This window comes from Stenotrophomonas indicatrix (genome assembly GCF_002750975.1).
In the GTDB taxonomy this organism is placed as follows: domain Bacteria; phylum Pseudomonadota; class Gammaproteobacteria; order Xanthomonadales; family Xanthomonadaceae; genus Stenotrophomonas; species Stenotrophomonas indicatrix.
In genome coordinates this window covers 3,978,835-4,092,603 of sequence record NZ_PEJS01000001.1, presented here as the reverse complement: position 1 = coordinate 4,092,603, position 113,769 = coordinate 3,978,835, and the positions used below count along the sequence as shown (strand labels likewise).

At 67.8% G+C, this 113,769-nt stretch carries 106 protein-coding genes; 70 read left to right on the top strand and 36 right to left on the bottom strand.

All coding sequences use genetic code 11. The features are described from left to right. The first annotated feature begins 93 nt into the window (after positions 1-93). On the top strand, positions 94-861 hold the full coding sequence (gene xth / locus CR918_RS18905; RefSeq protein ID WP_099785898.1) for an exodeoxyribonuclease III: 768 nt from the start codon (positions 94-96) through the stop codon (positions 859-861). Positions 862-940: 79 nt separating this feature from the next. Here xth and CR918_RS18900 read toward each other — a convergent pair whose 3' ends face one another. Next, on the bottom strand, positions 941-1,192 hold the full coding sequence (locus tag CR918_RS18900) for a GlsB/YeaQ/YmgE family stress response membrane protein (protein WP_025878785.1): 252 nt from the start codon (positions 1,190-1,192) through the stop codon (positions 941-943). 84 nt (positions 1,193-1,276) lie between these two features. Between CR918_RS18900 and CR918_RS18895 the strand changes: the two genes are divergently transcribed. The 9 genes from CR918_RS18895 to CR918_RS18855 all read left to right on the top strand — a co-directional run bounded on the left by CR918_RS18895 (position 1,277) and on the right by CR918_RS18855 (position 9,540). After that, a complete protein-coding gene (locus tag CR918_RS18895) occupies positions 1,277-1,876 on the top strand; it encodes a 4'-phosphopantetheinyl transferase family protein (protein ID WP_099785896.1) in 600 nt (199 codons plus the stop codon). Between the two features lie 39 nt (positions 1,877-1,915). After that, entirely contained in the window at positions 1,916-2,554 is a 639-nt protein-coding gene (rsmG, locus tag CR918_RS18890; protein WP_099844174.1) for a 16S rRNA (guanine(527)-N(7))-methyltransferase RsmG, read from the top strand. 112 nt (positions 2,555-2,666) lie between these two features. Next, the gene (locus CR918_RS18885; protein ID WP_025878788.1) at positions 2,667-3,464 is read left to right on the top strand and encodes a ParA family protein; all 798 of its coding nucleotides are present in this window, start codon (positions 2,667-2,669) and stop codon (positions 3,462-3,464) included. Next, positions 3,464-4,387, top strand: a complete 924-nt coding sequence (locus CR918_RS18880; protein ID WP_025878789.1) for a ParB/RepB/Spo0J family partition protein — start codon at positions 3,464-3,466, stop codon at positions 4,385-4,387. Before CR918_RS18885 ends, CR918_RS18880 begins: the two co-directional genes overlap by 1 nt. 142 nt (positions 4,388-4,529) lie before the next feature. Then, on the top strand, positions 4,530-5,255 hold the full coding sequence (locus CR918_RS18875) for a suppressor of fused domain protein (protein WP_032976777.1): 726 nt from the start codon (positions 4,530-4,532) through the stop codon (positions 5,253-5,255). 64 nt (positions 5,256-5,319) lie between these two features. Continuing rightward, positions 5,320-6,285, top strand: a complete 966-nt coding sequence (locus CR918_RS18870) for an NAD-dependent epimerase/dehydratase family protein (RefSeq protein WP_099844173.1) — start codon at positions 5,320-5,322, stop codon at positions 6,283-6,285. A gap of 90 nt (positions 6,286-6,375) precedes the next feature. After that, positions 6,376-7,098, top strand: a complete 723-nt coding sequence (locus CR918_RS18865; protein ID WP_099844172.1) for a glycosyltransferase family 2 protein — start codon at positions 6,376-6,378, stop codon at positions 7,096-7,098. Continuing rightward, the gene (locus CR918_RS18860) at positions 7,098-7,445 is read left to right on the top strand and encodes a lipid-A-disaccharide synthase N-terminal domain-containing protein (RefSeq protein WP_005414908.1); all 348 of its coding nucleotides are present in this window, start codon (positions 7,098-7,100) and stop codon (positions 7,443-7,445) included. The genes CR918_RS18865 and CR918_RS18860 overlap by 1 nt, the downstream gene beginning before the upstream one ends. 322 nt (positions 7,446-7,767) lie before the next feature. Next, positions 7,768-9,540 carry a DUF885 domain-containing protein gene (locus CR918_RS18855; protein WP_099844171.1) on the top strand — a complete coding sequence of 591 codons (1,773 nt, stop codon included), beginning with the start codon at positions 7,768-7,770 and terminating at the stop codon, positions 9,538-9,540. A 122-nt stretch (positions 9,541-9,662) separates the two neighbouring features. Here CR918_RS18855 and CR918_RS18850 read toward each other — a convergent pair whose 3' ends face one another. The 5 genes from CR918_RS18850 to CR918_RS18830 all read right to left on the bottom strand — a co-directional run bounded on the left by CR918_RS18850 (position 9,663) and on the right by CR918_RS18830 (position 16,292). Next, positions 9,663-12,872 (bottom strand): efflux RND transporter permease subunit, encoded by a 3,210-nt coding sequence (locus tag CR918_RS18850; protein WP_099844169.1) that lies wholly within the window; start codon positions 12,870-12,872, stop codon positions 9,663-9,665. Between the two features lie 9 nt (positions 12,873-12,881). Next, the gene (locus tag CR918_RS18845) at positions 12,882-14,081 is read right to left on the bottom strand and encodes an efflux RND transporter periplasmic adaptor subunit (protein ID WP_099844167.1); all 1,200 of its coding nucleotides are present in this window, start codon (positions 14,079-14,081) and stop codon (positions 12,882-12,884) included. Further along, a complete protein-coding gene (locus tag CR918_RS18840) occupies positions 14,078-15,331 on the bottom strand; it encodes a TolC family protein (protein ID WP_059065635.1) in 1,254 nt (417 codons plus the stop codon). The genes CR918_RS18845 and CR918_RS18840 overlap by 4 nt, the downstream gene beginning before the upstream one ends. Positions 15,332-15,387: 56 nt before the next feature. Then, positions 15,388-15,732, bottom strand: a complete 345-nt coding sequence (locus CR918_RS18835; RefSeq protein WP_032976781.1) for a hypothetical protein — start codon at positions 15,730-15,732, stop codon at positions 15,388-15,390. 161 nt (positions 15,733-15,893) lie between these two features. Further along, positions 15,894-16,292: a RidA family protein gene (locus CR918_RS18830; protein WP_099844165.1), complete on the bottom strand. Its 399-nt coding sequence runs from the start codon at positions 16,290-16,292 to the stop codon at positions 15,894-15,896. A gap of 110 nt (positions 16,293-16,402) precedes the next feature. Here CR918_RS18830 and CR918_RS18825 point away from each other — a divergent pair, with 110 nt between their 5' ends. Beyond that, on the top strand, positions 16,403-17,296 hold the full coding sequence (locus CR918_RS18825) for a LysR family transcriptional regulator (RefSeq protein ID WP_080149557.1): 894 nt from the start codon (positions 16,403-16,405) through the stop codon (positions 17,294-17,296). On the opposite strand, the gene CR918_RS18820 is transcribed toward CR918_RS18825, so the two are convergent. Then, on the bottom strand, positions 17,265-18,497 hold the full coding sequence (locus CR918_RS18820; protein ID WP_099844163.1) for a nucleotide disphospho-sugar-binding domain-containing protein: 1,233 nt from the start codon (positions 18,495-18,497) through the stop codon (positions 17,265-17,267). The two genes, CR918_RS18825 and CR918_RS18820, sit on opposite strands and share 32 nt — an antisense overlap. 203 nt (positions 18,498-18,700) lie before the next feature. On the opposite strand from CR918_RS18820, the gene CR918_RS18815 reads away from it, so the two are divergent. From CR918_RS18815 to CR918_RS18785, 7 genes are all read left to right on the top strand, one after another. Then, positions 18,701-19,210 (top strand): DNA polymerase III subunit epsilon, encoded by a 510-nt coding sequence (locus CR918_RS18815; RefSeq protein ID WP_099844161.1) that lies wholly within the window; start codon positions 18,701-18,703, stop codon positions 19,208-19,210. A 240-nt stretch (positions 19,211-19,450) separates the two neighbouring features. Continuing rightward, positions 19,451-19,687, top strand: coding sequence for a 50S ribosomal protein L28 (gene rpmB, locus CR918_RS18810; RefSeq protein WP_005411638.1), 237 nt, complete (start codon positions 19,451-19,453; stop codon positions 19,685-19,687). 10 nt (positions 19,688-19,697) lie between these two features. Continuing rightward, positions 19,698-19,865, top strand: coding sequence for a 50S ribosomal protein L33 (gene rpmG / locus CR918_RS18805; protein WP_170272460.1), 168 nt, complete (start codon positions 19,698-19,700; stop codon positions 19,863-19,865). Positions 19,866-20,072: 207 nt separating this feature from the next. Beyond that, positions 20,073-21,491, top strand: a complete 1,419-nt coding sequence (gene cls, locus CR918_RS18800) for a cardiolipin synthase (protein ID WP_032976786.1) — start codon at positions 20,073-20,075, stop codon at positions 21,489-21,491. A 24-nt stretch (positions 21,492-21,515) separates the two neighbouring features. After that, positions 21,516-22,937, top strand: a complete 1,422-nt coding sequence (locus CR918_RS18795; protein ID WP_099844160.1) for an FAD/NAD(P)-binding protein — start codon at positions 21,516-21,518, stop codon at positions 22,935-22,937. A gap of 9 nt (positions 22,938-22,946) precedes the next feature. Beyond that, positions 22,947-25,139, top strand: coding sequence for a DNA helicase II (uvrD, locus tag CR918_RS18790; RefSeq protein ID WP_032976788.1), 2,193 nt, complete (start codon positions 22,947-22,949; stop codon positions 25,137-25,139). A 97-nt stretch (positions 25,140-25,236) separates the two neighbouring features. Beyond that, on the top strand, positions 25,237-25,563 hold the full coding sequence (locus CR918_RS18785) for a low molecular weight protein tyrosine phosphatase family protein (protein WP_099844158.1): 327 nt from the start codon (positions 25,237-25,239) through the stop codon (positions 25,561-25,563). A gap of 12 nt (positions 25,564-25,575) precedes the next feature. On the opposite strand, the gene CR918_RS18780 is transcribed toward CR918_RS18785, so the two are convergent. Further along, positions 25,576-26,202 carry a hypothetical protein gene (locus CR918_RS18780; protein WP_099844156.1) on the bottom strand — a complete coding sequence of 209 codons (627 nt, stop codon included), beginning with the start codon at positions 26,200-26,202 and terminating at the stop codon, positions 25,576-25,578. 141 nt (positions 26,203-26,343) lie between these two features. Between CR918_RS18780 and CR918_RS18775 the strand changes: the two genes are divergently transcribed. Continuing rightward, positions 26,344-26,898 (top strand): hypothetical protein, encoded by a 555-nt coding sequence (locus CR918_RS18775; RefSeq protein ID WP_099844155.1) that lies wholly within the window; start codon positions 26,344-26,346, stop codon positions 26,896-26,898. 89 nt (positions 26,899-26,987) lie between these two features. On the opposite strand, the gene CR918_RS21200 is transcribed toward CR918_RS18775, so the two are convergent. Further along, entirely contained in the window at positions 26,988-27,146 is a 159-nt protein-coding gene (locus CR918_RS21200) for a hypothetical protein (RefSeq protein WP_165780913.1), read from the bottom strand. 78 nt (positions 27,147-27,224) lie between these two features. Then, positions 27,225-28,817, bottom strand: coding sequence for an RNA repair transcriptional activator RtcR (gene rtcR / locus CR918_RS18770; protein WP_025878051.1), 1,593 nt, complete (start codon positions 28,815-28,817; stop codon positions 27,225-27,227). A gap of 187 nt (positions 28,818-29,004) precedes the next feature. Here rtcR and CR918_RS18765 point away from each other — a divergent pair, with 187 nt between their 5' ends. The 4 genes from CR918_RS18765 to CR918_RS18750 all read left to right on the top strand — a co-directional run bounded on the left by CR918_RS18765 (position 29,005) and on the right by CR918_RS18750 (position 34,044). After that, on the top strand, positions 29,005-30,552 hold the full coding sequence (locus tag CR918_RS18765; protein WP_099844153.1) for a VWA domain-containing protein: 1,548 nt from the start codon (positions 29,005-29,007) through the stop codon (positions 30,550-30,552). A gap of 528 nt (positions 30,553-31,080) precedes the next feature. Further along, on the top strand, positions 31,081-32,307 hold the full coding sequence (locus tag CR918_RS18760) for an RtcB family protein (protein ID WP_025878047.1): 1,227 nt from the start codon (positions 31,081-31,083) through the stop codon (positions 32,305-32,307). Positions 32,308-32,388: 81 nt separating this feature from the next. Continuing rightward, positions 32,389-33,405 carry an RNA 3'-terminal phosphate cyclase gene (gene rtcA / locus CR918_RS18755; protein WP_099844152.1) on the top strand — a complete coding sequence of 339 codons (1,017 nt, stop codon included), beginning with the start codon at positions 32,389-32,391 and terminating at the stop codon, positions 33,403-33,405. Between the two features lie 192 nt (positions 33,406-33,597). Further along, positions 33,598-34,044 (top strand): universal stress protein, encoded by a 447-nt coding sequence (locus CR918_RS18750; RefSeq protein ID WP_099844151.1) that lies wholly within the window; start codon positions 33,598-33,600, stop codon positions 34,042-34,044. Positions 34,045-34,550: 506 nt separating this feature from the next. Here CR918_RS18750 and CR918_RS18740 read toward each other — a convergent pair. After that, positions 34,551-34,835, bottom strand: a complete 285-nt coding sequence (locus tag CR918_RS18740) for a DUF2782 domain-containing protein (RefSeq protein WP_025878043.1) — start codon at positions 34,833-34,835, stop codon at positions 34,551-34,553. A 97-nt stretch (positions 34,836-34,932) separates the two neighbouring features. Here CR918_RS18740 and polA point away from each other — a divergent pair, with 97 nt between their 5' ends. After that, on the top strand, positions 34,933-37,707 hold the full coding sequence (gene polA / locus CR918_RS18735) for a DNA polymerase I (RefSeq protein ID WP_049466689.1): 2,775 nt from the start codon (positions 34,933-34,935) through the stop codon (positions 37,705-37,707). Between the two features lie 315 nt (positions 37,708-38,022). Next, positions 38,023-38,505, top strand: a complete 483-nt coding sequence (locus CR918_RS18730; RefSeq protein ID WP_025878041.1) for a DUF421 domain-containing protein — start codon at positions 38,023-38,025, stop codon at positions 38,503-38,505. A 96-nt stretch (positions 38,506-38,601) separates the two neighbouring features. On the opposite strand, the gene hemF is transcribed toward CR918_RS18730, so the two are convergent. Genes hemF through CR918_RS18700 form a run of 6 tightly spaced genes read right to left on the bottom strand, consistent with a single transcriptional unit; the run spans position 38,602 to position 45,345 of the window. Continuing rightward, positions 38,602-39,498, bottom strand: a complete 897-nt coding sequence (hemF, locus tag CR918_RS18725) for an oxygen-dependent coproporphyrinogen oxidase (RefSeq protein WP_059065612.1) — start codon at positions 39,496-39,498, stop codon at positions 38,602-38,604. A 10-nt stretch (positions 39,499-39,508) separates the two neighbouring features. Beyond that, positions 39,509-40,690, bottom strand: coding sequence for a hypothetical protein (locus tag CR918_RS18720; protein ID WP_099844147.1), 1,182 nt, complete (start codon positions 40,688-40,690; stop codon positions 39,509-39,511). 41 nt (positions 40,691-40,731) lie between these two features. Beyond that, on the bottom strand, positions 40,732-41,925 hold the full coding sequence (locus CR918_RS18715) for a hypothetical protein (protein WP_099844145.1): 1,194 nt from the start codon (positions 41,923-41,925) through the stop codon (positions 40,732-40,734). A 37-nt stretch (positions 41,926-41,962) separates the two neighbouring features. Further along, positions 41,963-42,526, bottom strand: a complete 564-nt coding sequence (locus CR918_RS18710; RefSeq protein ID WP_033832530.1) for a hypothetical protein — start codon at positions 42,524-42,526, stop codon at positions 41,963-41,965. Positions 42,527-42,556: 30 nt separating this feature from the next. Further along, positions 42,557-42,976 carry an NUDIX hydrolase gene (locus CR918_RS18705; RefSeq protein WP_059065604.1) on the bottom strand — a complete coding sequence of 140 codons (420 nt, stop codon included), beginning with the start codon at positions 42,974-42,976 and terminating at the stop codon, positions 42,557-42,559. Next, positions 42,973-45,345, bottom strand: a complete 2,373-nt coding sequence (locus CR918_RS18700; RefSeq protein ID WP_025878031.1) for a S9 family peptidase — start codon at positions 45,343-45,345, stop codon at positions 42,973-42,975. The genes CR918_RS18705 and CR918_RS18700 overlap by 4 nt, the downstream gene beginning before the upstream one ends. Positions 45,346-45,511: 166 nt before the next feature. Between CR918_RS18700 and CR918_RS18695 the strand changes: the two genes are divergently transcribed. The 26 genes from CR918_RS18695 (at position 45,512) to CR918_RS18570 (ending at position 70,205) form a co-directional block, all read left to right on the top strand. Further along, positions 45,512-45,841 carry a hypothetical protein gene (locus CR918_RS18695; protein ID WP_099844143.1) on the top strand — a complete coding sequence of 110 codons (330 nt, stop codon included), beginning with the start codon at positions 45,512-45,514 and terminating at the stop codon, positions 45,839-45,841. Between the two features lie 37 nt (positions 45,842-45,878). Continuing rightward, positions 45,879-46,523, top strand: a complete 645-nt coding sequence (locus CR918_RS18690) for an RNA polymerase sigma factor (RefSeq protein ID WP_099844141.1) — start codon at positions 45,879-45,881, stop codon at positions 46,521-46,523. Then, complete coding sequence (locus CR918_RS18685) at positions 46,520-46,735, top strand: hypothetical protein (protein WP_099844139.1); 216 nt, start codon at positions 46,520-46,522, stop codon at positions 46,733-46,735. Before CR918_RS18690 ends, CR918_RS18685 begins: the two co-directional genes overlap by 4 nt. Positions 46,736-46,915: 180 nt before the next feature. Further along, a complete protein-coding gene (locus tag CR918_RS18680; protein ID WP_099844137.1) occupies positions 46,916-48,313 on the top strand; it encodes a cytochrome ubiquinol oxidase subunit I in 1,398 nt (465 codons plus the stop codon). A gap of 1 nt (position 48,314) precedes the next feature. Beyond that, positions 48,315-49,328, top strand: coding sequence for a cytochrome d ubiquinol oxidase subunit II (cydB, locus tag CR918_RS18675; RefSeq protein WP_099844135.1), 1,014 nt, complete (start codon positions 48,315-48,317; stop codon positions 49,326-49,328). A 229-nt stretch (positions 49,329-49,557) separates the two neighbouring features. Continuing rightward, the gene (locus CR918_RS18670; RefSeq protein ID WP_025878021.1) at positions 49,558-50,304 is read left to right on the top strand and encodes a beta-ketoacyl synthase chain length factor; all 747 of its coding nucleotides are present in this window, start codon (positions 49,558-49,560) and stop codon (positions 50,302-50,304) included. Continuing rightward, positions 50,297-51,094, top strand: a complete 798-nt coding sequence (locus tag CR918_RS18665; RefSeq protein WP_099844133.1) for a lysophospholipid acyltransferase family protein — start codon at positions 50,297-50,299, stop codon at positions 51,092-51,094. Before CR918_RS18670 ends, CR918_RS18665 begins: the two co-directional genes overlap by 8 nt. Further along, a complete protein-coding gene (locus CR918_RS18660) occupies positions 51,081-51,338 on the top strand; it encodes a phosphopantetheine-binding protein (protein ID WP_005411610.1) in 258 nt (85 codons plus the stop codon). Before CR918_RS18665 ends, CR918_RS18660 begins: the two co-directional genes overlap by 14 nt. Positions 51,339-51,354: 16 nt before the next feature. Continuing rightward, entirely contained in the window at positions 51,355-51,612 is a 258-nt protein-coding gene (locus tag CR918_RS18655) for an acyl carrier protein (RefSeq protein WP_025878014.1), read from the top strand. A 22-nt stretch (positions 51,613-51,634) separates the two neighbouring features. Continuing rightward, entirely contained in the window at positions 51,635-52,186 is a 552-nt protein-coding gene (locus CR918_RS18650) for a COG4648 family protein (RefSeq protein WP_099844437.1), read from the top strand. Then, positions 52,179-53,867, top strand: coding sequence for an ApeI family dehydratase (locus tag CR918_RS18645; protein WP_099844131.1), 1,689 nt, complete (start codon positions 52,179-52,181; stop codon positions 53,865-53,867). The genes CR918_RS18650 and CR918_RS18645 overlap by 8 nt, the downstream gene beginning before the upstream one ends. Further along, entirely contained in the window at positions 53,857-54,627 is a 771-nt protein-coding gene (locus tag CR918_RS18640) for a glycosyltransferase family 2 protein (RefSeq protein ID WP_099844129.1), read from the top strand. The genes CR918_RS18645 and CR918_RS18640 overlap by 11 nt, the downstream gene beginning before the upstream one ends. A gap of 1 nt (position 54,628) precedes the next feature. Further along, on the top strand, positions 54,629-55,570 hold the full coding sequence (locus CR918_RS18635) for a lysophospholipid acyltransferase family protein (protein WP_025878007.1): 942 nt from the start codon (positions 54,629-54,631) through the stop codon (positions 55,568-55,570). Further along, positions 55,560-57,110: an HAL/PAL/TAL family ammonia-lyase gene (locus CR918_RS18630; RefSeq protein WP_099844127.1), complete on the top strand. Its 1,551-nt coding sequence runs from the start codon at positions 55,560-55,562 to the stop codon at positions 57,108-57,110. Before CR918_RS18635 ends, CR918_RS18630 begins: the two co-directional genes overlap by 11 nt. Further along, positions 57,097-57,528, top strand: a complete 432-nt coding sequence (locus CR918_RS18625) for an acyl-CoA thioesterase (RefSeq protein WP_025878003.1) — start codon at positions 57,097-57,099, stop codon at positions 57,526-57,528. Before CR918_RS18630 ends, CR918_RS18625 begins: the two co-directional genes overlap by 14 nt. Further along, positions 57,525-58,154, top strand: a complete 630-nt coding sequence (locus CR918_RS18620; RefSeq protein ID WP_099844125.1) for an outer membrane lipoprotein carrier protein LolA — start codon at positions 57,525-57,527, stop codon at positions 58,152-58,154. The genes CR918_RS18625 and CR918_RS18620 overlap by 4 nt, the downstream gene beginning before the upstream one ends. Next, positions 58,147-60,492, top strand: a complete 2,346-nt coding sequence (locus tag CR918_RS18615; RefSeq protein WP_099844123.1) for an MMPL family transporter — start codon at positions 58,147-58,149, stop codon at positions 60,490-60,492. The genes CR918_RS18620 and CR918_RS18615 overlap by 8 nt, the downstream gene beginning before the upstream one ends. 62 nt (positions 60,493-60,554) lie before the next feature. After that, positions 60,555-61,829: an NAD(P)/FAD-dependent oxidoreductase gene (locus tag CR918_RS18610; protein WP_032976809.1), complete on the top strand. Its 1,275-nt coding sequence runs from the start codon at positions 60,555-60,557 to the stop codon at positions 61,827-61,829. Further along, entirely contained in the window at positions 61,817-62,371 is a 555-nt protein-coding gene (locus CR918_RS18605; RefSeq protein WP_033832520.1) for a DUF3261 domain-containing protein, read from the top strand. The genes CR918_RS18610 and CR918_RS18605 overlap by 13 nt, the downstream gene beginning before the upstream one ends. Continuing rightward, complete coding sequence (locus CR918_RS18600; protein WP_099844121.1) at positions 62,368-63,555, top strand: beta-ketoacyl-[acyl-carrier-protein] synthase family protein; 1,188 nt, start codon at positions 62,368-62,370, stop codon at positions 63,553-63,555. The genes CR918_RS18605 and CR918_RS18600 overlap by 4 nt, the downstream gene beginning before the upstream one ends. Next, positions 63,552-64,010 (top strand): hotdog family protein, encoded by a 459-nt coding sequence (locus tag CR918_RS18595; RefSeq protein WP_025877993.1) that lies wholly within the window; start codon positions 63,552-63,554, stop codon positions 64,008-64,010. Before CR918_RS18600 ends, CR918_RS18595 begins: the two co-directional genes overlap by 4 nt. Further along, positions 64,007-64,738: a 3-ketoacyl-ACP reductase FabG2 gene (locus CR918_RS18590; protein WP_025877991.1), complete on the top strand. Its 732-nt coding sequence runs from the start codon at positions 64,007-64,009 to the stop codon at positions 64,736-64,738. Before CR918_RS18595 ends, CR918_RS18590 begins: the two co-directional genes overlap by 4 nt. Beyond that, positions 64,738-65,976 (top strand): beta-ketoacyl-ACP synthase, encoded by a 1,239-nt coding sequence (locus CR918_RS18585; protein ID WP_025877989.1) that lies wholly within the window; start codon positions 64,738-64,740, stop codon positions 65,974-65,976. The genes CR918_RS18590 and CR918_RS18585 overlap by 1 nt, the downstream gene beginning before the upstream one ends. A 37-nt stretch (positions 65,977-66,013) precedes the next feature. Continuing rightward, entirely contained in the window at positions 66,014-66,454 is a 441-nt protein-coding gene (locus CR918_RS18580; protein WP_025877987.1) for a hypothetical protein, read from the top strand. A 159-nt stretch (positions 66,455-66,613) separates the two neighbouring features. Beyond that, positions 66,614-66,874 carry a YcgL domain-containing protein gene (locus CR918_RS18575; RefSeq protein WP_025877986.1) on the top strand — a complete coding sequence of 87 codons (261 nt, stop codon included), beginning with the start codon at positions 66,614-66,616 and terminating at the stop codon, positions 66,872-66,874. After that, positions 66,867-70,205, top strand: a complete 3,339-nt coding sequence (locus CR918_RS18570) for an ankyrin repeat domain-containing protein (RefSeq protein WP_099844119.1) — start codon at positions 66,867-66,869, stop codon at positions 70,203-70,205. The genes CR918_RS18575 and CR918_RS18570 overlap by 8 nt, the downstream gene beginning before the upstream one ends. 311 nt (positions 70,206-70,516) lie before the next feature. Here CR918_RS18570 and CR918_RS18565 read toward each other — a convergent pair whose 3' ends face one another. Then, positions 70,517-72,295 carry a monovalent cation:proton antiporter-2 (CPA2) family protein gene (locus tag CR918_RS18565; RefSeq protein WP_080149582.1) on the bottom strand — a complete coding sequence of 593 codons (1,779 nt, stop codon included), beginning with the start codon at positions 72,293-72,295 and terminating at the stop codon, positions 70,517-70,519. Positions 72,296-72,639: 344 nt separating this feature from the next. Here CR918_RS18565 and mgtE point away from each other — a divergent pair, with 344 nt between their 5' ends. Next, on the top strand, positions 72,640-74,010 hold the full coding sequence (mgtE, locus tag CR918_RS18555) for a magnesium transporter (protein WP_025877611.1): 1,371 nt from the start codon (positions 72,640-72,642) through the stop codon (positions 74,008-74,010). Positions 74,011-74,146: 136 nt separating this feature from the next. Next, positions 74,147-76,873: a bifunctional acetate--CoA ligase family protein/GNAT family N-acetyltransferase gene (locus tag CR918_RS18550; RefSeq protein WP_099844117.1), complete on the top strand. Its 2,727-nt coding sequence runs from the start codon at positions 74,147-74,149 to the stop codon at positions 76,871-76,873. A gap of 42 nt (positions 76,874-76,915) precedes the next feature. Here the strand turns inward: CR918_RS18550 and CR918_RS18545 are convergent, their stop codons facing one another. Next, positions 76,916-77,296 carry a YbjQ family protein gene (locus CR918_RS18545; RefSeq protein ID WP_032976817.1) on the bottom strand — a complete coding sequence of 127 codons (381 nt, stop codon included), beginning with the start codon at positions 77,294-77,296 and terminating at the stop codon, positions 76,916-76,918. 45 nt (positions 77,297-77,341) lie between these two features. Between CR918_RS18545 and CR918_RS18540 the strand changes: the two genes are divergently transcribed. Beyond that, positions 77,342-78,043, top strand: coding sequence for an alpha/beta fold hydrolase (locus tag CR918_RS18540; RefSeq protein WP_099844115.1), 702 nt, complete (start codon positions 77,342-77,344; stop codon positions 78,041-78,043). A gap of 73 nt (positions 78,044-78,116) precedes the next feature. Here the strand turns inward: CR918_RS18540 and dkgB are convergent, their stop codons facing one another. Next, the gene (gene dkgB, locus CR918_RS18535; RefSeq protein WP_033832513.1) at positions 78,117-78,926 is read right to left on the bottom strand and encodes a 2,5-didehydrogluconate reductase DkgB; all 810 of its coding nucleotides are present in this window, start codon (positions 78,924-78,926) and stop codon (positions 78,117-78,119) included. An 85-nt stretch (positions 78,927-79,011) separates the two neighbouring features. Continuing rightward, a complete protein-coding gene (locus CR918_RS18530) occupies positions 79,012-80,226 on the bottom strand; it encodes an MFS transporter (protein WP_059065570.1) in 1,215 nt (404 codons plus the stop codon). A 105-nt stretch (positions 80,227-80,331) separates the two neighbouring features. Here CR918_RS18530 and CR918_RS18525 point away from each other — a divergent pair, with 105 nt between their 5' ends. Continuing rightward, positions 80,332-81,234, top strand: coding sequence for a LysR family transcriptional regulator (locus CR918_RS18525; RefSeq protein ID WP_099785830.1), 903 nt, complete (start codon positions 80,332-80,334; stop codon positions 81,232-81,234). Between the two features lie 102 nt (positions 81,235-81,336). Here CR918_RS18525 and CR918_RS18520 read toward each other — a convergent pair whose 3' ends face one another. After that, a complete protein-coding gene (locus tag CR918_RS18520; RefSeq protein WP_099844113.1) occupies positions 81,337-83,457 on the bottom strand; it encodes a methyl-accepting chemotaxis protein in 2,121 nt (706 codons plus the stop codon). 183 nt (positions 83,458-83,640) lie between these two features. Between CR918_RS18520 and CR918_RS18515 the strand changes: the two genes are divergently transcribed. Both CR918_RS18515 and CR918_RS18510 read left to right on the top strand, forming a co-directional pair. Beyond that, positions 83,641-84,096 (top strand): Rrf2 family transcriptional regulator, encoded by a 456-nt coding sequence (locus CR918_RS18515; RefSeq protein WP_099844111.1) that lies wholly within the window; start codon positions 83,641-83,643, stop codon positions 84,094-84,096. Continuing rightward, positions 84,086-84,991, top strand: coding sequence for an NAD(P)/FAD-dependent oxidoreductase (locus CR918_RS18510; RefSeq protein WP_099844109.1), 906 nt, complete (start codon positions 84,086-84,088; stop codon positions 84,989-84,991). The genes CR918_RS18515 and CR918_RS18510 overlap by 11 nt, the downstream gene beginning before the upstream one ends. A 66-nt stretch (positions 84,992-85,057) precedes the next feature. Here the strand turns inward: CR918_RS18510 and CR918_RS18505 are convergent, their stop codons facing one another. Further along, entirely contained in the window at positions 85,058-86,014 is a 957-nt protein-coding gene (locus CR918_RS18505; protein WP_032976826.1) for an aldo/keto reductase, read from the bottom strand. Positions 86,015-86,183: 169 nt separating this feature from the next. On the opposite strand from CR918_RS18505, the gene CR918_RS18500 reads away from it, so the two are divergent. Together CR918_RS18500 and CR918_RS18495 are read left to right on the top strand one after the other, a co-directional pair. Then, positions 86,184-87,041: a class I SAM-dependent methyltransferase gene (locus CR918_RS18500; protein ID WP_088101858.1), complete on the top strand. Its 858-nt coding sequence runs from the start codon at positions 86,184-86,186 to the stop codon at positions 87,039-87,041. Positions 87,042-87,121: 80 nt separating this feature from the next. Further along, positions 87,122-87,661, top strand: a complete 540-nt coding sequence (locus CR918_RS18495; RefSeq protein ID WP_025877589.1) for a pseudouridine synthase — start codon at positions 87,122-87,124, stop codon at positions 87,659-87,661. Between the two features lie 90 nt (positions 87,662-87,751). On the opposite strand, the gene CR918_RS18490 is transcribed toward CR918_RS18495, so the two are convergent. Together CR918_RS18490 and hrpB are read right to left on the bottom strand one after the other, a co-directional pair. Beyond that, positions 87,752-88,141 (bottom strand): hypothetical protein, encoded by a 390-nt coding sequence (locus CR918_RS18490; protein ID WP_025877588.1) that lies wholly within the window; start codon positions 88,139-88,141, stop codon positions 87,752-87,754. A gap of 128 nt (positions 88,142-88,269) precedes the next feature. Continuing rightward, positions 88,270-90,777, bottom strand: a complete 2,508-nt coding sequence (gene hrpB / locus CR918_RS18485; RefSeq protein ID WP_099844434.1) for an ATP-dependent helicase HrpB — start codon at positions 90,775-90,777, stop codon at positions 88,270-88,272. A gap of 68 nt (positions 90,778-90,845) precedes the next feature. On the opposite strand from hrpB, the gene CR918_RS18480 reads away from it, so the two are divergent. Beyond that, on the top strand, positions 90,846-91,643 hold the full coding sequence (locus CR918_RS18480; protein ID WP_099844107.1) for a TatD family hydrolase: 798 nt from the start codon (positions 90,846-90,848) through the stop codon (positions 91,641-91,643). Between the two features lie 78 nt (positions 91,644-91,721). Here the strand turns inward: CR918_RS18480 and CR918_RS18475 are convergent, their stop codons facing one another. From CR918_RS18475 to CR918_RS18460, 4 genes are all read right to left on the bottom strand, one after another. Continuing rightward, a complete protein-coding gene (locus CR918_RS18475; protein WP_415847021.1) occupies positions 91,722-92,639 on the bottom strand; it encodes an NAD-dependent epimerase/dehydratase family protein in 918 nt (305 codons plus the stop codon). A 10-nt stretch (positions 92,640-92,649) separates the two neighbouring features. Beyond that, positions 92,650-93,588 (bottom strand): 2-dehydropantoate 2-reductase, encoded by a 939-nt coding sequence (panE, locus tag CR918_RS18470; protein ID WP_032976831.1) that lies wholly within the window; start codon positions 93,586-93,588, stop codon positions 92,650-92,652. 673 nt (positions 93,589-94,261) lie between these two features. Then, positions 94,262-95,062: an ABC transporter permease gene (locus tag CR918_RS18465; RefSeq protein ID WP_025877578.1), complete on the bottom strand. Its 801-nt coding sequence runs from the start codon at positions 95,060-95,062 to the stop codon at positions 94,262-94,264. Beyond that, positions 95,059-96,027, bottom strand: coding sequence for an ABC transporter ATP-binding protein (locus CR918_RS18460; RefSeq protein ID WP_051501690.1), 969 nt, complete (start codon positions 96,025-96,027; stop codon positions 95,059-95,061). Before CR918_RS18460 ends, CR918_RS18465 begins: the two co-directional genes overlap by 4 nt. Before the next feature lie 84 nt (positions 96,028-96,111). On the opposite strand from CR918_RS18460, the gene CR918_RS18455 reads away from it, so the two are divergent. Further along, on the top strand, positions 96,112-96,861 hold the full coding sequence (locus CR918_RS18455; RefSeq protein WP_099844103.1) for a ferredoxin--NADP reductase: 750 nt from the start codon (positions 96,112-96,114) through the stop codon (positions 96,859-96,861). Positions 96,862-96,926: 65 nt separating this feature from the next. Here the strand turns inward: CR918_RS18455 and CR918_RS18450 are convergent, their stop codons facing one another. From CR918_RS18450 to CR918_RS18440, 3 genes are all read right to left on the bottom strand, one after another. Further along, complete coding sequence (locus tag CR918_RS18450; protein ID WP_032976834.1) at positions 96,927-98,099, bottom strand: lytic polysaccharide monooxygenase; 1,173 nt, start codon at positions 98,097-98,099, stop codon at positions 96,927-96,929. Positions 98,100-98,314: 215 nt separating this feature from the next. Beyond that, positions 98,315-99,484: a lytic polysaccharide monooxygenase gene (locus tag CR918_RS18445; protein WP_025877568.1), complete on the bottom strand. Its 1,170-nt coding sequence runs from the start codon at positions 99,482-99,484 to the stop codon at positions 98,315-98,317. A 236-nt stretch (positions 99,485-99,720) separates the two neighbouring features. Further along, positions 99,721-100,206, bottom strand: a complete 486-nt coding sequence (locus CR918_RS18440) for a DUF1203 domain-containing protein (RefSeq protein ID WP_032952023.1) — start codon at positions 100,204-100,206, stop codon at positions 99,721-99,723. Positions 100,207-100,477: 271 nt separating this feature from the next. Here CR918_RS18440 and CR918_RS18430 point away from each other — a divergent pair, with 271 nt between their 5' ends. Genes CR918_RS18430 through CR918_RS18420 form a run of 3 tightly spaced genes read left to right on the top strand, consistent with a single transcriptional unit; the run spans position 100,478 to position 103,928 of the window. Further along, positions 100,478-102,004, top strand: coding sequence for an alpha/beta hydrolase (locus CR918_RS18430; RefSeq protein WP_099844101.1), 1,527 nt, complete (start codon positions 100,478-100,480; stop codon positions 102,002-102,004). Beyond that, positions 102,001-102,747: an ABC transporter ATP-binding protein gene (locus tag CR918_RS18425; protein ID WP_025877565.1), complete on the top strand. Its 747-nt coding sequence runs from the start codon at positions 102,001-102,003 to the stop codon at positions 102,745-102,747. The genes CR918_RS18430 and CR918_RS18425 overlap by 4 nt, the downstream gene beginning before the upstream one ends. Next, on the top strand, positions 102,744-103,928 hold the full coding sequence (locus CR918_RS18420) for an ABC transporter permease (protein ID WP_059065550.1): 1,185 nt from the start codon (positions 102,744-102,746) through the stop codon (positions 103,926-103,928). The genes CR918_RS18425 and CR918_RS18420 overlap by 4 nt, the downstream gene beginning before the upstream one ends. 72 nt (positions 103,929-104,000) lie before the next feature. On the opposite strand, the gene CR918_RS18415 is transcribed toward CR918_RS18420, so the two are convergent. After that, complete coding sequence (locus CR918_RS18415) at positions 104,001-104,804, bottom strand: AraC family transcriptional regulator (protein WP_099844099.1); 804 nt, start codon at positions 104,802-104,804, stop codon at positions 104,001-104,003. Between the two features lie 75 nt (positions 104,805-104,879). Here CR918_RS18415 and CR918_RS18410 point away from each other — a divergent pair, with 75 nt between their 5' ends. Then, a complete protein-coding gene (locus tag CR918_RS18410; RefSeq protein WP_099844097.1) occupies positions 104,880-105,134 on the top strand; it encodes a hypothetical protein in 255 nt (84 codons plus the stop codon). 74 nt (positions 105,135-105,208) lie between these two features. Here CR918_RS18410 and CR918_RS18405 read toward each other — a convergent pair whose 3' ends face one another. Further along, positions 105,209-106,216, bottom strand: coding sequence for an energy transducer TonB (locus CR918_RS18405; RefSeq protein WP_025877557.1), 1,008 nt, complete (start codon positions 106,214-106,216; stop codon positions 105,209-105,211). A gap of 201 nt (positions 106,217-106,417) precedes the next feature. Beyond that, entirely contained in the window at positions 106,418-107,044 is a 627-nt protein-coding gene (locus tag CR918_RS18400; RefSeq protein WP_099844095.1) for a TIGR00645 family protein, read from the bottom strand. Between the two features lie 113 nt (positions 107,045-107,157). Between CR918_RS18400 and CR918_RS18395 the strand changes: the two genes are divergently transcribed. The 4 genes from CR918_RS18395 to CR918_RS18380 all read left to right on the top strand — a co-directional run bounded on the left by CR918_RS18395 (position 107,158) and on the right by CR918_RS18380 (position 112,700). After that, on the top strand, positions 107,158-107,847 hold the full coding sequence (locus CR918_RS18395; protein WP_099844093.1) for a glutathione binding-like protein: 690 nt from the start codon (positions 107,158-107,160) through the stop codon (positions 107,845-107,847). 213 nt (positions 107,848-108,060) lie between these two features. Beyond that, positions 108,061-110,286: a S9 family peptidase gene (locus CR918_RS18390; RefSeq protein ID WP_099844091.1), complete on the top strand. Its 2,226-nt coding sequence runs from the start codon at positions 108,061-108,063 to the stop codon at positions 110,284-110,286. A gap of 25 nt (positions 110,287-110,311) precedes the next feature. Next, positions 110,312-110,827 (top strand): cytochrome c oxidase assembly factor Coa1 family protein, encoded by a 516-nt coding sequence (locus CR918_RS18385; protein ID WP_080149602.1) that lies wholly within the window; start codon positions 110,312-110,314, stop codon positions 110,825-110,827. Positions 110,828-110,903: 76 nt separating this feature from the next. Next, positions 110,904-112,700, top strand: coding sequence for a DUF885 domain-containing protein (locus tag CR918_RS18380; protein WP_049467778.1), 1,797 nt, complete (start codon positions 110,904-110,906; stop codon positions 112,698-112,700). 76 nt (positions 112,701-112,776) lie between these two features. Here CR918_RS18380 and CR918_RS18375 read toward each other — a convergent pair whose 3' ends face one another. Next, positions 112,777-113,235, bottom strand: a complete 459-nt coding sequence (locus tag CR918_RS18375) for a hypothetical protein (protein WP_025877548.1) — start codon at positions 113,233-113,235, stop codon at positions 112,777-112,779. A gap of 182 nt (positions 113,236-113,417) precedes the next feature. On the opposite strand from CR918_RS18375, the gene CR918_RS18370 reads away from it, so the two are divergent. Further along, on the top strand, positions 113,418-113,666 hold the full coding sequence (locus CR918_RS18370; protein ID WP_032952021.1) for a hypothetical protein: 249 nt from the start codon (positions 113,418-113,420) through the stop codon (positions 113,664-113,666). The last annotated feature ends 103 nt before the right edge of the window (positions 113,667-113,769 follow it).

Genomic DNA, 113,769 nt, shown 5'->3' with positions numbered 1-113,769 from the left:
CGACCAAGGTCGGCCTCTACGAAGGCAACAGCGGGAAGCAAAGCGCCGACCAAGGTCGGCCTCTACCAAAGCCCACCCGGGTAGAATGCCCGCATGAAGATCGCCTCGTGGAACGTCAATTCGCTCAATGTCCGCCTGCCGCACCTGGAGCAGTGGCTCAAGGACTTCGGCCCGGACATCGTCGGCATCCAGGAAACCAAGCTGGAGGACCACAAGTTCCCCGACTCGGCGCTGGTCGCCGCCGGTTACCGCAGCGTGTTCGCCGGGCAGAAGACCTACAACGGCGTGGCGCTGGTGTCGCGCGAGCCGGCGCAGGACGTGCAGATCGGCATTCCCGGCTTCGAGGACGAGCAGAAGCGGGTCATCGCCGGCACCTTCGGCGACCTGCGGGTGATCAACCTGTACGTGGTCAACGGCCAGGACGTGGGCACCGACAAGTACGAGTACAAGCTGCGCTGGCTGGAGGCGGTGCACGCGTGGATCGCCGAAGAACTGCAGCGGCATCCGAAGCTGATCGTGATGGGCGACTTCAACATCGCCCCCGATGCGCGCGACGTGCATGACCCGGAGGTGTGGAACGACAACCACATCCTGACCTCCACTGCCGAGCGCGGCGCACTGAACAAGCTGCTGCAGCTGGGCCTGCACGATGGCTTCCGCCTGCACAACGATGAGGCCGGCACCTTCAGCTGGTGGGACTACCGCGCAGCGGGTTTCCGCCGCGACCTCGGCCTGCGCATCGACCTCACCCTGGTTTCCGATGCGCTGAAGGGCAGTGCGGTAGCCTCGGGCATCGACCGCGAGCCGCGCACCTGGGAACGCCCCAGCGATCATGCACCGGCGTGGGTGGAATTGGGTTGAAGCGGTAGCGCCGGGCCATGTCCGGCGAGCGCAGCGGCGGCAGGGAGACGCCGGGCATGGCCCGGCGCTACCTGTCAGTTCACCGTATGCTCTTGCGGGTGAACAGGTTGACGATGGCCAGAAGAATCACCGCGCCGATCAGCGAGAATAGGAACGTGCGCAGGGTGATCGCTTCATTGATGCCGCCGCCGAACAGCCAGCCGGAAATCAGTGCGCCGACGATGCCCACCACGATGTTGAGGATGATGCCCTGCTGGCCATCGCGCTTCATGATGATGCTTGCCAGCCAGCCGACGATGCCGCCGACGATCAGCCAGATGATGATGCCCATGATCGACTCTCCGGTGGATAACCGCGTCCAGTTGACGCGCAATGCCGTGAACCCGCTGTGCAATCCTGTGACGGGCGCGTGCGGATGAGCCTGCCAGCCACCCTTGAGGGCCCCTGGCGGTTTGGTCCGGTTACCGTCTGGCGCTGCCCGCATGTCCCTGGCCAGCGCGGTGAGCCGCAGGCCCGGCAGGTGCTGGCACAGGCCCTGGGCGGCGAGCCGGATGCGCTGCCGCTGGTGCGCGACGACAAGGGCCGGCCGGAACTGAGCGGCGCGCTCGCCCACTACGGCACCGGCTGGAGCCACAGCGGCGAGGTGCTGCTGGTAGCGCTGGGCGAGGGCGTGCGGCTGGGCGTGGACCTGGAACTGCTGCGGCCGCGCCCGCGCATGCTGGAAATCATCCAGCGCTTCTTCCATCCCGACGAAGTGGCCTGGCTGCAGGGCCTGGACGAGGCCGACCGCGAACACTGGTTCTTCCGCGTCTGGTGTGCCAAGGAAGCGATGCTGAAGGCGCACGGGCAGGGCATTTCCTTCGGCCTGCACCGCCTGCAGCTGGCCCCGGCCAACGATGGCGCCCTGCACCTGCGCTGGTGCGACCCGGAGCTGGGCGAGGCCGCGCGCTGGCACCTGCACGAATGGCAGGCCAGCGGACAATTCCGCGCCGCATTGGCCTGGTATCCGCAGTGAATCGGCGAATCAACGGCGAAAACCGGCGATAATGCCGGCATGAGCGAACACGATCTTCCCGCCGGCGTAGCGAACACGCTGCAGCAGGGCCTGGCCAGCATGGGCCTGGCCGCCGAGCTGGCCCCGCCGCTGCTGCGCTACCTGGCGCTGCTGCACCGCTGGAACGGCACCTACAACCTCACCGCCATCCGCGATCCGCAGGAAATGGTCACCCGCCATCTGCTCGATTCACTGGCGATGCAGCCGTTCGTGGCCGATGGCAGCCTGGCCGACCTCGGTACCGGCCCCGGGTTGCCGGGCATCCCGCTGGCGATCGCCTGCCCGGGCCTGCAGGTCACCCTGGTGGAAAGCAACGGCAAGAAGGCCCGCTTCATGCGCGAGGCCGTGCGCCAGCTGGGCCTGGGCAATGCCCGCGTGGCCGAATCGCGCGCCGAAGCGCTGGCCGAGCCGGGCAGCTACGACCAGCTGACCGCGCGCGCGATGGACACCCTGGCCGGCATCGTCCGCGTCGGTGGCCACCTGCTGCGCCCCGGTGGCGTGTTGCTGGCCATGAAAGGCGTCTACCCGCATGACGAGATCGCAGCGCTGCCGGCCGGTTGGCAGGTGCGCGAGGTGGTCCCGCTGAGCGTGCCCGGCCTGGCCGGTGAACGCCATCTGGTCGCCGTCACAGGTCCCTGAACCACGCCGCCCGCCCCTTGTGGAACAAGCGGTTGGCGATCCACGATTTCCGCACGGGCCCGGTTGTACGCATAATGACCGGTCCCAGCACACGTCGACGAGGCACACCCGCATGGCCCGCATCATCGCCATCGCCAACCAGAAGGGTGGCGTCGGCAAGACCACGACCGCCGTCAACCTGGCCGCTTCCCTGGCCAACGCACCCAAGCGCGTGCTGTTGGTCGACCTGGATTCCCAGGGCAACGCGACCATGGGCAGTGGCGTGGACAAGCGCGAGCTGGTCTCCTCCACCTACGACCTGCTGCTGGGCGAGTCCAGCGCCGCCGACGTGCGCGTGCAGACCGCCGAAGGCTACGACCTGCTGCCGGGCAACATCGACCTGACCGCGGCCGAGATCCAGCTGATGGCGCAGAGCGAGCGCGAGCAGCGCCTGAAGCGCGCGCTGGCACCGATCCGCGATGAGTACGACTACATCCTGATCGACTGCCCGCCGGCGCTCTCGCTGCTGACCCTCAACGCACTGGCCGCCGCCGATTCGGTGATCGTGCCGATGCAGTGCGAGTACTACGCACTGGAAGGCCTGAGCGCGCTGGTGGAAACCATCGAAGCGCTGCGTGCCAACCTCAACCCGGCGCTGGAGATCGAAGGCGTGCTGCGCACCATGTTCGACGTGCGCAACAACCTGGCCAATGCCGTGTCGGCCGAGCTCACCGAGCACTTCGGCGACCGGGTGTTCCGCACCATCGTGCCGCGCAACGTGCGCCTGGCCGAGGCGCCCAGCCATGGCCAGAGCATCGTCGGCTACGATCGTGCTTCGCGCGGCGGCGTGGCCTACCTCGGCCTGGCCGGCGAGATCATCCGTCGCAACAACGAACGCAACAAGGCCACCAAGGCCGTGGAGACCGTCTGATGACCAGCAGCAAGCCTGCAGCCAAGAAGCGAGGCCTCGGCCGCGGCCTGGACGCACTGCTCGGTCCGAAGGGCGCGGTCAGCCAGGTGCAGGCCAGTACGGCGGTGATCGAGCCGCTGCCCGGTGAAGTGCTGCGCAAGCTGCCGGTAGGCCAGCTGCAGCCGGGCAAGTACCAGCCGCGTCGCGAGATGGACCAGGGCAAGCTGTCCGAACTAGCCGACTCGATCAAGTCGCAGGGCGTGATCCAGCCGATCCTGGTGCGCCAGCTGCCGGCAGGCAACTTCGAGATCGTCGCCGGTGAACGTCGCTGGCGCGCCTCGCAGCTGGCCGGCCTGGACGAAGTGCCGGTGGTGGTGCGCGAGCTGGAAGACCGCACCGTCATCGCGATGGCGCTGATCGAGAACATCCAGCGCGAAGACCTCAACCCGCTGGAAGAAGCCGAAGCGCTGCAGCGCCTCATCAGCGAATTCACCCTGACCCATGCCGAGGCCGCCGAGGCCGTCGGTCGCTCGCGCGCGGCGGTGTCCAACCTGCTGCGCCTGCTGGAGCTGCCGATCGCCATCCGCCTGCTGCTGGAAACGCGCCGGCTGGAGATGGGGCACGCCCGCGCGCTGCTGACGCTGGCCCCGGAACTGGCCAGCAAGCTGGCCCAGGAAGCGGCCGATGAAGGCTGGTCGGTGCGCGAGGTCGAGCGCCGTGCGCAGGCGTTTGCCGCCGGCAAGGTGCCGAGCAACCGTCCGCAGCCGGTGGCCAAGGTGCAGCAGGCCGATATCGCCTCGCTGGAAACCGAGCTGTCCGAAGTGCTGGGGACTTCCGTTGCGATCAACCATGGCCGCGGCGGCAAGGGCAAGCTGATCATCCATTACGCCAACCTGGACACGCTCGATGGCGTGCTGGAGCGGCTGCGCACGCGCCAGGGCTGACCCCGGCGCATCTTCATGGGCGCACGGCCCGTTCCTGCCGTGTGCCGTCGATTGCAGGGAACGCACCGCCGCGCGTGCCGGAGGCCGCGTCGTCCACCGCAGGTGGGCCGCTCCGCCCCGTGGCTCATCCAGGGAGCAGGACATGACCATTGAAGTAGACGACGTCAGCCCGGGCGGCAGCCCGATCCTCGTGCACAGCCGCGAGAAGGACTTCACCCCGGCCCAGGGGGAGTCGCACATCGAGGAGATCAGCGCGCACATCGAGCGCCATCTGGGCCCGATCTCCGGCGTCTTCCATGAAATCATCTCCGATATCGTGCACATCGACGTGCATGTGGTGCCCGCCACCGACGAGTGCCCGTACCTGCGGCTGGTGACCTCGGGCATGAGCGACCTGCCGATGGCCGTGCCCGACGAGGTGGACGCCCCCCGGCACATGGAACTGATGGTGACCCTGCCGGCGGATTGGCCGATCACCCAGGATGCCTTCGAGGATGAGCGCAACTATTGGCCGGTGCGCCTGCTGAAGACCCTGGCGCGGCTGCCGCACGAGTACGACACCTGGCTGGGCTTCGGCCACACCATTCCCAACGGCCATCCGTCCGAGCCCTATGCACCGGGCGTGGGGTTCGATGGGGCCATCGTGCTGCCGCCGGTCACGACCCCGGACGACTTCGGCACGCTGGCGCTGGAAGACGGCACCACCATCGAGTTCATGGCGATCGTGCCGCTGTACCCGGAAGAGATGGACCTGAAGCTGAAAAAGGACTCGGAAACCCTGCTGGATCGCTTCGATGCGAAGAACATCCAGGATGTCATCCAGCCGGGGCGCACCAATGTGGCCAAGAAGCGTTTCGGCCTGTTCTAGGCCCTGCGCGTACCATCAGACGCCATCACTATTGAATTGACCGTTGAATTCCAGGCTCACCGCAATGACCATCCTGCTCACCGGCGCAGCCGGCTTCATCGGTGCCTACACCGCCCGTGCCCTGCTTGATGCGGGCCAGTCGGTGGTCGGCCTGGACAACTTCAACGATTACTACGACCCACAGATCAAGCGCGACCGCGTGGCCGCGCTGTGCCCGACGCTGGATCTGCGCACGCTGGACCTGACCGACCGCGACGGCCTGGCCGCGCTGTTCGAGGAAGTACAGCCGACCGCGGTGATCCACCTGGCTGCGCAGGCCGGCGTGCGCTATTCGCTGGAAAACCCGCACGCCTACGTCGACAGCAACCTGGTCGGCTTCGTCAACATGCTCGAGCTGTCCCGCCACCGGGGCGTGCAGCATCTGGTGTATGCGTCCAGCAGTTCGGTGTACGGCGATTCGGCCACGCCGCCGTTTTCCGAAGACCAGCGCGTGGACCAGCCGCGCTCGCTGTACGCCGCCACCAAGGCCGCCAATGAACTGATGGCCTATACCTACGCACAGCTGTATGGCCTGCGTGCCACCGGCCTGCGCTTCTTCACCGTGTATGGCCCGTGGGGCCGGCCGGACATGGCGCCGCTGCTGTTCTCGCGCGCGGTGCTGGCCGGTCGTTCGATCGATGTGTTCAACGAAGGCCGCATGCAGCGCGATTTCACACATGTCTCCGACATCGTGGCCGGTATTCTCGGCGCCCTCGCGCATCCGGCTGATGGTCCAGTGCCGCACCGGGTGTTCAACCTCGGCAACCACACGCCGGTCGAGCTGGAGCGCTTCATCGGCGTGATCGAGCAGGCCGCCGGTCGCCCCGCGCAGAAGGTCTACAAGCCGATGCAGCCGGGTGACATGGTGCGCACGATGGCCGATACCCGGCGCGCACATGACGCATTTGGCTACGAACCGGTCATGCCGATCGAACAGGGCCTGCCGCCGGTGGTGCAGTGGTGCCGCGAGTATTTTGCTGATCGCGCCTGAAAACCGATCCTCACGCCGCCGGATTCATCTTCGGATAACCTCGGCTTCGGAAAATGCGCGGTCTTTGTCCCTCCTTGGCCGAGTCCCCCCATGAGCCAACCCGAGCTGTCCGTCGTTGTCCCCGTATTCAACGAGCGCGACAACGTCGCGCCCCTGGTGGCCGAAATCACCGCTGCACTGCGCGGACGGCTGCCGTTCGAGATCGTCTACATCGACGATCATTCGCGCGATGACACCCTGGCCGTGCTGCAGGGCATGAAGGCCACCACGCCGGAGCTGCGCGTGCTGCACCACGTCTCGCAGAGCGGGCAGAGCACCGCGGTACGTACCGGCGTCAAGCACGCGCGTGCGCCGTGGATCGCCACCCTCGACGGTGATGGCCAGAACGATCCGGCCGACATCCCCAGGCTGCTGGACGCCCGTGAAGCGGCCGACGCCCAGGTGAAGCTGTTCGCCGGCTGGCGCGTCAACCGCCAGGACAGCGGCAGCAAGCGCTGGGCCAGCAAGTGGGCCAATGCCATCCGCGCGCGCATGCTGCGCGATGACACCCCCGATACCGGCTGCGGCATCAAGCTGTTCGAGCGCAACGCCTTCCTCGATCTGCCGTACTTCGACCACATGCATCGCTACCTGCCGGCGCTGATGCAGCGTGCCGGCTGGAAGACCACCAGCGTGCCGGTCAACCATCGCCACCGTACGGCCGGCGTGTCCAAGTACAACAACCTAGGCCGCGCGCTGGTCGGCATCCGCGACCTGCGCGGCGTGGCCTGGCTGATCACCCGCAGCAAGCGCACCGCGGTGGAGGAGCGTTGATGGATCTGGAGCTTCACTGGCTGGACCAGCCGCTGACCTGGTTGTACTGGACCGGCCTGCATGTGACCGGCTGGAAGCTGATCGGCTACACCGGCGCGTTGATGTTCGGTGGCCGCTGGCTGGTCCAGTTCATCGCCTCCAAGCGCGCCGGCAAGCCGGTGATCCCGCGCCTGTTCTGGTACATGAGCGTGGTCGGCAGCCTGATGACGCTGAGCTACTTCCTGTTCTCGGCCAAGCAGGACTCGGTGGGCGTGCTGCAGAACCTGTTCCCGGCGTTCACCGCGTTGTACAGCCTGCAGCTGGACATCAAGCATCGCGGCTGGAAGCGGGACAAGGCCAGTCACTGACGCCCGGTAGATGCCGACCTTGGTCGGCGCTGGTTTTCTCCGGGTGCCGACCAAGGTTGGCAGCTACCAGAGCGGCCACGCAGGCACCGCTGTGGTAGCGCCGGGCCATGCCCGGCGGCTGTGGGATGGCGGCCAACATCGGCCGCGCTTCGCGCTCGCGGGGCATGGCCCCGCGCTACCACGCGCCTTCGGCGCTGGGTCTCCCCGCCTGCCAACCAAGGTTGGCAGCTACCAGGGCTAGGCCCAGGCAGGACCTTCGTCCCATGCCATGCGCGGTGCGGGGTGCCATGATCGGGGTCTGCCTTCCCGGGAACCTGTGCTTGTGAAAACCCGTCTTGCCGTAGCCCTGCTGATTGCCCTGTCTGCCCCTGCCGTGGCGTTGGCCGCGCCGCCCACCGCCGTCGCGCCGGCCAGCGTGGCTACCGAGTCGCCCGCCGATGCCGCCTTCCGCGCGCTGTACGAGAAGGAATGGAAGTGGCGCCAGCAAGGCGGCGGCGAGGCCAGCGAGGACGAAGACGCGCCGGCCAATGCCACCCGCATGCCCGACGTCGGCCCGGCCGCGCAGCAGGCACGCCTGGAGGTATGGGACCAGACCCTGGCCGCGCTGAAGAAGATCGACCCGAAGACCCTTTCGCCCGACAACCAGGTCAACTACGCGATCTACCGCGACCAGGTGTTCAACCTGGCCGAAGAAGTGCGCCTGCGCGGCTACGAGATGCCGTTCAACGCCGATTCCTCGTTCTGGTCCAACCTGTCCTTCATGGCCCGGCGCGAAATGAAGACCGTGCAGGACTACCAGAACTACATCGCGCGCCTGAATGATGTGCCGCGCTACTTCGACCAGCAGACCGGGAACATGCGTGCCGGCCTGAAGCGCGGCTTCAGCGTGCCGCGTGCGGTGCTCGATGGCCGCGAGGTGTCCATCGCCACCGTCGCCGAACTGAAGGACCCGACCGAATCGCCGTTGTACGCGCCGTTCAAGAAGCTGCCCAACACCGTCCCGGTTGCCGAGCAGGCCCAGCTGCAGGCACAGGCCCGCGCGGCGATCAGCGGCAAGGTGGTGCCGGCGTTCCAGCAACTGCGCACCTTCTTCGTCAACGAATACGTGCCACAGGCACGTACCACCCTGGCCGCCGAAGCGATGCCTGACGGCAAGGCGTACTACAAGCAGCAGATCCACGAATACACCACGCTGGACCTGTCGCCGGACGAGATCCACCGCATCGGCCTGGATGAAGTGGCACGCATCCAGAAGGAAATGAATGACATCATCAAGCAGGTGAAGTTCAAGGGCAGCTTTGCCGAGTTCCTGACCTTCCTGCGTACCGACCCGCAGTTCTATGCCAAGACGCCGGAAGAACTGCTGTCGCGCGCCGCATGGATCTCCAAGCGCGCCGATGGCCAGCTCGGCAAGTACATGACATTGCCGCGCGCGCGCTTCACCATCGTGCCGGTGCCGCCGGACATCGCGCCGTTCTGGACCGCCGGCCGTGGTGGCATGGGCACCTACTGGCTCAACACCTACAACCTGCCGTCGCGCCCGCTGTACAACCTGCCAGCGTTGACCCTGCACGAATCCGACCCGGGCCATGCACTGCAGGGTGCCATCGCTGCCGAGCAGAAGAACCTGCCGGAGTTCCGCCGCAATGCCTACATCTCCGCCTATGGCGAAGGTTGGGCGCTGTACTGCGAGAAGCTGGGCGTGGAAATGGGCATCTACGAAACCCCGTACGAGGATTTCGGTCGCCTGACCTACGAGATGTGGCGCGCCACGCGCCTGGTGATCGACACTGGCGTGCACAGCAAGGGCTGGAGCCGCGAGCAGGCGCTGGCCTACCTGCGTGACCACACGGCGCTGAGTGAGCACGAAGTGACCACCGAAGTGGATCGCTACATTTCCTGGCCGGGGCAGGCGTTGAGCTACAAGCTCGGCGAGATCGCCATCGTGCGCCTGCGTGCGCAGGCCGAGAAGGAGCTGGGCGACAAGTTCGACGTCAAGGGCTTCCACGACACGCTGCTGAAGCAGGGTTCGGTGCCGTTGCCGGTGCTGGAGCAGCAGATCCAGGCGTACATTGCCGAGCGCAAGAAGGCCTGATCGCCGCGCCGCCGGGCATGGCCCGGCGCTACCGGAACGTGCGGTGGTAGCGCCGGGCCATGCCCGGCGAGCGCGAAGCGCGGTAGACGGGGTCGGATCACAGGATCCGACCCCGTGATCTTTCAGCCCGCCGTCCGCACCTTCGCCACGCGCGCGGCGAAGGTCGGCAGCACCAGCAGGGTCAGCACCGTGGCGGTGATCAAGCCACCGATCACCACCGTCGCCAGCGGCTTCTGCACTTCCGCACCGGAACCACTGGCGATCGCCATCGGAATGAAGCCGACGATGGCCACCAGTGCGGTGGTCAGCACCGCGCGGATACGGCTGGATGCACCGTTGATCGCGGCCATCATCGGCACGTCACCTGCGTCCAGACGCTCGCGGATCGCCTGCATCAGCACCAGGCCGTTGAGCGTGGCCACGCCGGACACGGCGATGAAGCCCACCGCGGCCGACACCGAGAACGGCATGCCGCGCAGCAGCAGGGCGAGGATGCCGCCGACCAGCGCCAGAGGTACGCAGCTGAACACCAGCACCGCTTCCTTGCCGCTGCGCAGGGCCATGAACAGCAGGCTGCCGATCAGCAGGAATACCACTGGCACCACCGTGGCCAAGCGCTTTTCCGCGCGCTGCAGGTTCTCGAACTGGCCACCCCAGGTCAGGTACGCACCGGGCGGCAGTGCCACGTCGGCCACGGCGGCCTGTGCTTGGCCAACGAATCCACCGAGGTCGCGGCCGCGCACATTGGCCTGCACCACCACCCGGCGGCTGCCGTTGTTGCGGCTGATCTGGTTCGGCCCTTCGCTGACGCTGATGCGTGCCACCGAGGACAGCGGAATCACCACGCCGGCCGGCGTGGCGATCGGCAGCGAGGCCAGCTGATCCGGGTCGTTGCGTGCGCTGTCATCCAGACGCACCACCACATCGAAGCGACGGTCGCCCTCGAAGATCTTGCCGGCTGCCGTGCCGCCGATGCCGGTGGACAGCGCATCGCTGACGTCGGCGGCGGTCAGCCCGTACTGCGCTGCCGCTACATGGTCGATCTTGACGTTGAGCGTGGGCAGGCCGGAAATCTGCTCCACCCGCACATCGGCCGCGCCCTCCACCGCGCGCAGCTTCATCGCCACCTGGTCGGCCACCTTCTGCAGCTGGCTGAAGTCATCGCCGAAGATCATCACTGCCAGGTCGGTGCGTACGCCGGAAATCAGCTCGTTGAAGCGCAGCTCGATCGGCTGGCTGAACTCGAAGCTGTTGCCCAGCTGCTGGCCGGCCAGTTCTTCGAAGCGGGCCACCAGCGCCTCCTTGCCCAGCTTCGGATCGGGCCAGTCCGCACGTGGCTTGAGCACGATCACGCTGTCGGAGATGTTGGTCGGCATCGGGTCGATTGCCGCTTCGGCGGTGCCGGTACGCGAGAACACCGTTTCCACTTCCGGTTGCTGGGCGATGGCCTTCTCCAGTGCCAGCTGCATCGCCAGCGACTGCTCCAGCGAAGTAGACGGGACGCGCAGTGCCTGCATCGCCACGTTGCCTTCATCCAGGGTAGGCATGAACTCGCGGCCGAGCAGGCCGAACGAACCAATGCCCACCAGCAGCATCAACGCTGCACCGGCGATCACTGCGCGCGGCCGCGCGACGGCTTGGCGGATGATCGGCTCGATGCGTCCACGCAGCACGCGGATCAGCTTCGTTTCGTGCTGGCCATCATCACTGTGTGCCTCGCCTTCCTTCGGCTTCGGCTCGCGCACCATCAGCGCGGCCATCGCCGGCACGAAGGTGAAGGAGAAGATGAAGGCACCCACCAGGGCCAGCATGAACGTGGCGGCCATCGGGTGGAACGTCTTGCCCTCCACCCCTTCCAGGGTGAGGATCGGTGCGAACACCAGCAGGATGATCAGCTGGCCGAACGCTGCCGGGCGCGCCATCTTTCGCGCCGAATCGGCGGCTACGCGCAGGCGTTCCATCGCGGTCAACGCGCGGCCCAGTTCGGCACGACGCTGGCCCAGCATCAGCAGCGTCGACTCGATCACGATCACCGCGCCGTCCACCAGGATGCCGAAGTCCAGCGCACCCAGGCTCATCAGGTTGCCACTGATGCCGAAGCGGTTCATGCCGATCACCGCGAACAGGAACGACAGCGGGATCACCAGTGCGGTGATCGTCGCCGCGCGCAGGTTGCCGAGCAGCAGGAACAGCACCACCACCACCAGCAGCGCGCCCTCGGTGAGGTTCCTGGCCACGGTCTTGATGGTGGAATTGACCAGCACGCTGCGGTCCAGCACCGGCGCGGCCACGATGTCCGCCGGCAGCGAGGCATTCACCTGCTGCAGCCGTGTGGCGGCCGCCTGGGCCACGGTGCGGCTGTTGCCGCCGGCGATCATCAGCGCGGTACCGAGCACGGCTTCATGGCCGTTGCGGCTGGCCGCACCCAGGCGCGGTGCGCGGCTGAGGCCGACATCGGCCACATCGGCCACCCGCACCACCACGCCGTTGCGGGTGGCTACCGGCGCCTGTGCCAGATCGTCGGTGGTCAGTGCCAGACCGTCGGCACGCACCACCAGGCCTTCGCCGGCGCGCTGCACGAAGCCGGCACCGGCCTGTACGTTGGAGCGCTGCAGGGCCGTCACCAGATCAGCCAGGCCCAGGCCATGCGCGGCCAACCGCGCGCTGTCCGGATGCACGCCGTATTCCTTCACGTAGCCACCGACGGTGTCCACGCCCGCCAGCCCGGGGCTGGAGCGCATCTGCGGCGCGATGATCCAGTCTTGCACGGTGCGCAGGTAGGTGGCACGTTCTTCCGGCGTGCGCAGCAGGTTGCCTTCCGGCGTGCGGTAGACCTCGCCGGCCTGCCAGCCGGCTTCACCGGGCTTGGCCAGCTTCGCAGGGTCGAACGCGGTGAAGTCCACCGTCCACATCAACACCTCGCCGAGGCCGGTGGTGACCGGCGACAGCATCGGCGAGGCACCCTCGGGCAGCGCTTCGGCGGCCTCGCGCATGTGTTCGGCCACCTGCTGGCGGGCGAAGTAGATATCGGTGGCATCGGTGAAGATCGCGGTGACCTGCGAGAAGCCATTGCGCGACAGCGAACGGGTGGTGGTCAGGCCGGGGATGCCGGCCAGCGCGGTTTCCAGCGGATAGGTCACCTGTCGCTCGATCTGCTCGGGCGTCAGTGCCGGTGCCACCGTGTTGATCTGCACCTGGCGGTTGGTGATGTCCGGTACCGCATCGATCGGCAGCTTGCCGAGCTGGAACAGGCCCACGGCGGCAACGAGTGCAGCCAGGGCCACGACCAGCCAGCGGTGGCGTACCGCGGTTTCAATGATGAGCTTGAACATGGAAGGTCCTCAGTGCCCGTGCTCGGCTTCGCCCTTGGCCAGTTCGGCCTTGAGCAGGAACGCGTTGGCGCCGACGATGCGTTCGTCGCCGTTCAAGCCGCCGAGAATCTCGATGCGGTCACCGGCACGTCGGCCGGCCAGTACCGGCTGCACCTTGAAGCCGCCCTGGACGGCGACGAATACCGCGCTGCTGCCGCCGACGTTCTGTACCGCATCAGCCGGCACGCTCAACGCGCCGTCCTTGCCGTCGGTGACCACCACCGCCGACACCGGCGAACCGGCCGGTGGCAATGCGGCATCCACCGGCATGGCACGGATCACCGCCACGCCACCCTGCTGGCGCACATCGGCGGCCGAACCGGTGACGGTGGCACTGAAGCTGCCGCCCGGCACGGTCACTTCCAGCGTCATGCCCGGCGTGACCTGCGCGGCCAGCGCCGGTGGCGCGGTGAACACCAGCTCGTTCATCGACGGATCGGCGACGTCGGCCACTGGGCTGCCGGCCGCCACCACGCCGCCGGGCGTGACCTGCACGTTGCCGACGATGCCGGCCACCGGGCTGGTGATGCGCACGCGGCCGCTGCTGTCGGGCGAACCGGTGGCGGCGGCCTGTGCCTGCGCGGCAGCGGCCTGCGCCTGCGCCGCCAGCGAGCGCGCGCGTGAGGTTTCCAGTTCCTGGCGAGCGACCACGCCCTGTTCGACCAGCGCCTTGTCGCGGCCGTGGGCCAAGCGCGCCGCCTCGGCCTCCGCGGCGGCGGCAACCGCATTGGCGCGGAACACCGCCGCCTCGCCACTGACCACGATCGCCAGCGCCTGGTTCTGCTTCACTGCCGTGCCCGGTGCGACCAGCACGCGCTCCACGCGACCGGTCACGGTGGAAGCGACCGAGGCACGTGCACCGATCGACGGTTCCACCCTGCCGGACAGCCGCGTCGAACCACCGCCGCCGCGGCCGACGGCCACCACGTCGATGCCGGATGCCTTGATCTGCTCTGGCGTCAGCTGCACCACGCCTTCATCGGCATCTGCCGCGTTGCCGGTTTCGGCCTTGGCATCGGTGCTGTCGGCGGCGTGGCCATGGCCATCGTCGGCCGTTGCCTTGCCGGCGGGCTCCGAGACTGCCGGGGCCTGTGTGTTACCAGAACAACCGGCCAGCAATGCAGTCAGCAACAAGCCGCCAACCAGCGGGAAAGAACGGAACAGGTTCATCGGGCCTCCACAAAGGGTGCGCGCCCTTCGAGGCGGGCGAGATCGATTTCCGCGCCGACGCGCGACAGGCGCGCGTCCACGGCGGTGCCGCGGGCGGCGATGAGGGCACTGCGGGTGCTGCGCAGTTCCAGCTGCGAGATGCGCCCGGCGTCGAAGCCGATGCGCGCCAGCCGATAGGCTTCCTCGGCGGCGACCACACTTTCGTCGGCGGCGCGGGTGCGGCTGCCGGCGGCCTTCAGGCCCGCCACCGCCGACAAGCGTTCGGCTTCGCTGTCGCGCCGCTGCTGGTCCAAGCGCGCTTCGGCCGCGCGCTGTTCGGCACTGGCGGCGCGGATGCCACCACGATTGCGGTCGAACAACGGGATCGAGAGACTGACGCCGAGCGTGTAGGCCTGTTCGCGGTCCTCGCGGAAACGCGTCTGCGCGGCGGTAACGCTGAGGTCGGGCAGGGCGCGCTTGCGCTCGACGTCGACCAGACGACCGGCCGCATCAACTTCGGCTTCGGCCACACGCACGGCCAGAGCCACATCGGTGGCGCCACGCGGTGCTGGCGGTGCGCGATCGAGCAGACTGTTGTCGATGGTCTGCACCGGTGCATCCAGCAGGGCCGCACCGGCCAGGCGGGCCAGCGCGGCGTCGCGGAAGGCCTGCGCCTCATCCAGCGCGGCGCTGGCATTGGCCACTTCACTCTGTGCCTGCACGGCACGCAACTGCGGCTCGCGGCCATGCTTGACCATGGCGGTGACCGCCGCCGCATCGTCGCGGGTGAGGCTCAGCGCTTCTTCGGCCAGCGTGTAGCGACGCAGGGCGCTTTCCGCCTGTGCGTAGATCGCCGCCAACTGGCTGGCGACATCGCTGCGGCTCTGCGAACCCCGCAGGGCAGCGGCCTGTGCCTCGGCGCGGGCGGCGCGGACGCGCGCGCCGCGCTGGCCCCAGACCTCCAGAGGCTGGGACAGGGTAAGCACGGTGTCGGCCCGGCCCATGCCGCCGTAGGAGCCTGTGCCCCAAGCGTTTTCGGCGGACCAGGAAAGGGATGGATTGGGCAGCGCCCGGGCCTGGTCGGCGCGGGCGTCGGCCGCCTCGGCCAATGCCGCGCCGACGCGGGCGCCGGGCAGCTGGTCCAGGCGTTCAAGCAGGGTGTCGTACGAAGGTGCGGCTTGTGCGGCGACCTGTGCGGCGGGGATCAGGCCCAGCAGCACGGCGACGACCAGCCCGGCCGCGCGCGGCGACCGACGTGTCAGGATCGACATAGGGGGATTCCGGTTGTGAGTGAAACGGGAGCCCGCGATTGCGGGACGCGCTCAACTCACGCCCGGGGAGGACGTGCCAGTTCGTCCTGGGCGACCGCATAGGTCGCCGCATCGCCTGCATTCGTCCAGCGCGCCGGTTGCGGCGTGCCAAAGGCGGCGAAGGTGCTCGCCGGCAGGCTCAGGTTGGAGTGGTGGCAGTGGTTGTGGCTGCAGGCAGCGGCGTGCTTGCCGTCGTTGTCAGTGTCACCGTCGGCATCTTCGGCACCGGCTTCCACATGCACCACGGTGCTGTCGTGCGGTTCCACCGCACACGCCAGCACATCAGCCACCGGCACGACCACGAATGCCGCCATCAGCAGCATCAGCAGGGTCGAACGAAGGTGGCGGGCGATCCGGCGCATGGAGGGGAGGCTAGCAAGCGGTTTTCGGTGGATACAATATCAATGGCCACCTCGGGAATTTGTCGGCGTGTTCCGTTCAGGCGAGTGTCCGGGGTGCCGGCCGCTGGCCGGCAATCCCATGAACCCTGCTGGCGCAATGCGCTGCCGGCCAGCGGCCGGCACTACCGGTCTGCGGGCAGCTTGGCGATCACCTTGATTTCGAACTGGAACCCATACAGCCAGGTCACGCCGATGCCGGTCAGGGTCGGGTGCGGCGCTTGGCCCCAGTACTCGGGCACGATCGCCCAGGCCTTTTCGAAGTTCGTTTCCGGATCGACCAGGAACACGGTCACGTCGATCGCGTCATCGAACGTGCAGCCGGCCGCGGCCAGCACCGCGTTGAGATTGTCGAAAGCGCGGCGTACCTGCGCCTCGAAGTCCGGTTCGGGCGAGCCATCCTCGCGGCTGCCGACCTGGCCGGAAACGAACAGGAGGCCATTGGATCGGATCGCCGGCGAATAGCGGTTGCGCTCGTACAGCGCCTGCCGGCCGGCGGGAAAGACAACATCACGGTGGGACATGGGACGGATTCCAGACGGGAGCGGACCATCCTCCCCGCTGTCGCTGTCTGGATAAACCGTGATGATCGGTATAGATTGATTGCATATTCCAAACAATCACAGCCGCGGCCATGGACCGTTTCGAAGCGATGCGCGCGTTCGCCCGGGTGGTGGAGACCGGCAGCTTCACCCGCGCCGCGCACACCCTGCAGCTCAGCCGCACCACGGTCACCCAGCTGGTGCAGCAGCTGGAAGCGCATCTGCGGTTGCGGCTGCTCAACCGCACCACGCGCCGGGTCAGCGTCACTGCCGATGGCGCGGCGTATTACCCGCGCATCGTTCGCCTGTTGGCCGAGCTGGAAGAGGTTGAAGGGGGGCTGGGCGAGGCCGCCGCACAACCGCGCGGGCGCCTGCGCGTCGACGTGCCGGGGCCGTATGCGCGCCTGCGGCTGGTGCCGGCATTGCCGGATTTCCAGGCGCGCTATCCGGAGATCCAGCTGGACATCGGCGTCAGCGACCGCGAGGTCGATGTCATCGCCGACAACGTCGATTGCGTGATCCGTGGTGGCGCGCCTGCCGATCCCGCGCTGGTGGCACGACCGCTGGCGCGCCTGCCGATCGGCTTCCATGCCAGCCCGGGCTATGTGCAGCGGTTCGGTGTGCCGGAACACCCGCGCGCGCTGGAAGGGCCGGACCACCACACGGTCGGTTTTCTCAGCCCACGCAGTGGCCGCGCCCGCGTGTTCACCGCGCAGCGTGGCGCCGAGCGCGTCGAGGTGCAGGGGCGCTATTCAATCGGCTTCGACGATGGCAACGCCTATCTGGCCGCTGGCCTGGCCGGCCTCGGCGTGGTCGCGCTGCCCAGCTACATGGCCGAACCACATGTGGCGCGCGGCGAGCTGCTGCCCGTGCTGCACGATTGGCAGCTGCCGCCGATGCCGATGCACGTGATGTTCCCGCCGAACCGGCACATGAGCCAGCGGCTGCGGGTGTTCATTGATTGGGTGGTGGAGACGTTGGGCTGAGCCAGCGCTCGAGTGCGGCCACGCCGCATGCCACTCCATCCTCGTTCGCCATTGCAGCGCCCAGCGCGGCCGCCCGTGCGCGTGTATCCGCATGCTCGGCGAACGCCAGTGCATCGGCCAACACCTTCGGCTGCAACCGCTTGGGTGACAGTGGCGCCGGTGCCACGCCCAGGTGCTGCAGTCGATCGGCCCAGAAGAACTGGTCGGCGGCGAACGGCATCACCATCGACGGTATGCCGGCGCGGCATGCCGAATGCGTGGTGCCGCTGCCGCCGTGGTGGATCGCCAGTGCGCAGCGCGGCAACAACGCTTCATGCGGGGTCGGGCCGATCACCCGTACCGAGTCGGGCAGCGTCATGTCGGGCACGCCGACCCAACCGGAAAACAGCAGCACGCGGCGTGGCGCCAGCGCCGACAACAGCGCCGGCAGCACACGTTCGCGCTCGAAGCCGGTCATGCTGCCGAAGCCCAGATAGACCGGCGGCGGTCCTGCATCGAGGAAAGCCTGCAGTTCGCACGACGGTTGCCACGGCGCAGCAGGGGCCGACCATTGGCCGCACACGAGGTGGTCGGCCGGCCAGTCCGAAGGCGGTGGCAGCAGCTGTGGCGAGATGCCATACAGCATCGGCAGGCCAGCCCAGAGGGAACGTCGTGGTGGCTGCCCGGCGTGCTGGCGGGCCGTGTTGATCGGGCCGCGGAACTGTCGCCAGATCAGGCCGTTGACCAGGCCATAACTGGCCCGGTTCAACCAGCCCGGCGAGCGTCCGGGCGGCAGGAAGGGCGAGCGGAACGCGCGCGTCGGCGTCAGCGGGATCATGCCGGCGCCGATCACCGGAAGGCCGCGACGCTCGCCGACGCTCATGCCGACGAACGCAGCCAGGCCACCGGTCAGGATCGCATCGCAGCCGTCGGCTGCAGCATCGGCCTGACGCATCCAACCGGCGACGTGTTGCAGCGCCATCCGTGCCAGCCCGGTGCTGGCGGCGGCAACGCCATTGCCGCGTGAGACCAGCGCCACCACTTCGTCGTGGATGTCGCCTTCCAGCGCGGCGTGCGGGACGCCCAAGGCCTTCGCGCTGTCGAGGGTGCCGCCGTCGGCCAGCAGCATGACCTCGTGACCGGCCGCGATCAGCCCATGGCAGAGCATGACCAGCGGGCGCGTATCGCCTTCGGTGCCGTAGGTGAGGGCCAGCAGTCGCATTGGAGCCTCCGCAGTGAATCACCAGTATGCCGACATCGCTGTGTTCGTCCGCGCTCCTGCCGACGCACCGCGTGGGACAATCCCGCCTCATCTGCCCCCGCCGCACGGGGCGCGCGCAACAGGATCCAGCACCGCATGACCGCACTGCCATCTCTCCCGTCCCTTGTCTGCCGCATGCCGGCCGCTGCATACCGGCGTGCGCCGTGAGCCGCGTCGTCGCACTGGACACCGAAACCACCGGTATCTCGCATCGCCTGGGCCATCGGGTGATTGAAATCGGGGCGGTGGAACTGGTCGATGGACAACTCAGCGGCCGCCAGTTCCACACCTACCTGCAGCCGCAGCGGAAGGTGGACTGGGGCGCGCAGCGCGTGCACGGCATCAGCGATGCAATGCTGGTGGGCAAGGCGCTGTTTGCGAGCAAGGCCGCCGAACTGCTGGAGTTCCTGCGTGGCAGCGAGATGGTCGCGCACAACGCCACCTTCGATGTCGGCTTCCTCGACAACGAGCTGCGCCTGGCCGGCATCGCCGAAGGGCTGGCCCAGCACTGCCGCGTGACCTGCAGCCTGAAGCTGGCCCGCAGCCGTTGGCCGGGCATGCCCAACAAGCTCGACGATGTGCTGCAGCGCCTGCGTATTCCCGGCACCCGCGGCCTGCATGGCGCACTGAAGGATGCCCACCTGCTGGCCCAGGTGGTGCCGCACCTGCGCTGAGGGCAGGGCGCCGCCATCGCGTTCAGGCGTGGCCTGTGGGTAAGTTGCGCAAGGGCTTGATTGCGTGCATAATGCGCGGCTCGCTGTGTCCGGTTTCGTGCCGGGCGGCGCCCCCGGGAGCACGTCCCCGGCCGCCCAACGCCAGCGTAACCCTTTGATTCTCTTGACGTGTGGTGGGCAACCATCGAGGCCGCCGTCTCCCGGGCTACGGGCTGACACAACTTACTATCGAGGTGCGCCATGTCCCGCGTATGCCAGGTTTCCGGCAAGCGAGTGCAGACGGGTAACAACGTCTCGCACGCCAACAACAAGACCCGTCGTCGTTTCCTGCCGAATCTGCACGAGCGCCGCTTCTGGGTTGCCAGCGAGAACCGCTGGGTGAAGCTTCGTGTTTCCGCGCATGCACTGCGCACCATCGACAAGAACGGTATCGATTCCGTTCTGGCTGAGCTGCGTGCGCGCGGCGAAAAGGTCTGAGGAGTAGACGATCATGGCAGGCAAGCGCGATAAGGTCCGTATGATTTCGACCGCTGGTACCGGTCACTTCTACACGACCGACAAGAACAAGAAGAACACCCCGGGGAAGATGGAATTCTCCAAGTACGATCCGGTCGTGCGCAAGCACGTCCCGTACAAGGAAGGCAAGATCAAGTAATCCGCAAGGATTGCGGGTCGCTTCCGAAAAAACCCGCCCTCGTGGCGGGTTTTTTTGTGCCCCCCCGCCCCCGGTAGGTGTCGACCTTGGTCGACACGTTCCGACCCCGTGGGTGCCGCCCGTTGGTCGGCACGCTGTCCCCAGTGCTGCTCGACTCTGCACACCCCGCTGGGCAGAATGGCCCCACACCTCCCAACGGGCGACGCGATGCTGTTCGAGTGGCTGCTGGGCTCGTACCTGCTGTTGATCGACTGGCTGATCCGGCTGGTGGCGCTGTGCTGGATCCCCACCCGCACTACGCCGGGCGCGGCGCGCAGCTGGCTGCTGCTGGTCGGCTTCGTGCCGCTGCTGGGTCTGCCGCTCTATCTGCTGTTCGGGCATCCGTGGCTGTCGCGCGAGCGCATCCGCCGGCAGGCCGAGGCCTCGCAGGTCATCCGTGAAGAACAGGCGCTGCAGCGCCGCCTGCGCTGGACGCCCAAGCCCGATTCGGCCAGCGCCGAAGTGGTGCCGCTGGTGCAGCGCCAGGGCGATTTCATGCCGGTGCACGGCAACGCGATCGACCTGCTGACCGACTATGACGAATCACTGCACACCCTGATCGCCGACATCGACCAGGCCCAGGACCGGGTGCACCTGCTGTACTACCTGATGTTCGATGACACGGTGGGCGAGGCCATCGTCGAAGCCCTGCAGCGTGCCGCAGCGCGCGGCGTGCAGTGCCGCGTGCTGCTGGATGCGGTCGGCGCCAAGCGGGGCCTGCGCGCATACAGCAAGCGGCTGCGGTCACGTGACATCGAAGTGCGCGCGATGCTGCCCGGCGGCCTGCGTTGGCGCCGCAGCGGACGCATGGACCTGCGCAACCATCGCAAGATCGCGGTGATCGACAACGAAGTGGGTTATGTCGGTTCGCAGAACCTGGCGCGCCCTGAATTCGTTGCCGGCCACCCCAACCGCGAGCTGGTGGCGCGCGTGCGCGGGCCTGCGGTGGCGCACCTTGAAGCGGTGTTCGCCAGCGACTGGTACATCGAAACCGGGCAGCGCCTGGAGGTCATCGCCGACGTGCCGGTGTGCAGCGAGGACATCGCCACCCAGCTGCTGCCCAGTGGCCCGGCCTACCCGTACAGCAACGCGCGCGATGCGGTGGCCGCGCTGATCCATCTTGCCCGGCGACGGCTGGTGATGGTCACGCCCTACTTCGTGCCCGACGAAGCAACGCTGAGTGCACTGCGCATCGCCGCGCTGTCCGGCGTGCAGGTGCAGCTGATCCTGTCGGCCAGCAACAACCAGCGGCTGACCTCGTGGGCGCAGGAGGCCTACTACGATGAGCTGCTGCGCTGCGGGGTGCAGATCGCGCTGTACGAGCCGCAGTTCCTGCATGCCAAGCACATGAGCGTGGACGAGGACATCGCCGTGCTCGGGTCGATCAACATGGATATCCGCTCGTTCGCGCTGAATGCCGAAATCGGCCTGATCTGCTACGACCGTCAGCTGGTCACGCAGTTGTGCGCCATCGAGGACGACTACCTGCGCCAGTCGCGCCTGCTGGACCTGGAGCAGTGGCGCAAGCGTCCCGCGTGGCTGCGCAGCCGCGAGGGCATCGCGCGCCTGGCCGATGCCTTGATGTAGGCCAGCGCCAGCCGGGCAGGGCCGATGGCCTACAATCGGCGCATGACTGATTCACCGCGTAGTGGCGAACTGGACCTGGCGATCATCGGCGGTGGTGCGGCCGGGGTGCTGGTGGCGATCCAGGTGTTGCGCCAGGCCCAGGCACCGCTGGCGCTGGCCATCTTCGAGCCGGCCTCGCAGCTGGCACAGGGCATTGCCTATGCCACGCCGTGGCCGGAGCACCTGCTGAACGTGCCGGCGGCGAAGATGAGCGCCTTTGCCGACCAGCCCGGCGACTTCCTCGATTTCCTGCAGGCCGCCAACGCGTACCCGGGCGAGGCGCGCGAAGTGCTGGGCGAACGCTATGTGTGTCGCCACTACTTCGCTGCCTACCTGCAGCAGCGCCTGCGCGAGGCCGAAGCGGCCAGCGCGGCGCGATTGCAGGTCATCGCCCAACCGGTGCTGGCGATGCAGCCAGATGACCACGGTTACCAGCTGCAGCTGGGCGATGGCCAAACACTTCATGCAGCGCAGGTGGTGATCGCCACCGGCAACAGCATGCGGCCGTTGCCGGTGGACGGCGTCGACGCGCTATCTGCCGATGACGTGGTCGAAGCCTGGGATTACGACGGCGTACGCACGCTGGCCAGTGACCATGCCCTGGCCATCGTCGGCTCCGGGCTGAGCATGGCCGACACCGTGCTGGCGTTGGTGGCCGGCGGCCATAGCGGACCGCTGCACGTGATCTCGCGCCACGGGTTGCTGCCGTTGCCGCACGCCCACGGCGGTCTGCCGGCGTTCGACCCGCAGGAGCTGCTGACGATGACCCTGCGCCGGCGTCTGCGCGTACTGCGCCAGCACGCGCGGCAGGCACAGGCCGACGGCATGCCCTGGCAGGGCGTGATGGACCGCATCCGCCCGCACGGCCAAGCGCTGTGGCAGAGCATGGACGCCGCCGACCAGCGCCGCTTCCTGCGCCACGTGGTGCGCTACTGGGACGTGCACCGCCATCGCATTGCTGAACCGGTGGCTGAGCAGTTGCAGGCGCTGCAGGCCAGCGGCCAGCTGCGCGTTCACCGCGCCCGCCTGCAGCGCGTGTGGCGCGACGGTGATGCCCTGCGGCTGTCGGGCCGCGAGGCGGGCGGCGGCAACGTGCAGTGGACGATCGCTGCGGTGGTCAATGCCACCGGTGTGGAGACCCGCGCCTCGGCACTGCGCAATCCCTTGCTGCAGCAGCTGCAGGCCGATGGCCTGGCCCGCTCCGGGCCGCATGGGCTGGGCCTGGACAGCAGTGTACCGGGCGACCGGTTGTGTGCAGCGGGTGGCCAGCCACAGGCGCGCCTGGGGGTACTCGGCAGCCTGCGCATCGGCAGCCTGTGGGAAAGCCTGGCGGTGCCTGAACTGCGTCAGCAGGCGCAGGCACTTGCCACGCAGGTGGTCGCAGGAGCTGCGACGTCGATGCCGTAAAATGGAGGCATGGATGTCTCCCACTTGCTTGATGGCCTGAACCCGGCCCAGCGCGAAGCCGTCTCCGCTCCCCTCGGTCACCACCTGGTGCTGGCCGGTGCCGGGTCGGGCAAGACGCGCGTACTCACCCACCGCATTGCCTGGCTGCATGAAGTCGAAGGCGTGCCGACCCACGGCATTTTCGCGGTGACCTTCACCAACAAGGCCGCCGGCGAGATGCGCCATCGCATCGACGCGCAGCTGCCGCATGGCAGCCGCGGCATGTGGATCGGCACCTTCCACGGCCTGGCCAACCGCCTGCTGCGCCTGCACTGGCAGGATGCCAAGCTGCCTGAAGGCTTCCAGGTGATGGATTCGGACGACCAGCTGCGGCTGGTCAAGCGCGTGGTGCAGGCGCTGGAGCTGGATGACGGCAAGTACCCGCCCAAGCAGATTGCCTGGTGGATCAACGCGCAGAAGGATGAGGGCCGCCGCCCGCAGCACATCCAGCCCGAGCCGAACGATGCGTGGCTGGAAACCATGCGCCAGGCCTACGCCGAGTACCAGGCGCGGTGTGACCGTGCCGGCCTGGTCGATTTCGCCGAGCTGCTGCTGCGCGCGCACGAACTGCTGCGCGACAATCCGCCGTTGCTGTCGCATTACCGCGCGCGGTTCCGCGAGATCCTGGTGGACGAATTCCAGGATACCAACGCCATCCAGTACGCCTTCGTGCGCGTGCTGGCCGGGCACGAGGGCCACGTGTTCGTGGTCGGTGATGATGACCAGGCCATCTACGGCTGGCGCGGTGCCAAGGTCGAGAACGTGCAGGGCTTCCTGCGCGATTTCCCGGGCGCGCAGACCATCCGCCTGGAGCAGAACTACCGTTCCACCGCCAACATCCTCAGCGCCGCTAACGCGGTGATCGCGCACAACCCGGACCGCATCGGCAAGCAGCTGTGGACCGACAGTGGTGACGGCGAGCCGATCGACCTGTACGCGGCATACAACGAGATGGACGAGGCGCGCTACATCGTCGAGCGCGCACGGCAGTGGGTGCGCGACGGCGGCAGCTACACCGAAGTGGCCGTGCTCTACCGCAGCAACGCGCAGTCGCGCGCGCTGGAAGAAGCGCTGCTGAGCGAACAGGTGCCGTACCGCGTGTATGGCGGCATGCGCTTCTTCGAGCGCGCCGAAGTGAAGGATGCGCTGGCCTACCTGCGGCTGCTGTCCAACCGCAACGACGATGCTGCATTCGAGCGCGCAGTGAATACGCCCACGCGTGGCATCGGTGACCGCACGCTGGACGAAGTGCGCCGCGAAGCGCGCGCCCAGGGCATCTCGCTGTGGGAAGCCACCATGCTGGTGACCCAGGGCAGCGCACTGGCGGCACGAGCCCGCAATGCGCTGGCCGGCTTCCTGGTGCTGGTCAACGAACTGCAGGCGCAGACCCTGCAGATGACCCTGGCCGAGCGCGTGGACCATGTGCTGGTGCGCTCGCAGCTGCGTGAGCACTGGAGCAAGGAAAGCCGCAACGCGCTGGATTCGGAATCGCGCACCGACAACCTCGACGAACTGGTGTCGGTGGCCTCGCGCTTCGTGCGCCGTGCCGACGACATCGAGGAAGTGGGCGAGGACATGGACGAGCTGGTCGCGTTCCTGGCCTACGCGGCGCTGGAGGCCGGTGAGGGCCAGGCGCAGGCCGGCGAGGAAGGCGTGCAGCTGATGACGCTGCACTCGGCCAAGGGCCTGGAATTCCCGCTGGTGTTCCTGGCCGGCGTGGAAGAGGGGTTGTTCCCCAGTGCACGGTCGCTGGAGGAAAGCGGGCGGCTGGAGGAAGAGCGTCGGCTGGCCTACGTCGGCATCACCCGCGCGCGGCAGAAGCTGGTGCTCAGCTACGCCGAATCGCGGCGCATCCACGGCCAGGACAACTACAGCCTGCCTTCGCGTTTCCTGCGCGAGATCCCGCGCGAACTGCTGCACGAAGTGCGGCCGAAGGTGCAGGTGTCGCGGCCGGCGTCGATGGGCGCAAGCCGGGTAATGGGACACGCCGCCATCGAAACGCCGCCGATCAAGCTGGGTGCGCTGGTCAACCATCCCAAGTTCGGCGAAGGCATGGTGACCGACTACGAAGGCAACGGTGCCCACGCACGCGTGCAGATCGAGTTCGCCGACGCCGGCAGCAAGTGGCTGGTGATGGCGTATGCCAACCTGACGGTGATCTGATCACCGCCGGGGTCGGATCCCTCCCGTAGGAGGGCCCTGACCCCGACGCGATGGAAAGCAGCCGAGCACGGGCTCGGCTCTACAAAGGCGAGTGCTCATGACCCGCAACGTGCTCTTCCTCTGCAGCCAGAACCGCCTGCGCAGCCCGACGGCCGAGCAGGTGTTCGCCGGTTGGCCGGGCGTCGAAACCGCCTCGGCCGGGCTGCTCGCCGACGCCGAGGAAGTGCTCAGCCCCGAGCTGCTGCAATGGGCCGATCTGGTGTTCGTGATGGAGCGGGCGCACCGCAACCGGCTTTCCAGCCGCTACAAGGCATGGTTGAACGGCAAGCGGGTGATCTGCCTGGATATTCCCGATGACTACGAGTACATGGACCCGGTGCTGGTGGAACTGCTCAAGCGCAAAGTGATCCCGTTCCTGCGCTGACCCGGGCGGCGATCAGTCCTGCGCCTGCGGTTGCGCGGCCGTGTCCTGTTCGGACATCGACTGCTGCAGGCTGCTGCTGAAGTTCTTCACCGCGCGTTCCAGGGCGATCTCCCAGTTCTCCCGCGAGGCTACCTGGAAGATGTTTGCGCCATGGCCGGTAGTCGTGAAGGTGCGCGTCTGGCCATCCTTGCGTGCCGTCACCTGTACCGCGATGTCTGCAAGCATCTGCTGGGTGTACGTCGCGGCGCGCCAAACATTCACCGGAGCACTTACCGAAAAATCGTTCAGCGTGGCGTCCAGATGCGTACACGATGCCTCGCACTTGTCGGCAGTCCTGTAACCCATGTTGCGCAGCGCTTGGATCATGATCTCGCGTGCCTTGTCCGGGGCTGTGGACGTTTCGAGCTCCACCAGCACGCCATTGCCGGCACGGATGACACCACCGATGTTCTTCGCACGCGCCGCCGATTGCACCTGCGGGAAGTACTGGGGGCGGTTGTCACGCACCGGGGCCACCACCACCACCGGGCCCTGCTCCGGGTTCACCCGGATGTCCGGCACGTTCACGCGCACCACTTCGGTGCGGATGCCACAGCCGGTGAGCAACAGCAGCAGTGCCAGCGTAATGATCGACTTCATGTATTCCCCCTGTTGGAATGGTGTCCTTGCGCCGCGCATTATCGCTTGCACATCGCCTGAAAGGACGAGGCGCCGACGCCGCAAAGCAGCCGGGCATGGCACGGCTCTACAATAGCGGCCAAATCTCCCAGGAACGCCCTCATGACCGAACCCACGCTGCATGTCACCGTGAAGTTGAACGCCAGGCTGCAGCCCGAGCATCGCCATGAGCTGTTCGAGGATCCGCTGGACGCGCTGTTGCAGGCGGCCGATCTGGGCGGGATCACCGGAGGCGGTACTGCGATGTCCGACGAGGGCGAAGTCGAGTACGGCGATATCGAAGTGGCACTGGTCGATGCCGCGGGCGTGCCCAAGCTGGTCGACCTGCTGGAGCAGCTGGGGGCACCGAAGGGTTCGCAGGTGCAGGGCGCAGGCGAGGCCGACCGCAGCTTCGGCGTGACCGAAGGCCTGGGGATCTACCTCGATGGCCTGACCCTGCCGGACGAGGTGTACGAGCAGTGCGATTCGAACCACGTGTTCGAGCAGCTGTCCGAGCGCATCGATGGCCTGGGCGAGATCTGCAGCTGGTGGCAGGGCCCGAGCGAGACCGCGCTGTACATGTACGGCCAGTCGTTCGAGGCGATGCGTGATGCGATCGCTGAATTTGTCGGCAGCTACCCGCTGTGCCAGAACGCACGCGTGGTGCAGATCGCCTGAAGCTGCGGTTTCGGGTGGAGCAGGCCGGCTGCTCCAGGTGCCGGGATAGCGGCGGCTGCCGGCCAGCGGCCGGCACTACCGGAGCGCGGTCAGCGTGCTGGCTGGGCGGCCGCAGCCTGCTGAGCGTTGTCGGCCTTGGCCAGTGATTTGCCGAACTGGTAGCCACCCACGAGCAGGACGAAGGCAGCGACACAGGCCAGCACGATGATCAGGCCGGTTTTGGAAGTCGAGCGGGGGCGGTCCTGCATGGGAAATCTCCGTTCAGGTAGGGGGTCGCAGCCGGAGCATGCGCCGTGACCGGTGCACGCGCAAGCCGGGCCGTCGCGCTACCGGGCCGGCCCCCGCACCTGTTCCCAGTCCAGCCCGAACTTCGCCAGGTACTTGCGCAGGCGGTCGGCGTCGTTGGTGCTGGCGCGCTGGGTGCGCGAGACCGCAAACAGCTCGCGCCCGGCGGCGGACAGCGACTTCGAGCGTGCACAGACCCGCACCACTTCTTCCAGCTGCACGCGGTCGAAACGGTCCAGCGCGTCCACGGCCTCGCCCAGCAGGGCATCCAGCGGAGACGGCGCATCGCCGCCGCGCCACTGTGCCCGCAGGCGCGCGATCTCGTCCTCCACGCCCTCGATCTGGATGCGCCCGGCGCTGGCCAACGTGGCCAGGCGCATGATCGACGCGCCCAGGTCGCGGAAGTTGCCACGCCACGCCGCTTCCGGGCTGGTGGCGAATGCGAGATAGCGCGTGCGCGCCTCGGTGTTGAAGCGCACCCGCGCGTGCTGGTCCAGCGACCAGCGCTCCAGCTCGAACTCGATGTTCGGCTCGATGTCTTCCATGCGCTGCGCCAGCCCGGGCAGGTGGTACGTCCACAGGTTGAGGCGCGCCAGCAGGTCTTCGCGGAAGCGGCCTTCCAGCACCGACTGCTGCAGATCGCGGTTGGTGCCGGCGATCAGCTGGAAATCGCTCTCCACTTCGCGGTCACTGCCGACCGGCAGGAAGCGCTTCTCTTCCAGCGCCCGCAGCAGCATCGCCTGTTCGTCCTGGCCGAGTTCGCCGATCTCGTCCAGGAACAGCAGCCCCTGGTGCGCTGAGCGCAGCAGGCCGGCACGGTCGCTGGAAGCGCCGGTGTAGGCGCCTTTGGTGTGACCGAACAGGGTGCTCATCGCACCGTCGCCGCGCAGCGTGGCGCAGTTCACTTCGACGAAGCGACCGGGCAGCTGGTGCTTGAGCTTCTTCAGCTCGAACACGCGCTTGGCCAGCTGGCTCTTGCCGGCGCCGGTCGGTCCCATCAGCAGCATCGGCGCACGTGAGCGGGTGGCCACCGTTTCGATCTGCTCGATCATGCGGTTGAAGGCGGCGTTGCGGGTGGCGATGCCGCCCTTCAGCAGGTCGCGATCCAGCAGCTGCTGCTGGGCGAAGCGCTGGGCGATGTGGTCGTAGCGCGACAGGTCCAGGTCGATGATCGCGTACGTGCCGGCGGCACCGTCCTGCTTGCGCGGTGGCGAGGTCTGCAGCAGCCGTCCGGGGAAATGACGGCTCTCGGTCAACAGGAACCAGCAGATCTGCGCGACGTGCGTGCCGGTGGTGATGTGGACGTAGTAGTCCTCCTCCTCCGGCTGGAACGGGTAGCGCGCGAGAAAGTCGTGCAGGGAGGCGTAGACCCCCTCGAATTCCCATGGATCGGCCAGGTAGGTGTCGTGACGCTGCACGCTGATGCCCGGCGCGGCCTGCGCCAGGTCCTCGCAGACCACGCGCGCCAGCTTGCTGTAGCGGCGCTCATCCAGCAGCAGCTCGATGCGGTCGGGCAGGAAATCCTCATGCATGCCCAGCGAAACGGTCGGGCGCCACTTCTGCCAGCGGCCCGGACCCTCGCCTGCGTCGAGCTGGGTGCCCAGCATGCCGAATACCACCTGCCGACGCGCCATATCCATTCCTATAAAAGAGGCGCAGGAAATATATATCTTTTCGCCGATGTCCGCTGGGCAGGATGGCCTTCTTCCATTGAAAGCACTTCAAAATCAATAGCATGCGATGGTTTCGCAAAAGTTGGCACGGCCATTGCTCTATATCCGGCAAGACACGACGCGGGCTGTTCCCGCCGAGGACATCAGCATGGCCAACCTTTCGCTCTTCTCCTGGATGCGCACGCCGCAGCCGCCGCAGGCAGACACCGTCAATGAAGCCGGTGGCCTGGCCTACCGCCGCGACCCGCGTGCGGCGCTGGCGCTGTATGCGGCCACCGGGTGCCTGAACAACACCTTCTACAGCGACGCCGAGGCACAGCTGCAGCAGGTGCTGGCGCTGACCGCGCAGGTCGAGCCGCGCTTCATTGCCCGCACCGCCCTGTACGCCCGCCAGGTCGCACACATGAAGGACATGCCGGCGCTGCTGCTGGCGGTGCTGAGCCTGCGCGACCCGGAGGCGTTCGCCCTGGTTTTCCCGCGGGTGATCGACAACGGCCGCCAGCTGCGCACCTTCGTGCAGATCATGCGCAGCGGCCAGGTGGGGCGCCGCTCGCTCGGCTCGCTGCCCAAGCGCAGGGTGCGTGAGTGGATCCAGCAGGCGTCGGCGGAAACGCTGGTGCGTGCGGCGATCGGCCAGCAGCCGTCGCTGGCCGATGTGATCCGCATGGTGCACCCGAAGCCGGCCAACGCCGAGCGCAAGGCGCTGTATGCATGGATCATCGGTCGTCCCTACGACGAGGCGCAGCTGCCGGCAGCGGTGCAGGCGTACGAGGCGTTCAAGCGTGACCCGCGCGGACTGCCGCCGGACCTGCCGTTCCAGTACTACAGCACGCTGCCGCTGGACGCGGCGCAGTGGTCGGCACTGGCCCGCAATGCATCGTGGCAGTCGATGCGGATGAACCTCAACACGTTCGCCCGCCATGGCGTGTTCGACGATCCGGCGATGGTGCAGGTGATCGCAGAGCGCCTGCGTGATCCGCAGCAGGTGCGTCGTGCCCGCGTACTGCCCTACCAGCTGCTGATGGCCTTCCACGCCGGCGGTGGCTTGCCGGCGCCGATCCTGGAAGCGTTGCAGGACGCGATGGAGATCGCCACGGCGTCGGCCCCGGCATTGCCCGGGCGGGTGGTGGTGGCGGTGGACGTGTCCGGTTCCATGCAGTCGCCGGTAACCGGCTACCGCAAGGGCTCCAGCACGGCGGCGCGCTGCGTGGACGTGGCGGCGCTGGTTGCAGCCTGCGTGCTGCGCGGCCAGCCGCAGGCCAAGGTGTTGCCGTTCGATACGGAGGTGCGCCACGTGCGCCTGAACCCGCGCGACAGTGTGATGACGTTGGCCCGCCAGCTGGCCATCAACGGCGGTGGTACGTCGGTCAGCGCGCCGCTGCACTACCTCAACCTGCGGCGCGAGCCGGTGGACCTGGTGGTGCTGGTGTCGGACAACGAGAGTTGGCGTGACACCCGCCAGGGCGGCCAGACGGCCACGATGCTGCAGTGGGATGCATTGAAGCGTCGCTGCCCACAGGCGCGGCTGGTGTGCATCGACCTGCAGCCGGTGGCCAGCAGCCAGACCGTGCAGCGCGGTGACGTGCTGCACATCGGTGGCTTCAGCGATGCGGTGTTCGACCTGATGGCGCAGTACGCCGCTGCGGCCGAGGACGGCAGCAGCTGGGTCGACCGCATCCAGGACATGGCGTTGTAAGGCGGCAGGGAGGCCGCACGGACCGCCCGGCTGGCAATGGGGCCAGCCGGGCAGGGCCAGGAATTCGTTTTCGCGGTGAATGCTGGTGGAACTACATTGGTTGTCCCTTCGGGGTCGGGTTCGAGTCCCGCGTTTCCTGCCTGTCGTGGGGAAGCAGACGTTCCACCTCCCTTGTCACCGCACCTTTTCAAACGGCACCGGCAACGGTGCCACCGCTTCAATGCCGGCAGCGCGAATGCCGGAGGAACTACAGCCCCTTAAGCTCCAGGTCGCGGGTTCGACTCCCGCCTGCCACGGCAACGCGGCAGTAGCTCAGTGGTAGAGCAGGATGTTCCTCCAGATTCTTGTCGTGCTGCCGGCACCTTCGCTTTCGTTGCGCGGGGAATGCAGGTGGAACTACATCGGAAGCCCTTCGGGGTCGGGTTCAAGTCCCGGCCGTCCTCCGCGGCAACGCGGGTGACGGAATGTTCCACCCCCTTTGTCACCGCACCTTCTTTGTTTTTGCTTTGGATGAAAGGAAACATCACCATGACCACCCTCAATTACGACGTGATCCAGCAGCCGGGCGCTGCACCGATCAAGCTGTGGACCCGCGGCGTGCCGCTGGAAGACCAGGCGCGCGAGCAGCTGCAGAACATCGCCAAGCTGCCCTTCATCCACAAGTGGATCTCGGTGATGCCCGACGTGCACCTGGGCAAGGGCGCGACCGTGGGTTCGGTGGTGCCGACCATCGGCGCGATCATTCCTGCAGCCGTGGGCGTGGACATCGGCTGCGGCATGATCGCGGTGCGCACCACGCTGGTTGCCAGCGACCTGCCGGACAACCTGTCGGCGGTGCGCAGCGCGATCGAGCGGGCGGTGCCGCACGGCCGCAGCGTCACCCGCGGGGGCCGTGACAAGGGCAGTTGGGACACGCCGCCCGAACTGGCGGTGGAAGGCTGGGCGCAGCTGGTGGATGACTTCGCATTGATCTGCGAGCGTCACCCGCGCCTGAAGAACACCAACAACCTCAAGCACCTGGGAACGCTGGGTACCGGCAACCACTTCGTCGAGGTCTGCCTGGACCAGGAGCAGCGCGTGTGGTTCATGCTGCACTCCGGTTCGCGTGGCGTAGGCAATGCCATCGGCACCTACTTCATCGAGCTGGCCAAGCAGGAAATGCGCCGCTGGATGATCAACCTGCCCGACCAGGACCTGGCCTACCTGCCCGAGGGCAGCCAGTACTACGGCGACTATGTGTTCGCGGTGGACTGGGCGCAGCGTTTCGCACGCATGAATCGCGAGGTGATGATGCGCAACGTGGTGGCCGCGGTGCGTACGGTGATCAGCAAGCCGTTCGAGGCCGAGGCCGAGGCGGTGAACTGCCACCACAACTACGTGAACCGCGAGACCCACTTCGGCAAGGAAGTGATGCTGACCCGCAAGGGCGCGGTGAGTGCGCGCAAGGGCGAACTGGGCATCATTCCGGGCAGCATGGGGGCCAAGAGCTTCATCGTGCGTGGCCTCGGCAACGAGGACAGCTTCCACAGCTGCAGCCACGGTGCCGGCCGCGTGATGAGCCGTACCCAGGCACGCAAGCTGATCACGGTGGATGACCACGCCAAGGCCACCGCGCACGTGGAGTGCCGCAAGGATGCGGAGGTGGTGGATGAATCGCCGGCGGCCTACAAGCCGATCGAGGCAGTCATGGAGGCCCAGCGCGATCTGGTCGAGATCGTGCACACGCTGCGCCAGGTGGTGTGCGTGAAGGGATGAGGCAACCCGTGCGCGGCGTACACTGCGCCGCGCACGGCAGCAAGGCCCGGCATCGAACAACGGGCACGGAGGAACAGACAGATGGACATGATTGAACTGGATGGCGGGCACGGAGGCGGACAGCTGCTGCGCTCGGCACTGACCCTGAGCCTGTGCACCGGCACCGGCTTCACGCTGCACAACATCCGCGCGATCCGGCGCAAGCCGGGGTTGATGCGCCAGCACCTGACCGCGGTGAACGCTGCGGCGCGGGTCGGCAACGCCTGTGTGCACGGTGCAGAACTGGGCGCTACCTCGCTGCGTTTCGAGCCGGGGCGGGTGAGCGCCGGCACCTACCACTTCGCGACCGGCAGCGCCGGCTCGGGCACGCTGGTGCTGCAGACCGTGCTCCCCGCGCTGTGGCGCGCGCAGGGGCCCTCGCAGCTGCGCCTGGAAGGCGGTACCCACAATCCGCTGGCACCCAGCGCGGATTTCATCGCGCAAAGCTATCTGCCGGCGCTGGGCCGGATGGGCGTGCAGGCGTCGATGCAGCTGCTGCAGCACGGTTTCCATCCAGCCGGTGGCGGCGTGATGGAGGTGCAGGTGCAGCCGTGCGCGGCGTTGCAGCCGCCGTCGTTGGAGGTGCGTGCACCGTTGCAGGCGATCGAGGCACAGGTGCTGATGTCCGGCCTGTCCAGCGGCATCGGTCTGCGCGAACTGCAGGTACTGGCCGAGACGCTGGGCGTGGACCCGCACCCGCGCAACGTGCAGTCGATACGGCCGGCGCTGGGACCGGGCAACGTCGCCCTGGTGCGCGTGCGTCATGGTGATCACGTGGAGGTGTTCAGCGGCCACGGCGAGCGCAGTGTCTCCGCCGAGCAGGTCGGGGCGCGCCTGGCCGGGCAGGTCAAGCAGTACCTGGACGGGACCGGTGCTGTTGGCGAGTACCTGTCCGACCAGTTGCTGCTGCCGATGGCGCTGGCAGGCGGCGGCGCGTTCACCACCCACGTGCTGAGCGATCACCTGGTCAGCAATGCGCGGTTGATCGAGAAGTTCCTGCCGGTGGAATTCGACTGGCAGCCGCACGACGGTGGCTGGCGGGTGACGGTGCAGGCCTGAGTGCCCGCCGGGCGTGGCCCGGCGCTACCGGAGCATTCCAGTCGCCTGTCGATCCTGGGCGCGTCGGCCGATCATGCCGCGCTGCGCAGGCATCGCTGCGCGCTGCCGGATTGATCCTGCGCAAGGCACGATCTCCACACAGGCTGTGTAATGGTGTCGTTCCCACTGGCTGGATCACCGCGGAGCCCCACCATGTACAAGCGCATCCTGATCGCCACCGATGGCTCGGAGCTGGCCGACAAGGGCCTGGCCAAGGGCCTGGAGCTGGCCAAGGACCTCAACGCCGAGGTCGACATCGTCACCGTCTCCGAGCCTTGGGCCGTCGGCATGTACGACGCCATGGGCTGGAGCGTGGGCTACATGAACAGCCCGGAGTACAAGGCCGACCGCGAGGAAGGCGCGCAGAAGGTGCTGCAGCCGGCCCTGGCCAAGGCGGCCGAGCAGGGCATCGCCGCCAATCCGGTGCATGTGCTGGACCGCTACGCGGCCGACGGCATCATCGAGACGGCGGGCCAGCGCAACAGCGATCTGATCGTAATGACCTCGCACGGCCGCCGCGGCGTCACCCGCGTGCTGCTGGGCAGCCAGACCGCCGAGGTGCTGGCGCGCAGCACGCTGCCGGTGCTGGTCATCCGCTGATACGGAAGCGTTCCCGGGGAGGGGACCCGACGCCGGCCGCAGGATGCGCGCCGGCGTTGTTTTTTATCGGCGGCCCGAAGAGCATCCACGCATGGCGTGGAACTACTCCAGTTCACCGTCAAAGATCCACGCCATGCGTGGATGGGGCCACCGCAATGCCCAGTAGAACCACGCCATGCGTGGATGGGGCCACCGCAATGCCCAGTAGGTCCATGCCATGCGTGGATGGGGCCACCGCAATGCCCAGTAGATCCACGCCATGCGTGGATGGGGCCACCGCAATGCCCAGTAGATCCACGCCATGCGTGGATGGGGCCACCGCAATGCGCAGTAGATCCACGCCATGCGTGGATGGGGCCACCGCAATGCCCAGTAGATCCACGCCATGCGTGGATAGGGCCACCGCAATGCCCAGTAGATCCACGCCATGCGTGGATAGGGCCGTGCCGATCGCCTTGATGGGGTCAGAGCCCTTTCCCGGGGAAAGGGATCCGACCCCGGCCACATCACCAGCTGTACAGCTTCCAGTACACCGGCGACACGCCATCCTTGTCATTGTCGAAGCGGCCATCGCCGTTCTTGTCATACATGTAGAACGGGGCGCCGCGTGCCGGCGTCACCTTGACCATGCGCAACTGGCCGGACACCCGGTATTCCTCGATGGTGTCGCCGTTGTCCATCGTGCGCTTGGAAACATCGGCGCCCTTGACGTCCACCGGGGGAGCGCCCGCGCCGCCCATGCTGGCGCAGCCAGCAAGCAGGAGCAGGGAAGCCAGCATCAGGGTCTTCATCGGCGGGGCCTTTGCCTGGAAAGAGCCTTGATTATGCCCCAACGCCGCGTCGCTGCCGTGTCGCCGCGATGCAGGAACAGGCGCGTAGAATCGACACATGAGCAGATTAGTCCTGATCGACGGGTCCAGTTACCTGTACCGCGCGTTCCACGCGCTGCCGCCCCTGTCCAATGCACAGGGTGAGCCCACCGGCGCGCTGTTCGGCGTGGTCAACATGCTGCGCTCGACGCTGAAGGAGCGCCCGGCCTACGTCGCCTTCGTCGTCGATGCCCCCGGCAAGACCTTCCGCGATGACCTGTACGACCAGTACAAGGCCAACCGCCCGCCGATGCCCGATGAACTGCGCAGCCAGGTCGAGCCGATGTGCCGCATCGTCGAGGCGCTGGGCATCAGCATCCTGCGCATCGACGGCGTGGAGGCCGACGATGTGATCGGCACCCTGGCCCTGCAGGGCGTGGCACAGGACCTGAAGGTCACCATCTCGACCGGCGACAAGGATTTCGCCCAGCTGGTCCGGCCGGGCATCGAACTGGTCAACACCATGACCGGCAGCCGCATGGATTCGGACGCGGCGGTGATGGACAAGTTCGGCGTGCGCGCCGACCAGATCGTCGACCTGCTGGCGCTGATGGGCGATACCGTGGACAACGTGCCCGGCGTGGAGAAGTGCGGGCCGAAGACGGCCGCCAAGTGGCTGGCCGAATACCAGCATCTGGACGGGGTGATGGCAGCGGCGCCGACCATGAAGGGCAAGATCGGCGAAAACCTGCGCGCCGCGCTGGAGCGCCTGCCGCTGAACAAGGAGCTGGTGACCATCCGCACCGACGTCGCGCTGGACGCCAGCCCGACCACGCTGGCCCTGCGCGATCCGGATGTGCCCACCCTGGGCGAGCTGTACCTGCGTTACGGCTTCACCCAGGCATTGAAGGAGCTGGGCGGGCCGGTACCGGCGCCTGCAGTGGCCAACGACGCGACGCCGAGCCTGCGTGGCACCGCCGCCGGCTTTGCCCGTGGCAGCGCCGAAGCGCCGCCCGTCGGCGAGCTCGATCCGGCGCTGTCGGCGCCCGGCGAGTACGAGACCGTGCTGACCACCGAGCAGCTGCAGGCCTGGGTTGCGCGCGTGCAGCAGGCTGACCTGATCAGCTTCGACACCGAGACCGACGCACTGGATGCGATGCGCGCGCGCCTGGTCGGCATCAGCCTGGCGGTGGAGCCGGGCAAGGCCGCCTACATCCCGGTCGGCCACGATTATCCCGGCGCGCCGGCACAGTTGCCGCTGGCACAGGTGCTCGATGCGCTGCGGCCGGTGCTGCAGGACCCGGCGAAGAAGAAGCTGGGCCAGCATGGCAAGTACGACCTGCACGTGCTGCGCCGCCATGGCGTGGACGTGCAGGGCTACCACGACGACACCATGCTTGAGAGCTTCGTGCTCAATTCCACCGCCACCCGCCACGACATGGATTCGCTGGCCCTGCGTTACCTGGGCTACAACACCATCAAGTTCGAGGACGTGGCAGGCAAGGGCGCCAAGCAGATTTCGTTCTCGCAGGTAGGCATCGACGAGGCCGGCCGCTACGCCGCCGAAGACGCCGACATCACCCTGCGCCTGCACCACGCGCTGCAGCCGCAGCTGCTGGCCGAACCGACCCTGGACAGCGTGTACCGCAGCATCGAGATGCCACTGGTGCCGGTGCTGGCCAGCATCGAAGCCAATGGCGTGCGGATCGACACCGACGAACTGCGCCGGCAGAGCCAGGACCTGTCCTCGCGCATGCTGGCCGCGCAGCAGAAGGCCACCGAACTGGCCGGGCGCAGCTTCAACCTGGATTCGCCCAAGCAGCTGCAGGCGGTGCTGTTCGACGAGCTGAAGCTGCCGGCGGTGGTGAAGACCCCCAAGGGCCAGCCCAGCACCAACGAAGAGGCGCTGGAGGCGATTGCCGAGCAGCACGAGCTGCCCCGGGTGATCCTCGAGTACCGTGGCCTGGCCAAACTGCGCAGCACCTATACCGACAAGCTGCCGGAGATGGTCAACTCCGAAACCGGCCGGGTGCACACCAGCTACCACCAGTCCGGTGCCGCCACCGGCCGCCTGTCCTCGTCCGATCCGAACCTGCAGAACATCCCGATCCGCACCGAGGATGGCCGCCGCATCCGCCGTGCGTTCATCGCCCCGGAAGGCTTCCAGCTGCTGGCGGCCGACTATTCGCAGATCGAGCTGCGGATCATGGCGCATCTGTCCGGAGACCCGGGCCTGGTGCGGGCCTTCGAGCAGGGCGCCGACGTGCATCGCGCCACCGCCGCCGAGGTGTTCGGCCGCACCCTGGAAGAAGTGACCAGCAACGAGCGTCGCGCGGCCAAGGCGATCAACTTCGGCCTGATGTACGGCATGAGTGCGTTCGGACTGGCCCGCAACCTCGGCATCGACCGCGGCCAGGCGCAGGATTACGTGGCGCTGTACTTCAGCCGCTATCCGGGCGTGCGTGACTTCATGGAGCGCATGCGCGAGCAGGCCCGCGAGCAGGGCTACGTGGAGACCCTGTTCGGTCGTCGGCTGTACCTGAACGACATTCATGCACGTAACCAGGGCCTGCGTGCTGGCGCTGAACGTGCGGCGATCAATGCACCGATGCAGGGCACCGCCGCCGACATCATCAAGCGCGCCATGGTCGATGTGGACAAATGGCTGCGTGACAGCGGCGCACCGGCGCGGATGATCCTGCAGGTGCACGATGAACTGGTGTTCGAAGCCGAGGCCGGTTTCATCGAAGAACTGCGTAGCAATGTCGTGCAGCGCATGTCGCAAGCGGCACAATTGCGGGTGCCGTTGGTGGTCGATACCGGTACCGGCAGCAATTGGGATGAGGCGCACTGAGTCGCATTCAGGCCGAAAACGCCGTGAATTCGTTCATTTGCATGATGTTTCTGACTCAAACATGAATGTTTCCCTGATGGGTGCTTATTAAATTGGGCCCCTTCACGAACCGTTAGTGTTCGGAGTGCTTCTATAACTCCCGACAGGCGCAATGCCTGTCGTGGATCTCTCCCATCCCCTGGAGCAGATCTCGGAACGGGGGCTCCTCCCCAAGCGCCCGTTCCCCGGCCCCGTTGACCTCCCCCTGGTCAGCGGGGCTTTTTATTTGTGCGCTGCTGCGCCACGCTGGGCCACCGCCCAGCAGGGAAACCCGCAATGCCCGATCTGTTCGACTTGGCGATGCCGTGGTGGGAATTCATCCTGCGCGCGGTGGTGGTCTACGCAGTCGTGCTGGGCATGGTCCGGCTCAGCGGCAAGCGCGCGCTGGGTCAGGTCACCCCGTTCGACGTGCTGCTGATCGTGCTGCTGGGCAACGCGGTGCAGAACGCACTGCTGGGCACCGACACCTCGCTGGCCGGCGGCCTGCTGCTGGCCGCCACGCTGATCCTGCTGAACTATGGCGTAGGCTGGATCACCGCCCGCAGCCGCCGCATGGAACGGCTGATCGAGGGCGAACCGGTGGTGATCGCGCGCAACGGCAAGCTCTTCGACAGTGTGCTGCGGCGCGAGCTGGTCAGCCGCGCCGATTTCGATGTCGCCATGCGCCAGCAGAGCTGCATCGGCGTGGAAGAAGTGGAACTGGCACTGCTGGAAACCAACGGCCACATCACCATCATTCCCAAGCGCAAGGACGATTGAGCGGGTGCGGTCGATATCGAGCTTGCCCGACCGCCTGTCGCCTCGGCCCGGTCCCGGTAGTGGTCGAGCTTGCTCGACCGCTGTGGGCGCCACACATCACACCCAGTCGCGCGGCACCAGGTAATCGGCCAGGCGTGCTTCGGCGCTGCCTTCGTCGGGGCTGAAGCCGTACTCCCAACGCACCCGCGGCGGCAGGCTCATCAGGATGCTCTCGCTGCGCCCGCCACTCTGCAGGCCGAACAGCGTGCCACGGTCGTAGACCAGGTTGAACTCGACGTAGCGGCCGCGGCGGTACAGCTGGAACTCGCGCTCGCGTTCGCCGTAGGGCGTGTCCTTGCGCTGCTGCACGATCGGCAGGTAGGCATCGAGGAAGCCATCGCCGACCGCGCGCAGGTAGGCGAAATCGCGTTCGAAATCGCCGTGCAGATCATCGAAGAACAGACCACCCACACCGCGCGTCTCATTGCGGTGGCGCAGGAAGAAATACTCATCGCACCAGCGCTTGTGCGCGGCGTAGCGTTCGTCGCCGAACGGTGCACACAGATCGCGCGCCACCCGATGCCAGTGCTGCATGTCCTCGTCGAACGGGTAGAACGGGGTCAGGTCGAAGCCACCGCCGAACCAGCTGGCCACCACCTCGCCGTCGCGCTGGGCCTGGAAGAAGCGCACGTTGGCGTGGGTGGTCGGCACGTAGGGGTTGAGTGGGTGGAACACCAGCGACACACCGGTGGCGCGCCACGAGGCACCGGCCAGTTCCGGCCGGTTGGCCGAAGCCGACGGCGGCAGGCGACTGCCCGCCACATCGGAAAAGCCGATACCGGCCTGCTCGAACACCGCGCCATCGCGCAGCACGCGGGTGCGGCCACCGCCACCTTCGGCGCGCTGCCACAGATCTTCCTGGAAGCGTGCCCGGCCATCTGCGGATTCGATCGCTGCACAGATGCGGTCCTGCAGGTCGGTGAGGTAGGCGCGCACGCGCTCGAATTCGTTCATGGCGCGTACTTTACCGCAGCGCCGTGCCTGCGCTGGCACGCGCCCCGCAGGTCGGCGACGAACCGTCACGCTGGTAGCGGGCGAAGCGGGCCCAACGGTCGTTGCCTACAAGATCGCCATTGGCCAGCTGCCAGAACACGTGGTCCTCACCTTCCTCGTTCCGCACCCGGATGGCGCCCTCGCGCATGACCGCCGGCTGCCTGCCGGACGCATCGACCTTGACCTGGGCGTCGTCGCCGAACACCAGGGAGTGGCCCTGCGCCGCATAGCGGCCGCAGGGCAGCGTGGCCACGTCCACGATGACCAGGTCTGCGCTGCTCAGTGCGGCCAAGGGCGCGACGCTGCTGCAGGCCTGCGGGTCCCGACCGATGCTGCAGGCCAGCTGCAGGGCATCGCGGGCCGGCAGCAGGCGCGCCGATGCCCACAGCGCCACGGCCGCGGCATGGCAGGAACTGGCACTGGGATGCTTGCGGCACAGCATGCTGACCTCGTCCAGCCGCGCTGCCGGTAGCGGCACGTCGCGCGGGATGCTTCGCGCCACCGAGAACGCCCAGGCCGCATCACGGACCCGGCCCACCGCTTCGGCCTGTTTGCATGCTTCTGCGTCGACGTCCGTGCTGCCACGCTGGCATGCCGCAGGTTCAGCAGGCTCCTCGCGATTGCTGGCCAGGGCGATGTCGAGCACCAGGGCATTGCGGGCGTCGCTGCGATAATCCTCGATCAAGCGATTGCAGCCGGCCGGCACGCCTTCACGGCACCACTGCCGCCAGCGCTCGGGTCCGGCCACTGCCATGTCATCCATGCAGCTGGCGATATCGGCGCGGCAGCTGCCCGCTGCGAACACCGGTGACGCCTGGCAGACCGCCGTGCTTTCCAGCGTGTAGTAACGCTCTTCGCCGGCCAGCGCGTGGCCCTCGTCGATGATCTGCAGGACCTCGATGTCGCCGGTGGCCAGGTTGGCCAGCATCAGCACGTCCTCCAGCTGCTCCAGGTTGTAGGGCTCCGGGGCCGCGCCGGGGATGAGGCGGGAGCCCTGCACTGGGCTTTCCACCGTCAGCCGGGTGCCGCTGTCAGCGTCCTTGAAGGTGCCGCACAGCAGTGGTTGCGCGGATGCTGCCGGGCCGAGCGACAACAGCAGCGCGGCGATCCACCCGCGTGACAGGTGGCCGCGGTGGGCAGTGGAGGGGGGCATGCAGGAACTCCTTGCAGAAACGGTACGTGGAACGATGGTCATCATCGGCGGGCAGACGGTGCGGTATCACGGGTGGGCGCAGCCTTGCAGCGCACAGCACCCGGCTGCCGCTGGTAACGCTGGTAGCCGGTCCAGGCATCCATGCCCAGCAGGTCGCCATTGGCCAGCAGGCGCAGCACATGATCGCTGCCGTGGTCATTGCGCAGATGGATGGCACCGTCCAGCAGTCGCACCTGCGAGCGCTGGCTACCGATCGTCGCGTGGCCATCGTCGCCGAACGCAACCGCATCGATCGTGCCGCCGTCGGCCCGGTACAGGCCACAGGGCGGCTCGGTCGCATCGACCAGGCGCAGCGCGGCACCGAGTGCCTGCAGGGGCTCGACCCGTTCGCATGCGCTGTCGCGACCGCTGTCGCAGACCACCTGCAACGCCTGCACGGCCGCCTGCGGATCGCGCGCATTCAACTGCTGCTCGGCCACTTCGGTGCAGAAGCGGCCAGCGCGCTGCTGCAGGCACAGCTGCTGCAACTGGTCGCGCTGCGCCGCCGGCAGTTCCACCCACGCTGGATCGATGCCACGGGCGAACGCCTGGCCGCTGGCCTGTGCCACGGCGGCGGCCAACGCGTCACGACGGGCATCACGGCAGGTCAGCACCTCCTCGCGCTCCGCATCGGTGGTGCAGGGCGCCGATGCGGCGGTAGCCAGCGCTACGCCCTTGGCAGACGCGGCGGCGAGGAGCGCATCGTCCACGTAGCCCAGCAACAGGCCGCTGCAGGCCGCGCCCACGCCCTGTTGGCAGGCGGTCAGCAGCTGCGGCGGCGTCGCCGCGTGCAGGCGAGCCATGCAGCGGTTCGCATCGGCCAGGCAGCTGCCGGCGGCGTTCACGGCCACCGGCTGGCAGACCGCCGGTGCACGCAGCTGGTAGTCCTGCAGCGTGTCGTTGATGCGTCTGCCATCAGCACTGGCAGTGAGCGCTGTTGCCACGCCGTCATCCAGGTTGACCAGCACCAGGCCGTTGCCATCGCGTTCGATCTGCAGCGATTCGAGATCAAAGCCCGTCGCCAGGCGACGGCCCCGGTTGTGCGAGTCGATCACCAGCGCGGCATCATTCTGCGCATTGACGTACCGGCCACATCGCAGCGGCGCGGGCGTGGAAGCGGAGGCTGCGGCCGGCGCCGGCGGGGTGGCCAGCAGCAGCGCAGTGACGGTCAGCAGCATCCGGAGCAGGGCAGGCATGCGACATCCTTGTCGAAGGCGGAACGCGGGAGGGGAGTCAGCGGAAGCGGCAGCGGATGTCCGGTCGCAGCAGGCGCCAACCCAGCCAGCCCTGCAGCCCCGCGAACAGCACCGAGGTGCCGACCAGTGTCAAGGTGAACAGCACACGCTGCACCTGCAGCTCATGCTGCGCCGTGGGGTCGCTGGCAAGCAGCGCGATCAACACCAGCAGCAGGCGATCCATCCACCAGGCGATCACGAAGTTGGCCAGCGCGCTCAGGCCCAGCATCCACACATAGGCCCACAGGCCCCAGCGTCGCTCGCGCCACAGGCCCCAGCTGGCCAGGGTCGAGAACAGGCAGAGCAGGGCAACCAGCAGCGAGGTGGCCGCCGGGTGTTTCAGCATCCACCACAGGCTGCCGTCGAGCTGCTGTTCCCATGCCAGTGTCACCAGCGTGGTCCAGAACCCGGTGCGGGCCAGTGCCGCGGCCATGAGCGCCTGCGCGAGGAAATAGAGGGTGACCAGCAGGCTCAGCCAGAACGAGCCCTGCGCCACTGCGCCGACCCAGTTGCTGGGTGGCGGTGGGGCAGGTGCTGGAATCGAGGGAATCGAAGCTGACATCCGTTGTCCGGGTGAGCGATGCCCGCCGGGTCAGCGGGCCGTCGCCAGGGCAGCGACCGCCGGCAGGATATGGTGTTCACTCAAGGGTGCCAAGGGCTGGCCGTGCGGCGGCTGCAGCGGCACCCAGGCCAGTTCGGCGATCTCCGCACGCGCGCACGGCTCACCTTCGATCCACACCCGCCAGGCCTGCGCCTGCACGCGATGGCCGGGCTCGTTCACCGCCCAGTCCTCGAAACTCCCGAGTGCGATGGCCGAAGCGGTGTGCAGCTGTACACCCAGTTCCTCGTCCAGTTCGCGTGCCAGTGCCTGCAGGGGTGCCTCGCCCGGGTCGGGCTTGCCGCCTGGCTGGATGAAGCGGCTGGCACCGTGCTTGCGCACCACCAGTGCCCGGCCACGGTCATCGAGGATGACCGCGGCCACGATGTGGATCGTGGCCGCGGCAGCACTCACTTCAGGTTCTGCTCGAACAGCTTGAGGATGCGCTTGTACTGGTCCAGCCAGGAATCGGCACGCACGTAGCCATGGCGCTCCAGCGGGTACGGCGCGATCGACCAGTTGTCCTTGTGCAGCTCGATCAGGCGCTGGGTCAGGTTCACCGAATCCTGGAAGAACACGTTGTCGTCCATCATGCCGTGGGCGATCAGCAGGTTGTCCTGCAGGTTCTGTGCGTACTCGATCGGCGAGGACACGCGGTACGCCTCCGGATCGATGTCCGGGGTGTTGAGGATGTTGCTGGTGTAGCCGTGGTTGTACTGGTGCCAGTCGACCACCGGACGCAGCGCGGCGCCGGCCTTGAACGTGCCCGGCGAGCGGAACAGGGCCATGAAGGTCATGAAGCCGCCGTAGGAGCCGCCGTAGATGCCGGCGTGGTCACGGTCACCCTGCTGGGTGTCGACCAGCCAGTCCAGGCCGTCCTTGTAGTCTTCCAGCTCCGGGTGGCCCATGTTGCGATAGATCGCCGTGCGCCAGTCGCGGCCATAGCCTTCGCTGCCGCGGTAGTCCATGTCCAGCACGATGTAGCCCTTCTGCACCAGCAGGTTGTGGAACATCTGCTCGCGGAAGTAGGCCGGGTAGCGCTGGTGCACGTTCTGCAGGTAGCCGGCACCGTGCACGAACATCACGATCGGGTACTTCTTGCCGGGTTCCTTGTTTTCCGGCTCGTAGTACTTGGCCCAGACCACGCCGGCGCCATGCTTGGACGGCACCGCCACCAGCTTCGGCTGGATCCACTGGCGCGCCTTGTACTCGGCGGTACGGGTATCGGTCAGCACGCGCGCCTGGCCAGCGCCGGTACTCGGCACCACCGCCAGCTGCGCCGGCAGGTAGGCGCCGGAATAGCGCACCAGCAGCTGCTGGCCATCCGGCGACAGCGAGAAATCTTCCACGCCATTGAGGCTGGTCAGCTCGCGCACCTGGCGGGCAGCGGTATCGACCGCGCAGACTTCGTAGTCATGCGGGGCCTGCTGGTTGCACAGGAAGTAGAAGCCCTTGCCGTCGGCCGACAGCACCGGCGCCGAGGTTTCCCACTTGCCGCTGGTCAGCGCCTGCGGCTTGCCGCCACCGGCCTGGGTGTACAGGTGCGAGAAGCCGGATTCCTCGGACAGCAGCCACAGCGTGCGGCCATCGGCCATCCAGCCGAAATCGTTGAAGCCCCAGTTGATCCAGGCGTTGTCGGTCAGCCGGTGGCGGTTCTGCACGCGGCCGTCGGCGGCAGCAACGCTGACGATCCAGCGGTCCTTGTTGTCGTTGGCGCGCAGCATCACCGCGGCCTGCTGGCCGTCAGCGCTCCAGCGGATGCCACCGCCCATGAAGTCGCTCATCACCTGCACGCTGCGGTCGCCCTTCAGTGCGTCCTTGCCGGCCTTGCGGCGCAGCTCGGCCAGCGGATCGGTGCCGATGCCCGGCAGGCTGGACAGCGACAGCTTCTCGGCCTTGCCGCTGCGTACATCCACGAACCACAGAGTGTGCGGCTCGAAGCCGTTGCGGCCGACGCGCTGACGGGTGTCCTCGGTTTCCTCATAGCCCGACTCGGTCACGTACAGCGGCATCTTGCCGCCGCGGCCGTCATCGAAGTCCTTCGGCTTGGTGGTCACGATCAGGTGGCCCAGGTCCGGCGACAGCACGCTGTCGACGATCTCCACGTCGGCACCCAGGAACACCGGACCCGGTGCGCGGGTCGGGTCGGCCTGGCGCCAGCGCTGGTCCTGGTCCTTCAGCGCCTCGCGCTGTTCGCGGTCGCGGCGCAGGGTTTCCAGCGTGCGCAGCTGCTGGTCGCGCAGCACGTCGGCCTTCGGCGGCGTGCTGGGATCCTTTTCGGCTTTCAGGCTGGCCACCTGCTGCACGCCGCTGGCGGCGGTCCAGTGGAACCAGTTCTGGCCGACGCGCCAGATCACGCCGTTGTCGGCGGCGAAGTTCACACCGCTGGCGCGCTCGTTGCTGCGGGTCAGCTGGGTCAGTGCGCCGCTGCGCAGGTCGCGCACGAACACGTCGCCGTTGCGCACGAACGCGCTGCGCGTGCGGCTGCGGTCGTACACCGGATCGGCCACGTCCAGGCTGCCGCGCTGGTCATCGGCCACCTGCGCGGCCACGCCACCGGCGATCGGCTGGCGGAAGGTGTCGCGCACCGGGCTGCCGTTGCGCTTGAGCTGGTACTCCACCTGCTGGCTGTTCCACGACCACCAGGCCTTCTCCACCGGCGGACCGATCCAGTCCGGGTCGGCCATGGCCTGTTCGATGGTGATCGGTGTCGGCGCAGCCTGCGCGGCCGGAGCGGCCAGCACGGCAGACAGCAGGAGGGACAGGGGCAGCACTCGGGACATGGGCGGACGGCACCAGAAGAGGAAACCGGGCAAGCGTAGCAGCCGTCCCGGCCCCGGGCAGGGGCCACAGGTCATGGCAGCGGAATCGGCAAAGCGGTGCAACCGGTCGGCAGGGCCGCGCATCCAATCTCCTGAACCCGCATCATCTACCGGACAGGAGCACGACATGCAGGAACTCATCCCGATCACCCTCTTCATCTGCATCGCCTATGCGATCCATGCCATCGCCGATGCGCGTGCGCGCAGCAAGCTGGTGGCACCGCACGTACCGGAAGAGGTGATCCGCTCGCTGGCGGTGCTGGAGGAGGAACGCCGCCGCCAGGGCGCCCTGCGCTGGGGCATCAGCCTGGTCTGCCTGGCGCTGGCCATGGCGCTGCTGGAAGCCATCGGTGCACGCGACCTCACCTTCGGTGCCGCCGCCGCGCTGGTCGGCAGCGCCGGCCTCGGCCAGCTGTTGGCTTGGCACTTCACCCGCCCTGCTGTGCGCAAGGGCTGAGCCGGCGCATGCTGCGGGCACAAGGGGCGCCCCCCGCATGAGCCTTCTGGGGGGAGCACTGGCCGCACTGCGGGGGCGGCGGCGCAATGTCCCCGTGGAGGAGCCCTCTGCGTGGTCGGACGACCGCGCCCTGGTGGGCGCGATCATCGACGGCTCGCAAGCGGCCTTCGCGCAGTTGGTGGAAACACATCAGCGCACCTGCGCGCATGTGATCGGGCGTATGGTCGGCGACCGCGACCAGGTGGCCGACCTGCTGCAGGAAACCTTCCTGGCCGTGTTCCGCCAGCTGCACCGGTTCCGTTTTGAATCTTCGTTGCGGACCTGGATTTCGCGCGTGGCCTACACCACCGCGCTGCAGCACCTGCGGCGGCGGCGGCTGGAAGCGCAGTGGATGGTGGCGGTGGAGGTACCTGAAGAGCTGGGTATCGGCGATGAAGGGCCGGGCCCGGCCGAACTCAGTGAGGCGCTGCAGGCCGGCCGGCAACTGGGCGCGGCGCTGGAGCGGTTGAGTGCGCCGCAGCGCCTGATCGTCGGCCTGCACTACCTGGAGGATTTCGATCTGGCCGAGATCGAGCAGGTGACCGGGCTGGCCCGGGGTACCATCAAGAGCCACCTGCACCGTGCGCGCCAGGTCCTGAAACAGGAGCTGGTGAAACACGCCACCGCCGGAGAACTGTTGTGAGCCGACCAGCCGATCCCCGCGAACCCGACGAGCGTGCGCTCTCGCAGGCCTTGCATGAACAGGTAAGGCAGGACCAGGTGCCGGATGTGAGCGAAGCGCTGCAGAAGCGGATTGCGTCCGAGTCGCGCGACAGCAGCGTGGGCTATGCGGTGGTGCAGATCGTGTTGCTGGGCGCGTTGCTGGCGATGGGCGTCTGGTATTTCTGGCGGTGAACGCCCCGCCGGGCATGGCCCGGCGCTACCGCGTGAATCAGCACCTCGCCGGGCCATGCCCGGCGGCTTCCACGCACCCTGCGACAAAGTGAAGCAGCGCGTCACCCGGTCGCATCCCGGCTTAACGATATCCCCCTAAAGTGGTCTGGTATCCCACCGGCACCTGGCAGGAGGCGTCCCTTGGACGCGTTGTTGTTGTCCCGGATCCAGTTCGGATTCGTCATCAGTTTCCACGTACTGTTCCCGGCCTTCACCATCGGTACGGCCAGCTGGCTGGCCTTCATCGAATGGCGCTGGCTGCGCACGAAATTGCCCGTATGGCGCGAGCTGTATTTCTTCTGGCAGAAGATCTTCGCGGTGTCCTTCGGCATGGGCGTGGTCAGCGGCATCGTCATGGCCTTCCAGTTCGGCACCAACTGGCCGCGGCTGAGCGAAGTGGCCGGTACGGTGATCGGACCGCTGCTGACCTACGAAGTGCTGACCGCGTTCTTCCTGGAAGCCAGCTTCCTCGGCGTGATGATGTTCGGCTGGGGCCGGGTGTCGCCGCGCCTGCATTTCCTGTCCACCTGCATGGTGGCGCTGGGCACGCTGTTCTCTACCTTCTGGATCCTCTCGTCCAACAGCTGGCTGCATACGCCGGCCGGCTACGAGATGGTCAACGGCATCGTGCATCCCGTCGACTGGTGGCAGGTGGTGTTCAATCCGTCCTTCCCGTACCGGCTGGCGCACATGGCGCTGGGTTCGTTCATCACCACCTGTTTCGTGATCGGTGGTGTGGGCGCGTGGTATCTGCGCAGGGGAACGCACGTGGAAGCGGGGCGGCGGATGTTGATCGCGGCGGTGGCGTTCGCGGCGCTGACCGTGCCGGTGCAGATCTTCGTCGGCGACATGCATGGCCTGAACACGCTCAAGCACCAGCCGATGAAGATCGCGGCCATGGAAGCGCACTGGCATGAGACCAAGGAGGGCGAGGGCGTGCCGCTGGTGGTGTTCGCGCTGCCCAACGAGAAGGAGGAGCGCAACGATTTCGAGGTGGCCATTCCCAAGCTCGGCAGCGTGATCCTCACCCACAGCCTGGACGGTACGTTCGATCCGCTGACGTCGGTGCCGGCCAGCGAACGGCCGCCGGTGACGCCGGTGTTCTTCGCCTTCCGCATCATGGTCGGGCTGGGCACGCTGATGCTGGTGCTGGCCTGGGTCTCGGCCTTCCAGCTGTGGCGGAAGAAGCTGCTGGCCTCGCCGTGGCTGCTGCGTGGCTGGAACTGGATGCTGCCCAGCGGCTTCATCGCGCTGCTGTCGGGCTGGTTCGTCACCGAGATGGGGCGGCAGCCGTGGGTGGTCTATGGCGTGCTGCGTACCGCCGATGCCGTTGGCCCGCAGAGTGCATGGATGACCGCGCTGTCGCTGGGTGTCTATGTGATCGGCTATGCCTTCGTGTTCGGCTGGGGCATCTGGTACCTGGTGAAGATCCTGCGCCACGGCCCGCAGCCGTACGACGAAGGCCCCTCGCTGGACCATGGCAGCCACACCCCGGCGCGGCCGCTGTCGGCCGCCGACGAACCGCTGGAGGAGCGCTGACATGGACCTGATGACCTGGCTGCCGGTGGCATGGTTCGCGGTGATCGGCTTTGGCGTGCTGATGTACGTGGTGCTGGACGGCTTCGTGCTCGGCATCGGCATCCTCGCTCCGTTCGCCGAGGACGAGGAACAGCTGGACCTGATGATGAACACCGCCGCGCCGATCTGGGACGGCAACGAGACCTGGCTGGTGCTCGGCGGCGCTGGCCTGATGGCCGCCTTCCCGAGGGCCTATGCCGTACTGCTGTCGGCGCTGTACCTGCCGGTGCTGCTGCTGGTGGTGGCGCTCGTGTTCCGTGGCGTGGCCTTCGAGTTCCGTTTCAAGGCGCACCGTTCACGGCGGCTGTGGAGCGTGGCGTTCGGCCTCGGTTCGCTGCTGGCCACGTTCGCCCAGGGCGTGATCCTCGGCACGCTGGTGCAGGGCCTGCCGCTGGTCGATGGCGTGTACCAGGGCGGCGCGTTCGGCTGGTTCAGCCCGTTTGCGATGCTGACCGGTGCCGCGCTGGTAGCCGGCTACGCACTGCTGGGCAGCACCTGGCTGATCCTGAAGACCGAAGGCCGCGTGCAGGCGCTGGCCCGACAGATGACCCGCCCGCTGGTGGTGGCGGTGATCGCGGCAATGGGCCTGGTCAGCAGCTGGCTGCCGTTCCTGCAGTCGCGGCTGATGGACCGCTGGTTCAGCGACGGCAACTTCTGGTGGCTGTCGCCGGTGCCGCTGCTGACCTTGGCGGTGGCCATCGCGCTGTGGCGCAGCGCCACCCATCCGCGTCGCGACCTGCCGCCGTTCCTGCTCAGCCTGGCCTTGTTCGTGCTGGGCTTCGCTGGCCTGGTGCTGGGCATGTGGCCGTACCTGCTGCCGCCGTCGATGACGCTGTGGCAGGCCGCCGCGCCGGCCTCGTCGCTGGGCTTCACCCTGGTGGGGCTGGTGGTGCTGCTGCCGGTGATCCTGGGCTACACGGCATGGTCCTACCGGGTGTTCCGCGGCAAGGTACGCGCCGACGCCGGCTATCACTGAACCGGTTCGCTGGATCGGTCCATGCGGGGGGCGGTCGCTGACCGCTCCCCGTTGTGCTTTGTGAAACATGTCATCCCTGTGTCGGACGTGCTAGCGTGCGCTCCTTTCCGGCAGCCAGGGGGGCAGCCGGCGACGTCCTGGACGGATGCATGGCTGCAGGAATGGGGGGCAGCCGCGTGTCGCCGTAATGGCTCGAGACTCTCGTTCGCCCATCGAAACATCACCGGTAATGATCGAATTTTCCGTTGTCGACTGGGCCGCCTGGGCGCCTGGCCTGACCGAGCGTAGCCAATGGATGGGCTGGGCCGGAGCACCGTTCCTCCCGCAGGGTGAGGACACGCCGGCGCTGGCCGAGATTCCGGCCATGCAGCGCCGCCGGATCGAGCGCCTGGGCCGCATGGCGATCCAGGCCGCGTGCTGGTGCGAGGACGGGCAGGGCGCTGACAGCCAGGTGCCGCTGGTGTTCGCCAGCCGCCATGGCGATGTCGCCCGATCGATGGACCTGCTGGGCTCGCTGGTGGCCGATCAGCCGCTGTCGCCCACCGGCTTCGGCCTGTCGGTGCACAACGCGATCGCCGCGCTGTATTCGATCGCCCGCGGCCACCGGGGCAACTACCTGGCGTTGTCCGCTGGCCAGTCGACGGTGGAAGCGGCGTGCCTGGAGGCCGTCGGCCTGCTTGGTGATGGTGCCAGTGAAGTGCGGATCGTGGTCTATGAATCGCCGTTGCCCGACGTTTACGCCGAATTCGCCGACGAACCCGACCCGTTCTTCGCTTGGTGCTGGCGCCTGGCACCCGCTGGTACTGCCGGCGGCAGCGATCTTTCGCTGTCCTGGCAGGTCGCCGGCGACGCCGGGCCGACCGCGCCGGGCGTGTTGCCGCATGCGCTGGACCTGCACCGCTTCCTGCTGGCCGGGGATCCGCAGCTGCAGCACGTGACCCAGGGCCAACGCTGGTCCTGGCGCCGCCGTGGCTGAGGCGCTGCGCCGCCTTGATCATGCCTGGCGGGTGTTCGGCACCGGCCTCAGCTTCGCCGCGTTTGGCGTCGGCGGTCTGTTGCTGGGCGTGCTGGTGATGCCGGTGCTGCTGCTGATGCGCGACCCGGTGGCGCGTCGCCGCCGGGCCCGCCGGCTGGTCCAGCGTGCCTTCGCCAGCCATGTGTGGCTGATGTGCCGGCTGGGCGTGATGACCCTGCAGGTCGACGGGCGCGAACGCCTGCAGCGCGATGGCCTGCTGGTGCTGGCCAACCACCCGACCCTGATCGACGTGGTCTGCCTGATCGCCCTGCTGCCCAACGCTGACTGCGTTGTGAAGCGGGCGGTGGCCTGCAACCCGTTCATGCGCGGCCCGGTGCGTGCTGCCGGTTACATCTCCAATGACGACGGCGCTGGGCTGGTCGATGACTGCGCGGCGGCCGTGCACGCCGGCGGCACCCTGGTGATCTTCCCGGAAGGCACCCGCAGCGTGCCGGAGCAGCCGTTGCGGCTGCAGCGTGGCGCGGCCAACATCGCCGTGCGCGGGCGCCTGGACATCACCCCGGTGCGCATCACCTGCACCCCGCCGACGTTGACCAAGGGCCAGAAGTGGTATCGTGTACCCTCACGTCGTTTTCACGTTCAGCTGCAGATCGGCGAAGATATCCCGATCGCGCCGTTCCTGGCCGAAGATGACTCGCCAAGGGGGGATGCCCTGGCGGCCCGTCGCGTCACCGACCACCTCACTCGTTATTTCGACCTGTCTGGAGATCCGACCCGTGCAAGCACTTGAGCACGAGATCAAGGAATTGATCATTTCCTCGCTTTCACTGGAGGACATCACCCCGGAGGACATCGATCCGACCGCGCCTCTGTTCGTGGAAGGCCTCGGCCTGGACTCGATCGATGCACTGGAACTGGGCCTGGCGCTGCAGAAGAAGTACGGTGTCAGCCTCTCGGCCGACTCGGAAGAAACCCGTCGCCATTTCTCCAGCGTGCGCGCGCTCGGCGAGTTCGTCGCCGCCCGCCAGTCGTAAGGCGCCAGGAACTGCCATGACCAAGAATGAACTGTTCGAGCGCATCGTCCGCATCCTGACCGACAGCTTCGAGATCGAGCCGGCGCGGATCAGCCCGGAATCGCGCCTGTACGACGACCTGGACATCGACAGCATCGATGCCGTGGACCTGATCGTGCAGCTCAAGCCGCTGCTCGGCCGCAACCTGCAGCCTGAAGCGTTCAAGGCCGTGCGCACCGTGCAGGACATCGTTGATGTCGTGCATGGCCTGCTGCCCGGTCAGGCTGCTGCCTGACAGCAGCACGGGCGCCGCGACCATGGCACGGGCACGCATGGTCGTGGTGGCAGCGATTTCGCTTGCCTATCCGGTGCTGGTCTACGTGGCGATGGGCCGCTTCGAGCCGCGCTGGCTGTCGCTGCTGCTGTTCGCGCTGGCCCTGCTGCGCGCGCTGAGCACCCGCCAGCCCTTGTGGTGGGCCGCCGCCGCCGGCGCGGGCCTGCTGGCCGGGCTGGCCACCGTGCTCAACCAGGCCCTGCCGCTGAAGCTGTACCCGGCGCTGGTGAACGTGGTGATGCTGACGGTGTTCGCCACCAGCCTGCGCTTCGGTCCGCCGCTGGTGGAACGCCTGGCGCGCCTGCAGGAGCCGGACCTGCCACCGTTCGCGGTGGTCTATACCCGCCGCGTCACCCAGGTGTGGTGCGGCTTTTTCGTTCTCAATGGTGGTCTCGCCCTGCTCACCGCGCTGTATGCGTCGGACCGGGTCTGGATGCTCTACAACGGAATGTTGGCGTACGTGATGATGGGATTGTTGTTCGGGGGCGAATGGCTGGTACGGCGTCGGGTTAAGGCAGCGCACGCGCATGGCTGACTGGATTGCCCTGGACCGGCTGCTGATCGCGGCGCAGCCCGGTCGTGACATCGGTATCTGCGATGGCACTGCCCTCGACCATGTCGCCTTCCGCCTGCGCGTACTGGCCTGGCATGACGCTTTCAGCGCTGCCGAAGGTCGTGACTGGGCGCTCTACTTCGATGACACCGTGGCCTTCGCTGCAGCGTTGTTCGGTGCCTGGCATGCCGGCAAGCGGGTGTTCCTGGCCGCCGACAACCTGCCCGCGACATTGCAGGCGCTGCAGCCGCAGGTGAGTGGCTTCGCAGGTGACCTGTCGGCGGATTACCAGCCGTTGCAGGCCACCGACAGCGCCGCCGCCGACGTGGCGCTGCTGCCGTTGGACGAGCGCGCCTGCGAACTGTGCGTGTTCACCTCCGGCAGCACCGGCCAACCCAGCGCGATCAGCAAGCGGCTGGACCAGTTGGCGCGCGAAGTCGATGCGCTGCAGGCCGCCTTCGGCGCCCAGCTCGACGGTACCCAGGTGCATGGCACCGTGTCCCACCAGCACATCTACGGCCTGCTGTTCCGCGTGCTGTGGCCGCTGGCTGCCGGCCGTGCGATCCAGCCCCGGCGCTTCTTCCACGAAGACCTGGTGGGCGCGCTGGCCGGTACCGACACGGTGCTGGTGGCGACCCCGGCCCATCTCAAGCGCCTGCCCGAGCAGCTCGACTGGGCCAGCCTGCACGGCCGCCTGCGGGCGGTGTTCTCCTCCGGCGGACCGCTGCCCGAGGACGCCGCGCGCCAGGTCCGCCAGTGGTTGGGCGTGGCGCCCACCGAGGTTTACGGCAGCAGTGAAACCGGTGGCATCGCCTGGCGCCGCTGGGACACCGATGCACCGCCGTGGCAGCCGTTGCCGGGCGTGCAGTGGCGGATCGAGGAGGACTGCCTGGCGGTGGCCTCGCCGCACCTGGAGACGTTGGACTGGTGGCGCACCCAGGATCGCGTGGAAGCACTGGCCGATGGCCGCTTCCGCCTGCTGGGCCGTGCCGACCGCATCGTCAAGATCGAAGAACGCCGCGTTTCGCTGGATGCACTGGAGCGCGCGCTGCGCGAGGATCCAGAAGTCGAGGACGTGCGCGTGCTGGTGCTGCAGGGCCAGCGCGAGCAGCTGGCGGCCGTGGTGGTGCCGGCCGATCCGACGTTGGCACGTGCCGGTGACGGCGCACGGCGTGCGCTGGGGCAGCGGCTCGGTGCGCGGTTGGCGCAGGGCCACGATGCGGTCACCCGGCCGCGGCGCTGGCGCCTGGTCGAATCGCTGCCGATCAATGCCCAGGGCAAGGTCACCCAGGCCGCACTGGTGGCGTTGTTCCAGCCGATGATGCCGGTGCCGGTCTGGGACTGTCGCGACGAGGCGGCGGCCACCCTGCGGATGACGCTGGACCCCGCGCTGCGCGCGTTCCAGGGCCACTTCCCGCAGGCGGCGATCCTGCCCGGCGTCGCCCAGCTGGACTGGGCAGTTCGCTTCGGCCGCCAGGCCTTCGTGTTGCCGGTTGGTTTCCAGCGCATGGATGCAGTGAAGTTCCAGCGCGTGGCCCGCCCCGGCGACGAGCTGACCCTGCACCTGGACTGGGACACCGGGCGCGGCGTGCTGACGTTCCGCTACACCTCGGTGCATGGCGTGCACGCCAGCGGCAGGGTGGTGTTCGCCGATGCGCATTGAGCCGGCCACCGCTGGCGGCGCGTTCGCGCCGCTGGTGGTCATTCCCGTGTACGACCACGAACACGCCATCGGCGCGGTCGTCGATGGCGTGCAGGCTGCGAGCCTGCCCTGCCTGCTGGTCGACGATGGCTCGCAGCCGTCCTGCGCGCTGGTGCTGCGGGAACTGGCACAGCGAGCGGGTGTCGACCTGCTGCGGCTGGACGTGAACCAGGGCAAGGGCGGTGCGATGCTGGCCGGTTTCGCCGAAGCGCAGCGTCGTGGGTATACCCATGTGCTGCAGATCGATGCCGACGGCCAGCACGACACCGGCGACCTGCCGCGCTTCATCGACGCCGCCCGCGCGCGGCCGGACGCCGTGATCTGCGGCATTCCCGCCTACGATGCCAGTGTGCCGAAGGCGCGCCTGTATGGTCGCTACGCCACCCACATCTGGGTGTGGATCAACACGCTGTCGCTGCACCTGCGCGACACCATGTGTGGATTCCGGGTGTATCCGCTGCCGCCGGTGCTGCGCCTGGTCGGCGAGGAAACCATCGGCCGGCGCATGGATTTCGACACCGAAGTGATGGTGCGCCTGTACTGGCGGCAGGTACCGGTCGAACACCTGGCTACGCGGGTGACCTATCCCGCCGACGGCGTTTCGCATTTCGATGTGTGGCGCGACAACGTGCGCATCAGCCGCATGCATACCCGGCTGTTCTTCGGCATGCTCTGGCGCGCGCCGCGCCTGCTGTGGCGCCGCCTGCAGGGGCAGGGCTGAGATGAGCCACGCGCACGACGCCCCGCACTGGGCCGACATCGGCGAGTCCACGTCGGTGGCCGGCGTGCTGTTCCTGTGCTGGGTGCACCGCTGGTTCGGGCGCTGGCCGTTCCACCTCTGCGTGTGGCCGGTCGTGGCCTGCCACTGGCTGGGCAACCGCGTCGGTCGCCAGGCCTCGATGCAGTACCTGCAGCGGCTGCAGGCCCATGCCGGTGCGCTGGGTCATGCGCCCACCCGGCGCGACAGCCTGCGCCACTTCTTCAGCTTCGCCGACACGATGCTGGACAAGATTCTCGGCCTCGGCGGCCGCTATCCGCCCGAGCGCATCCGCCTGCAGCGTGACCTGGTGCTGGGCAGGATCGCGCGCCGCGAAGGCGGCCTGATCCTGACCGCACACATCGGCTGCCTGGAACTGTGCCAGGTGCTGGCCGAGCAGGTGCCGGGCTTCCGCATCACCGTGCTGGTGCATACCGCGCACGCGCAGCGCTTCAACCGGCTGCTGCAACGGCTGGACCCGCTGGCCGCGGTAGAGCTGGTGCAGGTTACCGAGATGGGCCCGGCCACGGCGATGATGCTGGCCGACAAGGTCGCCTCGGGTGGCTTCGTCGCCATCGTTGGCGACCGCGTGCCGGTGCAGGGCGGGCGCAGCGTGATGGCTGATTTCCTCGGCCACCGCGCGCCGTTCCCGATCGGCGCCTATGTGCTGGCGGCCGCGCTCGGCTGCCCGGTCTACACGATGTCGTGCCTGCACCAGGGCGACGGCTATCGGGTGGCATTCGAACAGTTCGCCGACCGCGTGGTGCTGCCGCGCGGTTCACGCGATGCCGCACTGGCCGAACAGGCGCAGCGCTTCGCGCGCTGGCTGGAACTCCAGGTCATCCAGTCCCCGCTGGACTGGTTCAATTTCTTCCCCTTCTGGGATCAGGCTCCTCATGACGATTGACGCCGTACCCGTGTGCCGTTTCGGCGATGCACCGCTGACCATCGAAGACGTGGTCGCCCTGGCCCAGCGCAAGTGCGAGGCCGCGCTGAGCGATGTGCCGGCGTTCCGCGCACATATCCAGCGTGGTGCCGACTTCCTCGACCGCCTGCTGCGCGAGGATGGCGTCATCTATGGCGTGACCACCGGCTACGGCGATTCGTGCACGGTGAACATTCCGCCGGCACTGGTCGCCGAGCTGCCGCACCACCTGTACACCTACCATGGCTGCGGCCTGGGCCGTTACCTGGACCCGGCCGAGACCCGCGCCGTGCTGGCCGCGCGCCTGGCCTCGCTGGTGCGTGGCATGTCCGGCGTCAGCGTGCCGTTGCTGGAAGGCCTGGCCACGCTGCTGCAGCACGACGTGCTGCCGTTGATTCCGGCCGAAGGCTCGGTGGGCGCCAGTGGCGACCTGACCCCGCTGTCGTACGTGGCGGCCGTGCTGTGCGGCGAACGCGAGGTGCTGCACGACGGCCGCGTGCAGCCGGCTGCCGACGTGCTGGCGAAGATCGGCATGACGCCGCTGAAGCTGCGGCCGAAGGAAGGCCTGGCGATCATGAACGGCACGGCGGTGATGACCGGCCTGGCCTGCCTGGCCTGGCAGCGCGCCGATTACCTGGCACGCATGGCCACGCGCCTGACCGCGTTCAATGTGCTGTCCAGCGATGGCAACGCGCACCATTTCGATGAAACCCTGTTCGCCGCCAAGCCGCACCCGGGGCAGTCGCGCATTGCCGCACGCCTGCGCAGCGACCTGCACAGCGAGCGCCCGCCGCGCAACGAGCAGCGCCTGCAGGACCGCTACTCGCTGCGCTGCGCGCCGCACGTGATCGGCGTGCTGGAAGACACCCTGCCGTTCCTGCGCCAGCTGATCGAAACCGAACTGAACAGCGCCAACGACAACCCGCTGATCGATGCCGACGGCGAGCGCATCCTGCACGGTGGCCACTTCTACGGCGGGCACATCGCGCTGGCGATGGACACGCTGAAGAATACGGTTGCCAACATCGCCGACCTGCTCGACCGGCAGCTGGCGCTGGTGGTCGACGCCCGCTACAACCACGGCCTGCCGGCCAACCTGTCGGCGGCCACCGGCCCGCGCGCGGCGATCAACCATGGCCTGAAGGCGCTGCAGATCAGCGTTTCCGCATGGACGGCCGAGGCCCTGAAGCAGACCATGCCGGCCTCGGTGTTCTCACGGTCCACCGAATGCCACAACCAGGACAAGGTCAGCATGGGCACCATCGCCGCGCGCGACTGCCTGCGCGTGATCGAACTGACTGAACAGGTGGTGGCGGCCATGCTGATCGCCGCCCGCCAGGGCCTGGCGCTGCGCCAACGGGTTGGCATGAACGCGCAGCTGCATGGCAGTCTGGCCGACATGTACGCCGACCTGGGGCAGCGCATCGCCCTGGTCGAAGAAGACCGCGCGCTGGATCGCGAACTGCGGGAACTGCTGGTGGAGATCCGCGCGCAACGCTGGGAGCTGTATGTCGGTGAATGAAGGCAACGAACTGGTCGGCGAGGTCGAGCTGGCCCCCGCTTTCCATGACTGCGATCCGATGAACGTGGTCTGGCATGGCAACTACTTCAAGTACTTCGAGATCGCGCGCTGCGCGTTGCTGAAGCGCTACGACTACGACTATCCGCAGATGCTCGAATCGGGCTACCTGTGGCCGGTGGTCGACGCGCGGGTGAAGTACGTGCGGCCGCTGCTGTTCGGCCAGGCGCTGCGCGTGCGCTCGCGCATCGTCGAGTGGGAGAACCGGCTGAAGATCGAATACGAGATCCTCGATGCGGAAAGCGGCCAGGTGCTGACCCGCGCAATGACCATCCAGGTCGCGGTCGACGCGGCCAGCAAGGAAATGCTGTACCAGTGCCCGCCGGTGCTGTGGCAGCGTCTTGGAGTGCCTGCCCCGTGAACCGATCCCTTCGTCTTCCGCGCGTGCTGCTGTGCGCGCTGCTGCTGGTGGCCGCACCGCTGGTGCAGGCGGCTGATGCCGCCGTCGATGCCATCACCCAGGCCGTCGCCCGACCGGATGTGCTGCGTGGTCAGTTCACCCAGGAAAAGCAGGTCAGCGGTTTCAAGAACCCGCTGCGTTCGCAGGGCCAGTTCGTGGTCGCGCGCAAGCAGGGCGTGATCTGGTCCACGCTCAAGCCGTTCCCGTCGGAGGTGGTGGTCACTGCCGACCGAATCCTCAGCCGCCAGCGCGATGGCAGCACCCGCGTCGAACTGGACGCGCGCCAGCAGCCGGCGATGCGCTCGGTCAACGCGATCATGTTCGCGTTGATGAGCGGTGACGTGCAGGCACTGTCCAGCCAGTTCAACGTCGAGGCCACCCGTGAAGGGCAGGGCTGGCGCCTGAAGCTGACGCCGAAGTCGGCGATGCTGGCCAAGGCCTTCCAGTCGCTGACGTTGCAGGGCGACCGTTACGTGCGCCAGGTCGAGATCATCGAAGCCAACCAGGATCGCACCCGCATCCAGTTCACTGCGCTGAGCGAAGCGCCGGCCACGTTGAACGCCGACGAGGCGCGCCGCTTTGAGTGACAGCGCCGCACCGGATCGCCTGCGCCGCTGGTGGCACTGGCTGGGCATCGCCTGGCTGCTGCTGTTGCTGGTGCTGGGTGCGCAGCAGTGGCGACTGTGGAGCCAGGAGTCGCGGATCGACACCGACATCCTCGCCCTGCTGCCGCAGGACGCGCACGACCGCCTGCTCAGCGACGTCACCCGGCGCATCGCCGATGGCAGTTCGCGGCAGGTGGTGGTGCTGCTCGGCAGTACCGACGGTGCCGCTGCCAAGCGCGCGCAGGCCGCGTTCGCCGCGGCGATGGCCAGTGATGCCGACAGCGCGCTGCTGGTGCCCAGTGGTTCGATCGAAGGCTGGTTCGATCAGGCGCGTGCGTTCTACGCACCGTACCGCGATCGCCTGCTGACCCCGGCCCAGCGCGAGCAGTTGCAGCAGGCCGAACCCGGTGCGTTGGCCGAACAGGCACTCGGCGCGCTGTACGGCCCGATGGGCGCGCCGCGGTTGACGGAGTGGCGGCAGGATCCGCTGTCACTGTGGCCGCAGTGGTGGCAGCAGCAGGCCCAGGGCTCCGGCCTGCGCCTGGGCGATGACGGCCTGCTCGAGGCCGAAGGCAAGCACTGGGCGGCGCTGCAGTTCGATACGCCGGGCTCGGCCTTCAGGCTCGATGGCGAGCGTCATCTCGATGGCCTGCTCGAACGCGCCGGACAGGCGGCCAAGGCCGCTGCGCCGGATCTGGAGATCCTGCATGCCGGCGTGCCGTTGCATGCCGAAGCGGCTGCCGTGCAGGCCAACCAGGAGATCAACACCATCGGCTGGGGCTCGCTGGCGGCGGTGCTGCTGCTGGTGTGGCTGGCGTTCCGCTCGCTGCGGCCGATCCTGCTGGTTGCCGCCTCGCTGCTGATCGGTTGTGGCGTGGCGCTGGCGGTGACCGTGCTGGTGTTCGACAAGGTGCATGTGCTGACCCTGGTGTTCGGTGCCTCGCTGGTTGGCGTGGCCGAGGACTACGGCATCCACTGGTTCGCTTCGCGCCAGGCCGAGCCGGCCGACCGTCGCTGGAAGCTGCTGCGGCATCTGCTGCCGGGCCTGTGGCTGGCGCTGCTGACCAGTGCGCTGGCGTACCTGGCGCTGGGCCTGGCGCCGTTCCCCGGCCTGCGGCAGATGGCGCTGTTCTCGGTGGTGGGGCTGGCCGCTGCCTTCCTCACGGTGATCTTCTGGTTCCCGTGGCTGGACGGTGGCGAGATCCGTACCACCCGCTTCGCGCAGTGGCTGGGCAACACGCTGGAGCGTTTCCCGCGCCTGCACGGGCGTCGCCCGGTGGCGATCTTCCTCGGCGTGGCCGCGCTGGTGTCGGCCATCGGCATCGCCCGCCTGCAGAGCAACGACGACCTGCGCAGCCTGCAGTCCTCGCCGCCGGCGCTGATGGCCCAGCAGATCCGCCTCAGCCAGTTGCTGGGCATGCCCAGCCCGGCGCAGTTCTACCTGGTGCAGGGCAGCGATGCCGCACAACTGCTGCAGCGCGAAGAAGCGCTGACCACGCGCCTGCGTGAACTGACCCACGACAAGCGCATCGGCGGTTACCGCGCAATCAGTGACTGGTTGCCATCGCCCGCACGGCAGCAGGCCGATGCGGCGTTGACCGCCAGGGTGGAACCCGGCGTGCTGGCTGCCGTGGGCGAGGCGGTGGGCGAGCCGCTGCAGCGCCCGGCATTTGCAGCGGCGCCGCTGAGCGCCGAGGCGTTCCTCGCCTCGCCGGCGTCGCAGCCGTTCCGCCACCTGTGGGTCGGCAACGTGGGCGGGCAGATGATCAGCGTGGTGATGGTCGATGACCTGTCGCGTGCCGATGCACTGGCCACCCTGCGCGGTGCTGCCGAAGGCCTGGACGGCGTGCGCTGGGTCGACCGTACGGCCGATTTCTCGCAGCTGCTGGGCCACTACCGCAAGCTGATGGGCGGCCTGCTGCTGGTCGGCATCGTGCTGGTGTTCGGCGCCCTGTGGCTGCGCTACCGGCGCCAGGCCTGGCGCGTATTCGCACCGACCCTGGTGGCCGGCGCGCTCACCCTTGGATTGCTCGGCCTGTTCGGCCAGCCGCTGCAGCTGTTCAACGTGCTGGCACTGATGCTGCTGCTGGGCATGGGCATCGACTACGGCATCTTCCTGATCGAGCACCGCGGCGATGCCAGCGCCTGGCTGGCGGTATGCGTGGGTGCGGCCAGCACCTGGCTGTCGTTCGGCCTGCTGGGTCTTTCGCAGACGCCGGCGCTGCGTGCGTTCGGGCTCACCCTGCTGTTCGGCATCGGCCTGGTGTGGCTGATCTCGCCGCTGTTCCGGCCGCCACCGCATGACGCTCCGCCGGCCTGACCGGGCACGCTTCATTCCGATTCCTCCGCTTTTCCACCTGATCGAGCAACAAGGACGCACCGATGACTACTGCTGTGGATGCCGCTGATTCTTCCCGCCACGAAGACGTGGAACGTACCGAGATCCTGATCATCGGCGCCGGCCCGGCCGGTTCGGTGGCCGCGGCGATGCTGCGCCAACAGGGCCGCAAGGTGCTGATGCTGGAGCGCCAGCAGTTCCCGCGCTTCTCCATCGGCGAGAGCCTGCTGCCGCAGAGCATGGAATACATCGAAGCGGCCGGCCTGCTGCAGGACGTGGTCGAGGCAGGCTTCCAGTACAAGAACGGCGCGGCCTTCGTGCACGGGAAAGCGCGCACCGCGTTCGACTTCAGGAAGAAGTTCTCACCGGGCTGGGGCACCACCTACCAGGTGCAGCGCGCCGACTTCGACAACGTGCTGGCGCGCGGCGCCGAGCGCATGGGCGCGACCCTGCGCTTCGGTGACGAAGTGCTGTCCGTCGAGCCGGGCGAGCAGCCGCTGGTGAGCGTGCGCCGCCCCGATGGCAGCGAGTACCGCATCGAAGCCGATTTCATCCTCGACGCCTCTGGCTTCGCGCGCCTGCTGCCACGCCTGCTGGACCTGGAATCACCGTCCAACTTCCCGGTGCGCGGCGCGATCTTCTGCCACGTGCGCGACAACATCCCGGCCGAAGCGGAATTCGACCGCAACAAGATCCTGATCACCACCCATCCCGAGCACATCGACGTCTGGTACTGGACGATTCCGTTCTCCAACGGCTGCTGCTCGCTGGGCGTGGTCGCCGAGCCATCGTTCTTCGAGCGCTACGAAGGCGACGACCTGCAGAAGCTGCAGGCCATCGTCGGCGAGGATCCGAACCTGACCTCGCTGCTGGCCAATGCCGAATGGGCGGTGCTGCCGGTGCGCCGCATCACCGGCTATTCGGCCAATGTCAGCTCGCTGTGGGGCCCGGGCTATGCGCTGCTGGGCAACGCCGGTGAGTTCCTCGACCCGGTGTTCTCCTCCGGCGTCACCATCGCGTTCAAGTCGGCGCAGCTGGCCAGCGAATGCCTGAAGCGCCGTTACGCGGGCGAGACCGTGGACTGGGAAAGCGAATTCTCGATTCCGCTGCGTGCCGGTGTGAAAACCTTCCGCCGCTTCGTCGAAAGCTGGTACCAGGGCGGCTTCCAGAAGATCATCTACCACCCCGACCAGCAGCCGCAGGTACGCGACATGATCAGCTCCATCCTGGCCGGCTACGCCTGGGACACCAACAATCCGTATGTGGCCGACGACAGTGGCCGTCGCATGCGCGTGCTGGAGGAACTGTGCAGCGCCTGATCGTCCGCCTCTCCGCGGTCCTGCTGTGCCTGCTGCTGGCCGCCTGTGCCAGCCGCATGCCGCGGCCGCTGGTCGACCTGCCGCCGCTGCGGCTGGCACCGTCCAGCCTGCCGGCGCCGTTGGCCCTGCAGCAGCAGCTGCACTTCCGCTTCGGCAGCCACGAGCGTGATCTGGATGCGCTGCTGGAAGCCGATGCGCAGCAGGTGCGGCTGGCCGTGCAGGCGATGGGCCAGACCGGCGTGCGCCTGCAGTGGGACGGCCAGCAGCTGACCCAGCAGCGTGCACCGTGGCTGCCGCCACAGGTACGTGCCGAACGCGTACTGGATGACCTGCAGTTCGCGCTGTGGCCGACGGACGCCATTGCCGCCGCGCTGCCGGCCGGCTGGCAGGTGAGCGACGACGGCCGCCAGCGCAGCCTGTCCCGCGACGGCACCGTGTGGCTGCAGCTGCAGCGCCTGGGCGATGGCAGCGTGCAGCTGGACAACCGCGCCGAGGGCTACACCCTGCGCATCGAATCGATCGACATGGCCGGCCAGGAATGAAGAGCGCTCCCATTTTCCTGAACGACCTCGGCGTGGTCTGCGCGTTGGGCGAGGGCCGCACCGCGGTGGCTGCTGCGCTGTTTGCCGATGCGCCCGGCGGCCTGAGCGACAACGCCAGCCTGCTGCCGGGTCGCACCCTCGCGCTGGGCGAAGTGCACAGCCCGCTGCCGACGCTGGAAGAACTGCCGGTGTCCCTGCGTGGCCGCAACAATGCTCTGCTGGACGTGGCACTGGCGCAGATCGCGCCGGCCGTTGCCGATGCCATCAACCGTTACGGCGCCGAGCGTGTGGCGGTGGTGCTGGGCACCAGCACCTCGGGCATCGGTGAATCCGAACAGGCGCTGCGTACCCGCGCCGAACACGGCCATTGGCCTGAAGGGTTCGACTACGCACAGCAGGAAATGGGCACCGCCGCGCAGTTCGTGCGTGAGCGCAGCGGTGCGCTGGGCCCGGCCTGGACGCTGTCCACGGCCTGTTCGTCCAGCGCCAAGGCGTTGATGTCGGCCGCGCGCATGCTGCGTTCGGGCATCGTCGATGCGGTCATCGCCGGTGGTGCCGATTCCCTGTGCCGGTTCACCGTCGCCGGGTTCAGCGCGCTGGAATCGGTCTCCGCAGTGCGCTGCAATCCGTTCTCGCAGCATCGCTGCGGGATCAACATCGGCGAGGGCGCCGCGCTGTTCCTGCTGACCCGCGATGCAGGCCCGGTCAGCCTGGCGGGGTGGGGTGAGTCGGCCGACGCGCACCATATGTCGGCACCGGACCCGCAGGGTCTGGGTGCCATCGATGCCCTGCAGCAGGCGTTGCAGCGTGCTGGCTGGGCACCTTCGGAAGTGGATTACGTGAACCTGCATGGCACCGCGACAGGCCACAACGACGCCATGGAAAGCCACGCCGTGGCGCAGGTGCTGGGCACCGCCGTGCCGGCCAGTTCGACCAAGCCACTGACCGGCCACACGCTGGGTGCGTCCGGTGCGATCGAAGCGGCGCTGTGCTGGATCCTGCTGGCCGAGAATCCGCAGCAGCAGCTGCCGCCGCACTGGTGGGACGGCGTGGCCGATCCGGCGCTGCCGGCGTTGCCGCTGGTAGCCCCGGCGACCTTCCTGCAGCAGCTGCCGCGGCGGGTGCTGAGCAATTCGTTCGCCTTCGGCGGCAGCAATGCCGTGCTGGCACTGGAGCGCCGATGAACATGCCGCTGTATGCCATCGAAGAGGTGGTGCCGCACCGCCAGGACATGTGCCTGCTGGACCGCATCCTGCGCTGGGACCAGGACGGCATCGAGGCGGAACTGGTGGTGCCCGAGGCCGGCCTGTTCATCGAAGACGGTGCGGTCCCGGCATGGGTCGGCATCGAATACATGGCCCAGGCCATCGCTGCCTGGGCCGGCTGCCGCGCACGCACGGCCGGCAACCCGCCGCAGCTGGGCTTCCTGCTTGGCAGCCGGCGCTATACCAGCACGCGCAGCAGTTTCCCCAGTGGCACCCGCCTGCAGGTACAGGCGCGTTGCGAGCTGTTGGGCGACAATGGATTAGGGATGTTCGCCTGCCGCATCCTGGCAGGCGAAGAAGAATGGGCGGTTGCCAACGTGTCGGTGTTCGAACCGGCCGACTCGATGGCCTATCTGGAGAGTGGACAGGCATGACAGGGAATCCAAGCGTGCTGGTGACCGGCGCGAGCCGGGGCATCGGCCGGGCCATTGCGCTGCGTATCGCGCGCGATGGCTTCGACGTGGTGGTGCATTGCCGCAGCCGTGTGGAAGAAGCACAGGCGGTGGCCGACGAGATCCAGGCGCTGGGCCGGCAGGCGCGCGTGCTGGCCTTCGACGTGGCCGACCGTGCTGCCGCGCGTGCTGCGCTGGAGGCTGACGTGGAGGCACATGGCGCCTATTACGGCGTGGTGTGCAATGCCGGCATCGCCCGTGACGGCGCGTTCCCGGCATTGTCCGAGGACGACTGGGACCAGGTGATCCACACCAACCTGGACGGTTTCTACAACGTGCTGCATCCGCTGATCATGCCGATGGTGCGGCGGCGCAAGCCGGGCCGCATCGTCACCCTGTCCTCGGTGTCGGGCGTGGCCGGCAACCGTGGCCAGGTCAATTACAGTGCGGCCAAGGCCGGCATCATCGGTGCCAGCAAGGCATTGGCGCTGGAACTGGCCAGCCGCCAGATCACCGTCAACTGCGTGGCGCCGGGCCTGATCGAGACCGACATGCTCAACGAAGAAGTGGTCGAACACGCATTGAAGCTGATCCCGGCCGGCCGCGTCGGCCGTCCCGAGGAAGTGGCGGCCACGGTCGCGTTCCTGCTGTCCGAGCCGGCCGGCTACATCACCCGCCAGGTGATCTCGGTCAACGGAGGGATGATCTGATGGCCGCCGATCGTCGCGTGGTGGTCACCGGTGCTGCCGCCATCAGTCCGCTCGGCCACGACTGGCCGACCATCCAGGCCCATCTGCGCAGCTGCCGCAATGCGGTGCGTTCGATGCCGGAATGGGATGTGTACGCGGGCCTGAACACCAAGCTTGCCGCGCCGGCGCAGGACTACGAGCTGCCGCCGAACTACAACCGCAAGACCACCCGCTCGATGGGCAAGGTGGCGATCATGTCGGTGCGCGCCACCGAGGTCGCCCTGCGTGAGGCGGGCCTGTTCGAGCACCCGGTGCTGCGCAGTGGCCGTACCGGCGTGGCCTATGGCTCGTCGTCGGGCAGCCACGAAGCCACCGGCGAATTCGGCCGCATGCTGCATGAGTTCACCACCGACGGCATCAGCGCCACCACCTACCTGAAGATGATGAGCCACACCGCGCCGGTCAACATCGGTGTGTTCTTCGGCTTGTCCGGGCGTGTCTACACCACTTCCAGCGCCTGTACGTCGGGCAGCCAGGGCGTGGGCGCCGGCTATGAAGCGATCCGCAGCGGCAAGCAGACGGTGATGGTGGCCGGTGGTGCCGAACAGCTCGACGCCACGGCTGCGGCGGTGTTCGACACCCTGTTTGCCACCAGCACGCGCAACGACGCACCGCACACCACCCCGCGCCCGTTCGATGCCGGCCGCGATGGCCTGGTGCTGGGCGAGGGCGCCTGCACGCTGATCCTGGAGGATCTGGAACACGCGCAGGCACGCGGCGCGACCATCCTCGCCGAGATCGTCGGTTACGGCACCAACAGCGACGGCCAGCACGTCACCCAGCCCAGCGCCGATACCATGGCCCAGGCCATGCGCCTGGCGCTGGAAGACGCCGGTCTGCAGCCGGCGCAGATCGACTACGTGAACGCCCATGGCACCGCCACCGACCACGGCGACATCGCCGAGACCCAGGCCACTGCCCAGGTGTTCGGCAGCCGCGTGCCGATCAGCTCGTTGAAGAGCTACGTCGGCCACATGCTGGGCGGTTGCGGCGCGTTCGAAGCCTGGATGAGCATCGAAATGATGCGCGCCGGCTGGTTCGCGCCCACCCTGAACCTGGTCGAGGTGGACCCGCGTTGCGGCCAGCTCGACTTCATCACCGGGCAAGGCCGCGAGCTGCAGGCCGAGTACGTGATGAGCAACAACTTCGCCTTCGGCGGCATCAACACCTCGCTGGTGTTCCGCCGCTGGAGCGCGTGACCCCGCCGTACCCGCACCCCAACAAGGAGACGTTCCGATGCGCCGCACCCTGCTGATCGCCACTGCCACCGCGCTGCTGGCCCTGACTTCCACCGCTTCGGCGCGCGATACCCGCGTCGAACAGTCCCTGCGCGAGCTGATCAGTTCGCAGGCCGCCAAAGATGCCGGCATCGACGGCAGCGTGCGCTTCTACCTGGCCGGCCAGCCGGTCAGCGTGCAGCAGCGCCTGGGCGAAGACGTGACCAACAAGAAGACCAACGCCGCCAACAAGAGCGACGTCGAGGCCTGCAACTGGGTCGCGCTGTCGGCACTGCTGGCCCTGCAGGACGGTGCCAAGTCGCGCGGCGCCAACGCCGTGGTCGACATCGTCAGCTACTACAAGAAGAACGAGTTCAAGAGCGCGACCAACTACGAGTGCTGGGCCGGCACCTTCGTCGCCGGCGTGGCCCTGAAGGGCACCTACGCCAAGGTCAAGTAAGCGCTGCCGACCGGTGGCGCAGCCTGAACGGCGCCGCCACATTGCTGAACCTCAACGGGGAAACGCCGTCGATCGCGCCGCCATCGTCGCGTGACGGCTTTCCCCGGTGTCGGCTTTCCGACACAATCACGGCTCTTCCCGGGTTATCGTCCCGTGGACATGCACGCCTACGTCTATAAAAGCCAACTCAAGCCGGACACCTACGTCTATCTCGCCCGACGCGATGACTTCAGCGCTTTGCCTGCGCCGCTGTCGGCGTCGTTGGGTCCGCTCGTCTTCGTGCTGGACGTGACCCTGGACGCGGAGCGCCGGCTGGCCCAGGCCGACCCGGCCAAGGTGCGCAGCGAACTGACCGAGCGCGGGTTCTACCTGCAGGTGCCGCCGTCGGTGAGCAGCATGATGCTGCGCCACTATGACTGAGCTTTCCCGATCCCGCGCCCTGTCGCTGGCCTTCACCCTGGGTGCCTTGCTGGCACTGGGTTCGGCGCTGGGCGGCCTGCCCGGTGCGGTGCTGGCGGCACTGGCACAACCGGCGTTCGCACTGGGAATCTCGTGGTGGCGGCGCAGCCGTGCGCTGCTGCCGCCGAAGGTGATCGTCCGCCAGGACCTGCCGGCGCTGCTGGCACTGTGGATCGCCGCGCCGTTGCTGCTGGCCCTGTTGCTGGCCTGGCCGCTGGCCGCGCTGCGCGACAGCGGCAGCCTGGCTGCGGTGCTGGGTCTGAGCGTGCTGGTCAGCGCTGGCCTGCTGGCGGCTTGGCGCACCTGGCCGCTGTGGAATGATGTCGAGCGTCTCGACGGTGGCCTGGCCCAGCATTGGCAGGCGCTGGCCGGCCGCGACCTCAGCGCCTGGCGTGGCCTTGGCGTGGCCGCACTGGTGATGGCCCTGGCCGCTCTGGTGGTACTGCCGACCTGGCCGGGCCTGCTGCCGGAAAGCGCACGTTGGCCGTCGGCACTGGCGGTGCTGCTGCTGTCGCCGCTGCTGCACCTGCTGCTGCAGCGCATCGCACCGGCGCCGCTGGTCTCGCTGCGCGGCCCGGTTGGCGCTGAACTGCCGGTCGATCGCGAAACGCTGTTCAGCACTGCGGTGGACACCACGCCGCTGGAAGCATTGGCGCCGCAGGAGCTGACCCCGGCCCTGTACGAAGCCGCACGCCACGGCCGCATCGACCGCGCGCTGCAGTTGCTGCAGGCCGGCGCCGATCCGTATTCATTGCCTGACCCGAACTGGCGCGACCAGCGCAGCCTGGCTGTACTGGCCGCAGTATTGCCGGACCTGCGCCTGCTGCGCGAGCTGATCGGCCGCGGCGTCGATGTGAACGCGCCGCACCGTGGCATGACCCCGCTGCTGGCCGCGACCCGCGACAGCTGGCATGGGCGTCCGGAAGCGGTGATGACCCTGCTGGCCAACGGTGCCGATTCGCGCGCCACCGACAGCGAGGGCAACACGCCCCTGCACCACGCCGCGCGCAGTTCCGACCCGGGCGTGGCCGCACTGCTGCGTGATGCGGCGGCTGAAGTGGACGCACTGAACCGTGATGGCTGGTCGCCGCTGGCGGTGGCCTGCCAGGTCGGCAACTGGCGCCTGGCGCGCTTCCTGCTGGAGCGTGGCGCGCGCAGCGAACCGGCTGACGGCACCCCGGTGCTGCTGGCCGCGGCCGCCACCGAGGACGACGATCCGGCCGGCGTGCAGCTGCTGCTCAAGCACAAGGCACGTGCCGACGCGCGCGACCGCCAGCGCCGCAGCGCGCTGCATGAAGCCGCACTGGCCGGCCACGTGGACATCATCGGCGTGCTGCTGGCCGCCGGTGCCAACCTGGAAGCGCGCGATGCGCTGGGCCGCACCCCGTGGCTGGAAGCCGCACGCGCCGGCCGCGCTGCCGTGGTCGAGCACCTGCTGCCGCACAAACCAGACCTGGTTGCGGTCGACACCGATGGCCGCAACGCGGTGCTGCTGGCCACGATGGCCGAGGACGTTTCGCCGTTGTTGATCAAGCGCCTGCTGGAACTGGGCATCGCCGCCGACGGCAGCGATCCGGCCGGCCGGCGCGCGGTGGACTATGCCGCCGAAGCCGGTCGCTGGGCGATCGTGGCCCTGCTGGACCCGTCCTACCCGCTGCCCGCCGCGGTCAGCGATGGCCTGGCCGAGCGCGGTGAGACGGCCAGCGCCAGCGGCCTGTTGCCCGACCGCCCGCCGTTGACCCTGCTGCGCGAGGCGCTGGGGTTCGGCAATACCGATGGCATGGCCGCACTGGCCAAGCTGTGCCAGCCCGAAGAACTGGGTGGCCTGCTGCTCGATCCGGAGCTGGCGCTGGAGCCGCGTGCGGTCGACTGGCTGCTCGCCCATGGTGCCGATCCGTACGTGCGCGATGCCTGCGCAGATACGCCGATGTTCGCACTGCTTTCGCGTGGCATCGATGCCGTGCCAGCCCTGCAGGTGATGCTGCAGCACGGCCTGTCGCCGGCCGGGCGCGGTGGCCTGGCGCGTTTCCTGGCCGCCTGTGCGCAGCACGACCAGGCGGCGCGTGGGCTTGAGCAGCTGGCGTTGGAACTGCTGGAGCGGGGCGCCGATCCGTTTGCCGCCTCGCCGGCCGGTGATCCGCCGTTGTCGCTGGCGGTGCGCCTGGGCTGGCTGCGCCTGCAGCAGGCCCTGCTCACCACCGGCGTGGACCGCGAAGCACGCGACAGCCATGGCATGACCGCGCTGCATCTGGCCACCGCACTGGCGCGCGAAAGCGCCTTGAAATTGCTGGTGCAGCACGGCGCCTCGCCGGAAGCGCGTGCTGCCGATGGGCAGACACCGCTGGGCGTGGCGTTGTCGATCGGTCGTCGTGATCTGGCTGATTGGCTGGACTGGCGCGTCTGGCCGCTGCCGCGCCGGACCCTGCGCGAAGGCGATCTGCCGGCCGCCGCGATGGCCGGTGATGTCGACGCCGTGCGTCGTTTGAATGATCTGGGCTTTGCCGTCGACGCCGTCGATGCGCAGGGCTGCACCGCACTGCTGCGTGCTGCCGGCGGTGGCCACCTGGCCGTGGTCGACCTGCTGCTGGCGCGCGGCGCTGATCCGCAGCATGCCGCCGCCAGTGGTGCCACGCCGTTGTCGGCGGCGGTCAGCATGCGCCAGGTCGAGATCGTCTCGGCCCTGCTCGACGCCGGTGCGCAGCTCGAACACCGCCTGCCAGGCGGGGTCACCGTGCTGATGCTGGCCTCGGCGCTGGGGCTGCCGGACATCGTGGCGCGCCTGCTCACCGCCGGTGCCGATGTGCACGCCGGCGATGCCCAGCAGCTGGCGCCGCTGCACTGCGCAGCCCTGTATGGCTTCAGTGCGCGCGACCGTTCGCGCCTGCTGGCGCTGCTCGATACCCTGCTGCTGGCTGGTGCAGAGCCGGACCAGGCCGCCGCCGGTGCGGTCACGCCGTTGCTGCTGCTGCTTGGCGCGCGCGCCGAACCGGGCACTGCCTGCGACGAGCAGGTGGTGATGGCCGCCGTCGAGCGCCTGCTGGATGAAGACGTCAGCCTGGACGTGCGCGATCCGCGCGGCTTCGGCCCGCTGCACCTGGCCGCCCTGCACGGGTTGCCGCTGCTGGTGCAGCGCCTGCTGCGCGCCGGTGCCGACCCGGAAGCGCGCGATGGCTTGAACCGCAGCCCGCGCGAGATCGCGGTGATGCGCGGCTTCATCGACGTCGCCGCCGAGTTCGAGCCGCGCGTGCCGGGTGTCTCTTCGATGGCCAGGTTCCTGCGCGACAACGGCTGACCCCAAGGCGCGGTAGTGCCGGCCGCTGGCCGGCAGCTTCGCGATCCTGGCGAGGTTCATGAGGTTGCCGGCCAGCGGCCGGCACTACCCAACCCCGTCGATCAGCGTTGCTTGTCGCCGCCGCTTTCCGCGTCCGAGCCGCGCGTGCCGGGTGTCTCTTCGATGGCCAGGTTCCTGCGCGACAACGGCTGAAGGTCGCCTTCCATTGGGTGGGTGCCGACCGTTGGTCGGCAGGATGCCTTCAGTAGATCCACGCCATGCGTGGATGATCGCCGCGCACGGAAACAAAAACATCCACGCATGGCGTGGATCTACTTGTCGTCGCTTTCCGCGTCCGCTTCGAACAGGTGCATCAGGTCGTTGCGGGCATCGCGCGAGGTCTGGATCACGGCGGCCTCGTCGTCGTAGACCAGGTACTGGTCGCGCAGCAGCTTCTCGTCGTGCTCGCGGAACTGCTGCACATGGCGCTCGGCCACGTTCGGTGCCACGCCCAGCGCGGTCAGCACGCGCCCGCTCATTTCCAGGCTGGTACCGAATACTTCGCGGAACGGTTCGGCCGACATGTCCATCAACCGCCAGGCATGCTGGCGGTTGCGCGCACGCGCCAGCACCGTCGCGTCCGGGTACAGGCGGCGCACCATGCGCACCGCCCGCAGGTTGGTTTCCGGGTCGTCCACGGTGATCACGAAGACGTCGATGTGCTCGCCACCGGCGGCGCGCAGCATCTCCGGCCGGGTCGGATCGCCGTAGTACAGCTGGTTGCCGAAGCGGCGCAGGTCGGCCACCGTGTCCGGGTTCGCCTCCAGTGCCACGAACGGCACCTTCTGCGCGGTGAGCAGGCGCGCGATCACCTGGCCGAAGCGGCCCATGCCGGCAATCAGCACCTTCGGGCGATTGTCCGGCGCCACCTTGTCGGCCTCCGCCGCCTGGCGGGGCGCGACCTTCTCCTCGCCGAGCAGGCGCATCAGGGCGATCATCAGCAACGGGGTGATCGCCATCGACAGGCCGACGATCGCCACCAGCCGGTCATGGTTGGCATTGCCCAGCAGATGCGCACGCTGGGCTTCGTTGAACACCACGAAGGCGAATTCGCCGCCCAGCCACAACACGCTGCCCAGCAGCAACGACTGCCGCGAGCTGAGTCTGGCGATGCGGCCGATGGCGTACAGCAGGCTGAACTTCACCACCAGCAGGATCGCCACGCCCGCAGCGATCATCCACGGTTCGGCGGCGATGCGGTCCAGGTCGATGCCCATGCCCACGGCAATGAAGAACAGGCCCAGCAGCAGACCCTTGAACGGCTCGATCTGCGATTCCAGCTCATGCCGGAATTCCGAATCGGACAGCAGCACGCCGGCCAGGAATGCCCCCAGGCTGGGGCTCAGGCCGGCTTCCTGCATGAACCAGGCGGTGCCCAGCACCACCAGCAGTGCGGTGGCGGTGAACACCTCCGGGCTGCGGGTGCGGGCGATGATGCCGAACACCCGGCGCAGCACCGGCCGCCCGCACAGGATCACCACCGCCAGCGCGCCCAGCGCGACGGCCGCATCTTCCCAGCGCAGCGTCTCGTTCTTGACCCCGCCCAGCAGCGGAATCGCGGCCAGCAGCGGAATGGCGATCAGGTCCTGGAACAGCAGGATGGCAAACCCCAGCCGGCCATGGTCGCTGTTGATCGCCTTGTGTTCGGACAGCAGCTGCAGGCCGACCGCAGTCGACGACAGCGCCAGCGCCACGCCCACCACCAGCGCGCTCTTCCACTGGAAGTGATCGAGCAGCAGCAGGCCGCCCAGCACCAGCCCGGACAGCGCCACCTGCGCCGCGCCCGCACCGAACACCGAGCGCCGCATCACCTTCAGCCGGGCCGGGGACAGCTCCAGCCCGATCACGAACAGCAGCATGACCACGCCGATCTCGGCCGCGCCGAGGATGCGGTCGGCGTCCTGTACGAAGCCCAGACCGTCCGGCCCCAGCACCACGCCGGCCGCCAGGTAGCCCAGCACCGCGCCGAAGCCGAACTTCTTGAACACCGGCACCGCGATCACCGCGGCCAGCAGCAGCACCAGTGCCAGTTCCAGACCACCGCTATGCATGGGAATACCTGGTCATCGGGAGGCCGGCTGTGCGTCCGTTCGGCGGGGAGGGGAAGCGCGGCGGATGCCACCTGGTCATTATGCGCGCGTCGCTGTGTACGCACGAGAACGGCAGCGGGCCCATTGTCCGGTCAGCGTGGCGGGTTGACCTGCACCGACCGCAGGTCCAGACTGCCCGCCGCTGCCGGCGTGTCCGTCAGTACACCCCTCCGGAGTCCCCAACCCATGTCCAGCGACAGTAGAAGTCGACCTCGGTCGACGCCAGCGATGGCCACCGCCTGACACCGGGACGGTTTGCCTGCGTTGGCGTTGCGCGAGGTCGCACCCCATGAAGGCGAATCACCATGAACCAGAAGCAATTGCTGCGTCCGGTGGCCGATGCCGCAGCATTGTCGGCACCGCTGGCGAACTACAACACCGCCGACGCGGTGGAATTCCTCAACACGCTCGAACTGCAGCGCGCCGCCGAGACGCTGGCCGCGCTGTCGCTGCCGCGTGCAGTGAAGATGCTCGAGGCGCCGGAGCTGCACCGCAGTGGCGAACTGGTTGCCGCACTGCCGCCGGCACGCGCCGCCGCGCTGCTGGGGTTGATGGCCGACGACCGTGCCACCGATATCGTCCACGAGCTGGATGAAGAAGAACGCGCGCGGCTGATTCCGCTGCTGGGCAACGAAGCCCGGCAGACCATCCAGAAGCTGCTGAGCTACCCGCCGAACACCGCCGGTGCGCTGATGACTACCGAGTTCGTCGCCGTGCCCGCCACCTGGACCGTGGCCCAGACCCTGCAGCACATCCGTCAGGTCGAACGCACGCGCGAGACCGTGTATGCGATCTACGTGCTCGACCCGGCCAACCAGCAGCTGCAGCAGGTGGTGACCATGCGCCGGCTGATCACCGGGCTGCCGGAGGAATCGATCCTGGATGTGGCCCAGGTCAATCCGCCGGTGATGGTGGATGCGCAGATGGACCAGGAAGACGTGGCGCGGCTGATCCGCCGCCACGATCTGCTGGCCATTCCGGTGGTGGACGCGCAGCAGCACATGCTCGGCATCGTCACCGTCGATGACATCCTCGATGCGCTGATCGAAGAGTCCACCGAAGACGCGCACAAGTTCGGCGGCATGGAAGCGCTGGACAAACCGTACATGCAGATCGGCTTCTTCGAGATGCTGCGCAAGCGCGCCGGCTGGCTGAGCGTGCTGTTCGTCGGCGAGATGCTGACCGCCAGCGCGATGCAGCACTACGAGGACGAACTGGCGCGCGCGGTGGTGTTGACCCTGTTCATTCCGTTGATCATGAGCTCGGGTGGCAACTCCGGTTCGCAGGCGACCTCGCTGCTGATCCGCAGCCTGGCGCTGCGCGAACTGCGCCTGCGCGACTGGTGGAAGGTGGCACTGCGCGAAGTGCCCACCGGCATGGTGCTCGGCGCCATCCTCGGTTGCCTGGCCATCGTACGCATCGTGATCTGGCAGCTCGGTGGCTTCCATGACTACGGCGAACACTGGATCCTGCTGGCGATCACCATCGGTGCCGCACTGGTGGGCATCGTCACGTTCGGCTCGCTGTCCGGGTCGATGCTGCCCTTCATCCTCAAGCGGCTGGGCTTCGACCCGGCCAGTGCCTCGGCCCCGTTCGTGGCCACCCTGGTGGATGTGACCGGACTGGTCATCTACTTCAGCATCGCCGCGATGATCCTGCACGGGACGCTGCTGTAACGGGGGGCGTCATCCACGCATGGCGTGGATCCACTGGTTCTGGCCGGCGTAGCAGATCCACGCCATGCGTGGATGCGATGCCAGGTTCCTGCGCACGATCATGCCGCCGCAGCGCCGGTCCGTGTAACGTAGGCACATGAGTACCTACCACCTGCAGTCCGTGTTCCGTCCGCAGTCGGTCGCGGTGATCGGCGGCAGCCCGCGTGAGCGCTCGGCGGGCCGCGCAGTGATGCGCAACCTGCGCGGCACCGGCTTCCCCGGCAAAGTGGCATGGATCAACCCGCGCCATGCGGAGATCGATGGCATCCGCACGGTGAAGCGGCTGAAGGACCTGGACTGGGTGCCGGAACTGGTGGTGATCACCGCACCGGCCGCCATCGTGCCGCAGGTGGTACGCACCGCTGCCGAACGTGGCGTGCAGGCCGCGATCATCCTCACCGCGCACCTGGGAGAAGGCCCGGGCTCGCCATGGGCACAGGTGGAGGCCGCCGCGCGCGCGCATGGCCTGCGCATCCTCGGCCCGCACTGCCTGGGCGTGATCGCACCACATGCACGGCTCAATGCCAGCATCGCCGCGCATTTCCCACAGGCCGGCGACCTCGCGCTGATCTCCGAATCCTCGGCGATCGCCGCCGCCCTGGTGGAATGGGGCGTGGCGCGCTCGGTAGGGTTCTCCGCCGTGGTTTCGCTGGGCGACACCATGGACGTGGACTTCGGCGATCTGCTGGATTATTTCGCCACCGACTACCGTACCCGCGCCATCCTGCTCTATGTCGAGCAGATCAAGGACGCGCGCAAGTTCATGTCGGCCGCGCGCGCCGCTGCGCGTGCCAAACCCGTGGTGGTGGTGAAGTCCGGGCGCGCCGAACGGGTACAGCCGGGCAGCGCCGATACCCACGTGCAGGCACTGGCGCGCGCCGATGATGTGTACGGCGCGGCATTCAACCGTGCCGGCCTGCTGCGGGTGAGCGCGCTGGACGAACTGTTCACCGCGGCCGAGTCGCTGGGCCGGCTTGGCACCTTCCCCGGTCGTCGCCTGGCCATCCTCAGCAACGGCGGTGGCGTCGGCCACCTGGCGGTGGACCAGCTGATCGCCCTGCAGGGCACGCTGGCGCAACTGTCCGACAGCACCGTGCAGAAGCTGGATGCGGTACTGCCGCAGGGCTGGACGCGCAGCAACCCGGTCGACATCGTGGTCGACGCCGATGGTGATCGCTATGCCACTGCCATCGAAGCGTTGCTGGCCGACAGCGAGAACGATGCGGTGCTGGTGGTCAACGTGCCTACCGCGTTCACCTCGTCGGCCGATGCGGCGCAGGCGCTGACCCGTACGCTCGGCCTGCGCCCGCGCCACCACCGCGACAAGCCGGTATTCGCGGTGTGGCTGGGCAACGACGACCAGGCCACTGCCACCCTCAATGCCGCACGCGTGCCGACCTATCCCACCGAAGCGGAGGCCGTGCGCGGCTTCCAGCATCTGGTGCGTTACCGGGAGGCACAGAGTGCGTTGATGGAAACGCCGCCGAGCCTGCCGCAGGATTTCAGCGTGGATACCGCGCGTGCGCGCGCGCTGGTCGAAGCCGCGCTGGCCAATGGCCAAGGCTGGCTGGACCCGTTGGCCACCCATGAACTGCTGAAGGCCTACGGCATCCCCTCTGCACCGGTGATGCATGCGCGCGATGCGCACGAGGCGATGGACCTGGCGCAACCCTTGCTGGAGCGTGGCGCGACGGTCGCGCTGAAGATCCTGTCGCCCGATATTCCGCACAAATCCGAAGTGGATGGCGTGCGCCTGAATCTGGCGACGCTGCCGGCGGTGCAGAGCGCGGCCAAGGCGATCCTTGCCCGTGCACGCCAGCTGCGGCCGGACGCGCGCATCGACGGCCTGCTGGTGCAACCGACCATCGTCCGCCCGAAGGCGCGCGAGATCATCGTCGGCATCGCCGACGACGCCACGTTTGGACCGGTGATCGTGGTCGGGCGCGGTGGCACGGCGGTGGAAGTGATCAACGACAAGGCACTGGCGCTGCCGCCGCTGGACCTGCGCCTGGCCCACGAGCTGATCGGCCAGACGCGGGCTTCGCGCATTCTCAAAGCCTATGGCGACGTGCCCGCCGCCGACGAGCGCGCACTGGCACTGGCGCTGGTCAAACTGGCGCAGCTGGCGGCGGACATTCCCGAAGTGCGCACGCTGGACATCAATCCCCTGCTGGTGGACAGCAAGGGCATCCTCGCGCTGGACGCGCGCGTTGCGGTTGCGCCGTCGCGCATCCTGCACAAGGGCCGTGGCCATCCACGCTTCGCCGTGTTCCCGTATCCGAAGGAATGGGAGCGCACCATCGAGCTGTCCGATGGCGGTCGCGCGTTCGTGCGCCCGGTGCGGCCGGAAGATGACGCGCTGTTCCGTGCGTTCTTCGCGCGTGTCAGCGACGAGGATCTGCGTCTGCGTTTCTTCCAGTCGGTGAAGCATTTCAGCCACGAGTTCATCGCCCGCCTGACCCAGCTGGACTACGCCCGCTCGATCGCATTGGTGGCGCTCGAACCGCGCAGCGGCGAAATGCTCGGCGCGGTGCGACTGCATGCCGATGCGGATTACCACCGTGGCGAGTACGGCATCCTGATCCGTTCGGATCTGAAGGGACACGGCATCGGCTGGCGCCTGATGGCGATCATGATCGAGTACGCCAAGTGGCTGGGCCTGGATGTGGTGGAAGGCCAGGTGCTGCGCGAGAACAGCACCATGCTGGCGATGTGCCAGAGCCTGGGCTTCAAGACCCGGCTGGACCCGGACGACCCGACGGTGATGATGGTGACGTTGCCGGTGCAGCAGGTGGAAGTGCCCGACGTCCCGCCGGTGGCGTGACCGTGACCGTAGCGCCGGGCCATGCCCGGCGGAACATCGGATTCAACGCAGCGGCTCGACCACCACCGCCGTGCCATAGCACAGCACTTCGGTCAGGCCGGTCATCACATCGGTGGCGTCGTAGCGCATGCCGATGACCGCGTTGGCACCCAGCTGCCGCGCATGCTTGACCATGTCACGATAGGTTTCCTCGCGCGCCTGCTCGCACAGCTCGGTGTAGATGGTGATGTTGCCGCCGAAGATCGTCTGGATGCCGCCAAGGAAGTTGCCCACGATCGAGCGCGAGCGCACGGTGATGCCGCGTACCACGCCCAGGTTGCGCGCGATGCGGTAGCCGGGCAGCTCGAAGGCGGTGGTCACCATCGAATCCTCGAAGCGCGCTGCGGACGTGGTCGGGGCACCGCTGTTGTAGGGGTCGGCCATGGGTGTCTGGTCGTGTTGTGGGTTTGAAGACGCCACAATACCCGCATGACCGACCGTATTCCCCTGCTCCTCCTCCCGGGCCTGCTCAACGACGCCGAACTCTGGCGCGCGCAGCTGGCCGACCTGGCCGATATCGCCGACTGCACCGTGGGCGACCAGACCCGCGGCGAGACCCTGCAGGCCGTTGCCGAGGAGGTACTGGCGCAGGCGCCGGAGCGGTTTGCGCTGGCCGGTTTCTCACTGGGCGGCTTCGTCGCCCAGCAGATCCTGCGCACCGCGCCGGAGCGGGTGCTGCAGCTGGCCCTGATCGACACCTCGATCCATGCCGACTCCCCGGAACGTGCCGAACAGCGCCGCAGCCAGCGCGCCAGCGTGCGCCTGCCCGGTAAATTCCACGGCTTTGGTGACGCGCTGATGCGCAGCTATATCGGCGCCTCGCGGCTGGACGACTACGTGCTGGTGCAGCGCGTGCGTGACATGACCGCACGGCTGGGTGCGGAGGTGTTCCTGCGCCAGAGCGCGCTGGAGCGCAGTGATGGCCACGATGTGCTGGCCGGCTACCGCGATCCGCTGCTGATCGTCTGTGGTGCGAACGACCGCATCACGCCGTTGGCGGTGAGCGAGGAGATGCACGCGCTGGTGCCGCATTCGCAGCTGGTGGTGGTGCCCGATTGCGGGCACCTGGCACCGATGGAGAAGCCGGACGAGGTGAGTGCGGCAATGCGCGGATGGTTGTTGCAGTACTGATGGATCCGCCGGGCATGGCCCGGCGCTACCCACCGTCATCCGGTAGCGCCGGGCCATGCCCGGCGGCCGTTCTTCAATCCCAGGCCGGTGCGATGCCTTCCGGATTGGCCAGGCGGTGGCCACGGTCCAGCTTGGCGATCTGCGCCATGTCGTCTTCGGTCAGGCGGATCGCGGCGGCTTCCAGGTTGCTGGCCAGGTTCTCGCGCTTGGTCGATGACGGAATGACCGCGTAATCCTGCTGAAGCGCCCATGCCAGCGCGATCTGTGCCGGGCTGGCCTGATGACGGCCGGCGATGGCCTGGATCACCGGGTCCTTGATCACCTCGCCGTAGGCCAGGCTCATGTAGGCAGTGACGCGGATCCCGTTGTCCTGCAGGAACTTCACCAGCAGGCGGTTCTGCAGGTAGGGGTGGATCTCGATCTGGTTGGTGGCGATGGCATCGGCGCCGAGGATCTCGATCGCCTTGCGGGTCTGGGCGATGGTGAAGTTGGAGATACCGATCTCCCGGGTCAGCCCCTGTGCCTTGGCCTCAGCCAGGGCAGGCAGGTATTCCTCCATCGGCGTATCGACCTTGTCGTTTGGTGACGGCCAGTGGATCAACGCCAGGTCGACATGGTCGGTGCGCAGCTTTTCCAGGCTGGTGCGCAGGCTGGCCAGCAGCGCATCGCGCTTGAACTCGGTGATCCACACCTTGGTGGTCAGGTAGATCTCGTCACGCGGCACGCCCGACTCGGCGATGGCCTGGCCGACCTCGGCTTCGTTGCCGTAGATCTGCGCGGTGTCGATGGCGCGGTAGCCGACGTCCAGCGCGTTGCGCACCGAGTCGATCACGGTCTGGTCTTTCAGGCGGAAGGTGCCGAGGCCGAAAGCGGGAACAGTCATGGAGAACTCCAAAGCGGGGGAAGGAGGTGATCGCAAAGGGTAGGGCAGGGGCCGTGTGCATGCCGGCAACGGTGCATTGCATGCATCAGTGCGCGCTCACCGCAATGCCTTCGGCGCGATCGTCGATACCGTCGCGACGGTCCAGGCGGCCGCTGAGAGCCGTCAGTGCGAACGCACCGACCACCACCAGCGCACCCAGCCACGGCGTATGCATCAGGCCGATGTGCTCGACCACCAGGCCGCCCAGCGACGCACCCAGCGCGATGCCGATGTTGAAGGCGGCGATGTTCAGGCCCGAAGCCACATCGGTCGCCTGCGGTGCGTAGCGCTGTGCCTGCTTGACCACGTACACCTGCAGGCCGGGCACGTTGCCGAACGCCACCGCGCCCAGTGCCAGCACGGTCAGCAGCATCAGCCAGGTGTTGTGGGCGGTGAAGGTCATGACCAGCAGCACGATGGCCAGCAGCGCGAAGATGCGCTTCAGCGCGGGAATCGGGCCCATGCGGTCGGCCATGCGGCCGCCCCACAGGTTGCCGATCGCCACCGACACGCCATACACCAGCAGCACCAGGCTGACCGCGTTGGCCGAGAAGCCGGTGACGTCCTGCAGGATCGGCGCCAGGTAGGTGAAGGACAGGAAGGTGCCGCCGTAGCCAAGCGCGGTGATGGCATACACCATCAGCAGGCGCGGCTGCGCAAGCACGCCCAGCTGCTGGCGGAAGGTGGCCGGCGCGCTCTGCGCCAGCCCGCGCGGCACGAACAGCAGGCTGCCCAGCAGCGCGATCACGCCCAGGCCGGCCACGGCCAGGAACGTGGCGCGCCAGCCCAGGTGCTGACCGATGAAGGTGCCCAGCGGCACGCCGGTCACCAGAGCTACGGTCAGGCCGGTGAACATGATGGCGATCGCGCTGGCGGCTTTCTCCTTCGGCACCACGGCGGTGGCGATGATCGAGCCGATGGAGAAGAACACGCCGTGTGCCAGGCCGGTGAGGATGCGGGCAACGATCAGCGAGGTGTAGCCCGGTGCCATCCATGCGATGACATTGCCGAGGGTGAACAGCACCATCAGCGCCACCAGCAGGGTCTTGCGCGGCACGCGGCCGGTAAGCGCGGTCAACACCGGCGCGCCGACGGCCACGCCCAGGGCATACAGGGAGACCAGCAGGCCGGCCGAGGGCAGGCTGACCTGCAGGTCGGCAGCGATGGTCGGGATCAGGCCGACGATGACGAATTCGGTGGTGCCGATGGCAAAGGCACCGAGGGTCAGCGCCAGCAGGGCGAGCGGAATGCCACGGATCATGACAGTGTCCAGAGGGAAGGAAGGCGCGCAGTGTGCGCGGCCGACCTTTGCCGAAAAACCGGTCTTCACGCCAATCACTCTTGCCGCGTGGTCAATAATGACGCCATGAAAACCACCCTCGACGAAATGCAGGCCTTCCTGGCGGTGATCGACAGCGGTTCGATCAGCGCGGCTGCCGAGCAGCTGGGGCAGACACCTTCGGGCGTGAGCCGCGCGCTGGGCCGTCTGGAGGACAAGCTGGGCACGACCCTGCTGACCCGCACCACCCGCCGCCTGCACCTGACCGCCGAGGGCGAGGCCTATCTGCGCCATGCGCGGGCGATCATCGATGCGGTGGAATCGGCCGAGGAACAGATGGCGGCGCGGCGCGAGCGTCCGGCTGGCCGGCTGCGGGTGGATGCAGCGATGCCGTTCGTGCTGCACGTGATCGCGCCGCTGGTCGCTGGTTACCGCGCGCGCTATCCGGACGTGCAGCTGGAGTTGAACAGTTCCGAGCGCTACATCGACCTGCTGGAACGGCGCACCGATCTGGCGATCCGTATCGGCCCGCTGGCCGATTCCACCCTGCATGCGCGGCCGCTGGGGCGCTGCCGGCTGCAGGTGCTGGCCAGCCCGGCCTATCTGGCCACGCGTGGCGAGCCGGCCAGCGTGGTGGCATTGGGTCAGCACACGCTGCTGGGGTTCAACGAGCCGGAGTCATTGAACCGTTGGCCGCTGCCGGGTGATGCCGAGGGGCAGCTGCTGGTGCGCCCGGACATCGCGGTGTCCAGCGGCGAGACCCTGCGCACGCTGGCGGTGGAGGGCGTGGGCATCACCTGCCTGTCCGACTTCGTGACCGAACGCGACCGCGCGGCCGGCACCCTGGTGCCGGTGCTGGCCGCGCAGACGCTGGATGTGTACCAGCCGATCCATGCGGTGTACTACCGCAACACGGCCGTATCGGCACGGATCAGCTCGTTCCTGGATTACCTGGGCGAGGCGATGGCCGCATCGGATTACCTGCGCTGATGGAGTGTCCGGGTTGCCGGCCAGCGGCCGGCACTACCGGGAATCGCACGCATGGTAGTGCCGGCCTCTGGCCGGCAACCCCCACACTGCCCGGTGGATCCGTCAGGCCGCGCGCGCCAGCGCACCCTTGCTCGCCGTCGCGGTTCCCAGATCAAACACATCCACCGCTTCGATCAGGCGATCCGCCTGCTGTTCCAGGCTGCGTGCCGCGGCGCTGGCTTCTTCCACCAGCGCGGCATTCTGCTGGGTGGTGCCATCCATCTGGATGATGGTCTGGCTGACCTGCTCGATGCCGGCCGACTGCTCCTGCGACGCAGCGGAGATCTCGGCCATGATGTCGGTCACGCGCTGCACCGACGCGACGATCTCGGCCATGGTGTCGCCGGCCTGGCGCACACGCTGCGTACCGTGGCCAACCTGTTCCACCGACGCCTCGATCAGCGATTTGATTTCCTTGGCCGCTGCCGCCGACCGCTGCGCCAGCGTACGCACTTCACTGGCGACCACCGCGAATCCACGGCCCTGCTCGCCTGCACGCGCCGCTTCCACCGCTGCATTCAGCGCCAGGATGTTGGTCTGGAACGCGATGCCGTCGATGACGCTGATGATGTCGGCGATCTGCCGCGACGAGCCTTCGATCGCATCCATCGTCGCCACGACCTGGCCGACCACTTCACCGCCGTGCGAGGCCACGCTGTGCGCACCGATCGCCAGCTGGTTGGCCTGCCGCGCGTGCTCGGCGTTCTGGCGCACGGTGGAGGTCAGTTCCTCCATCGACGCGGCGGTTTCTTCCAGGTTCGCCGCCTGTTGTTCGGTGCGGCGCGACAGGTCGTTGTTGCCGGCGGAAATTTCCGCAGCGGCGGTGTGGATGCTGCCGGAGGCGTGCTTGATGTCGCTGACGATCGTCGCCAGCTGTGCAGCGGTGGCGTTGGCATCCCCCGCAATGCGGGCGAACACGCCCTGGAAGTCGCCGTCCATACGCGCACCCAGGCGACCATCGGCAATGGCACGCAGCATGGCCGAGACCTCGCCCAGGTTCTGTTCGGTGGTCTGCATCAATCGGTTCAGGCCATCGACCATCGCGCGGAAATCATGCTCGAAGCGCGCACTGTCGCCGCGCTGGCTGAAGTCGCCCGCTGCCGCAGCTTCGGCCAGGCGGCGGATCTCGCCGTTGATCGCGCCCAAGTTGGATTTGACCGCATCCAGCGCCTCGGTGATGACGGCCTTCTCGCCGGGCAGGCGCTCCATGTCCAGGCTGAGATCGCCCACTGCATAGCGGCCCATGATCGTGATCGCGCGCATCTTCACCTGGATGTGCGCATCGACCAGGGTGTTGGTGTCGGCCACCATCGTGCCGTAGGCGCCGGGGAAGGCGCTGCTGTCCATGCGGTGGCTGATCGTGCCGGCGTCGTGTGCCCTGGCCATCGCGGTCTGCGCATCAAGCACGCCGCGCAGGGTGCTCTGCACGGCCTGCATCGCCTGTGCCAGGCGACCGATCTCGTCGCGGCTGCGCACCTGCACCACGTGGTCGAGGTCACCGGCGGCGACCGCACGCGCGGCCGCTTCCACCGCCAGCACCGGCTGCACCACAGCGCGCCGCAGCCACCAGCCAAGGGCGATCAGCAGCAGCACGGCGGCGCCGATGGTCAGCGCGGCGCACGCCACCAGCACCTGCCGGGAATCCTGCGAACGCGCGTTCACTGCAGCCTCGGCTACCTCGGTGGCACGCACGCTCAGGGCATCCAGCGCACTGGCCACCGGACGGTCCTTGCCACGCACCAGGGAATCGCCCACCGCCGGGTCGTAGCTGGCGTCAGCGAAGGCCTGCAGTGCGGCGTGGTAGTCCTGCTGCAACTGTGCGTGCAGGCCGGAAAACGCCTGCGCCAGTTCGCGCGTGCGCGCATCGGGGCTGGCGGCCAGGCCCGTGGCCAGTTCGGCAACGACGCGGCCTTCGTTGTCGAAGGCCTGCAGGTGATGCTGGCGCAGCGCGTCATCGTGGCCGCGCAGCAGCACGTTCTTCCACTCCTGTACCTGTCCGCGGAATTCGCGTTGCAGGCGCTCGGCGTCACGGCTGTGGGCAACCTCCGGCGGTACGTCGGTGGACAGCTTCAACCAGGCCGACGCCAGGCCCGCCAGGGCGCATACCAGGACAACAGCCAGACCAACAGAAACGGCACCGAGCAGCTTCGACTGCAGCCGCGGCGCATGGGAAGAGGCTTTCATGGGACGAGATCTCGGAAGGGGTGCGATGCGGTATCGACCGTCCTTTAGCGCTCTGAAGTGCGATGCGTGTCACATTCCCGTTCTGTTTAGTGATGTGAAGAATGTGTTTCATTGGACAAATGTGTCCATATGGAACGAAAGAAGACCCTCGACAGGTGGTTTAAATGTAACTATTGTTGTTACATGAAATCCGCGAATCCGCTTTCCGACGCTCTGCACGTGATGGCCCATCTGGTCGGCCAGCACGGGCCGCGAACCTCCGAACAGCTGGCGACCTGCCTGCCGACCCATCCGGTGGTGATCCGCCGCCTGCTGGCGCAGATGCACAAGGCCGGCCTGGTACGCAGCACGCGCGGCCACGGTGGCGGCAGCCAGCTCGCCCGCGATGCGGCGACGATCACCCTGCATGACGTCTACCAGGCCATCGGCGCGCCGCCGATGGTCCAGGTCGGTACCCGCGAAGGCAGGGGCGGCTGCCCGATCCAGCAGCTGGTCAACCAGGCCCTGCTGGAGAGTGCCCGCGAAGCGCAGCGCCTGCTCGAGCAGCGGCTGCAGGCAACCACCCTCGACCAGCTTGGCGCCGACTTCGCCCGCCATCTTGCCCATCATCGTTCCCTGGAAGGTCACCATGCATCCTGATGTCCTCATCGTCGGCGGCAGCTACGCCGGCATCGCCGCCGCACTGATCCTGGCGCGTGCGCGCCGGCCGGTCACGATCATCGATGCGGGTTCGCCGCGAAACCGCTTCGCCAGCCATTCGCACGGCGTGCCGGGCCTGGACGGCATCAGTGGCGCCGAATTGTTGAAGAACGCGCGCCAGCAACTGCTGGACTACCCGACCGTGCGTTGGCTGAATGCCGAAGCGGTGCAGGCCACGCTCCGCACCGAAGGTGTCGAGGTGCGTACCGCCGACGGCCAGGTACTGACCGCGCGCAAGCTGCTGCTGGCCACCGGTATCGCCGACCAGCTGCCCGATCTGCCCGGCCTGGCCGAGCGCTGGGGCAGCACCGTGCTGCACTGCCCGTACTGCCATGGTTATGAAGTGGGTGGCGGTTCGATCGGCCTGCTCGGCGGCCATCCGATGTCGGCCGGCAAGGCGCCGCTGTTCGCCGACTGGGGCAACGTCACCTTCTTCAGCCAGGGCCTGCCGATCAGTGACGAGGAGCTGGCCGCCATGCAGCAACGCGGCGTGCAGGTGGAAACCACGCCGGTGGTAGGTGTGCACGGCGAGCAGCCGACGTGGCTGGAAGTGGAACTTGCCGACGGTCGCCGTGTTGCCCAGCGTGCGCTGTTCGTGCCGGCCATGCAGCAGATGGCCACGCCGCTGGTGCAGCAGCTGGGTTGCGCGCTGGTGGAGAGTCCGCTGGGCGTGCTGGCCGAGGTGGACATGATGAAACAGACCTCGGTGCCGAACGTGTACGCCGCCGGTGATGCGACCACGGTCGGCAACATCACCCTGGCCATGGCAGAAGGCGTGCGCGCGGGCATCGGCATGCACCATGCGCTGGTGGCCGAGGACAGCCTGCCGCGCTGAGGCAAAGCATCCACGCATGGCGCGGATCCGTTGAAGGGTGCCGACGTTGGCCGGCACCCTCCGCCTTCAACCTTCCACGCTGGCCGCGTCCAGCTGCGCCACATCCTGCACGCTCAACGCCACGTTCGCCGCCGCCAGCAGGTCGTGCAGCTGCTCCACGCTGGTGGCACTGACGATCGGTGCGGTGATCGACGGCCGTGCGATCTGCCATGCCAGTGCGATCTGCGCGGCAGTAGCGTTGTGCTTGCTGGCCACGTCATCCAGTGCTTGCAGAATGCGCAGGCCGCGCGGGTTCAGGTAACGCTTGACCACGGTGGCGCCGCGCGCGGAACTCTTGCCGGCATCGTCCGGCGTGCGGTACTTGCCACTGAGGAAGCCGCTGGCCAGTGCGTAGTAGTTGATCACGCCGATCTGCTCGCGCTGCACCAGCGGTTCCAGTTCCTTCTCGTAGCCGGCGCGGTCGTACAGGTTGTACTCCGGCTGCAGGGTTTCATAGCGCGGCAGCCCGTAGTCGGTGGAGACCTTCAAGGCATCGGCCAGACGCGTGGCGCTGTAGTTGGACGCGCCGATCGCGCGCACCTTGCCCGCCTCGATCAGGCGACCGAACGCGGCCAGGGTCGCTTCCAGCGGCGTGGATTCATCGTCCTCGTGAGCCTGGTACAGATCGATCACCTCGGTCTGCAGGCGACGCAGCGAATCCTCCACCGCCGCATTGATGTTGTCCGGGGTGAGGCCGGGGCGCTCGGCCCATTTGGCCACCTTGGTCGCCAGCACCACCTTGTCGCGCTTGCCGCTGCGCGCGAACCACTTGCCCAGCAGCGTCTCCGACTCGCCACCCTGGTTGCCCGGCACCCACGCCGAGTACACGTCGGCGGTGTCGACCAGGTTGAAGCCGGCATCGACGAAGGCATCCAGCAGGGCGAAGCTGGCCTTCTCATCAGCGCTCCAGCCGAACACGTTGCCACCGAAGGCGAGCGGAGCTACATGCAGGCCTGAACGGCCCAGTTCGCGGTTTGCCGTCATGGGCACGGACTCCTTGGGGGAAGTCCTTCAGGATAGAACGCGATGTGTGACCGCGCTGCGGCGCTGACCACAAAACTGTGTTCCGCACCGCGCACGCGGCTAACGTTTTGTGAACACCTGCGGCGCGGCGGCTGCTAGTCTCGCCGCATCTTCCGCTGGAGTCGCCCCGATGATTGCTGCCTCATCCCTGCGTGGTTGCCGCCTGCTGCTTGCTTCGGCGCTGCTGGTTGCCGTTCCCGCATTCGCCGCGCCGGCCACGGTCGCACCGGCAAAGATCCAGGTGTCGCCCGCGATCGATGCCGCGGTGAAGGCCTCGACCCGCGACCCCGCCAACGTCAAGCGCGACGGTTTCCGTCATCCTGCGCAGACCTTGGGCTTCTTTGGCGTCGCGCCGGAAAAGACCGTCATCGAGATCACCCCGGGCAATGGCTGGTACTCGGAGATCCTGGCGCCGCTGCTGCGCGACAAGGGTCATTACATCGCTGCGGTGGTCGATCCGCAGGCCGTGGCTGAAGGTCGCGGCCGCGACTACCAGCAGCGCAGCCGCGACAGCCTGGAAAAGAAGTACGCCGCCGCACCGGCACAGTTCGACAAAACCGCAGTGGTTGCCTACGACCCGGCCAAGCCGGTGTTCGGTGCAGCCAACTCGGCCGATGTGGTGCTGACCTTCCGCAACGTGCACAACTGGCGCAAGGCCGGCCAGGCGCAGGGCATGTTCCAGGGCTTCTTCAACGTGCTCAAGCCGGGTGGCGTGCTCGGCGTGGTCGAGCACCGCGCCAAGGCCGACGTGGCCGACGCTGACGACACCGGTTATGTGGGCCAGCAGCAGGTGATCGCGATGGCCGAGGCCGCCGGTTTCAAGCTCGACGCGCGCACCGAGGTCAATGCCAACCCGCGCGATACCAAGGATCATCCGAATGGCGTGTGGACCCTGCCGCCGACCAACCAGCATGACAAGGCGGATGACGCCAAGTACCAGGCCATCGGTGAAAGTGACCGCATGACCCTGCGTTTCGTGAAGCCGTGACCCGGTAGCGCCGGACCATGCCCGGCGAGCACGCGGCGTGGCATGGGACAATGCCCTGCCCGCCGCCTGCCGTCCCCGCGATGCTGATTGCCTTCAACAAGCCGTTCAACGTGCTCTGCCAGTTCACCGACCGCAGCGTGCCGCCGCGGCCGACATTGGCCGGCTTCGGTTTGCCGCCGCGCGTCTACGCTGCCGGCCGCCTCGACCATGACAGTGAAGGCCTGCTGCTGCTGACCGACAACGGTACGTTGGCGCACAAGTTGACCGACCCGAAGCACAAGGCGGACAAGCTCTACTGGGTGCAGGTGGAAGGCACGCCCAGCGACGGGCAGCTGCAGCAGCTGCGCGATGGCGTGGTGCTCAATGACGGGCCGACGCTGCCGGCGAAAATCGAGCGCCTCGATCCTGCGCCTGAACTGTGGCCGCGCGATCCGCCGGTGCGCTTCCGCAAGACGGTGCCCGACAGCTGGCTGGCGATCACGATCCGCGAGGGGCGTAACCGCCAGGTGCGGCGGATGACCGCTGCGGTGAACCTGCCGACGCTGCGGCTGGTACGCGCTGCAATGGGGCCGTACCGGCTGGATGACCTGCAGCCCGGGCAGTGGCGGCAGATCGGCTGAAAAAAAGGCCGGAGGCCTTGCGGCGTCCGACCCTCGTGCAGCGTCATTGGGTCAGAGCCCTTCCTGCGGAAGGGTTCCGACCCCGGTCAATCAGGCGTCGCTGCCGATATCGCTGTGCTCGTCGACCACGGTGTCGTTGCGGCGATCGCGCGCGTTGATGCGCTGGGCCTGGCCGTTGACCACATGGCCGTTGGCGGCCTTCTTCTTCTGCTGCTTGCGGTACAGCGCATAGCCCAGCAGGCCTACGCCCACGGCAGCTGCCGCGATGGTCACCGCCGGATTGCGGCGGGCGAACTTGGTGGCGACCTTGCCGCCGGTCTTCACCGCGCCAAGGGCGGCACCGGTCTTGATCCAGTCGCTGGCCTGCGGGCCGAGGTGACGCAGGCTGCCGCCCGCGCTCTTCAGGCCATCGCCTGCGGTATGGGCCAGGTCGAGGGCGCGCTCCAGGGCGCGGTCGGTGATTACGGTCAGCTTGCTCATGCGGGGGTGTCCTTGCCTCGGGTCGAAGTCCAGTGTCGCCTGTTGCCCGTAAACGGTATGTCAGTCAGGCGGGCGCGTGGTGTGACTCTACCGCAGCCATTCAGGAACGGGCGGGGTGTCGGCGCGCATTACGTCCCGCGCGGCTTGGCCCGGTGGGTCGCGGTAGCCGTCCAAGGGTCGTCCGGCCACGGGTGGCGCGGGTAACGGCCCTTCATCTCTTTCTTCACCTCGGCGTAGGTGTTTTCCCAGAAATTGCGCAGATCCTGGGTGACCTGCAACGGCCGGCCACCCGGCGACAGCAGGTGCAGGGTCAGCGGCACCCGGCCATCGGCGATGCGTGGCGTATCGGCCAGGCCGAACAACTCCTGCAGCTTCACCGCCAGCACCGGCGGCAACGGCTCGCCGCTTTCGCCGTCCAGCGCGTAGCTGATCGGCCGCTCCAGCCCTGACGGCACGGTGATCCGGGTGGGCGCGTGGCGCTCGACCAGCTGCCGTTGCGACCATTCCAGTGCCGACTTCAGCGCTTCGCCGAAACTGGCCTCGTCCAGTGCATCCAGCCGTGCCCTGCCCGCGAACGCCGGCTGCAGCCACTGCGCACGGTTGGCCAGCAATGCGGCATCACTGCAGTCGGGCAGGCCCAGCTCCGGCATCCAGCGCCGCAGCGATTCCACCCGTGCCTGCCACTGGCGCAGACCGTCGGTCCATGGCAATGCCTGCAGGCCAAGCTCGGCAACGGCGTCGGTCAGTGCCTGCGCCGCCAGCTGCGGATCAACCCGGCCAGCCGAACGGCTGTCCATCACGATGCGGTCGAAGTGTGTTTCGCGCAGCGCGACCAGGGCGCGGCGGGTGTCATCCCAGCGCACCGCGTCTTCGGTTACGAAGCGCTCGGGCCAGTGCCTGCGCAGATAGCCTTCATCCACCGGTGCGGCGCGCAGCAGCAGCGCGTCGCGCGCCTCGAAGCGCAGTTCGCTGGCCACCAGCCACGGTTCGCCCCGCAGGTCGCTCAGTTCATGCAGGCGGGCGCTGCGGCCGTTGGCCAGCAGGTAACGCAGCGGGTCGTTCGGATGCTGGAAGGCAATGCGGTCGGGGAAGGCATGGGCCAGCAGGTCGCCCAGTTCGTGGGCCTCGATGCTGGCGGGCGGTGTAGCGTCACAACGCAGGCGACGGCGCCACTGTTTGGCAGCGGCATCGATGGCGGCCAGGCCACTGCGATTGGCATCGGCCGGCGCACGGCCGTTGCGGAAGGCCGCCAGTGCGCGCCAGCGTGCGGCCAGTGCATCACCGCCCTGGCGCAATGGGTCACGAGCTTCCAGCAATGCCGCCAGATCGGCGGCCAACGCCTGCGCGCGGGCATCAGCTGCGGCCAGCAGCATCGCGGCCATCCGCGGATGGGTGCCCAGCGCCAGCACGCGACGGCCGAGTGCAGTGATCGCGCCGCTGCTCGACAACGCGCCCAGGCGCTGCAGCAGTTCGCGTGCGGCGGCCATCGGCCCGCTCGGTGGCGGGTCAAGGAAGCGCAGGTCGCTGCTGCCCCAGGCGGCCAGTTCCAGCGCAAGGCCGGCCAGTTCAATCTGGTCGATCTCGGCGCGACGCTGCGGTTCCAGCCGCTGCGACTGCGGCCACAGCCGCCAGGCCACGCCCTCGGCCACGCGCCCGGCACGGCCGGCACGCTGGTCGGCCGAGGCCTGCGCAATGGCGACCACGTCCAGGCGGGTGAATCCACTGTTGGGGTCGTAGCGCGGCTCGCGCGCCTGGCCGCTGTCGATCACCACGCGCACGCCGGGCAGGGTCACCGAGGATTCGGCGACGTTGGTGGCCAGCACCACGCGGCGGCGGCCGTCGCTGGCGGCCTGCAGCACGCGTGCCTGCTGTTCCACCGGCAGTTCACCGTGCAGGGCCAATACGTCCACCGCAGCGCCAGCAAGGCTGTCCTGCAGGCCTGCCTGCACGCGCGCGATCTCACGTTGGCCGGGCAGGAACACCAGCAGGTCACCGGGGTGCTCGGCCAGCGCCTGCTGTACCGCGCGCCGCACCTGCAGTTCCAGCGCCTCGTCACGCCGGGCAGGGAAGTGGCTGATCGCCACCGGATAGCTGCGGCCTTCGCTGCTCAGTCGTGGTGCATCGAGGAAGCGCGCCAGGCGTTCGCCATCGAGCGTCGCCGACATCACCAGCAACCGCAGGTCATCGCGCAGCTGCGACTGCACGTCCAGCGCCAGCGCCAGGCCCAGGTCGCCACTGAGGTGGCGCTCGTGGAATTCATCGAACAGGATCGCACCCACGGTTTCCAGCATTGGATCGTCCTGCAGCATCCGGGTCAGGATGCCCTCGGTGACGACCTCGATGCGCGTGCGCGCCGATACCTTGTTCTCGAAGCGGATGCGGTAGCCGACGATGCCGCCGACCTCCTCACCGAGCTGGCGCGCCATGAACATCGCGGCACTGCGCGCGGCCACCCGGCGTGGTTCCAGCAGGATGATCCTGCGACCCTCCAGCCACGGCGCATCCAGCAGCGCCAACGGCACCTGGGTGGTCTTGCCCGCGCCAGGCGGGGCTTCCAGCACCAGCCGCGGGTGCACGGCCAGGTGCTGCTGGATCTGCGGCAGCAGCGGAGAGATGGGGAATTGCGGGGCGTTCATCTGCAAAGGATAAGGGGCCATGGCGGGCACGGGTACAATGCGCGGGTTTTCCTGCCTCTGCTGCCCCCATGCATCTGATCGATATCGGCGCCAACCTGACCCACGACTCCTTCGACCGCGACCGCGACGCCGTGCTGGGCCGCGCACGCCAGGCCGGTGTGGTGCAGATGATCATCACCGGTGCCAGCCGCGAGCATTCGCCGCTGGCCCTGCAGCTGGCGCAGCAGCACCCGGGCTTCCTGTACGCCACTGCCGGCGTGCACCCGCACCACGCGGTGGAGTACACCGACGAGTGCGATGCGGAGATGCGCGCACTGCACGCCCATGCCGAAGTGGTGGCGGTGGGAGAGTGCGGGCTGGACTACTTCCGTGATTTCTCGCCGCGCCCGGCGCAGCATCGCGCGTTCGAGCGCCAGCTGCAGCTGGCCGCAGACAATGGCAAGCCGCTGTTCCTGCACCAGCGCGACGCGCATGCCGATTTCATGGCGCAGATGAAGAATTTCGAAGGCCGCATCGGTCCGGCCGTGGTGCACTGCTTCACCGGCGAGCGCCAGGAGCTGTTCGATTATCTCGACCAGGACTGGTACATCGGCATCACCGGCTGGCTGTGCGACGAGCGACGCGGTGGCCACCTGCGCGAGCTGGTGAAGAACATTCCGGCCAACCGGTTGATGATCGAGACCGACGCACCGTACCTGCTGCCGCGCACCTTGAAGCCGATGCCGAAGGATCGCCGCAACGAACCGGTGTTCCTGTCGCACATCGTGGAAGAGCTGGCGCGGGACCGTGGCGAGGATGTGCAGACCACGGCGGCAAACGCCACGGCTGCCACGCGTGCGTTCTTCCGGTTGCCGGACGCCGCCTGATCGGCAAACGGTAGTGCCGGCCGCTGGCCGGATCCGGTAGCGCCGGGCCATGCCCGGCGAGCGAAGCGGCAATATCCGTCAGCCGGGAGTGCCCGGATCCGGTAGCGCCGGGCCATGCCCGGCGAGCGAAGCGGCAATATCCGTCAGCCCTTCCCGATACGTTGGAAACCGCGGCGTCCAGCCCAGCGCGTCGCGCGTGCTGCGGCTGTCGATGCGCTTGCTGCTCTGGTAGAAGCGCCGCAATGTCGCGCTCACTGATGGATCGTCCCAGGCCACCGCGGGCGGCAGGGTAAATCCCCCCAGCTGTGCGGCGAAGGCCAGTACATCCTGCGGCGGCGCCGGTTGGTCATCGCTCGGCAGATACAGCGCATTGGTCGCGGGGCGTTGCATCGCAGTGATCACCACCGCAGCCAGGTCGTCCACGTGCAGGCGATTAAACACCAGCCCTGGCCGCACCACGTGCCGCGCGCGGCCCTGCGCCAGCTGCAGCAGCGCGTTGCGCCCGGGTCCGTAGAGGCCCGGCAGGCGGAACATCGCCGAGGCGATACCGCGCGCATCCGCCAGTGCACGCCATTGCGTTTCGGCGAGGCGACGCTGCATGCCTGCCGGCCCGGTGGCATCGGCCACGCTGTGCTCATTGATCCAGCCACCGTCGCGGTCGCCGTAGACCGAGGTCGATGACAGGTAACCGAGCCAACGCAGTGAACTGCTGTCGCGCAACGCGGCACGCAGCAGGCGCAGCGCCGGGTCGCCCTCGGCATCGGGAGGAACGCTGCACAGCACTGCGTCGGCATGGGCAATCGCAGCGACCAGGCTCGGGGCAAGCACGGCGTCGGCACGCAGCTGATGACGCAGCAGGCCATCGTCAGGTGCCGACGCCGGATCGCGCACCGTGCCTTCCACGTGTACGCCCTGGGCCTGAAGGCGCGCGGCCAACACGCGGCCACTCCAGCCCATGCCGAGGATCAGTACGCGCTTCGGCAACGGGCCAGGCATGTTCATCGGATCACACCGCGCGCTGGGCCTGGTAGGCCTGCAGGCTGCTGTAGGCGACCTGCAGCAGCAACGCTTCCTGGCCCGCGGCGCGCGCACGCGCCAGCATGTCGCCGACGATCTGGGCCGCTTCCACCTGCTGGCCTGCTTCCAGATCGCGCAGCATCGACGCCTTCAACGCCGAACCGGCCTGGGTGAGGGTGCCACGCGCGGTGTCCTGCGCCGCCTGCGGCACCGGCTCACCCGCTGCTTCGGCCACCGCAAGGCATTCGTCATAGAGCCCACGCACGATGGCGTCGCCGTCGTCGGTGGCCACGATCGTGCCGATGTCCGCACGCAGCAGGCAGGTGGCCGCCGCCAGCGCGGTGAGGAACGTGTACTTGATCCACTGTTCCTGGCCGATGTGCTCACTGGCCAGATGATCGAGATTGGCCTGCGCACACGCTGCTGCGAACGCCTGCACGCGCGCGGAGATCGCACCGCCATCGCGTTCGCCGAAGGTCAGCTTGGCCGGCTTGCCCAGGTGCAGCACGGCGCCATCAGGCGCCTTGGTCGCACTGATGAAGCACAGCCCGCCGAGCACGGCGTCACGACCGAAGCGCGCGTCGAGCGCGTTGTAGTGATGCAGGCCGTTGAGGATCGGCAGCACGGTGGTACCCGCGCCCACCGCCGGGGCGATGGCATCGATCGAGCTGTCCAGGTCGTAGGCCTTGCAGCTGAGGATCACCAGATCGAACGGCTTGTCCGCAGCCAGCGCAGGCAGGGCATCTGCGGTGACGTGCTGCACCGGGAACGTGGCATCGCCCACCGGGCTGCGCAGCACCAGGCCATCACGATCCAGCTGCGCGGCGCGCGCGGGGCGCACGAGGAAGGTCACGTCCACGCCAGCCTGGGCCAGGCGACCACCGAAGTAACCGCCGGTACCGCCGGCGCCGAGGATCAGGATACGCATTGAACGCTCACTGCAGTTGGGGGATTCACTGCAGCGATTGTGCCGGAGTTTGCGGCCAACGGCTGAGCCCCTCGTGGTGGTTTGAAGCGCAAGCTGTGTTTGGGTCGGGCGGGGTGGGCTCACGGGGGACGCCGCAAGTACGTCCGTGTAGGCTTGGCCGCGCCATCCATGGCGCGGACACCCCCGCGAGCCCACCCCGCCCGACCCCTGACGGTTTCCGTGTGCGTCCACCACGGAAAACAAAGAAGAAAATCAAAAGCAACAGCGGGTCGCTTCGCTCGTTCCTCGCGATCATCTTTCCGATGGATCTATATCCATCAGCTCACAAACGAAAAGAGCCGAGCAGATGCTCGGCTCCATCGCGAATGCTTCATCCACGCATGGCGTGGATCTACTGTGTCGACCAGGGTCGACACCCACCAACAGCAGCACAGACACCGTTCCGACAGCAGCGAAAAACTGTCGAAGGCGGGGTGGGTCCGGTTGCGGGGGTGTCCGCGGCATGGATGCCGCGGCCAAGCCCCCAGGGATGGGTTTACGGCGTCCCCCGCAACCGGACCCACCCCGCCATCCCACGGATAGTCCGCGTTTGACGTTGCTGTTGCTGTTGCCGGCCAGCGGCCGGCACTACCTACCACTGCGGGTGCAGGGCCGCAGGCCCTGCAGAACAGCCTCAGCTGCGCATGCCCACGCCACGGCGCAACAACCACAGCGCCAGCGCCGTCAGCACCACCACGAAACCGATCATCAGCGCATACGCCACCACCACCGGCACATCGCTGCTGCCCAGCAGGCCATAGCGGAACGCGTTGACCATGTAGAAGATCGGGTTCGCGTGCGTGGCCGCCTCCGCCCATGGCGGCAGCAGCTCCACCGAATAGAACACGCCGCCCAGGTAGGTCAGCGGAGTCAGGATGAAGGTCGGCACGATCGCCACGTCATCGAACTTCTTCGCATACACCGCGTTGATGAAGCCGGCCAGCGAGAAGATCGTCGCGCCCAGGATCACCGTGGTCAGCGTCACCAGCGGATGCGGGATGCGCACCGGAGTGAAGAACATCGCGATGATCAGCACGATCACGCCCACCATCAGGCCGCGCAGCACCGCACCGGCCACGTAGCCCCACAGGATCACCCAGTTCGGCATCGGGCTGACCAGCAGCTCTTCCACGTGGCGGCCGAACTTGGCGCCGAAGAACGAGGAGCTGATGTTGCCGTAGCTGTTCTGGATCACGCTCATCATCACCAGGCCCGGCACGATGAACTGCATGTAGGTGTAGCCGCCCATGTCGCCCACGCGCGAACCGATCAGGCCGCCGAAGATCAGGAAGTACAGGGTCATGGTGATCGCCGGCGGTACCAGGGTCTGGCCCCAGATGCGCATGATGCGGGCGACTTCGCGGCGCACGATGGTCATCAGTGCGATGCGGTTGCGCTGGCCGTCGGTCAGGACCGGGGTCGGGGTGCTGCTCATGCGGACGTCTCCTGGTTGCCGGTGAGGCGCACGAACAGTTCCTCCAGGCGGTTGCTCTTGGTACGCATCGAGCGCACGCGGATGCCCGCCGCGTTCAGTGCCTCGAACACGCGGTTGAGGTCCATCGCACGTGGCATGTCGATGTCCAGCGTATGGCCGTCGGTGGCGGTCAGGGTTGCCCCCTCGATCACCGGCAACTGGGCGGGCAGGGTGCCGTCGATGTCCAGCAGGAAGCCTTCCACGTCAAGCTTGGCCAGCAGTTCGCGCATCGGGCCCTGGGTGACGATCTGGCCGTGGTCGATGATGGCCAGGTTGCGGCACAGGTGCTCGGCCTCTTCCAGGTAGTGGGTGGTGAGGATGATCGTGGTGCCGGCGGCGTTGATCTCCTTCAGCACCCGCCACATGTCGCGGCGGATCTCGATGTCCACGCCAGCGGTCGGTTCGTCCAGGATCAGCAGGCGCGGCCGGGTCATCATCGCGCGGGCGATCATCAGCCGGCGCTTCATGCCACCTGACAGGGTGCGGCTCATCACCTGCGCCTTCTCCCACAGGTGGGCGCGCTTGAGCTCGACTTCGGCCATCTGCTCGGCTTCGGCGCGCGGCACGCCGTAGAAGCCGGCGTAGTTCACCAGGATGTCGAAGGGCTTTTCAAACAGGTTGAAGTTGATCTCCTGCGGCACGAGTCCGATCAGGCGCATGGTGGCGCTGCGGTTGCGCACCAGGTCGCTGCCGAACACTTCCACCTGGCCCTCGCTGAGGTTGACCAGGGAACTGATGATGCCGATCAGGGTGGACTTGCCGGCACCGTTCGGGCCCAGCAGGGCGAAGAAGTCGCCCGGGGCCACTTCCAGCGAGACCCCTTTCAGGGCCTGGGTGCCGTTGTCATAGGTTTTACGCAGGTCGCGCACGCGCAGGGCGGGCGCCGTATCGTTCAGGGAAGCCAAGCTCGAAGCCTTCGCGCCCATGGGCTGGCGCTGGAGAGGGGCGGGGAAGGTCTATTATAGAAGACCCCGAGGGCTTGCCCCGGCTACACACTGTCCCGAAAAGTCGTGCCTGTCCAATTCCCCATCAAACTGGTCGACCGCCGCATGCTGGCGCCCTCCATCGGCCATTACCAGTTCGTGCGTGACGACGGCCAGCCGCTGGATTTCCAGCCCGGCCAGTTCATCCAGGTCCATTTCAGCTACGCCGATGGCACCGAAACCAAGCGCAGCTATTCGCTGGCGACCATCCACGACCACGCGCTGGGGCCAGGCGAGGCGGTGGATATCGCGGTCAGCTTCGTACCCGGTGGCGCCGCCACGGCGCTGTTCGAGGCGCTGGACATCGGCGGCCAGGTCAGCGCGTCCGGTCCCTACGGTCGGTTCTGCCTGAACCCGGGCGACCACAACGGCCGCTACCTGCTGATCGCCACCGGTACCGGCGTCACCCCGTACCGCTCGATGCTGCCGTTGCTGGCAACGGCGATGGCCGAGCGTGGCGTGCAGGTGGTCCTGCTGCAGGGCGCCCGCAGCCCGGGGGAACTGCTGTACAGCGAAGACTTCTACAGCTTCGCCGAAAGGTACCCGAACTTCCGTTATGTGCCTTGCCTGTCGCGGGAACTGCCGGCCGAGCCGCACCCGGACGTACACCATGGCTATGTGCAGCAGGCGCTGGCGGCGTTCACGCCGGACCCGGCCACCGACATCGCCTACCTGTGCGGCAACCCGGACATGGTCGACGCCTGCGCCGAAGCGCTGAAGGCGGCGGGCCTGGGTAATCCGCAGATCCGCCGCGAGAAGTACGTCAGCAGCAAGTAGTGCCGGCCGCTGGCCGGCAACCCCGCACACCGGAGGCGGCATCACGCCGCCCCCGGGACCATGCCTCAGTACGGCACCCACGCATCGCGCCAGGCCGAACCCACGCCCGGCCGGTAGGCCTCGGCGTTGACGTTGCACCACGCGCCTTCCGGGAACGGGCGGCAGGCGTACAGCTTGCCGTCGGTGCCCTTCACCACGGTCTCGCCGGGCTTGTAGCTGCCAAGTCCGGCCGGGTACACGAAGTCGTAGTCGCCACCCGGCGGTGGATCCACAGGATCGACCGGATCCGGAACGCGTGTGTCGAGCTGGAACCGATGACCCGGCTTCAGATAGACGCGGTTCTCGGTGGCCGAGGCGATCGGCCTGATCACACCATTGTCCATCACACCAACGCGCGCCTGCTGTGCACTGGCGTTGACCGCATGGGCCAGAGCCAGCGGCCACTGGTTCGCCGCAGTCTGGCCGGCGGCCAGGGTGATCTCCGGGCGCTCCAGATCGTTGCCTTGGGCGTTGAACACGCGCAGGGTCAGGGTGGTGCCCACTTCCAGCGCGCCGCGGGCGGTGACCGGACCGGCATCCTGCCATTGCGCTGGCGGCTCGACGCCGCCGCCTCCCTCGAAACGCACGTCCATGCAGGTATAGAAGGCCTCGGCCGAATCCGAGCGCTGCCAGGTGTTGTAGATCAGGTGCTGGCCGCTGCGCTGGGGCAGTGGGCAGTCCAGCTTGTAGACACCGCCCGCGGACAGCGGGACGTCGCCCAGCGTGCAGAACTCCTGCAGGTCGGCCCAGCGCAGCGGGCTGCCCGGCTGCCAGCCATCGCGGGTGACGTAGAACTTCCATTCGCGGGTGGCATGCGGGGCGGAGGCAAGAAATTCAAAGGTGTAACGGCCGTTGCCATCGGCGCGGATCGGCGTGGTCGACCAATCGGACCGGTCCAGATCCAGGCCGCGGTACTTGCTGTTGCCACCGCTGCACAGCTCGCCGTCGGGAACGACTGCCTGGTGGTTGCCATTGGCATTGGCCTGGTTGATGCCGGCCCAGTCGTAGAAGGGCTGTGCGCCGCCGATGTCCTTGGCCGCAGCACAGGCGGGGTTGGTCGGCTGCTCTGGATTGCCCTGGTAGCAGGCGTACACCCGGCTGGTGGGTTTGGACATGGTGCCGTGTGCCAGCGCGCTGGCAGAGGCGCCCAGGCTGGCGATGGCAGCCACCGCGAGAGCAAGTCGATTGAGCGGTTGCATGATGGGGTCCTGTGGACGGTGGAAGGTCCAGTGAGTCTCCACACGATGCACAGCGCCAACCATTCAACGATTCCGAAAAGCTGCAGGCTGCGACGGGATGTGCAGTGCCTGCGCGAACGGGTTAACACTTCAAGCCGGACCCGCAGGCCTGCCTCTGCCCCATTGCAGAAGCGGGGCGGCACGCGCGCGCCGCCCCCGCTCAGTCACTCAGTCACTCAGTACGGCACCCAGGCATCGCGCCAGGCCGAACCCACACCCGGCCGGTACGCCTCGGCATTGACGTTGCACCACGCGCCTTCCGGGAACGGGCGGCAGGCGTACAGCTTGCCGTCGCTGCTCTTCACCACGGTCTGCCCGGGCACGTAGCTGCCGATACCGGCCGGATACACATGGTCGAAATCACCGCCGGGTGACGGCGTACCCGGATCTGGCACCTTGGTGTCCAGCTGGAAGCGATTGCCATCCTTCAGGTACACGCGGTTGTCGGTGGCCGAGGCGGTGGGCGTGATCGCGCCGTTGCTGAGTACGCCGACGCGCGCGTGCTGGGCACTGGCGTTGACCTTGCGCGCAAGCGCCAATGGCCACTGCGCCGGCGTGGTCTGGCCTGCGGCCAAGGTGGCTTCAACGCGTTCCACGTCGTTGCCGTTGGCATTGAACACACGCAGCGCCAGGGTGGTGCCCACCGGCAGCTCGGTACGTGCAGTCACCGGCCCGGCATCCTGCCACTGCGGCACCGGCGTGGTACCGCCGCCGCCTTCAAAGCGCACGTCCATGCAGGTATAGAACGCTTCGGTGGAATCGGCGCGCTGCCAGGTGTTGTAGATCACATGCTGGCCGCTGCGCTGCGGCAGCGTGCACTGCAGCTTGTAGGTGCCATCGGCCGACAGCGGCGTGTTGCCCAGCGAGCAGAATTCCTGCAGATCGGCCCAGCGCAGCGGGCTGCCCGGTTGCCAGCCGGCGCGGGTGACGAAGAACTTCCAGTCGCGCGTGGCGTGCGGGGCGGTCGCCTTGAACACGAAGGTGAACCTGCCGTTCGCATCGGGCTGGATCGGTGTGGTCTGCCAGTCGCTGCGCTCCAGGTCCAGGCCGCGGAAGGTCGGGTTGTTGCCGCTGCACAGCTTGCCGTCGGGCACCACGGCCTGGTGGTTGCCGTTGGCGTTGGCCTGGTTGATGCCGTTCCAGTCGTAGAACGCCTGCGAGCCGGCCACTGCCTTGGCGGCCGCGCACGCCGGGTTGGTGGGGTTCTCCGGGTTGCCCTGGAAGCAGGCATAGACGCGGCTGACCGGGGTGATCATCGTGCCGTGTGCAGCGGCGTTGCCGGCAACGCCAACACCGGCGCCAACGAAGACGGTGGCCAACAGCAATGGGGTGTATCGCAGAGACATGGCGCATCCTTGTGGTCGTCGAAGGGAGCGGTGACCGCAGCACCCACGCCGTATCGGGCGACGGACGATGAGCGGTACCGCCGCGAGTATCGAGCTGCAATACGCAGTGGGAAACCACGTCAATGCCGATCCGTGACTACGTGTGTGAAGCCCTTCCCGCAGGCTTCACGCCACACTGAACGAACACGCTGGCGGTCACGCCTGCGGCGCGGCGACGATCACGTTCCCGTGCAACGTCATTGCCGCGGGGGGCCGACCCGATTCACCTGGCACGAAAAGCATCCATGTCCTGCGTTGTGCAGCTGCACGAAGGCCACCGTTGTATCGGCGAACAGCCGGTCCAGGTGCGTGGCAACCTCGGTGCCCTGGCAGACCAGGCCGCTCAGCATGAAGTCCGCGCTGTCATAGGCGCGCACCGAGATCAGCCGCCGCTGCACGTAGGCAGGTACCACGCCCGCTGGCAGCACGCAGCGGGTTGCACCGCGCTGCACGAAGATCGGGCCCGAGGCGCGGTATGGCGAATGCGTGGCCAGGTGTGTGTAGGGCAGCAGAAGCAGTTCTGCACCGGCAGGCGCGTCGGTCAGGCTGACCCTGCAGGGGTAGCCGCCGCTGTCGCCGGCGCGCCGGCGCACGATTCCCCGCGCGGCCAGCGCATCGTCGCTGGATTCGAAAAGCGTCTCGAACGGCTGGTGGTCGATGCCACTGAGTTGCCACGGATGCATGGAGTGTCTCCTGGTTCTGCGCGCATTCTGCCGGTGCCACGGGCCGCCTGCTCGCCATTTTCCGCCACCTGATCGCGCTGGCCGATACCGCCCTGTACCGGGCAAAGGCCGAGGGTCGCAACCGTCTGGTGGCCGTGCCGACGCCGGCCCAGGACATCCGCCTGTCGCCGCCAGCGTCCGGCGCGTGTAAGTTGGGTCACATTCGATTGGTCACATCTGCCGCGGCACACCGTCGTGGTGGACAGGAACATCCCCAGGGGAATCACGCACGATGCAAAGACACCATTTCGCGCGGGCCGGGTTGCTGGCCAGCATGCTGATTGCCGGCTGCAGTGCACCGCCGCAGGCAGGGTCCGACGGCGCGGGCGATACACCCAGCCGCCGCTACGGCCAGATCGATTTCCGCCCCTGCACGCTGGCCACCGAAGGCGCCAATGCCAACGTCGAGGCGCAGTGCGCGACGTTCCAGGTGCCCGAAGACCGGAGCAGGCCGGATGGCCGCAGGATCGATCTGCGCGTGGCCTGGCTGGAGTCGGGCAACAGCGGTTCGGGCCTGCCGGACCCGGTGTTCTTCCTGGCCGGCGGACCTGGCCAGGCGGCCAGCGAGGTGGCCGTCATCGTCGATACGGCACTGCGCCAGGTGCGCAAGCAGCGCGACATTTTCCTGATCGACCAGCGCGGCACCGGCGGCTCCAATCCGCTCAGCTGCCTGGGCGCGGACGGCAAGGAGCTGCCGATGGATGAAGACGCTGCGCCCAGCGAGGCGCTGCTGCGCGAGTACGCCGAGCGCTGCGCTGCGTCGCTGAAGGGCCGTGCCGACCCGCGCTTCTATACCACCGCCGAAGCCATCGCCGATCTGGACGCGGTACGCCAGGCGCTGGGCGCCAACACGCTGAACCTGGTCGGTGGCTCGTACGGCACCCGCGTTGCCCAGCGCTACGCGGCCGCGTACCCGCAGCACACCCGCAGCATCGTGATCGATGGCGTGGTACCGAACGAGCTGGTGGTCGGCGGCGATTTCGCCACGACCTTCGACAACGCGATCACCCTGCAGTCCGAGCAGTGCCGCAGGGATGCTGTCTGCAGCAAGCGCTTCCCGGTCGACACCCGTGCGCAGCTGCGCAGCGTGGTGGAAACCCTGCGCCGCGCGCCGGTCACGGTCGACTACCGCGACCCCGGCACCAACGCACCGCGGCAGGAGGTGCTGACCCCGGACAGCGTGGTCGGCCTGGCGTTCGCCTTCTCCTACGTACCGCAGTACTCCTCGCTGTTGCCGCTGGTGCTGGATGAAGCGGCACAGGGGCGCTATGCACCACTGGCGTCGCTGGCGCGCGGTGCGACCCGCAGCATGGATTTCCAGATCAACCGCGGCATGCAGTGGTCGGTGATCTGCAGTGAAGATGCTCCGCGCTACCAGCCGCCGGTCGAAAGCAGCGACAGCCTGGTCGGCGCGGAAGTGGCGCGCGCGTTCTTCGCCGCCTGTCCGGTGTGGCCGCACCAACCGGCTGCGGCGGCTGCGGCAGTGCCGCTGAACAGCGACCTGCCAGTGCTGCTGCTGTCCGGCGAACTGGACCCGGTGACGCCGCCGCGTTACGCCGAACAGGTGCTCAAGGGCCTGCCGAAGGGACGCGCGCTGGTTGCCCGCGGCCAAGGCCACGGCACCCTCACCGCCGGCTGCATGCCACGCCTGCTCGGCCAGTTCATCGACACCACCGATGCCAAGGCGCTGGATGCCAGCTGCCTGGACACGCTGAGCTACGTGCCGGCGTTCACCTCGTTCAACGGATGGGCCCCATGATCGTCGCCGACAACCTGCACAAGGCCTTCAATACCCGCACCGGTCGCATCCAGGCGGTGGCCGATGTCGGCTTCCGCGCCGAGGATGGCCGCATCACCGGCCTGCTCGGGCCGAACGGCGCCGGCAAGACCACCACCATGCGCATGCTGTACACGCTGATGACGCCCGATGAAGGCAGCATCACCGTCGATGGCATCGACGCAGCCCGCGATCCGGTGGAAGTGCGTCGCCACCTCGGCGTGCTGCCGGATGCACGTGGCGTCTACAAGCGGCTGACCGCACGCGAGAACATCGCCTACTTCGGCGAGCTGCATGGCCTGTCGGCGTCGCGCATCCGCGAACGCATCGAAGTGCTGTCCCATGCGCTGGACATGGCCGACATCCTCGATCGGCAGACCGATGGCTTCTCGCAGGGCCAGCGCACCAAGACCGCCATTGCCCGCGCGCTGGTGCACGACCCGCGCAACGTGATCCTTGATGAGCCCACCAACGGCCTGGACGTGATGACCACCCGCGCGCTGCGCCGCTTCCTGCTGGGCCTGCGCGAGGAAGGGCGCTGCGTGATCCTGTCCAGCCACATCATGCAGGAGGTCGGTGCGCTGTGTGACCACATCGTGATCATCGCCAAGGGTACGGTGATGGCCGCCGGCAGTGCCGATGAACTGCGCGCGCAGTCCGGCGAGCCCAACCTGGAAGATGCGTTCGTGAAACTGATCGGCAGCGAAGAGGGCCTGCACGCATGAGCATGATGTCGACCCTGATGACGGTGATGCGCAAGGAACTGCGCGACCTCTCGCGTGACCGCCGCACACTGCTGCTGACCCTGCTGTTCGGCCCCGTGCTGTACCCGCTGCTGATCCTGGGCATGGGCAAGCTGGCTGAAAGCCGCGTGCGCATCCAGATCGAACAGCCGCTGCAGATTCCGACCATCGGTGCGGAGAATGCGCCGAACCTGGTGCGCTTCCTGGCGGCGCAGGGATTGAACGCCGCGCCGGCACCGAAGGATCTGGCCGAAGCGATCCGCTCGCAGGAGATCGACGTGGCCCTGCGCATCAGCCCTGAGTTCGGCAAGGACTGGGCCGATGGCAAGCCTGCGCTGGTGGAAGTGATCCGTGACAGCACCCGTCGTGCCGCCGAAGTGCCCAGTGCGCGGCTGCAGGCGGCCCTGGCAACCTACAACGGCCAGGTTGGTGCGCTGCGGCTGATGGCGCGCGGCGTCGACGCACAGGTTGCACGACCGCTGGATGTGGCCACCCAGGACATGGCCAGTGCCGAGGCCAAGCGCGGCATGATGCTGTCGATGCTGCTGCCGGTGCTGCTGACGCTGACCTCGTTCATCGGCGGCGCGTACCTGGTGATGGATGCCACCGCCGGCGAGCGCGAACGGCAATCGCTGGAGCCGTTGCTGGCGACCCCGGGGTCGCGCAGTGCCATCGTCAGCGGCAAGATCGCCGCCGCCTGCGTGGTCGGGTTCGCCTCGTTGCTGCTGACCTTGATCGCGTTCAAGGCCAGCGCACAGATCGCGCCCGGCAACGTCGGCCGGCAGCTCAACATGAACATCGGCTCGATGCTGCAGATGCTGCTGGTGATGGTGCCGATGCTGCTGATCGGCACCTCGTTGCTGACCTTCCTCTCGGCCGCGGCCAAGAGCATGAAGGAAGCGCAGAGCCACATGACCTGGCTGGTGCTGCTGCCGATGCTGCCCGGCTACGCGCTGATGGCTTACCCGGTGAAGAGCGAGCTGTGGCAGTACGCGGTGCCGTTCCTGTCGCAGAACCAGATGCTGCTGAAGGTGATCCGTCACGAGGTGATCAGCCCGACCATCTGGGCGATCTACCTCGGCGCCAGCCTGGCGCTGGCCGCTGTGCTGTGGTTCGCCGCCGTGCGCCGCTACCACAACGAGCGGCTGGCGATTTCCGGCTGAGTGGAGCCGGTAGCGCCGGGCCATGCCCGGTGGATGTGGCACGAGGCCCGGTCATGCCGGGCCTCGTGCATTTCAGCGCTGTGAAGCGTTTCCGTCTGCATACCGCGCCGGCGTCACTCCCATCTCGCGCTTGAATACCGCGATGAAGGCGCTGGGCGTGTCGTAGCCCAATGACAGCGCCACGGTGGTGACGGGTTCACCGGCCAGCAATCGCGGCAGGGCCAGCAGCACGCGCAGGCGCTGCCGCCAGCGGGTCAGGGTCATGTTCGTTTCGGCCTGCCAGCGGCGGGCGAGGCTGCGACTGGACAGGCCGCTGGCGACTGCCCAGTCCTCGACGGTGCGGGTGTCATGTGGCGCACGTGCCAGGGCGGCGGCGATGCGGCGCAGGCGGCGGTCGCTGGGTTGCTGGAGTGCCAGCGGCAATGGCGTGCCGGCGGCGATCTCATCAATGATCACCCCAGCCAAGCGCTGTTGCCCCGCATCCAACGCCTGCCCGCACCAGTGCAGTGCCCGCGGCACCGCCACCTGCAGCAGGTCGCTGGGCTGGAAGATGCGCGGTGCGGTGGGCAGGCCCGCGCAGGACTCCTTGTTGAAGTACAGGCTCCAGCCATCGAAGCTGCCGATGCTGGAAAGTGCATGCGGATGCTGTGGCGGAAGCCACGCCACGTGGCCGGCCGGAAGCAGCCAGTGGGTGTCGCCCACCTCGATCCGCAACAGGCCGGTGTGGGCACCCAGCAGTTGCCCGCGCGCGTGCTGGTGCCGGGCGGTGCGCCGTGAACCCGGCATCGCCAGCTGCGTGCCGAGCAGGGCCGGCCCGCCGCTGGCCTCAGCCAACGCAGGGTCGATCAGTGGTGTCTGGAATGTCTGTTCTGCCATATCCATTGGCAGTTATACGGCAGAACGGTCGATGGCGAGCGTCGACACTGGGCGTCCACCTCTCAGGAGCACGCCATGCAGCCGCACGACATCCTTCCCGACCACCGGAACGAGGTGCAGGTGAACGGCCTCACCGTGCGCAAGGGCAGCGTCGGCGCCTTTCTCGCCACCGTGCGGGAGTGGCAGGACCCGGCCCGTGATGCCGACCTCCGTGCCACCGCCGAAGCCGATCTGCGCAGCCTGCTGCCCGGGCTGCACGCGCTGGGCCTGTTCCAGGTGCTGACCGCGCGTGATCCTGCGCTGCAACGGTTGATCGACAGCGCAGCCTGAAACGCACAAGGCCCGGACATGCCGGGCCTTGCTCCAGAACCGCCGGGCGCGGCCCGGCGCTACCGCCTTGGGCATCAGCCGCCCGGTGCGAACACCAGCGTGCGGCGGGTGGTGACCGGGGCCGTCACCGGCTCGAAGCGCCAGCGCTTGACCGCGTTGAGGGCTTCGCGATCGAAGACACGCGATGGCGTGGCGCGCAGTACGCGCGCATTGGTCACCGAGCCGTCGGTGCCGACGGTGATCTCCACCAGGACTTCGCCGGAGGTACCCGAACGCAGTGCTTCGGCCGGGTAACGCGGGGCTGGCGTGCTGACCGGGCGCAGGCTTGGCGCAGCGGCGGTCGCGGCCTGGCGGGCGGCGTTGGCCTGCTGCGCAGCGGCCTGCTGCTGCTTCTGCTCGGCATCGCGACGCGCGGCAGCCTGGCGCTCGGCCTCCTGGCGCTCGCTGTCACGGCGGGCAACGTCCTGCTGCGCAGCAATCTGTTTGGCCGCTTCGGCTTCCTTGGCACGCTGTTCGGTCAGGCGCTGCTGCTCGGCCAGCTGCTTGGTGCGGTCTTCAGCGTCCTTCTTGACCTTCTCGGTCTCGTCTTCGGTGCGCTTGGCGGCAACCTGCACGCCCTTGGTCAGGCCTTCCTTCAGGCGCGGCAGGGCCGGGGCCGAGGCATCGACCTTTTCGATCAGGGCGACCAGCCGCTGCGCTTCAGTGAAATCCTCGCGGCCCAGATGCTGCTCGGCGGCGATCAGGGTGTACGGCAGAAGATCGGTCAGCGCGCTCTTCACCGAGGCATCGTCCGGCGTCTTGTCGCGCAGTGCCAGGTAGTACTCGATGGCATTGTCGCCGGCCGGGGCGTACATGCGGTTCTCGCGCAGTGCCTGGCTGGCCGATTCGCGCAGCTGCTCGGTACCCATCGACTGCACCTTGGCGGCCACTGCCGGTGCGGCTGGTGCTGCAGCGGCGGGAGCGGCGGCGCCCTGCGCGGCCGGAGCCGGTGTTTCATCCTTGCCCGAGCAGGCAGCCAGGGCCAAAGCCAGAGCGACCGGCAACCACCGGCGCGCGGCAGCGATCATTGCGACGTGCGACATCCTGCTCCCCTCTAAGAAGACGACGTTACGAAAAACGTAGATACGCATGGCCGGGACGCAAGGTCCGGGCGTGGCGGGGGACGTTTCCCAGCGTCACCGTCGCCTGTAGCGAGGGTGCAATCTAGCATCCCGGCCTCACCTGCGCACAAGGGCAGGCGTAGCGGGCCGGTGGCGGCACAGGTACCGCCACCGGGATTGGGATCAATGGACGGCAGACTTGCCGTGGCTCTCAGCCTTGTCGTGGCTGCCGGACATCAGCTTGTCGGTCCACGCGATGCCGATGGCCGACAGGATGAACACGCAGTGGATGATGGTCTGCCAGAGGACGCCGTCGGCCGTCAGCATCGAGCAGCGCGCCACGCCGATGTTGGCGGCAGCCACGCTCATCTGCTCCGGGGTGCACAGCGGGATACCGCCCAGCGCGCCGGTGGCGATGAACGTCTTCAACAGATGGATCGAGGAGATGCCGATGATCGCCATCGCCAGCTTCACCTTCAGCACGCTGGCGTTGACGTGGCTCAGCCATTCCGGCTGGTCCGGGTGGCCTTCCAGGCGCAGGCGCGAGACGAAGGTTTCATAGCCGCCGACGATCACCATCACCAGCAGGTTGGAGATCATCACCACGTCGATCAGGCCCAGCACGATCAGCATGATCTGCTGCTCGCCCATCGACACCGAGTGCGAGATCAGGTGCCACAGTTCCTTGCCGAACAGGAACACGTAAACGCACTGGGCAACGATCAAACCCAGGTACAGCGGCAGCTGCAGCCAGCGGGTAGCGAAGATCAGGCTGGACAGCGGGGACAGTAGCGGTCGGTTTGCACTCATGCGGAGGATGCTGCGTTTCGGGGGAGAGGCGAGGTTACCGGCCCGCCATGACGGTGCCAAGCCAACGCACGCACTAGACTTCAGGTTCCTTTCCGTACCCCAGAGCCGCCGCCATGATCGACCTGTATTACTGGCCTACCCCGAACGGCCACAAAGTGACCCTGCTGCTGGAAGAAGCCGGCCTGGAGTACCGCATCCATCCGGTCAACATCGGTTCGGGGGACCAGTTCAAGCCGGAATTCCTGGCCATTTCCCCCAACAACAAGATGCCGGCCATCGTCGACCACGCCCCGGCCGACGGCGGTGCGCCGCAGAGCGTGTTCGAGTCCGGTGCGATCCTGCTGTACCTGGCCGAGAAGACCGGCCGCTTCCTGCCGGCCGACCTGCGTGGCCGCGTCACCACCCTGGAATGGCTGTTCTGGCAGATGGCCGGGCTGGGCCCGATGAGCGGGCAGATGGGCCACTTCAATGTGTACGCGCCGGAGAAGATCCCGTACGCGATCGAGCGCTACGACAATGAAGTGCGCCGCCTGCACGGGGTGATGGACAAGCGCCTGGCCGAGCACGCCTTCCTGGCCGGCGAGGAGTACACCATCGCCGACATGGCCAGCTACCCGTGGGTTGGCGCCTACGACAAGCTGCCGGCGGACTTCGACGCGTTCCCGAACCTCAAGCGCTGGCACCAGGCCATCGCCGCCCGCCCGGCGACCCAGCGCGCCTATGCGCTGCGCCAGCAGGTCAACCCGGACGCAGGCAAGCCGCTCAGCGACGAAGAGCGCAGGCACCTGTTCGGCAAGCGCTGAGGATTCAGCGCAGGCCGCTGCGCTCGCCGGGCATGGCCCGGCGCTACCCAGCCCGCCAACGGTAGCGCCGGGCCATGCCCGGCGGATGTGCTTTGCTCGGTCCCTGCCATGGGCAGAAGGTCATGCTGTCTTCCTGCACCGCCTTGGTTAGGATGGACGCTGACCGTCCCGCGCCTGTCGCGGTGGCGGACCTGCCGTTTGCCGGGACCCTCCATGCGCCATCTGTTCGCCTCGCTCGCCCTCATGCTTGCCACCAGTACCGTCGCCCACGCTGAAAAACTCACCCTGGAAGCCATCACCGGTCCGCTGCCGTTGTCCGGCCCGACCCTGATGAAGCCGAAGGTGGCGCCGGATGGTTCGCGCGTGACCTTCCTGCGCGGCAAGGACAGCGACCGCAACCAGCTGGACCTGTGGAGCTATGACATCGGCAGCGGCCAGACCCGCCTGCTGGTGGATTCGAAGGTGGTGCTGCCCGGCACCGAAACCCTCAGCGACGAGGAAAAGGCCCGCCGCGAGCGCCAGCGCATCGCCGCCATGACCGGCATCGTCGACTACCAGTGGTCGCCGGACGCGCAGCGCCTGCTGTTCCCGCTGGGCGGCGAGCTGTACCTGTACGACCTCAAGCAGGAAGGCAAGGCCGCGGTGCGCCAGCTGACCCACGGCGAAGGCTTTGCCACCGACGCCAAGCTGTCGCCCAAGGGCGGCTTCGTCAGCTTCATCCGCGGCCGCAACCTGTGGGTAATCAACCTGGCCAGCGGAAAGCAGATGCAGCTGACCGGGGATGGCAGCACGACCATCGGCAACGGTATCGCCGAATTCGTCGCCGACGAGGAGATGGATCGCCATACCGGTTACTGGTGGGCACCCGACGATTCGGCCATCGCCTACGCCCGCATCGATGAAAGCCCGGTGCCGGTGCAGAAGCGTTACGAGGTCTATGCCGACCGCACCGATGTGATCGAACAGCGCTACCCGGCCGCCGGCGATGCCAACGTGCAGGTGAAGCTGGGCGTGATTTCGCCGGCCGAACATGCGCAGACGCAGTGGATCGACCTTGGCAAGGAACAGGACATCTACCTGGCCCGCGTCGATTGGCGCGATCCGCAGCACCTGAGCTTCCAGCGCCAGTCGCGCGACCAGAAAAAGCTCGACCTGGTAGAAGTCACCCTGGCCTCGAACCAGCAGCGCGTGCTGGCCCACGAGACCAGCCCGACCTGGGTGCCGCTGCACAACAGCCTGCGTTTCCTCGATGACGGCAGCGTGCTGTGGTCGTCCGAGCGCACGGGCTTCCAGCATCTGTACCGCATCGACAGCAAGGGCAAGGCCACCGCGCTGACCCACGGCAACTGGTCGGTGGATGAGCTGCTGGCGGTCGATGAAAAGGCCGGCCTGGCGTACTTCCGTGCTGGCATCGAATCGGCGCGCGAAAGCCAGATCTACGCCGTCCCGCTGCAGGGTGGCCAGCCGCAGCGCCTGTCGAAGGCGCCAGGCATGCACAGCGCCAGCTTCGCGCGCAACGCCAGCGTGTACGTGGACAGCTGGTCCAACAGCAGCACGCCGCCGCAGATCGAACTGTTCCGCGCCAATGGCGAGAAGATCGCCACCCTGGTCGAGAACGATCTGGCCGATCCCAAGCATCCGTATGCACGCTACCGCGACGCGCAGCGCCCGGTCGAATTCGGCACGCTCACCGCGGCCGACGGCAGGACGCCGCTGAACTACAGCGTGATCAAGCCGGCAGGCTTTGATCCGGCCAAGCGCTACCCGGTGGCGGTGTACGTGTATGGCGGCCCGGCCAGCCAGACCGTCACCGACAGCTGGCCTGGCCGTGGCGACCATCTGTTCAACCAGTACCTGGCCCAGCAGGGCTATGTGGTGTTTTCGCTGGACAACCGCGGTACCCCGCGCCGCGGCCGTGACTTCGGTGGCGCGCTGTATGGCAAGCAGGGCACAGTGGAAGTGGCCGACCAGCTGCGCGGCGTGGCCTGGCTGAAGCAGCAGCCGTGGGTGGACCCGGCGCGCATCGGCGTGCAGGGCTGGTCCAACGGCGGCTACATGACCCTGATGCTGCTGGCCAAGGCGTCGGACAGCTACGCCTGTGGCGTGGCCGGCGCACCGGTCACCGATTGGGGCCTGTACGACAGCCACTACACCGAGCGCTACATGGACCTGCCGTCGCGCAACGACGCCGGTTACCGCGAAGCACGCGTGCTGACCCACATCGAGGGCCTGCGCTCGCCGCTGCTGCTGATCCACGGCATGGCCGACGACAACGTGCTGTTCACCAATTCGACCAGCCTGATGAGCGCGCTGCAGAAGCGCGGCCAGCCGTTTGAACTGATGACCTACCCCGGTGCCAAGCACGGCCTGTCCGGTGCCGACGCACTGCATCGCTACCGCGTTGCCGAAGCTTTCCTGGGGCGTTGCCTGAAACCTTGATCATCATCCGGGAAGGAGCCCGCCCATGACCCTGCCGCCGCCGATTCCTGCTCCCTCCACCCTGGCTTCCGGCTGGTGGTGCCGGCATTGGCGTTGGGCGATGCCGTTGGCGGTGCTGCTGTTCCTGGCCGCACTGGGCGGCGCCATCGCCTGGAGCGTGCTGCGCTGGACCGAGGCCGCGCACGACAGTGCGCCGATGCGCGAGGCCATGCGCCGCGCCGGCTGCAGCGTCGAACTGGTGCAGGTATTCGGGGAACCGCTGCAGGCCGGCACGCTGCCGCTGGGCAGCATGCAGACCGCCATCAACGGCGAGCGCGATGTCGGCCTGACCGTGGCGCTGGAAGGGCCGCATGCGCACGGCCGCCTGTTCGTGAAGGGCACCCGCAGCGACGACGTGTGGGATTACCCGGTGATGTACGTGCTGGCCGAAGACAAGCAGACCTTCGACCTGAGCGCGCTGGATGATGCCGAGGCGGCCGGCGAATGCGAACTGCAGGCCTGTCGCGATCGTGGCGAATGCGCGCTGACGGCAGCGCTGTAGATGGCGTGACCTCCGGCCGATTGTCGCCACCGCCGTGAGCGCGTAGGGTGCGGGCAACCCTGTCCTGGAGTGCTCCATGAAGCCGATCGCGCTTGCCATCGCCCTGGCCCTGACCGCCGCCCCGCTGCTGTCGGCCCCACCGGCCCTGGCCGCACCGGCCGCCAAGGCCTCCACGCCGGCCAGCCCGGCCTGGGTCGCGCGCAGCAATGCACTGGCGCAGATCCTGCTTGATGCGCAGGGGCCGTTCCAGCCCGAGGAGACCGGCTTCTTCGGCGTGCCCGGCTACGACGACAAGGTCGCCGACCTCGGCCCGGACAACGACCAGCGCTACCGCGCCGCGATGGCCAAGGCCCGCGACGAACTGAAGGCCAAGCTGGCCAGCGAGAAGGATCCCAACGTCCGCCAGGACCTGGAGATCATGATCGCCGCCGCCAACCAGAGCATCGAAGGCAGCGAGCTCAACCAGAAGTACCTGCTGCCGTGGCGTGATGCGCCGCAGAGCGTGTTCAGCGGCCTCAACCTGCTGCTGTCCGACCAGGTGCCGGCCGAGCGCCGGGCCAAGGCGGTCGATCGCCTCAAGGCGTATGCGGGCCTGCAGCCGGGCGGCACCGCGTTCACCACGCTGGCCCGCCAGCGTTACGAAGAGCGGTTGAAGGACAGCACGCTGCTGCAGCCGACGAAGATCGAAGTGCAGCAGTCGCTGGACAACGTCGAGACCTACATCACCGGCATCGAGTCGTTGCTGAAGAAGTACCAGGTCACTGGTGCCGACGAGGCGATGAAGGCGCTTGCCGCACAGATGAAGGACTACGCCGCATGGACCCGCAAGGAGGTGCTGCCGAAGGCACGTGCCGATGCGCGCCTGCCGGCTCCGCTGTACGCCTACCAGCTCAAGCAGGTCGGCATTGATATCGACCCGAAGCTGCTGATGCAGCGCGCGCAGCTGGAGTTCATGGAAACCCGCTCGGCGATGCGCCAGCTGGCACCGCTGGTGGTGAAAGAGAAGGGCCTGAAGGTCAGTGATCCGAGCGACCCGGTGGCGGTGATCCGCGCGCTGAAGGGCGAGAAAATTGCCGATGACCAGCTTGAAGGCCACTACCGCAAGGTGATCGATGCCATCGATCCGTTGATCCGCGAACACCGCATCGTCGACGTGCCGCAGCGCGCGATGCAGATGCGCCTGGGCTCGGCCGCCGAAAGCGCTGCCAGCCCGGCACCGCACTTCCTGCCTGCGCCGCTGGTCAACAACACCGGGCAGCAGGGCACCTTCGTGCTGCCGCTGGGCAACCCGGCTGCCGGTGCGGGTGCGCAGTACGACGACTTCAACTTCGGTTCGGCGGCCTGGACGCTGAGCGCGCATGAAGGCCGCCCGGGCCACGAGCTGCAGTTCACCGCGATGGTCGAGCGTGGCGTGTCGCTGGCGCGCACGATGTTCGCGTTCAATTCGGTGAACGTGGAAGGCTGGGCGCTGTATGCCGAGGCGGAGATGGTGCCGTACGAGCCGCTGGACGGGCAGATGATCGCGCTGCAGTTCCGCCTGTTGCGTGCCGCCCGCGCGATGCTGGACCCGATGCTCAATCTCGGCCTGACCGACCGTGCCAACGGCGAGCGCGTGCTGATCGAGCAGGTGGGTCTGTCCAAGGCGATGGCCACCCAGGAACTGGACCGCTACATGGTGCGCATGCCGGGCCAGGCGGGCAGCTACTTCTACGGCTACACCCGCATCCTCGAACTGCGCATGCAGACCGAGCTGGCACTGGGCGCGAAGTTCGACCGCCTGGCGTTCAACAACTTCCTGCTCGACCAGGGCCTGTTGCCACCGGACCAGCTGGCCGAAGCAGTGCAGCAGCAGTTCGTTCCGAAGTACCGGTAGCGCCGGGCCACGCCCGGCGAGCGCAGCGGAAGAGACGCCGGGCATGGCCCGGCGCTACCCGCGGTGACGCTGCCGCTCAGCGCTGCGGGGTGATCGTCTGCGTCGGCAGGCGTGCCGGCGGCGCCGGATCCGGTACCCAGATCGCCACGCCGGCGGCGCGCTTCTGCGTCGTCGGTATGCCGATGCCCACGCCGCCGCCCACGTGCGAACCGTAACTGCCGGCACCGACCGACATGCCGACCGGCGAGCCACTGCTGCCCACGCCCATCAGGATCACGCCGTTGGCACCCAGTGCAGCCGCTTCGCGCTTGAGGCGAGCCACCGCGGCATCGGTCTGGCCCTGCGTGCCGAAGCCCACCGCCGAAGACGATTCCAGTTGGGCGATTTCCTGCGAACCGGCGGGCGGCGTCGAATAGATCTGCACCTGGGACGGATCGATCGGCGCGCGGGCGCGGCCCAGCATGACCTTGGAGGTGCTGGCGCAACCGGCAACGGTCAGCAGCATGGCCGCCAAGGCGACCCAACGGATGTTCATGGCGTATACCCCTGTAGGACTGGTTCGGATCATCAGCCGGGCACTCTGAATCGGCGCCAACATCGGGGGCTCGACCCATGGCCGCACGCTAGCACGGGGCCGGTGAGGCTGACGGCAACGGCGGTAGGCGGCGCTGCCGGGAACAGCTATGGTTGGCACATGAACAACCACGGGAGGGCGCTATGGGTGTGATCAGTCTGTTGTGGGGCGTGCTGGCGCTGCTGTGGATGATCCTGGCGTTGATACCGCTGCTGGGCTGGGGCAACTGGTTCCTGATCCCGTTCGCCGCGGTCGGCGCGATCATCGCCGCGCTCGGCATCCTGTTCACCCACCCCAGCAAGCGCGGCCGGGCGTGGACCGGGCTGATCCTGAACGGCATCGTGGTGGTGGTCGGCATCCTGCGCCTGGGGCTGGGCGGCGGCGTGATCTGAGCCGGCCGGGCCGGTGCGACCGGGCGTCGCAGGGACACGGCCGCCGGCCGGGCAGGGAGTAGAATGGGCGGCTGCGCGAGCCCCCCGCGTGCCTGTCGAACCG

Coding starts and splice junctions, on each gene's coding strand:
- xth (WP_099785898.1), top strand. CDS start 94: ATGAAGATCGCCTCGTGGAACGTCAATTCGCTCAATGTCCGCCTGCCG.
- CR918_RS18900 (WP_025878785.1), bottom strand. CDS start 1,192: ATGGGCATCATCATCTGGCTGATCGTCGGCGGCATCGTCGGCTGGCTG.
- CR918_RS18895 (WP_099785896.1), top strand. CDS start 1,277: ATGAGCCTGCCAGCCACCCTTGAGGGCCCCTGGCGGTTTGGTCCGGTT.
- rsmG (WP_099844174.1), top strand. CDS start 1,916: ATGAGCGAACACGATCTTCCCGCCGGCGTAGCGAACACGCTGCAGCAG.
- CR918_RS18885 (WP_025878788.1), top strand. CDS start 2,667: ATGGCCCGCATCATCGCCATCGCCAACCAGAAGGGTGGCGTCGGCAAG.
- CR918_RS18880 (WP_025878789.1), top strand. CDS start 3,464: ATGACCAGCAGCAAGCCTGCAGCCAAGAAGCGAGGCCTCGGCCGCGGC.
- CR918_RS18875 (WP_032976777.1), top strand. CDS start 4,530: ATGACCATTGAAGTAGACGACGTCAGCCCGGGCGGCAGCCCGATCCTC.
- CR918_RS18870 (WP_099844173.1), top strand. CDS start 5,320: ATGACCATCCTGCTCACCGGCGCAGCCGGCTTCATCGGTGCCTACACC.
- CR918_RS18865 (WP_099844172.1), top strand. CDS start 6,376: ATGAGCCAACCCGAGCTGTCCGTCGTTGTCCCCGTATTCAACGAGCGC.
- CR918_RS18860 (WP_005414908.1), top strand. CDS start 7,098: ATGGATCTGGAGCTTCACTGGCTGGACCAGCCGCTGACCTGGTTGTAC.
- CR918_RS18850 (WP_099844169.1), bottom strand. CDS start 12,872: ATGTTCAAGCTCATCATTGAAACCGCGGTACGCCACCGCTGGCTGGTC.
- CR918_RS18845 (WP_099844167.1), bottom strand. CDS start 14,081: ATGAACCTGTTCCGTTCTTTCCCGCTGGTTGGCGGCTTGTTGCTGACT.
- CR918_RS18840 (WP_059065635.1), bottom strand. CDS start 15,331: ATGTCGATCCTGACACGTCGGTCGCCGCGCGCGGCCGGGCTGGTCGTC.
- CR918_RS18835 (WP_032976781.1), bottom strand. CDS start 15,732: ATGCGCCGGATCGCCCGCCACCTTCGTTCGACCCTGCTGATGCTGCTG.
- CR918_RS18830 (WP_099844165.1), bottom strand. CDS start 16,292: ATGTCCCACCGTGATGTTGTCTTTCCCGCCGGCCGGCAGGCGCTGTAC.
- CR918_RS18825 (WP_080149557.1), top strand. CDS start 16,403: ATGGACCGTTTCGAAGCGATGCGCGCGTTCGCCCGGGTGGTGGAGACC.
- CR918_RS18820 (WP_099844163.1), bottom strand. CDS start 18,497: ATGCGACTGCTGGCCCTCACCTACGGCACCGAAGGCGATACGCGCCCG.
- rpmB (WP_005411638.1), top strand. CDS start 19,451: ATGTCCCGCGTATGCCAGGTTTCCGGCAAGCGAGTGCAGACGGGTAAC.
- cls (WP_032976786.1), top strand. CDS start 20,073: ATGCTGTTCGAGTGGCTGCTGGGCTCGTACCTGCTGTTGATCGACTGG.
- CR918_RS18795 (WP_099844160.1), top strand. CDS start 21,516: ATGGCCTACAATCGGCGCATGACTGATTCACCGCGTAGTGGCGAACTG.
- uvrD (WP_032976788.1), top strand. CDS start 22,947: ATGGATGTCTCCCACTTGCTTGATGGCCTGAACCCGGCCCAGCGCGAA.
- CR918_RS18785 (WP_099844158.1), top strand. CDS start 25,237: ATGACCCGCAACGTGCTCTTCCTCTGCAGCCAGAACCGCCTGCGCAGC.
- CR918_RS18780 (WP_099844156.1), bottom strand. CDS start 26,202: ATGAAGTCGATCATTACGCTGGCACTGCTGCTGTTGCTCACCGGCTGT.
- CR918_RS18775 (WP_099844155.1), top strand. CDS start 26,344: ATGACCGAACCCACGCTGCATGTCACCGTGAAGTTGAACGCCAGGCTG.
- CR918_RS21200 (WP_165780913.1), bottom strand. CDS start 27,146: ATGCAGGACCGCCCCCGCTCGACTTCCAAAACCGGCCTGATCATCGTG.
- rtcR (WP_025878051.1), bottom strand. CDS start 28,817: ATGGCGCGTCGGCAGGTGGTATTCGGCATGCTGGGCACCCAGCTCGAC.
- CR918_RS18765 (WP_099844153.1), top strand. CDS start 29,005: ATGGCCAACCTTTCGCTCTTCTCCTGGATGCGCACGCCGCAGCCGCCG.
- CR918_RS18760 (WP_025878047.1), top strand. CDS start 31,081: ATGACCACCCTCAATTACGACGTGATCCAGCAGCCGGGCGCTGCACCG.
- rtcA (WP_099844152.1), top strand. CDS start 32,389: ATGGACATGATTGAACTGGATGGCGGGCACGGAGGCGGACAGCTGCTG.
- CR918_RS18750 (WP_099844151.1), top strand. CDS start 33,598: ATGTACAAGCGCATCCTGATCGCCACCGATGGCTCGGAGCTGGCCGAC.
- CR918_RS18740 (WP_025878043.1), bottom strand. CDS start 34,835: ATGAAGACCCTGATGCTGGCTTCCCTGCTCCTGCTTGCTGGCTGCGCC.
- polA (WP_049466689.1), top strand. CDS start 34,933: ATGAGCAGATTAGTCCTGATCGACGGGTCCAGTTACCTGTACCGCGCG.
- CR918_RS18730 (WP_025878041.1), top strand. CDS start 38,023: ATGCCCGATCTGTTCGACTTGGCGATGCCGTGGTGGGAATTCATCCTG.
- hemF (WP_059065612.1), bottom strand. CDS start 39,498: ATGAACGAATTCGAGCGCGTGCGCGCCTACCTCACCGACCTGCAGGAC.
- CR918_RS18720 (WP_099844147.1), bottom strand. CDS start 40,690: ATGCCCCCCTCCACTGCCCACCGCGGCCACCTGTCACGCGGGTGGATC.
- CR918_RS18715 (WP_099844145.1), bottom strand. CDS start 41,925: ATGCCTGCCCTGCTCCGGATGCTGCTGACCGTCACTGCGCTGCTGCTG.
- CR918_RS18710 (WP_033832530.1), bottom strand. CDS start 42,526: ATGTCAGCTTCGATTCCCTCGATTCCAGCACCTGCCCCACCGCCACCC.
- CR918_RS18700 (WP_025878031.1), bottom strand. CDS start 45,345: ATGTCCCGAGTGCTGCCCCTGTCCCTCCTGCTGTCTGCCGTGCTGGCC.
- CR918_RS18695 (WP_099844143.1), top strand. CDS start 45,512: ATGCAGGAACTCATCCCGATCACCCTCTTCATCTGCATCGCCTATGCG.
- CR918_RS18690 (WP_099844141.1), top strand. CDS start 45,879: ATGAGCCTTCTGGGGGGAGCACTGGCCGCACTGCGGGGGCGGCGGCGC.
- cydB (WP_099844135.1), top strand. CDS start 48,315: ATGGACCTGATGACCTGGCTGCCGGTGGCATGGTTCGCGGTGATCGGC.
- CR918_RS18670 (WP_025878021.1), top strand. CDS start 49,558: ATGATCGAATTTTCCGTTGTCGACTGGGCCGCCTGGGCGCCTGGCCTG.
- CR918_RS18655 (WP_025878014.1), top strand. CDS start 51,355: ATGACCAAGAATGAACTGTTCGAGCGCATCGTCCGCATCCTGACCGAC.
- CR918_RS18650 (WP_099844437.1), top strand. CDS start 51,635: ATGGCACGGGCACGCATGGTCGTGGTGGCAGCGATTTCGCTTGCCTAT.
- CR918_RS18645 (WP_099844131.1), top strand. CDS start 52,179: ATGGCTGACTGGATTGCCCTGGACCGGCTGCTGATCGCGGCGCAGCCC.
- CR918_RS18640 (WP_099844129.1), top strand. CDS start 53,857: ATGCGCATTGAGCCGGCCACCGCTGGCGGCGCGTTCGCGCCGCTGGTG.
- CR918_RS18635 (WP_025878007.1), top strand. CDS start 54,629: ATGAGCCACGCGCACGACGCCCCGCACTGGGCCGACATCGGCGAGTCC.
- CR918_RS18630 (WP_099844127.1), top strand. CDS start 55,560: ATGACGATTGACGCCGTACCCGTGTGCCGTTTCGGCGATGCACCGCTG.
- CR918_RS18625 (WP_025878003.1), top strand. CDS start 57,097: ATGTCGGTGAATGAAGGCAACGAACTGGTCGGCGAGGTCGAGCTGGCC.
- CR918_RS18610 (WP_032976809.1), top strand. CDS start 60,555: ATGACTACTGCTGTGGATGCCGCTGATTCTTCCCGCCACGAAGACGTG.
- CR918_RS18600 (WP_099844121.1), top strand. CDS start 62,368: ATGAAGAGCGCTCCCATTTTCCTGAACGACCTCGGCGTGGTCTGCGCG.
- CR918_RS18595 (WP_025877993.1), top strand. CDS start 63,552: ATGAACATGCCGCTGTATGCCATCGAAGAGGTGGTGCCGCACCGCCAG.
- CR918_RS18590 (WP_025877991.1), top strand. CDS start 64,007: ATGACAGGGAATCCAAGCGTGCTGGTGACCGGCGCGAGCCGGGGCATC.
- CR918_RS18585 (WP_025877989.1), top strand. CDS start 64,738: ATGGCCGCCGATCGTCGCGTGGTGGTCACCGGTGCTGCCGCCATCAGT.
- CR918_RS18580 (WP_025877987.1), top strand. CDS start 66,014: ATGCGCCGCACCCTGCTGATCGCCACTGCCACCGCGCTGCTGGCCCTG.
- CR918_RS18575 (WP_025877986.1), top strand. CDS start 66,614: ATGCACGCCTACGTCTATAAAAGCCAACTCAAGCCGGACACCTACGTC.
- CR918_RS18570 (WP_099844119.1), top strand. CDS start 66,867: ATGACTGAGCTTTCCCGATCCCGCGCCCTGTCGCTGGCCTTCACCCTG.
- CR918_RS18565 (WP_080149582.1), bottom strand. CDS start 72,295: ATGCATAGCGGTGGTCTGGAACTGGCACTGGTGCTGCTGCTGGCCGCG.
- mgtE (WP_025877611.1), top strand. CDS start 72,640: ATGAACCAGAAGCAATTGCTGCGTCCGGTGGCCGATGCCGCAGCATTG.
- CR918_RS18550 (WP_099844117.1), top strand. CDS start 74,147: ATGAGTACCTACCACCTGCAGTCCGTGTTCCGTCCGCAGTCGGTCGCG.
- CR918_RS18545 (WP_032976817.1), bottom strand. CDS start 77,296: ATGGCCGACCCCTACAACAGCGGTGCCCCGACCACGTCCGCAGCGCGC.
- CR918_RS18540 (WP_099844115.1), top strand. CDS start 77,342: ATGACCGACCGTATTCCCCTGCTCCTCCTCCCGGGCCTGCTCAACGAC.
- dkgB (WP_033832513.1), bottom strand. CDS start 78,926: ATGACTGTTCCCGCTTTCGGCCTCGGCACCTTCCGCCTGAAAGACCAG.
- CR918_RS18530 (WP_059065570.1), bottom strand. CDS start 80,226: ATGATCCGTGGCATTCCGCTCGCCCTGCTGGCGCTGACCCTCGGTGCC.
- CR918_RS18525 (WP_099785830.1), top strand. CDS start 80,332: ATGAAAACCACCCTCGACGAAATGCAGGCCTTCCTGGCGGTGATCGAC.
- CR918_RS18520 (WP_099844113.1), bottom strand. CDS start 83,457: ATGAAAGCCTCTTCCCATGCGCCGCGGCTGCAGTCGAAGCTGCTCGGT.
- CR918_RS18515 (WP_099844111.1), top strand. CDS start 83,641: ATGAAATCCGCGAATCCGCTTTCCGACGCTCTGCACGTGATGGCCCAT.
- CR918_RS18510 (WP_099844109.1), top strand. CDS start 84,086: ATGCATCCTGATGTCCTCATCGTCGGCGGCAGCTACGCCGGCATCGCC.
- CR918_RS18505 (WP_032976826.1), bottom strand. CDS start 86,014: ATGACGGCAAACCGCGAACTGGGCCGTTCAGGCCTGCATGTAGCTCCG.
- CR918_RS18500 (WP_088101858.1), top strand. CDS start 86,184: ATGATTGCTGCCTCATCCCTGCGTGGTTGCCGCCTGCTGCTTGCTTCG.
- CR918_RS18495 (WP_025877589.1), top strand. CDS start 87,122: ATGCTGATTGCCTTCAACAAGCCGTTCAACGTGCTCTGCCAGTTCACC.
- CR918_RS18490 (WP_025877588.1), bottom strand. CDS start 88,141: ATGAGCAAGCTGACCGTAATCACCGACCGCGCCCTGGAGCGCGCCCTC.
- hrpB (WP_099844434.1), bottom strand. CDS start 90,777: ATGAACGCCCCGCAATTCCCCATCTCTCCGCTGCTGCCGCAGATCCAG.
- CR918_RS18480 (WP_099844107.1), top strand. CDS start 90,846: ATGCATCTGATCGATATCGGCGCCAACCTGACCCACGACTCCTTCGAC.
- CR918_RS18475 (WP_415847021.1), bottom strand. CDS start 92,639: ATGCCTGGCCCGTTGCCGAAGCGCGTACTGATCCTCGGCATGGGCTGG.
- panE (WP_032976831.1), bottom strand. CDS start 93,588: ATGCGTATCCTGATCCTCGGCGCCGGCGGTACCGGCGGTTACTTCGGT.
- CR918_RS18465 (WP_025877578.1), bottom strand. CDS start 95,062: ATGAGCAGCACCCCGACCCCGGTCCTGACCGACGGCCAGCGCAACCGC.
- CR918_RS18460 (WP_051501690.1), bottom strand. CDS start 96,027: ATGGGCGCGAAGGCTTCGAGCTTGGCTTCCCTGAACGATACGGCGCCC.
- CR918_RS18450 (WP_032976834.1), bottom strand. CDS start 98,099: ATGCAACCGCTCAATCGACTTGCTCTCGCGGTGGCTGCCATCGCCAGC.
- CR918_RS18445 (WP_025877568.1), bottom strand. CDS start 99,484: ATGTCTCTGCGATACACCCCATTGCTGTTGGCCACCGTCTTCGTTGGC.
- CR918_RS18440 (WP_032952023.1), bottom strand. CDS start 100,206: ATGCATCCGTGGCAACTCAGTGGCATCGACCACCAGCCGTTCGAGACG.
- CR918_RS18430 (WP_099844101.1), top strand. CDS start 100,478: ATGCAAAGACACCATTTCGCGCGGGCCGGGTTGCTGGCCAGCATGCTG.
- CR918_RS18425 (WP_025877565.1), top strand. CDS start 102,001: ATGATCGTCGCCGACAACCTGCACAAGGCCTTCAATACCCGCACCGGT.
- CR918_RS18420 (WP_059065550.1), top strand. CDS start 102,744: ATGAGCATGATGTCGACCCTGATGACGGTGATGCGCAAGGAACTGCGC.
- CR918_RS18415 (WP_099844099.1), bottom strand. CDS start 104,804: ATGGCAGAACAGACATTCCAGACACCACTGATCGACCCTGCGTTGGCT.
- CR918_RS18410 (WP_099844097.1), top strand. CDS start 104,880: ATGCAGCCGCACGACATCCTTCCCGACCACCGGAACGAGGTGCAGGTG.
- CR918_RS18405 (WP_025877557.1), bottom strand. CDS start 106,216: ATGTCGCACGTCGCAATGATCGCTGCCGCGCGCCGGTGGTTGCCGGTC.
- CR918_RS18400 (WP_099844095.1), bottom strand. CDS start 107,044: ATGAGTGCAAACCGACCGCTACTGTCCCCGCTGTCCAGCCTGATCTTC.
- CR918_RS18395 (WP_099844093.1), top strand. CDS start 107,158: ATGATCGACCTGTATTACTGGCCTACCCCGAACGGCCACAAAGTGACC.
- CR918_RS18390 (WP_099844091.1), top strand. CDS start 108,061: ATGCGCCATCTGTTCGCCTCGCTCGCCCTCATGCTTGCCACCAGTACC.
- CR918_RS18385 (WP_080149602.1), top strand. CDS start 110,312: ATGACCCTGCCGCCGCCGATTCCTGCTCCCTCCACCCTGGCTTCCGGC.
- CR918_RS18380 (WP_049467778.1), top strand. CDS start 110,904: ATGAAGCCGATCGCGCTTGCCATCGCCCTGGCCCTGACCGCCGCCCCG.
- CR918_RS18375 (WP_025877548.1), bottom strand. CDS start 113,235: ATGAACATCCGTTGGGTCGCCTTGGCGGCCATGCTGCTGACCGTTGCC.
- CR918_RS18370 (WP_032952021.1), top strand. CDS start 113,418: ATGGGTGTGATCAGTCTGTTGTGGGGCGTGCTGGCGCTGCTGTGGATG.